Raw genomic sequence first — 115,343 nt, forward strand, 5'->3', positions numbered from 1 at the left:
GCGGCCAGTAAAGAAGGTATTTTAACTTGCCACGAAGATGTGCTGCAAAACGATACTTATATCTATTCGTTTGAAGCTAACCAAACTCCAGGCCATTTCAGCCGCACACTACGTGACACTCTAGGTGAATTTTTCCCTATTGCTCCTGATGGTTTTATCGATGATTGCCCAGTAAAAGATGGCATTATTTTTAACCATTTCGACCTCTCATTTGAAGCCTTTTTGGTCCGCTTAGGTGCCAATGTTGGCGTATGCAGCGAAACGCCGGGTAAACAGAATTTCGATCAACGTGTTTTGGCCAATAGTGCCATTATGCAAGCCTTTATCGAGCAGGTCATTGCCAGGCAGTAATCAACACCAACTCCATACAGATCGATATTACGACACCAACATTTAAGAATAGATATTTTCATTTGTTAACTATATATTCACCTATCGATATTTTTTAAGGATGAATATATGAGTCAATTTCAACAGGTTTCAGTAGATAAGCTGGCTAATGTTTACTTCGATGGCAAAGTGATGAGCCGCACAGTCACTTTCAGTGATGGCAGTAAACAAACATTAGGCGTGGTGTTACCCGGCGAATATGAATTTAGCACTGCCGTGGGTGAAATCATGCACGTGCTCGATGGCACCTTATCAGTGTTACTTCCTGGCAGTGATACATGGCAAAGCTTTTCTGCAGGCAGCCAATTTCAGCTGGCAGCCGAGGTGAGTTTTACCATGCGCGCCCATGATATTGCTCAATATTGTTGCCAATACCTAGATTAAGCCGCTAATTACGTAGTCGCGCCGAGTGGACAGCCAACACCCTCTCCCGCTAGGCCTATTAGCGCCATACCACCTGTTGAGGTCGGCCGTGAATGGCGGCTGACCTTAATCACAACTCTTGCTCACCACACATCTCGACAGTGCCATGCGGGCAATTTACGCGATGATTTTTATGCAAAAACAGACTAATCTAAGCAAGATACCATCGTATAACAAAGGATCGCTTATGCGCACGCTACTACTTTTGACCTTACTACTTCTAACAGCGTTCGCCCAGGCGACCATTTATAAGTGGGTCGATAAAGACGGCAAGGTTCACTACTCCGACAGTCCGATGGAAAATGCCCAAGCGGTCGAACTTAAAGAAAACACCCAAAATCAAATTAAGTTGCCGCCAGTGGTGGTACGAGAGTCAGGAAGCAAGCAACCTGATCCAGTCGATATGCCAAGCTATCAGATGCGGATCAGTAGTCCATCGGAAGAGGAAACCATTCGCGATAATAACGGTAACATCACCATTATTGGCTCGATAAGCCCCGATCTTGCCAGCAACCATGTGTTAGTGCTGCTAATGGATGGCAAAGTAATAGGTCCAGCGCAAACTACAGCTGTATTTAACCTAGAGAACGTCGATCGCGGTGAACATATTTTTGAAATTAAGGCGTTAGCACAAAACGGCAAACAACTTGCATCTACTCCTCCAAGAACCGTATTTCTTCATCGAGCTAGGGTCAACGCGATACCAAAGCCTAAACCCGCTGGCGGCCAATAAATATTAATTAATTATTTTTTATTGGCTTAGCGCATATTTCAACATTATTCGTCTCGATGAAGCTAGCTTGCACCATGCACCAAATTGGTGCACCATGTTGGTGCGATCTATTTCAGGGAGTCGTAAATGCACACAGACCCTTTGCTCAACAACCTAGTGACTGCGGTCATAGTGATAAATCACGACCTAACACTCTGCTATGCCAACAGTGCAGCGGAGCAACTATTAGGCTTAGGTTGTCACCGACTCACAGAACATAGCCTAGGCGATTGCTATCAGGAGCTGAGTGTCGACACTCAACTGCTGATGAGCGCCATAGAACAGCACCAAGGGCTCACGGTCAATAGTGCTAATATCACCACCTTAGATGGTCACGCGCATATCCTCGACCTCACCCTAACTCCCATCGAAGCTGACAATGGCACCCCTCAAGGCTTGTTAGAGTTGCGTCAGGTGGATCAACAACGACGCATCCACCAGCAGTTAACCTTAGATGCCCAGCAACAAGCCGCGCAGTATCTGGTGCGTAATTTAGCCCATGAGATTAAAAATCCACTCGGTGGTCTACGCGGCGCAGCGCAATTACTCGCTCGCGAGTTAAAAGATGATGAGCAGCGCGAATTTACCGATCTGATTATTGAGCAAGCCGATAGGTTGCGTAACTTGGTCGACCGACTGTTAGGGCCACAAAAACCGACACAGCACAGCCTACATAATATCCATGAAGTGATCCAAAAAGTGCTGAAACTGGTGCAGGTCACCTTACCCAGCACTATCCATTTGATCCAAGATTATGATCCATCTATTCCCGATATCGAAATGGATCAAGAGCAACTACAACAGGCGGTGCTCAATATTGTGCAAAATGCGATACAAGCATTAGAAACTGGCGGCGAGATCCGCATTAAAACGCGCACTCAGCACCAGGTCACCATAGGAACTCTCAGACACAAACTGGTGCTGGCTTTATCTATCATAGACAACGGCCCCGGCATCAAGCCTGAGCTAATGGACACCCTGTTTTATCCTATGGTCACGGGCCGCGAACATGGCTCGGGGCTAGGGCTCTCCATAGCCCATAACTTTGCCAGATTACACGGCGGGCGCATTGATTGTGCATCGGTTCCAGGGCAAACCGAGTTCACCATTTTACTGCCGGTCAAAGGCTAAACTGTGCCCAATCAGTTAGAGACACGCGCGTGACGCCACATAATGAGTATTCAACTTAAGAGAGTAAGCGTATGACAGAAAAAGTGTGGGTTCTCGATGATGACAGCTCCATACGCTGGGTCGTAGAGCGTGCCTTAAAAGGGGCCAAAATTAGCTGTGCGAGCTTTGCTGCGGCCGAATCACTCTGGCAAGCACTAGAGCAGGCACAGCCTCAAGTGATCATTTCAGACATTAGAATGCCGGGCACCGACGGCTTGACGTTGCTGGAGCGTTTACAGCTGCATTACCCGCATATTCCGGTGTTGATCATGACAGCGCACTCCGATCTCGACAGCGCTGTTAGCGCCTACCAGGCTGGCGCATTCGAATACCTGCCCAAACCTTTCGATATCGATGAGGTGATTGGTTTAGTCGAACGCGCGCTCAATCATGCCAAGGAGCAGTCGCCTAAAGCTAAACCAGAGCCAGAAGTAAAGGCGCCAGAAATTATCGGTGAAGCCCCTGCCATGCAGGAGGTGTTTCGCGCCATCGGTCGACTATCGCGCTCCTCGATCAGTGTCTTAATCAATGGTCAGTCGGGCACAGGTAAAGAGCTGGTCGCTGGTGCGTTGCATAAACATAGCCCACGTAAAGACAAACCCTTTATTGCGCTCAATATGGCCGCCATTCCTAAAGAGTTGATTGAATCTGAGCTATTTGGTCATGAAAAGGGAGCCTTTACTGGTGCGGCAAGCGTTCGCCAAGGCCGCTTCGAGCAAGCCGACGGTGGCACCTTATTTCTCGATGAGATTGGCGACATGCCACTGGATGTCCAGACGCGGTTGCTCAGGGTGTTGGCCGATGGTCAATTTTACCGTATTGGTGGCCACTCGCCCGTGCAGGTTGATGTGCGGATCATCGCCGCGACTCACCAAAACTTGGAGGAACAAGTGAGTAAGGGGGAGTTTCGCGAGGATCTATTTCATCGCTTAAACGTGATCCGCGTGCATCTGCCGCCGCTATCACAACGCCGACAAGATATTCCCCAGTTAGCACGCCACTTTTTAGCCACTGCGGCCAAAGAGATCAGTGTAGAACCCAAGGTACTCACCCAAGCGACCGCAGAGCTATTAGCTAGCCTACCTTGGCCAGGTAATGTACGCCAATTAGAAAACACCTGTCGCTGGCTAATGGTGATGGCATCGGGACAAGAGATTTTACCCCAAGACTTACCACCGGAATTATTAACCCCCGTAATCAGTCACCATAGCGCGGCAGGATCTGGGGGCTCATGGCAGCAAGCCTTAACCCAGTGGATAGATAAACGGTTAAGCGCAGGGGATAGCGACTTACTCACCGAGATCCAACCAGCTTTTGAGCGCATCTTACTCGAAACGGCACTCAAACATACCAACGGACACAAACAGGAAGCGGCTAAGCGTTTAGGCTGGGGGAGGAATACATTAACCCGTAAACTAAAAGACTTAGAGATGGACTAGCCCCATATTAGCTACCGCCAAATAATAAAAAGCCCAGCTTAGGCTGGGCTATGTTGTAGCTCTTCGGTAGGCGCATTGCTTACCACAGATGCCGATGACTCAGGTGTCTTATCACACTCACAGGCCTCGACAGGCATTGCCGCTTGCCATAAGGCGCCTACCCATAAATTTTTACTAAATTTCATTATCTTGCTCCATTTTTGCTGACCAGTTCAAAGTAATATGCTGGCATCTATTAGTAAAATGAATATATACCATGCCATGAATGCCAAAAAAGAATGAATATACCAATCAAGACGTTACAGTATTATTTAACCTTAGTTGAAAGCGCGAATTTTACCCGCGCCGCCGAAAAGTGCTTTATCACCCAACCGACGCTCAGTAAAATCATCCAGCGCCTCGAAGACAACCTAGGCCAACAGTTACTGCATCGTAATAATCAAAAAGTTGAACTCACTCAGGCTGGTATACTACTGGAGCGTAGCGCCCGAGAAATCCTCGGTCAGTGGCACAGATTACAGGAAGATTTAACCAATTTAAGTGGGCTAAAATCGGGACATTTACGCTTAGGGGTATGCCCCATGATGAGTAGCCTGCTGATCGGCTTACTGACCGACTTTCGACAGCGTTACCCGGGAATCGAGTTACAAATGTATGAGTACGGCGGTTTTGGTTGCGAACAAGCTCTGCTTAACAACAGCTTAGATATTACTTTTACCGCGCTGCCCACGACACATGAGACCGAGCTCGCTCATCACCCCTTGACACGTTACCCTCTGCTCGCCTGCCTCCCCGAAGGCCATGTGCTGGCAGATAAAGCCGCGATCACTTGGCAAGACTTTGAAGCCTTTCCCTTTATCTTGTATAACGAAGATTTCTCGCTGGCAAAACTGATCAGGCGGCTTAGTACCAAGGCAGGGGTGCAGTTGAATATCGCTTTTCGCAGCGGCCAATGGGATTTTTTAGCCACTATGGTTGAAGCCGATATGGGAGTGGCCATTCTTCCCGAGCCTATCTGCGCTCGCCTCAGCAATAGCCGCTTAGTGTTTAAACCCATAATACCTAATTTGACTTGGGATTTAGCCTTAATTTGGCGTAAAGATCTGCCTCTTACGCCTGCTGCTGCGGCATTGTTACACTTGAGCCAGCAAGCGCAACAAGCAGCACCGTCACCCTCTCAACCAAGCAATATCGACCGTTAAACGATACCGGTTAATAATAAACCGCCCAATGGGCGGCTTATGTAAAGGCAAGACACTGACCTTAAATGGGGTCTTGGTGGATCAGTACTTCCACATCTTCAAACAGCTTACGCACCCTAGCCTCAGCCGCATCGGCAATAGCATGGGCCTCATGCAGACTCAGTTGACCATCGAGCTCTAAATGACACTGCACGAAGGTGGTCTTGCCCGACTCGCGCGTACGTAAGTCATGGAAACCATTAATACGTGGATCTTGCTCTAGGGCTTGTACGATAAGGAGCTTCTTATCGGCATCAAGTTCTCTATCGAGCAGTGACTGCGCCGAGCGATAACCTAGGTCTAACGCTTGGCGACCAATAAATAGCGCGATCAGTATGGCAAATAAGCCATCGGCCCACCACCAGCCAAATTGTGATAATACCAAGGCAAGCAATACCGCCGAGTTGAGGAGTAAATCCGACTTATAATGCAGTGCGTCGGCCTCTACAACGGTACTAGAGGTTGCCGCTACCGCACGTTTTTGCAACATCACCAAGGCAAAAGTTAGCACTATAGCGATAACCGAGACAATGATCCCCATAGTGGCATGATTGACTGGCGTGGGGTTGATGAGGCGATCGCCACCATGAAACAGGAGTAAAAAAGCCGATCCCATAATAAATGCCGACTGTGCTAATGCCGCCAAAGGCTCTGCCTTACCATGACCATAGCGATGATCTTTATCGGCAGGCACAATGGCATAACGTATCGCGATAAAGTTAACGATTGAAGCTAACGCATCAGCAAATGAGTCGGTGAGCGAGGCCAGCATACTGGCAGAACCTGAGTACATCCAGGCTGTAAGCTTGATAATAATAAGGGTGAAAGCTGTTGCCACAGCGGCGCGGCTCGCCAGCTTCACCCAAAAATCGTATTGAGAAGTGTCTTTCATAGGGTCACATTACTACTGAGTAAAGTAGGGGAAGAAACATGACCCATTGTAACTTAGTTAATGCTTAGCGGCGATCTCCTTTACGTCCCATCCCTTTAGCTAGGTTAGCTTTAAATGTCGCCTGCTGTTCTGGCGTAAGCATCTGATAGATATCATGCTGTACTTTTAACTTAGCGATGGCCGCATTTTGACGTTGTTGCTGTTTCGCTTGTACTAACGCGACCGCCTCGCTCTCGTTAAAGCTATCTGCACTCAGCAGATCTAACATTTTCGCCTGACGAACCTGACGCTCTTCGATTGAAGGACGATTTTGCTTCATGGTATCTCTATGTTGCTGCATTATCTGTTTAACTTGGCCACGCTGCTCTTCAGTTAAATCCAAACCACGAAAGAGTTTATGCATACCACCATGATGCGCTCGATATTCGCCGTGCATCTTGTGATGATACGGCGCTGCATCACTAGCTGGAGGTTCGGCAAACGCCGCTGATGACAATAAAGTGGCCGTGGTCATTAGTGCCAATAATCCAGATTTTAGGGTTAACTTATTCATAGTCTGCCTCTTACACGCTATTGCGAGTGAATGATCAATTAAACTCAAACAGAGTTCCAACATCAATAGTGTACGCCCTGCAATGTAATGCTGCTCGACAGCAAGGTAAACCTCTGTAAAGTTATTGCGCTGTTACGCTAAAATAGCCTGCATCAGCCCCTTTACGTAGACTTACATTGGTAGACTGCAATTGACACCCAAACGGGTATACTCAGGCGGTTAGCTGTGTATCAATATTCAACAGAGATTAAGGCGCATATGAATCACATATTGTTAGTTGACGATGATTTAGGTCTAGCCGAACTGCTAGTGCAGTTTTTAGAGCTAGAAGGATTCAGCTTAACCGTGGCAAACGATGGTCAGTCGGGTCTTAACCTCGCGCTGGAGCAAGAGTTTGACTTAATCCTATTAGATGTCATGTTGCCTAAACTCAACGGCTTTGAAGTGCTTAAGGCGCTACGGGCCAAGAAACAAACTCCCGTGTTAATGCTCACCGCCCGCGGTGATGAAATAGACCGAGTGGTCGGGCTCGAAATTGGCGCTGACGACTATTTGCCAAAGCCTTTTAATGACCGCGAACTCGTCGCACGCATCAAGGCGATTATTCGCCGCACCAACCATCAAGCAGATGAACAGCTGCCCGGCATCATTGAATTTGCCGACATTAAACTCGACCCCAGCCGCCAAGAAGTGACATGCCAAGACCAGCTGTTAATCCTCACGGGCACCGAGTTCAGCCTGCTGTATTACATGATCCAACATAATGGCGAGGTGATAACTAAAGAAACACTGAGCGAACAGGTGCTCGGCAAAAAACTGATGCCCTTCGATCGCAGCCTAGATATGCACTTATCTAACTTACGCAAAAAAATCCCCGAGCGTGCCGACGGCCGCCCAAGGATCAAAACCCTGCGTGGCAAAGGGTATATCTGGTTAACTTAAATGAAGCTCAGTAGTCTCCCCAACCGTATTTTTATCAAACTGTTACTCAGCTTTTGGCTGTGTAGCAGTTTAATCATTGCCATTGTTGGCCTGCTGCCATTATTGCAGCAAAATCACGATGAAACTCGCATGACCCCTCGCCTACAAGAGCTACTTGAACGCGTGGCCAATCATATTCAAACTCACCCAGAGGTCATCACCTCCGAGCGTGACCAACGTTGGCATCGCATAAAAGAGATGGGACATAAACCGGTGCGTTTCTACCTGGTGAATGAGCAAGGCCAAGTGGTCAATACCGAGCGAGTCTCTCGCGGCATGCGGCGCTTTATGTTATTGGCAGAAGAGGCCGCACGCCCCATAAGCCATCAATTTAAGAGTGAGATTTTTTTTGGCCCCCATGAGTTTAGTGTCAATGGCAGTAAATTTAGCCTCTATGGCCGAATGGCTGAGGTGCGCCCCCGGCCTTGGTTTATTTTCTTCGCCGATAACATCATCTTCACCCTAGTGCTTGCCATTGTGTTATCGGGCCTATTATGTGGCCTATTAGCGTGGCATCTAGGCAAACCGCTTCGGGCCTTAAAAGAGAGTGCCGAAGCCGTAGCCAAAGGCGAGTTAAGCCATCGCGCCGATAACAGCACCACCGCACGCAAAGATGAAATAGGCCAGCTCGCCGTGGCATTTAATGCCATGGCAGGTTCAATCGAGTCTATGGTCAACTGCCAACAACGACTCATTAGCGACATGTCGCATGAGCTACGCACACCGCTAACGCGCTTACAACTTGCCTTAGCCTTAGCCCGCAAGCGTGGTCAAGATTCGACAGAACTGGAGCGCATTGGCTATGAAGCACAGCAACTCGAGGCCATGATTGCCGAACTGCTGGAGCTGTCGCGGGTTAAGCTCAACCTAGCGGAGAATCGGCACCTACTATCGCTCAATGAAACCTTAGGCCAGGTATTAGATGATGCCGAATTTGAAGCCGAGCAACAAAATAAACGTCTATTGATCGATATCGACGAACAGCTCTGCCTACCTATTACCCCAAGGCCATTAGCGCGCGCAATTGAAAACCTGCTGCGAAATGCCATACGTTACGCTGAAAAACAGGTGAGTATCTGCGCGAGTTTACACTGGGACCATGTATGCATTGAGATTATTGATGATGGCCCAGGGATTGAGTTAGAAAGCGATTTACAGACAGTGTTCGATCCCTTCTATCGACCACAATCGGCCAGAGAGCGCGAATCGGGGGGCTGGGGGTTAGGCATGGCAATCGCTAAGGCAGCCATTGATGCCCATAAAGGAGAGATCAGCGCGAGCAATGTTGCGCCTCACGGCTTAAAAGTCACCATCAAGCTGCCGACCTAGTCGCTTGCTCATGTAGCTGCGCAAGCCAGTCGGTAAATTGTTGTTTAGTGGGGATCCGCTTGTTCGAGTGCCCCATTAGTTGGCTCAATGCGTAGCTAAACTGATAATAGGTCTGTACATCGTCACATGCCTTGGTGCCATCATCGCTGTTGATCATGGTGCCACGAATATAGTTCTTAACCAATTCATAACGATCGAACCCCGGCCGCTCACCAACAGCCAAAATCGTACTTTGATTCCAATGGCAATATTGCTCAAGCAAATCATTAAATCGATGCCGATAAACCTCAGAGGCTTGCTGTAATAACTCTTGATTAGGCATCATTCGCTCTATCACAAAACGCTTTTGAGCTAACACATCATGTAGGCGCTGGCAGTGATGAAACAGATAGCATTCAAAGGGATCGCTATATTGTTGTTGGTCACGCTCGGCCGCGAGCAACCAATCTTGGTATTGAGCACAAGCCACTGCCACCACTAAATCTGCCTCTGTGGTGAAATGGTTATAGATGGTACCCTTGGATATCTGACTCGCAGCAACCAGATGAGAGCGACACAAATCAAAGCTCTGATGCCCCCTAAGGCTGCGCTGTGCAACCTCAACAAGATAATCCTCTCTTTGTTCCCAGCTACTCATAGCGACCCCATCACATTTCGACAAACATAAACATTGCAACTTCACAATCAAACGATAACAGTGTTTATGGCAACTCGATATTGAGTAATACTGATACCACTATGAGCAAAGCCAATACCCCATGTTAAAAATCGAATTACTCGAGAGCTTTATCGCGGTGGCGGAATGCGGCAACTTGTCTAAAGCTGCCGATAAGATCTGCCGCACCCAGTCAACCTTAAGCCTACAGATTAAAAAACTGGAAGAGAGTGTCGGCCAGCCACTATTGCTGCGCGATAACAAAGGAGTCACCCTCACTGAGTCGGGCAATACCTTACTCAACTACGCTTACAAGATGATGCAGCTCAACTCGCAGGCGTTGGATGAGCTTAAAGAGTGCCAAAACCGTGAAATTATTCGCCTTGGGGTGCCGACCGATTATATTAAGCGCTACCTCAGCAGTTGTTTGCTCGAGTTTATTCGCGAATTTACCTGCATAGAACTGGTCATCGATACCGATGTCAGTGGCAACCTGTATAAACGCCTGCAACAAGGGGAGTTTGATCTCATCGTCGCTACACACTGGCAGCCACCCGTTCAAGGTGAGCTGCTATTTGAGCGTCGATTTCATTGGGCCGCCGCTAAAAATGGTAATGCCCATAAACGAGCGACGATTCCGATGGCACTGTACCCCGAAAATTGCCCCATCCGGGCACAGGTTTTTGCCAATCATCAGCTCACCATGCGGCCTATCAATGTATTGTTATCAACGCCCTCGCCACAAGCCTTGTGCATGGCGGTAGAGAACGATCTGACTATCGCGCCTATTGCCGAGTTTCGTATCAACGATAATATGCAGATATTAGATCCTCTCGAACACGGCCTACCCGTGTTGCCAGTGTTCAATGAGGCTCTGTACCTCAACCCTGACACCCAAACCGATGCCACGCTGCAACTTATTACCCTAATTAAGGCCAATGTTGAAAACTTGGCAGAGGCATGCGATCACTAGCAAGCAACCACTATTGGCATCGTTTAGACAAAGAAAAAGCCTCTTAGGCAAGGAAATGACCAAGAGGCTTAATTAACTTTAACATCATCGCTGCTGGAGTCACACTGCGATTTCCCCCTCAGAAAGTAACAGCTTACCAGGAGAATACTCTCTGTGCTGCGACCCAAAATTATTGGGGGGAATAGAGATAGAACAGTGACCCATGTTTCAATGAGTCACTGGGCCAATATTACTCTTGGTGCTTATCAAACTTGAAGGTATGACAGTTGCTGCATAATGGCTTTTTAGCTTTATGCTCGCCATGACACTCTTGGCAAGGTAAGTCTTTGCCATAGTGCAGGTTATTATGTGGATTCTGCCACTTATCCTCTTCACTGCGTGCCGTTTGCTCGGCTAGGTCGTCCACATCGTGACACTGCAAACAAGCTTGATCAGACGGGAACTGCTTAATCCCCTTGTCATGGCACATCTTACAATCTTTACCGATCACCTCTTTATGCCAAGCACGCTGCTCGATCGCTTGAGCAGAGAGACTCACCAAGCCACCTAAGACCAGTGCGAGTACAATATTAAATTTTTTCATTATTGATTCCTCTAATTAACCGATCGACTTAAGCTTGCATCATGGTGCGTGCAGCGGTCATGCCCATTACCATACACTCAGGGATCGAGCAGCTGCCTAAACGGCTCACACCGTGAATACCGCCACACACCTCACCTGCTGCGTATAAGCCAGGAATTGATTGGCCCGTAAAGCTATCTTTGACTTCAGCATTAACATTGACCTGCACGCCACCTTGGCAGTAATGCACTTTTGGCCATAGGCGAACCACGGTAAATGGCGCCTCGATAAACTTATCTTTGGCCTTAGTCATGTTTTTACCAAATTGCTTATCGTCACCAGACTTAACGTAACTGTTGTACTCTTCAATTTGTGCTTTAAGCGGTTGCAACGGCACATCGAAATGCTTGGCTAACTCTTCAATGGTGTCGAACTTCCAACCCACGTTGTACTTGATCACCTTCTTAGTATTGGGATGCTGCTTAGAATCCTTATAGCTGGTGATCAAAATTGGCGGCAGTGGATTACCCTTTTCATCGCGACAAGCCAACTCAGCATCGGCACGGGTCTTACGGTCGGCAATTTCGTTCATAAAACGCTTACCGGTTAGGCGGTTAATCGCCATTGAATGCGGGAAGTTATAAATAGAATAATTCGATACATAACCAAAACCACCTTCATCAGGCGATGCCCAAGGACCAGACTGAATGTGTGCCAGGTGCACAGGGATAGCGCCCAAACGGAACATCTCGTACATCCCTTCACCGGTTGCGCCCGGTGCGTTAGTACAACCCACTTCAGAGGTTAAAGTGGGATCTTGCGCCATACGTAAGTCAACGTTTTGCGCAAAGCCACCTGTGGCCATAATAACGCCTCGCTTAGCACGAATATTCAGCACATCACCGGGTTGGTCTTCACCAAAATGATAGTTCTGGCGCATTTTAACGCCAACCACTTCCCCTTTTTCACCCACTAAAAAGCCTTCAAACTTAGAACGGTTATGAGTTTTAACACCAATGCGCTGACACTCTTTATAAAGCGGTTGGGTAATACCTGCGCCGCAGCTCACCGTGGTCTGATAGGTTCGCGCAACGGAGTGACCACCGAGCTGTTGAAGGTAGGGATGATACTCAGCGCCAGCATCAATCGTCATCTGTAAGGCTTCAACGGCATGAGAGGCCACATGGCGTAACAGCGCTTCATCAGCAATACCACGGCCAGACTTTAACTGGTCGCCGACCATGCGGTCGACCGAATCTTGTACACCCTCTTTTTTCTGCATCGGCGTACCAGGCGCAGCAAAAAGACCACCGTTAATGGCGGAGTTACCACCAAAGTAAGACATCTTCTCAAAGATATGGACATCTTTAGCGCCCTTGCGGGTGGCTTCGATCGCCGCCGCTAAGCCAGCAAAGCCTGAACCTATGATCAGCACTTCAACTTCTTTGTCCCATGTCACACCGTCAGCTTTCTCAGAAACCGCCATTGCAGGCGCTGCCATTGCGACACCCGCCGCGGCACCCAGCCCTTTAATGAAATTACGGCGTCCTAGCAGATCTACATTACTCATCTGTTATCACCCTTATGATTTATTCGACAGCATCATCATAGGGCTGGAATCCGTTCCAAAACGGGAGTTAATCAACAGTTACTTTTAAAACAAGCTAGCAACATTTTAAAAGTGGTAACTGGCTTCAAATTTAATCGAAACCACTACTTTGGCAGTCTTTTGGAATCGATTCCAAATCCGACTATCGGTGGCGACGCAGCAGAAAAGCCAAGCATAATGAGGCTTCATCATTGTCAACAGCCAAGTTAAGCAATCACGGTATGAGAGAACATCTTAGATAAGCATGAATAAAAAATGACTAAGCTCAGCCGTCACGCTCAGTCATTGCAAAACAGGATAAAAGCCAACCTAGGATCCATCTGGCTGGCGGGGCCAGAAAATAATAAGCCCAATACCAAACAGAAGTTGGCATTGGGCTTTGAGCGGCTAACAGCTAATTGAGTTTAGCGCCTTAAGACCTTAAACCTTATGGTTTAGCTCTTAAGACTCAAGACTTAAAACTTAAAACTTAAAACTTAAAAATAGTAACCAAAGTTAATATTAACTCGTTTATCCCAGCTATCGCCCATCTCAGGCAGGCCGACATGGCTGTTATCGCCAGTCGACGCGTACATATTCTTACCCAAAATAAAGTCAATCATGGTGTAAGTCGGGCCCGCAGCAAGGGCGACGCCAGTGACATTTTGATAACTGGTGTCATAGCTGTCGTCATCGACATCTGGGGTGACCATGCCAAAGTCGTTATATAACTTAATGCTGCCCCAATCGGTATCTAACGTCTTGGCGACGTTGACGCTATACGCTTGCGCTTTAGCTGCAATTTCATACTGATAATTATAAGCGGACACCGCAATCTTATTGCTATCAACCGCATCGGCAGCGTCGTATTCATACTGCATCACCTGCAGTTGCAGGTTCCAGCCGTTATAGCTGCTATCCATATGTAACGCGACAGCGTAGCGATCGCCATTATTGCCAGTATTACTGTTATAGATTTGACCGAATTCGACTGAACCACCTAGGCGAGTTTGACCACCAGCATAGGTTATCTCATACATCTGACGTAGATTAAGCTGATTAGTCTCTTGGTTAAAATATTCGATGCCATTAACCACACCCGAATACAGATCGGTCGCATAGCGCTGATTGTTGCTGGCGGCATATTCGGCATTTTTAAAGAATGCCATTTCAGTGTTCCACGCGCCGCTAGAATAGGCAGCCTTAACCCCTAAATCATAATCATCTTCGAAACCCAGGTAATATGGCACGCCAAACCAAAAGCTATTTGAAATAAACCCTGGGTTACCAAAAGGCACTTGGGTGACACCCAATTGCAATTGCCATTGTGGATTTACATCATAAAAACCATAGCCGTAACGCAACATATTCCAGCCATCTAAAAAGCGATATTCGCTGGCCCAGTCCCCAATCGCCTAACTTGCCGTCAAACTTGATGGCAGCCATATCGAAAGTAAAATCACCCAACTTGTCTTTAGAGGCTTGATCATAATCTTTGTAGGCATAATTGACTCTGACGGTACCAGAGACGTTAATACCATCTTCAGCCCCCGTTGCTTGTACATCTGTGATGACGAGGGAGGTTGGCACTAACAGCGCCAACAGTAATGCTTTGGAAATGTTCATCATTCAACCAACTTGTTTGTGTAGTGATAGTGACATAAGAGGAGTTTTGATTTAACCAGCCTAAGTGATACCCATCCATAAATTACTGAGTTAATGTAATGGGGAAACCACCGAGCCTGAGTCAAATCACCTGTCGCTGTGCTAGCCTAATTCATTAAATTAAAGGCTAAGGTTGAGTGACAACACAAGTTAATGCCGAGTCGTTGGGTCAATATATGCAGTGCTCACTACCTACATTGATGCAATGACTAATCCCATTCAAACAACACATAGCCATTTTATTGGACAATAACTTTAGACCATCTTTAATGCTGCACTCCAGCAGCGCTACAGTATGCCTATGTCAACGGCGAACAGCAAACCAGTCACAAGCTATTAACGGCTAAATTGTGACCAAGATCAACGGTACCCTCACATAATCAAGCCATTGAATTAAAGTCGTTTGATAAATTTTAAGCACAAAAAAAGTGGCCCTTAGGCCACTCAATAAATGGGGGGATACGCAGGAAGCTAACGCAAGCTTGCCGATACCCAGTTCTGGTTAGCGCAACGCAGCGTTGAGCCCTACGGTATTGACGGCCACCATTTGCGGCCATCAATAGCGGATCACAGTTTAACCAGCACTCGCCCTGTCACCTGTCCTTTAACAATCTTATCGGCAAATTCTGGCACTTGAGCTAGGCTCACTTGCTGACAAGCCTGCTGATAGAACTGCTCAGGTAAACGTGCAATCACCTCTTGCCACGCGGCTTGGCGTTTCTCAAATGGGCAAGAAACGGAGTCAATACCCAGTAGGCTAACTCCGCGCAAAATAAAGGGCATCACTGTGGTGGGCAGTGCAAATCCGCCCGCAAGACCACAAATGGCCGCGGCGCCGCCATAGTTAATTTGCGCCAATGCTTTCGCTAAAATTTTATCGCCAACGGTATCGACCACACCTGCCCAGCGCTGGGCCTCTAAGGGTTTCGCATCTTGCTGTAACTCGGCGCGATCCATCACCTCTGCCGCGCCCAACTGTTTAAGCATAGGGCCATTTTGTTCAACGCGGCCACTGCAGGCCACCACACGATAACCCGCACTGGCAAGCAAGGTCACCGCAACCGAGCCGACACCACCACTGGCGCCAGTGACGAGCACCTCACCTTGCTCTGGCGTCACTCCGGCGCGTTGCAATGCCTGTACACACAACATGGCGGTAAGCCCGGCGGTGCCTATCATCATGGCTTTGGCGGCATCACATCCTGCTGGCATGGGGACTAACCAGTCGGCATTGACGCGTGCTTTTTGCGCCATACCACCCCAATGATTTTCACCCACGCCCCAACCAGTGAGGATCACCTCATCACCCACTTGGTAGCGTGGATCTGCCGATTCGCTCACCACGCCCGCAAAATCGATGCCCGGTACCATAGGAAACTGGCGGATAATTCTGCCAGTGCCTGTCACCGCCAGGCCATCTTTATAGTTGAGAGAGGAATAGGCGACATCAACTACCACATCGCCAGCCGGAAGCTGATCTTCGCTCAATTGCGTCACGCTGGCGTGCGTCACTTTATCTTGCTGAGTTAACACTAATGCATCAAACATGCTTCTCTCCCAACTGATTTAAATCAGTGATTATTGATGGTACAAGCTCATTGGCGCTTACCTTAATGGTGATAACGCCACACAAGCAAGTGGTGATATTGTCTCAGGTCAGCTTCGTGAGCTGGCGCATTTACATCATATTTAGCTTAGCGCGGTCAGTCACATATTTCGCTCAAATCAGACCATGTAACCAAGCTTACTTCAGCCCTAAGGCCTTTAATTTACGGTACAGCGCATTACGGCTGATCCCCAAACGTTTGGCGCACAAACTCACATTGCCTTGACACTCATGATACAAGGCGGCGACATTGGCATTAATGGTGGCATTGAGGGATTGACCCGCTTTTGACTGGCTCTCTTCAAGCACTGACTCTATCGGCAATAGATGATCGGCCACACGCAGCTGTTGCTGCATATGATCAGGCAGATGATGCCACGCTAATACCTCGTCGCCCTCGGCCAACAAACACGCCACCTGCATCACATTATCTAACTGACGTAAATTACCCGGCCAGGCGTAACATAACAGCCGCGCTAACAGTTCAGCGCATAATGCTTGCGGCGCCACCCGATAACGCTTGTGTAATTTATCGATGATCCGCGCCTTATCTAGGCGATCGCGCAGCGGCGGCAGCTCCACTTGCAGGCCATTGAGTCGATAATATAAATCTTGTCTAAACAAGCCTTTCTCGACCAGAGACGCTAAATCCATATGGGTAGCGGCAATCACTTGAATATCGACTTTGAAGGTGTGATTGCTGCCAACAGGCACCACCTCGCGCTCTTGCAATACCCGCAACAAGCGCGCTTGCGCCGCAAGGGGCATTTCGCCCACTTCATCGAGGAACAAAAAGCCGCCATCGGCTTGACGGATCTTGCCCAAATAACCACTGCGACTGGCACCGGTAAATGCGCCCCCCTGATAACCAAACAGCTCTGATTCCACCAGCTCACTCGGTAAGGCGGCGCAATTGACCGCCACTAATGGGTGCTGGCTACGGCTGCTCTGATGATGCAACTTTTTAATAAACTGCTCTTTACCGACCCCAGTTTCACCGCACACCAATAACGGAATATTACGTTTAACCACCTTGTTGGCCTGCTGCCAAGCGCGCTCCAATTGCGGGTCACGAAAACGCACGCCTATCTGCTGACTCACCAGATGAGAGCGGCTACTGGGCACTAACTCTTGGGTCTTAAGGTGTAAACTTTGATGCTGTAATAACTGTTCGGGGCGATGCCATTGCTGCCCCAAATATTGATGAATATCGTCACCCACCTTGGCGCTCTGCAGCAGTTTGTGGGCCATCGGGTTACAGCCCAATATTTTACCCTCGGCATTAGCGACCACTATACCTTGCCATCCCGAGGTAATAAGCGAAGCTTGCTCAGCTAAGTCAATACGATAGTGGCTACCGGGCAGATGGCATAATAGCGCCGTTTCAATCTGTTGCGCTAAGCTGGCGATCAACAACAGGGTCTGCTGGCTATGGCGTTGTTGTTCGCTGGTGATGTCGATAGCGCCGAGCATCTCCCCCGTGGGCGAAAAAATGGGCGTAGCGGTGCAACTCATAAAGCGATGCTGACGAATAAAGTGCTGATCGCCAATCACAGATACCGCTTGCTTTGAGGTTAGCGCCGTACCAATGGCGTTAGTGCCTCGGTACTGCTCATGCCAATTGACCCCGATATCCAGCGCCACATTGGCCAACTTATTAGAGTATTGTGCTACCCCCCAATGGCGCAGCACATAACCTTCGTTGTCAGACAAAATAAGGCGGCTCTGAGTATGCGCCATGAGCTGATGAAACAAGGGTAAAGCGTGTTGTTCAATCAGGGCGATTAATTTGCGATATAGCTCGTGGCGTTCGGCGAGCGCGTCGCTTTCTAAACGCACGGCTTGTGGCAGCTGGGTTTCTGATAATCCTGCACCTTGGCTGCGTGACCAAGAGTCAGATAACCAAGCCTCTGTCTGTGGAGCAATCGTCATAACAGTGTTCCATTTTGGCACAGCGGCTGTGCACTTATGTCACAGTGCGACGACCCTTCCAGTGCTACCTCTTACTGGAACACGCACATTCAGACATCAAAAATTAGCTTTTCATCATACTGTTACCAAACAATCAACACAACTCCTGCCAGTTTGGCGCGCACCTTGTAACGTGCTCTATGTAATAGACCAAATGCAGTAGGGCACATCAGCAGGTCAGTGACACACAAGCGACAGGCAAGTACCTGCTTAACCCTATTTTATCGAGCGATAAGTCAGTCGCTCACTATACCAACCGCGCACAAGATGGCGGCACGAAATAAGACTCGAATCAATACTCAAATCAATACAAGGAAGCAGCATGATTTATACAAAACCGGGTAGCGCCGACTCACTCGTCACCTTCAAAAGTCAGTACGATAACTTTATCGGTGGTAAATGGGTCGCACCTGTAAGCGGTGAATATTTTACTAACAGCTCGCCAGTTGATGGCCAAGCGTTTTGCCAAGTGCCACGTTCAGATGCGAGAGATATTGAATTAGCGCTCGAAGCTGCCCATGCCGCCAAAGACGCCTGGGGTAAGACCTCGGCGACCGAACGCTCAAACGTATTACTGCGCATCGCCGATCGCGTCGAGCAAAATATCGAATACCTTGCGGTAGCCGAAACCTGGGAAAACGGTAAGGCGGTGCGCGAAACCCTAAACGCCGATCTGCCGCTGTTTGTTGATCACTTTCGCTACTTTGCTGGCTGTATTCGCGCCCAAGAAGGCAGCGCGGCCGACATTGATAACAACATGGTGGCCTACCACTTTCCTGAGCCATTAGGTGTGGTCGGACAAATTATTCCTTGGAACTTCCCCCTACTGATGGCCGCATGGAAAATCGCCCCCGCACTCGCCGCCGGTAACTGCATCGTCCTTAAGCCTGCAGAGCAGACACCGGCCTCTATCTTAGTGATGCTTGAGCTGATTGAAGATCTGCTTCCCGCAGGTGTACTTAACGTGGTTAACGGTTTTGGTAAAGAAGCGGGCCAAGCACTCGCTACTAGCTCACGCATTGCAAAATTGGCCTTTACCGGTTCGACCCAAATAGGCCACCACATCTTAAAATGCGCCGCCGAATCCTTAATCCCATCGACTGTTGAACTGGGCGGTAAATCCCCTAACATCTTCTTTGCCGATGTGATGGATCATGAAGATGAATACCTAGATAAGGCGATCGAAGGTATGTTACTGGCCTTCTTTAACCAAGGCGAAGTCTGCACCTGTCCATCGCGGGTATTAGTGGCCGAATCGATTTACGATAAGTTTATCGAGCGGGTTATCGCCCGAGCTAAAACCATCAAGCAGGGCAATCCACTCGACACCGACACCCAAGTGGGCGCACAAGCCTCTAAAGAGCAGTTCGATAAAATTCTGAGCTACATCGACATCGGCCGCAACGAAGGCGCCGAAGTGATCATTGGCGGTGAACTTTGCCAGCTCAGCGGTGAGCAGAGCAATGGTTTTTATGTTAATCCAACCATTCTCAAAGGCACCAATAATATGCGCGTGTTCCAAGAGGAGATCTTTGGCCCGGTTATTTCAATGACCACCTTTAAAGATGAGGCTGAGGCGCTGGCTATCGCCAATGATACGCAGTTTGGCTTAGGCGCCGGCGTATGGACCCGCGATATGAATCGCGCCCAACGTATGGGCCGTGGCATACAGGCAGGCCGTGTGTGGATAAACTGCTACCACGCCTACCCAGCCCATGCGGCCTTTGGGGGGTACAAGCAGTCGGGGATCGGTCGTGAAAACCATAAGATGATGCTAGCCCACTATCAAAACACCAAAAACATGTTGGTTAGCTACTCGACCAGCCCATTAGGTTTCTTCTAATCTCACTCAGCCATGGCCAAATCCTCTCATTCTGAGGGTTTGGCCTGGTTGTTATCAAGCCCTACCTACAAACTCACAGCGTCAATCGAGATCTCACCTTCAATAAAAACTAAGATATCACCCCGCGGATTTCCAGATTGGAAACGCTCTATTAGCGGTTTTTCACTGTTAGCCCAAACGCGAACCACGTAAATTATATCCATATTCTTTTTGTGGATACCTATCATGACCCGACTCAATACACTGGCAAGCATAGTTAGCGACCCTCATCTCTCTCCCAAACAAAAGTCGAACTATCTGGCCTTAGAGGCTGAAGCGAGCTTGCCCTATGTCGCGGTGTCCGATGCCGTAACCACGGCCATGCAAGCGGGGATTATTTGCGACATGTTTGAGGGCCACGCCCCCTTTAAACCACGCTATGTGCTGCCCGATTATGCTAAATTTCTGCGCCAAGGCTCCGCCTACTTAGAACTCGCCGCCGCGACAGATTTAGATGAAGCGCTCAACGCGCTGATCATCCTCTATCATCATGTGCCATCGGTCACTAATATGCCTGTGTATCTGGGTCAGCTAGATGAACTACTCATGCCCTACGTTGACGGCGTTGATGAACAAACCTTATATCGCAAGCTGAAAAACGTGTGGATCATGCTCGATCGCACCCTGCCCGACGCCTTTGTGCACGTTAATATCGGTCCAAGCGATAATATCGTTTGCCGCACCCTGCTTAAAATCGATGCCGAGCTTAAACAGGTCATGCCTAACTTGACCTTTATGTACGACCCGGCCACCACGCCCGATGACCTGCTGTTGATGGCAGCTAGCAATATTTGTGAATGTAATAAGCCACATATCGCCAATTACCCACTGCACGCCAGCGCCTTTGACGCTAAAGGATTCGGCATTGTCAGCTGTTATAACGCGCTGCCACTCGCCGGCGGCGCCAATACCTTGGTCCGGATTAATCTAAAACAGGTGGCCAGTCAGGCAAGTAGCATCGACGCCTTCTTTGAACATACTCTGCCAACCTACTGTGCCCTCGCCTATGAGCTCATCGAAGCACGGGCTAAATTCCTCCATCAAGAGTCGCATTTTTTCGACAGCTTCTTGGTAAAAGAGGGGCTTATTGAGCCGTCACGTTTCGCCCCCATGTTTGGCATTTACGGCATGGCCGAGGCGGTGGATATCCTGCTTGGCAATGCGCCCATATCTGAGCAGATGAGCGCCAAACCCAGTAAAAATTACGGCCATCACGACGGCGCCAACCAGCTGGGCTACCGGATATCGAAAGCCTTAGATAGCATAGTTAAATCGACGCCTGTGACTTACGGTTATAACGATCGCGCCCTACTGCATTCGCAAAGCGGTATCAGCCTCGATGTGGATGTCACCCCTGGCGTGCGTATTCCCTATGGCACCGAGCCCAATCCCGTGGCACATATTCAAGCGTTAGCGCCGCACCATCAATACTACACCTCAGGGATCAGCGATATTCTCACCATAGATGCTACCGTGAAGCAAAACCCCGAGGCCATGCTGCAACTATGCAAGGGCGCATTCAACTTAGGCTTTCGTGAATTTAGCGCCAATGTTGCCTCTAACGACTTAATTCGCGTTACCGGCTACATGATAAAACTCTCGGATATCGCCGCCTTTAAACAGCAAGGCTCACGCACCAATACCACAGGACTAGGCGCCGAAGCGGCGCAGAATACCGGCATACTCAAGCGTCAGCCGAGAGTGGCCGCCCTTGAACTAACGCCGCAATACGCTGAGTAAAGCTGTTGTGGATCATGTAAGTTGAATGGCAGTGAGTAAAGCTGTTATGAGTAAGGTAGCCGTGGATAAAGTCGCAGACAGAAAAACCACAGAGCGTGAAGCTAATGTACATCGATCATCGGCAAGTCCATTGGCCAATGTCAGCCAGATCTTGCCTTTCTCCTGTGTCGACGGGCCGGGCAGTCGGCTGGTGATCTTTTTGCAAGGGTGTAATTACAGCTGTAAAAACTGTCATAACCCCCACACCATCACGCCCTGCGATCATTGCGGCGACTGTATTCCCGCCTGCCCACAGGCGGCGCTCGCCTTAGATCGCAGCGGCGTGAAACCACGTATTGTGTGGGATAGCCAACGCTGCAACCAGTGTGATGCGTGTTTGTCAGCCTGCAGTAAACAATCTAACCCGAAAACCCAGCAATACAGTGTCGATCAACTACTGGCGCAGATCCGCATTAACCTACCCTTTATCAACGGCATCACGGTTAGCGGCGGCGAAGCCAGCTTACAGCTGCCATTTGTTATCGCGTTATTTAAGGCGATAAAAGCCAGCCCGCAACTTAGCCACCTCAGCAGTATGCTCGACACCAACGGCAGCCTAAGTCACACAGGTTGGCACAAACTATTGCCTTATCTCGACGGCGCTATGGTCGATTTAAAAGCGTGGCAGCAAGAGACCCACAACTACATCACCGGACGCGATAACCACAGGGTTTTCCAGTCACTGACCCTATTAGCCCAACATAATAAGTTGTACGAAGTGCGCCTACTGCATATCCCCGGCATCAGTGATTTCGACCGAGAGGTCGATGCCTTATCCCACTACCTTAACAAGCTACCCAAAACAGTACGTATTAAACTCAATGCCTTTCATCATCACGGCGTTACGGGTGAAGCGAAGAACTGGCCAAACTGCCATGAAGCCGATATCCAGCAGCTCGCCACACAGCTGTCGCAGCGAGGAGTGAAGCATTTGGTTTTGCCCAGTGTGTATTTGTAAGGTGATTGAGCTTATAGCGCCAATCGCCCATCTTTAGTTTTTGAGCGTCAAGCTGACTTTGGTATTTAAAAGGATATTTGAAACCATGACTTTATGGTTTATCAATTGCCTACAGCAGGTGCAGCGCAGGGATGCGCCAATGTCGAGATCACAGGATGTGAGTGAACGACCCATTCGTGCAGGTGCTTCTTCGGCATCGCTGTAAACCCATCCCTGGACGCTCTGCGATTTCATCCCTGAAATCGAAGGCCTCAGCCGCACCTACACCGAATTCTTAATCTCTTCGATTTAACCTTAAGGTTGGAACTCGGACAATCAAAAGCTAAATTGTTTTTGGACAAAAGGTTGTGGAACTTCGAATGAAGGTGTTGGCATTTTTGGATTTTGCATTTGGCTGAGTTGGTTTTTACATCGCTGATGGCAGCGTTGACCTTCATGGTTTTGAATTGCTTGCCGCAGGCCTTTCGTGCAAGTGCTTCTGTGACACGGTGAGTGAAGCCCAGCTTCGCGCTAACGAACGAGAGGCATGGATGCCGAACTGGCTTTTAGACATGGACGTTGTTCAAGTACAATCCATGTCACGGAAGGTCACAGCCGCACCTACACCCGAGTTCTTAATCTCTTCGATTTGACCTTACTCGTGTCACTCGGACAATCAAAAGCTAACTTATTTTTGAACCAAAGCTTGTTAGGACTAATGTTCTAATTGGTATGTTTCAGATTAATTTTTTTATGGGTTAACGCCCACTTAAGCGGACAAAAATAGTTGGTTAAAATGTGAAGCAAAGCGGAACCTAACCAACTGTTTTTGTTCCGTTTAAAGTGCTTGTTATGTGTTGGGTAGTTTGACAGAGAATTCACTTTCATTATGTACTAATTCTAACGTCATTCTCTTCTCATTAACCACGCTAAGAAAAACATTAATCACGCTTACAAGCTGCAGATAATACAACTCTTTTTTACTTTCTCTGTCTGAAGCAAAGAAGAACCCTACACAAACATGACCATCAGGAAGAAAAGGTGAGAAATGATTACTATGTACAAATTGATTACATAAAACCTCCAAACTAAGTTGCTTTGAACCGCCAGAAAAAAGCTGGTAGTCATTTATGAACTTATTTTGTTTAGGCTTATCTGCTTTAGGATACGTCGTAATTTTCCAGTTAAGACTTATGACGTTATTTGGAAGTAAACCGCTTTCTTTCAATTTACGGATAGCGTAGAAGCCGAGGAAAATGGATTTTTCAACCGAAAATTCAAGCTCGTCATTCCAGTTATTACTTCGATAAAGTTTTTCAAGAGATGTCGCTGATTGTTTCAGCTCAGCTAACCAATACCTTTTCAATCGACTATCAATCATAAAACCTCTTAAACACATAACAGCTTATTGAATAGCAGCTCAACAAACTGCTGTCCAAAATTTAACCTGCAGCAACTATGACACGCTAATACATTGAAATAAAGCGATAAAGTGAACATCGCATCCATAAAAGTTGAATAAGTTCCCCGCAAAACAGAACGAGTTGATGTAGAGGTCTCTACAACAAATTATTAAATCACAACAATTCAACTAATTATAAAATTGCAGGCTGTTTATCGAGCATAAAAAACACGTTTTTCGCTCTGTTTTTAGCGTGCATCGAACATGGCGAACGTTTGTTAGCTTTTGAACTAGCGGCTCACACCAAGTGAAGCTAAATCGAAGAGACAGAATAACCGGTGTAGATACGGCTGAGGGTATCGAAAACAGGGATGTTTTCGTTAAGCGGCCAAGGACGGCGAAAAGCGCACCGAAGCAGTATCTGCACATTAGCCTGCTGCAAGCAATTAACTCACATTGAAGGTTCGACCTTCAAACACTTTCAATTAATAAAAATACAGCCAGCCGCTACTCAAGCAAATGTCATTGTTCTTCATGCCAAGCCCAACACACTTTGGGGCAAAAGCTTCTTAGCTTTTAACTCTGAATTCACACCAAATAAAGCCAAATCGAAGAGGCGTTAGAGATAGGTGTAAGCCTGCGGCAGGCAATTAACAACCATGAAGGTGCGACCTTCAAACACTCTTGCCAAAAAAGGCACCGCCGAAGTCTACTCGGCTTCATGATCCCATATATTAGGGATGACCTTGCTGGTATACCCAGAAATAAATGGCTTTTTCTGCCCAGAATGGAGGTCATACACATGGCGTTTTACCGCACCGATGTTGGCGCCGTAGACGTGAATGCTGATCGACACACTATCCTTAAGGGCATTTGAAACTTTGTGGATATCGCCAATGCGCGGTGATACGAGATCAACGCCGCCCGTGGGCAAGAGATGTGAGCCGATTGCGCGCAAGCGAGCGGTTGCAGGGTCTAGTTCAAACTCCTCACAGAGCTCGGCGCCGCGCATAACGCCAACCATGCCCCATACGGTATGATCATGCACTGGGGTCGTTTGTCCCGGCGCCCATACAAAACTCACCACAGAAAAACGCTCCAGCGGATCGCAATAGAGCAAATACTGTTGATACCTGTCCATGCTCGGCTGGGCAAACGCTTCGGGCAACCAATCATCATGACGGATAAGTGCTGACAGTAGGTTTTTTCCATCAGCCAAAATACGCACCTCATCGCTGCCGACGTGTTCGATTAAATGGGTAAATGACTGAATAAAATCCCGCAATCTGACACTGTTTTCCATCACGAACTCCCCCCTGATGAGCATGCGAACCAATTAAGCTATCTGGCTGATCACTGTTGAACTATAACGCTTAAAAACAATAGATAACTATAGATAACTATAGATAAATATAGATATAATCATAACCCTAGCGAGGTCAGCCAGATTAAAAAAGGAACCCGAGAGTTCCTTTTGTACAAAATCTATATTTAGTCGATAAATTATTAAAATGATATGTACTACACCGGCTCTTGTTCATCTTTATTAAGATCGATAAGCGCTTGACTATAACTAGTGATTACCCACCTAGCGCCCTTATATACCTGAACATACGTCGTTAACACATTTTCACGCTTTTGAATGATAGTACGACTATCGCCCTCTAGGAAAACGTCCGGTACTTCATTAATGTTCTTGGTGCGTATTGCGCAATTAGTAGAAGTTAACTCTAGAGTGAGTGCTTGGTTTACATCAAAATCAGGGTCAACCTGTAGAATGCTGTCTGTTTGCAAGGTTAACGCATCATCATAGGTTACTTTAAAGACAGTCTTACACTGAGTATTCGCAAACACTGACGAACTGACTAGCAGAGTGAGCAGCGCAGCGATATATTTTTTGTTCATTTACAGTCCTTTGCTTGTTGCATTTATGATTCAACATCGTTACATAATCGTTTTTTTTTACAAAATAAATCAACCATACAGATTACGCTCCTTGATGAAATCAGTCATAAGAACTAGGCTGAATTTTTGGAATTATCTGCTTTAGTGGCAAATAAAAAACCATTAAGCCCAACACCAAAACCTCAAACCCCAACGCCCTCCTTCATTCAAACGCCATTCGACTGCATTCAACTATCTGTTGATAGAGCCAACGCAGCGCGGGATCATTCATGCTCTGACGCTGCCAAACCAGACTGTAGGCGACCTTGCCATAATCGAATGGTAGCGCTTTAGTGACTAATCCTTTGGCCTGCAAAGCGGTATTGGCCCAATGACGCGAGCAGGTAAACAGCAGTTCACTGTGATGACACATTAACGCCGCACTGCCAAAGTCGGGCACCACTACAGGGGTCGCCCGCTGGCGTGACTGCTGAGCTAACTGCATCTCAAAAAAGGGAATATTTAAGTCAGCATCGCTTATTCCCACATGACTAAAATCTAAGTAATCGGCCATGGTAATGGTCTCTTGATGAGCCAATGGATGCGCCGGACTCATTAAACAGACCATCTGATCATCAATTAAGGTTTCCCACACCAAGTCTTGCTGGGTGATAGGCGGCTGGCTGCGATCATGGGGCAAGATGATGAAATCCAGTGTTCCCTGCACTAAACCGTCGAAGCCTATTCCCTCCTTGGCGCAGATGGTTAAGCGAATGTTGGGCGCCATCTTCAGCACTTGGGCAGTTAGCTTTGCCGCGAGCAGTTCAAAGGTGCTTTCACGCATGGCTAACGAAAAGCAGCCCTCATACAGGGCAGGATTAAACGCCTCTTGGCTGACCATCTGGTTCATATCATTAATGATTTGATGCACACTCGGCCCAAGTCGACGGGCAACAGGCGTGGCAACCAACTTATTACCATGACGGTAAAACAACTCGTCATCTAAGCTATTGCGCAGTTGGCTTAAGGTCTTACTCACCGTTGATGGGCTAAGGCACAGCCGCCGAGCGCTGTCAGTCACACTCAAGGTGTCCAGCATCACGTGCAACGTGATTAAGTGTTTCATGCTAATACGTGAAAGTTTAGCCAGCTCCATATCTATCTCAGCAATTAATGACAGTCCTAGGTAATATAAACCTAAATGCCGACCATGTTGATGGCGATGCTGAGATTCACGATCCCACTCACAGTGACGTTTTCCACCATCGACTTTTACCGTATAATCGCCGCTCATCAATCCAAAGGTAGGCCAGCATGTTCCATATCGCCCTTTATGAACCCGAAATCGCCCCTAACACAGGCAACATCATTCGCTTATGTGCTAATAATGGCTGCCAACTGCACTTAATTGAGCCACTTGGATTTGATTTAGAAGAGAAAAAGCTGCGCCGCGCGGGTTTAGACTACAGCGACTTAACCCGGGTGACGCGCCACAAAGACTTTGCCCATTTTCTCGAGGCAATGGCAGGGAAGCGAATAATGGCGTGCACCACAAAAGGCAGCCGTCCACACAACGAACTGAGTTTTGAGAAAGATGACGTGTTGTTGTTTGGCCCTGAGACCCGCGGTTTACCGATGGAGATCATCGAATCCATACCGACCACACAACGCCTAAAAATCCCCATGACAGGTAGCAGTCGCAGCTTAAATCTGTCTAATGCGGTAGCGATCATCAGCTATGAAGCCTGGCGTCAAATTGGCTACGAAGGCGCGCTTTAACTCTTGAGCGCCTATAAGCAGCGCTAATCGCCAATCATAAAAAAGCCCCTGTAATTTAAGGTTACTGGGGCTGGTTATTTAACAGCAAGGTCTGCACTGCTAGGATGTAGACTTACTGGGCAAATCCAACGGCATCAATTTCAACTTGCTTAACCTCGCCATATTGCGCCGCAACATCGGCAATCTTGCTGGCATTACCAATTAATACATATTGCAGCTTATCCTGCGGAAAGTAACGACTGATTAAGCGCTGGCTTTCGGCAATGGTCAGGCCATCGACCTTGGCTTGAAACTCGTTGATATAACTGTCGTCGAAACCGTACAAATACATGTCGGACAACAGAGCAGCCAATTGACCACTGGTTTCAAATTTAGGCGGAAACTGCCCTTTAACATAGGCTTTGGCCGAGTCTAAGGTGGCCTGATCGATCCCTTTCTGCCACAATCTCGCGTAGGTCTTTAAGGCCAAATCGATGGCATCTTTGGTGGTTTCACTCTTGGTAAAGGTGCTAATTTTAAACACCCCGCCCTGAGAATAAGCGCTAAAACCTGAGCGAGCACCATAGGTTAGGCCGGCATTAACCCTTAATTCATCATTTAACCATGAGGTAAAGCGACCGCCCAATATGGTATTCACCACTTGTAAGCCAACCAAATCAGGATTATCCCGCGTGACCCCTTTGCCACCGATCAAGAAGGTAGTTTCAATGGCATCGCCCTTATTCACCAGCAAGACGTTACTCTGGTTTAACGCTGGCTGCCCTTGGGCTAAAGTGGGCATTTGAATCGCTTCACCATTTTGCCAATCGCTAAACAAGCTAGCTAATTTGGCTTTCATGACTGCTGGGGAAAAGTCTCCCACCACAGTGATAGCGGCGTTGCGCGGTTGATAATAGCTTTTATGAAACGCTCTAAGCTGAGAGATAGTAAGCTGCTCCAGCGAGGTACGCGTCCCAGAAGTGGGATTACCATAAGGGTGCTGACCAAATATTAGCTTATCGAAATAGCGACCAATCACATTGCGAGGGCTCTCTTTCGCTTGCGCTAACGCAGCCATTTCACGCTGACGCAACTTATCAAACTCTTCGGCATAAAAATCAGGCGTCACCAATAAGTCTCGCACCAATGGCAACATCTTATCGCTATCTTTCGCCATAAAGTCGGCGCCAATATAGGTGCCCTCTTTGCCAGCGCTGGCCCCAATAGACGCCCCGAGGAAATCGACCATCTGTTCAATGTCGGCTTTTGACTGACCATTAGCGCCAAGCAGTAAAGACTGCGCCGTCATCAGCGCCACACCGGAAGTTGTATCGTTAACGGCGCCCGCACGCACCACGGCATTAACGGTAATTAAGGGGACCTCCGTCTGCGGCATTAAATAGACAGTTAAGCCATTGTCGAGTTGATAACGCTCATAAGCAGGCATCTTAAAACTGGCACTGTCAGACACAGGCGTTTGAGTCGTCGTACAACCAGATAAGCCTAGCGTGGCCGCCAGCAGCGCGGTCAGCGCTAATGTCGACAACTTGGCGGGCATTTGGCTAATAAACTGCTTCATTGGTCACTCTCCTCTGTGGCCGCCAATACGGCAACGGTGCGGTTGGCACGACGTAAATAGGTTTGCGCTACACGTTGAATATCATCTGGGGTGACCTTGTTATAGGACTCAGGCGCGTTAAATAACTGAGCATAATTGCCAAAGTAAAGCTCATAGGTGCCTAGGGTGTTGGCTTTACCATTGATGGTTTCCATCGAACGATAGAAGTCCATCAATTTGATATTTTTAACCTTGTCTAATTCGTGCTGGGTGACGCCTTCACGCGCAACGCGGTTAATTTCGCTAATCATGCTTTTTTCTAGTTCCGTGGCGGTGATCCCTGGATTTGCCACCCCCATAACGTAAAACAAGTTAGGGTCAAAACTCATCGGCATATAGGTTTCGACTTCTATCGCCACCTGTTGCTCAACCAAGCCTTGATAGAGACGCGAGCTATTGCCTGAGGTCAAAATAGAGGACAAGAGATCCAGTGCATAGTAATCGGCATGGGTCGTGGCGGGCACATGATAGCCCAGCATCACGTTAGGCGTACTGACCGAGGCTTGTGCACATAAACGCGGCGCTCACCTTTTTGCAGCGGCTCCACGGTTTTCACTTCGCGCGGCGGCGCTTGGGCTGGAATTGGCGCAAAGTACTTATTGGCTAAGGCTTTCACTTCATTGAGTTTCACATCGCCCGCAATCACCACCACCGCATTATTAGGTGCATAGTAGGTCTTATGGTATTGCACTAAATCGTCTAGGGTCCAGGCGGCGATATCCGATTCATGGCCTATCACAGACCAACTGTAAGGGTGCGCTCTAAACGCGACGCCCTTAAGCTCTTCTTGTATGGTGCGCCAGTTAGAGTTTTCTAGCCCTGTGGTGCGCTCGGAGGTCACCACACCGCGCTCACTTTCTACCATTTCAGCATTGATATCCAGATGCGCAATGCGATCGGCTTCGAGGTCAAAAATGGTCTCTAGCGCGCTGGCAGGAAACCAGTCGGTATACACAGTGACGTTTTCTGTGGTGTAAGCATTATTGGCTCCCCCCGCGGCTTCCATGGTTCTGTCAAACATCTTAGGACCATATTTTTTTGAGCCGTTAAACATCATATGTTCGAAAAAGTGAGAAATTCCGGTAATGCCGGGGACTTCATTACGCGAGCCGACTTTCCAAAATAAGTACATGTTGGCATTGGGGATAGAAGCATCTTCTAACACCATGATCTTCATGCCATTATCGAGTGTAAAGCTTTGTATATCGTCGACTTGTGTCGCCTGTGCGGCCGTTGCAGTACATAACACTGCTATCGACACCCCCAGCGCGATAATTGTTCGCATCATCAGTGGTTCCCTCTCGTTGCGCAGCTAAAAATATTTAAATGTTACCGAGACACTCAAGATATGAGGATATCGATATTTAGCTGACTATTAAGCGGTGAAACCAGGATTAAGATCAAGTGCCAGAGCGTAAAATCTACATAACTTAATTGTAACGTATTGCTTTTTTGATATTGAAAATGAGGAAGCAAGCCGCGCAATGGCCCTAACAGGCAGCCAAATAGCGCAGCAATAGGCGAGATAAAACTGAGTAAAAAGTTCTTTGCCAGCAGGTAGCATTAGCGCCTGCTGTAACCGCTTAATCCTTAACGGGCACTTTTGGTAAAAAATACCACATCGTTATCAATCACTTCGAGCTGCCACTGCCACTGCTTAGCTATCCACTCAAAGGTGGCAATGCTGTAAAAACGGATATGGGTCAAATCGTTCTTATAGTGCCAGCGGGCAAACTCTTCGGCGCCCAAGACTCGTTTAGTCATGATAGCCAACACCCCATTGGGCTTGAGCAAGGCATCCAATTGCTGCAACAATGCCGCGCTATCGGCAACATGCTCAATCACCTCGGTCATGGTAATAAAGTCATATTGGCGGGCTAACAGCTCAGGATGGTTAAAATAATACAGATCATAATTGGCCATAGTGATGCCAGCATCGTCAGCCATCACACTGATGGTTGGCCCTGGGCCACAACCAAAATCTAACCCTTGCATGGCGGGTGTCAGCCGCGGCAATAGCGGGCTCCATGTGCGGCTTAAAAAACGGCGATAGCCCAAATCGTCACTATTATTTTGATGATTATCGTAAAACGCTTTCTCGTCGGCGGCGCTGAGCAAATACTCGTCGGGCACAGTGACCAGTTGGCACACTGAGCAGATAAAATAGGCGCGCTGCTTATCTTGATGAAATGCAGATAACGACGGGCTCTTACATAAAGGACAACAACTCACGGTATTTCCTATTTCAATGATCCACGTTAAGGGTCATTTGCACACTCGGTATGCGAATTCATCCTAAGGTTGCGGGATTTTACGCGTTTTTGCCGCCGCTTCGGCCGCTTCACGTAAATATTTTTGTTCACGGGTTTCGCGCTGATTAAAGTCGGCTTGCGCCTTAGCCCGTTGCTCTGCTTGCCATTCGCCTGCTTCTTGGCGCTGCAATACCTCTTGCTGACGCTGCTCGGTCTCGCTCGCCGCTTGGCGCGCCTTGGCTAATTGATCTTGCTCGGTTTGTCGCGATAGCGCCTCGGTCGTTGCGGTTTTTTCATTTTGGCTAGGGTCATCTTTGGCCACTACGGCGCCACTGCACAGCAAAGCGCAGCCGATGAATATCGATGTGATGCAATGCGGTTTACGAAACATCATTTTTTCCTCAAATCCTATGTGTGATAAACGATGAGTATCAATACTATGTATCCCAGTGTTTACCAAGCGCCCATTTAGCCAAGGATAAATCACTGACTTGCAGTATGGCATGCTGATATTACCTGCTGCTTGCTCGTGATGATAGCGGCTTATTTTAGGCGTTGAGTATGCGAGAAGAGAGCAAATGTAAATCGAGTCATGGCAACCAGGCCACTTTATAAAGCAAGGGGTGGGCAATACCGGCAATAAAGCCATGCTCGCCGCTTGCTCTAAGGGGATAAATACAGGGCGCAATAAGAAACCGACAGCCGTGTCAGTCACTGCCTCCCTGCATGGACAATGACTGACACAACTATCTCACCACTTGCACACAAGTGATGGCATCATTAAACATCAGTTCCAATCCTGTTATCGTGACCCAGTGCTAAATTGTTAGCGTAGCCACGGCGATAGATCACACATTTTTAGGTCAATTAGTCATTTTGACCATAACGCGCCCTCACGGCCACTGGCATGGCATTGAGACGCTGCTCAACCAATGCCGCCAATGCATCGCTAAGGGGCGACACATCAACATGAGGCGTTACCGCTTTAATGGCCAGCGCCGCCGCTTCTAGGGTCGATAAGCTGTCGTCACGCTTCGCTTTTCGAATAGTGTAATGGGAGGGCGAATCCAGCTCCAGATGCAGCGCTGGGTACTGTTGCAACCAAGGGTTGAGCTGCAATAACTTATAGGCTTTACGCCAGGTGCCATCGAGCAGTAACAGCACAGCATCAGGTACGATATTCTGCTGAGTCATGCTTTGGCTATGCTCTGAGGGATAGAGTAAATATATCGGCTTATCCACACTGTCGAGATAGGCCTTAAGCGCGGCAAAATCACTTGGTGTTTCCCCCACCTCGACACGCAGCGGCTGAAGCACGGCTTTCATTAACTTAACGCTATTTTTAGCATGCTTAACTTCGCTGGGATCTTGCAGCACAATCAGCTCGAGCTCAGTCGACATGGGCCTAATATGGGCGCACAGGCAGGCATTTAGCGGGTATTGGCATTGCTCACACAGGGCTCGACTCACAACAGGCTCTATTTCAGTCATCACACAAACGCTAAGTTTACCAAACCCACGCTCAAAACGCGCCTTTAGCAGGTTCTATAATTAAAAAAGCCTGCGCTTTAGGTCACTCAGCGCAGGCAAAAGGGTTAGGTTATCATTATTCGTTATCTGCCCTTGGCTACTTTTGGCGCCACGGACATAGACACATTAGTGGGCGTGCTGCTCTTGATGGCAATTATCGAACCGACTCATCGCCATCATGCCTAGCAGTAAGATCGACAACCCGCCGGTCACCACAATCACCGCATATGGCGCGCTTAAGTCTGTTTGCTGCACCAGTCCAGCGATGACCGAGGCGCCACTCATCTGAATAAAACCTAACATCGCAGCGGCTGTCCCTGCACGTTCACCAAACGCCGAGAGTGCCATGCTGGTAGCTGGGCCCAGTAATAGCGCAAAACCAATACACAACATCATCATGGGTAACATAAAACCAAACGCCGCAGGCAAGCCGGTTTGTGGGCCAACAAACTGCATCGCCAACTCCAATACCGCAGCAGCTAATAACGCCAATAGCGCCAGGATAACGGTGGGGCGATTACCCAAACGGCTGATCACCGCTGGGGCAGCAAAACAGGCAATGATGTTGACCACGGCATTGAGGGCAAACAGACCACTAAAGGTCAACTCTGATACGCCTAAACGCTCGATAAGCCACACCGGGGCATAGGAGACATAACATAAAATTGAGGCCATCCCCGCCATACAAGCCACCGCATAAAACAGAAAATGGGGTTCGCGTAAAATCGGCTTATAACGAGCCCAACGATACAGTGGTCCTGTGGTGACCGTGTTAGCAGGACGAGTTTCTGGCAGGCGATAGCTCACCAGCACCATCATCAATAAGCCATACAAGGTCATAAATAGAAATGTCGAACGCCAACCAAACTGTAAGGCCAGCAAGCCGCCTAAGGTCGGGGCCAACGCTGGGATCACGCAGATAACACCATTAATATAGCTGTAATAACGCGCTCCTTCTTTGGGAGTGAAGCAATCGCGGATCGCACTAAAGACCACAATAGAGGTTGAACAGGCGGCTAACCCTTGTAGCACTCGAGCCAGTTGCAACCAATGAAACTCCATCGCCACCACAGCCATTAAGCTGCTGGCGATATAAAGCAAAATACCGCCCAGCGCCACAGGGCGACGACCGTAGCGGTCGGCTAACGGGCCAATGAGGATCTGCCCCACGCCCATGGCAAATAAAAACAGCACTAAGGTCGATTGCACCTGACTAGCCGACACGGCGAATTCTGCCGCCATGGTTGGCATAGAAGGCAGGTAGATATCGATGGCCAGTGGGCTAAGCACCACCATCATCATTAAAATAGGTAACAAATTACGACGCATGAGCTTTCTTTAATCTCTGTAAGTTAATCGGAAATATGCAAGCCGAGCATTTTAAGCGAGTGATGTTATGAATAGAAATGGTATAATTTCAAAAGCTAATTTCCTTTAAGGAATATCTTATGAATCTCGACAATTTGGCCCGTATCGATCTTAACTTATTGGTGATGCTGCAAGTCTTGCTCGAAGAGCGCAGTGTTACCCGCGCCGCTAATCGGTTACATGTGAGTCAGTCGGCCTTGAGTAAGAGCTTAAATCGCTTACGAGATGCCTTAGGCGATCCACTGTTTATTCGTACCGCTCACGGTTTAAAACCCACCGCCCATGCGATGCACCTAGGTCAGCAACTGCCCACTATGTTGCAAGGCCTTTATCAACTGACTCAGCCACCCAATTTTGAGCCCGCTAGCAGTAATCGACAATTTTCCTTCGCCATGGTCGAAAGCGCCTACGAAACCCTGATCCCCTATTTTATCGGCCCGCTGCTCAATAATGCGCCCAACTTACGGCTCGACTCCTACCTCTGGCTGGAAAAATCGCTGCCGGCATTGCAACAAGGGCAGATAGATTTTGGCATTACTGGCCGCGACCTTAATCCGCAATCGGATCTGATTATCGACCGCCTCCCCGAGGGTATCGCCTATCAAACCCTGTTTAAAGATCATCAGGTTTGCCTTGTACGCCAAGGACATCCGATTCTCGCACTGGTCAACAGTAACGCCTGGAGCTTGGCCGTCTATCTAGAGATGTCGCATGTGCAGGTGCGCTGTGAGGGCAATGAGTGGTGGGCTCTCGACTACTTTTTAGCTAAAAAAGGCCATCGTCGCCACCTAAGTACCACAGTGCCGGACTTTTATGGTGCCGCCAGCGTTTGTGCCCATAGCGACCTTATTTTTACCCTACCATCGAGCTTTGCCAGTCACGCCCAGAAACTCTATCCCTTGGTGGAATTACCCCTACCTGTGGCATTTTCTCCTTTAGCCTATGTCTTACTTTGGCATGAGCGTAATAATGAGGAGCCGGGACACAAATGGATACGAGAAACCATCTGTAAGAGTGTGGCGCAGGCGTTTAATCAAGCCAATGAGGATAATTCAGCAACGGTTAAGCCTGATTAGTTTATCATCAGTTTTTTAGCGAGCAAGCCAACATACCGATGTGTGGCTGACACTAAGATTAAGCTAATTTAACGTGATCTCTGCCGCCTAAGTGGGCAGAATCAAGCCACAGCAAATTCAGGAGAAACTATGATTTATCATCAATTTCAGCAAACACCTTTGCAACATAGGTTCACTGGAATCAAAGGGTGGTTAGCATTTGCTATCGGTTTAGTGGTGATGACATTGGTCTTGCTAGCGCTGCCCTTTATCATCTTAATCGCGGCGGTGAGCTTGGTGTTGCTCAGCGTATTTGGTCGCTTGTTTTTAAAGCGCCAACTGGCTAAGTTTCGCCAGTATTCGCCAGCACAAGATGAGATGCCTCATCAGGCTCAGCGCCGCCATACCCAAGCGGAATACTTCGAGCAACAGGCGCCATTTACCACGCCGCGCCAAGGCCGCACCTTCGACCACAACCCCAACGAGTAAGCTTGTATTAGCTGAGGCCATTGGCCTCAGCTAGATTATATAGGGCAAGCAAACCCGCTTAAATCGGTTCAGCTAACAACTCTTTCGCCCGCTCTAGCGCCGAGACCTCGGCCTGATTATCCGTTACCGCCAACACATTGTCGATTTGCGCCACCAATGAGCGCCATAACGGCGCGATCACCGCTAGTTCCTGTTCATTAGCACGGGCGCGCGCCATATTAAGCAGTGCCGCCGATCCCACGACATCAATACGCCCTAAAACACCATCGGCTAAGGCGATACTCAGTTCAATCATGGCCGGGACACTGTGGCCATATTTAACCACTTGGCGCAGATAACGCTCGGCCACACTGTAATCGTCACCCAGAGCATTATCGTTGTTGAGCATCTGCTGTGCTCGATTCAACATGGCGTCGAGCTGACCTTGCTCGGCCGCTTCGGCCATCCAATGCTGACTGGCTAATGCGTCGGGCTCACACCCCTCGCCTCGGGCCAACATCAAGGCTAAATGATACTGCGCATGGGGGAAACCTGCGTTAGCAGCAGTCGAAATGTAATGATAGGCTTGGCTATAATCGCCTTGCTGATAATAGAGTACCCCAAGATTGGCCATCGCTTCCGACTGCTCCAGCGCCGCAGCCGCCTGCAGGTAGTGCAAGGCATCGCTATGGCTAACCTCAATATGCTCGCCCCCCACCAAGTAAAAATAACCTAACAAAGCCATGGCATTGGCGACACCCGCTTTGGCAGCGCCGATGATCGCGGTTTCGCCAGCGCTGGCATCTGGCTCGCCGTTATAACCGTGCAGCAAGCTAACCCCATGTTCATACAAGGCCTCGGGGTGGTGAGGCGCCGCTTGGGCAAACCAATAGGCGGCTTGCTTAAAGCTGTCGGTACTGCGTTGATGCTGGACCTTGGGCTCATCATCTTGCTCGGCTAGTGCTTGCTCTTGCTCACGCTGCATCAGCGCGCGAGTTTTTAACGACATGCCCACCAAATACTGGGCCTGATGGTCATTTTCCATGATCGCCCGATAACATAAGTCGCGACCAGCAATCGAATCAAATGGTTCAAATTGATACTCAGGGGCTGGCCGTTGGTGCACTATAGGAAACAGCTCAACCACCAGCTTGAGTAAACGCTCAATTGAGCGCTGCGCCAACTCTTGCAGCGCCTCGGCGGTTAGGTGATATTTTTCTGGATGAGCACCTCGATTACCATCACCACGCAGCCGATGCAGGCTTCGAGTGATGCGCACATTGATCACCCGCTGCCGATTCAAGGTCTCAATATGATCATAGAGGTTAGGGCTATCAAAAATAATCTGCTGCGACTGCGCTAACTGGTCGGTCAATTTGTGAGTAAAGCTGCGGATATGCAGCAAGGCTTGGGTAGGTACATCACGTACGTAGCTCTTGGCGATACGATAATCTTCGCCAAGCACTTGAGAAAATTCGCTCACGAGTTCGATATCGGTCAGCACGGCATACACTCCGTAAAACTTACAAAAAAGGGCCTATCAGGCCCTTATATAAACACTCGCTACACGTGCTCATCGACGCTAGGACGCGACACCATGTATAAGCGAAACAGCGCAACGTTAACAAATAACCCAATAAATGCCACGCTCACCTCGACCACCAACATCAGCGGAAAGCCTACTGCTGAGGCGAGTTGCGACAAGGTGCCACCCAGCAGAGACAAGGGAATATACAGCATTAATACCAGTAACGTTTTAAAGGCGATAGCAGAGCTAAACTTGAAACTGCCTTTAATCGCCTCAAGCGGCGTTAATCGCTCAACCACCACCATGAAGTTAACATAGGCGAGGCGCGCAAATACATAGATGCTCAAGGTCAAGCCGATTAGCCATAAGGGACCAAAGGCGGCAAACAACATCACCGGGGCTAAAATCAGTAATCCTGACATCACACCCGCCAGCAATAATCCCGGCACAAAGTTTAAACTGGTTTTTAAAATCAGGGCATTAGATGGCTCATGGCCATTGGATCTCACTTCCATAAACAGGGTTAACGATGCAATCAACACCGAAAACACCAATAGCAACACCATCATAGCGACCATATGAGACGCACCAAACTGTGGGTTCTCTAAATCGGCACTGTTGATCTCCATTCCCAGCCATAATTGAATACTCACCTGAATAAACAAAATAGGCACGGTTAAAATAGCTAACTGACTAATATGATTGCGAAAGAAGTTATATGCTTCGGTCAAAATCGCTGATAATGACATAGGTCGTTCCAATAGATAATGATAAACCAACTAATTAGGTCGCACAGGATACCGAAATTTCCTATCTAATGCACAACTGATGTCTAAAAATAGCGACGAAATCTTGGCCGACTTAGGCTAATATTAGCGCCACATTAAATTGATTTACCAAAGGATGGTAAGTGATGAAGCTCTTCAAGGTTATACCGTTACTGCTCAGTACCCTCGCTTTCAACGCCCCGGTTCACGCTGGCTGGCTCGATAATTTAAGCAACAAAACCGAACCCCAAGTAACGGCGCCACAGACCCAAAATAACGATCTGGTTGGCACTGTCATGTCGCAGCTCGGGCTCAACCAAAACCAAGCAGAAGGCGGCCTTGGCAGCCTGCTCTCCTTAGCGAAATCCACTTTAGGTAACGACAGTTTTGCGCCGATTGCCGCGGCGATCCCGGGCGCAGATATGTTACTTGGCGCCGCACCTCAAACCGATAGCGGCTCGGGCATGTCAGGCTTATTATCACAGGCTGGCGATCTGGGGGCCTCGCTGCAAGGTGGCGCGCAGGTTTATGATGCCTTTGAAAAGTTAGGTATTTCTAAACAGCTGGCCATGCCGATGGTAGATATTATTAAAGGTTATTTAGACACCAATGCCGGCGCTGGTACCAGCGACCTGCTGCTACAAGGACTGGGTGCAATCCTGTAGCCAGTGACTCCACGCCCACATCCAGCTTTGCTGTTATAGTGAACTCTTGCCTCTTATCGGGCTCTAACCGATATCGAGGCAGTAAAAGAGAATCATGATGATAGCAAAGCTAAAACAGTTGCTCGCTTCTGAGCGCCAAGCGGTATCGCCGCAAGAAAAAGCCAAACATCTTAACCTTGCAGCAGTGAGTTTACTGCTAGAGGTGGTCTATGCCGATGCCACTCTGAGCGACGAAGAGCTACACTTGCTGCCTAGCCTGCTGACCACCACACTGTCGTTAGCGCCGGGCGAGGTTGATGAGCTGATAGCAACGGCGAAGGCGAATCATCAAGATGCCACCTCACTGTATGAGTTCACCGCCGAGATCAACCAGCAGTTCGACTTAGCGGAAAAACAGCAGCTGATCTTAGCCATGTGGAAATTGGCCTATGCCGATGGCCACCTGTGCCGTTATGAAGATCAGATAGTACGCCGCACCGCAGATCTGCTGCACCTCAAACACAGCGAGCTCATCCAGATGCGCAATGCGGCGATAAACCAGCTGCCGCAATAAGCATTGGTAACATGTGCTTGAGATAACCTTGCGGTGACTCGATAACCCCCATTGATTTAATCGCCCTTAGCTTGAATAACCTATGGCTTATTTAAGCTAAGGGCTAACTTACGTGCCAGATGGCTTTTTTGCCACCACAATAGAGGCGCCACCAGTAATACTAAGCCTGTGGCGTACCACATGTTATTGCCCAGTGCCTGCATCATCAGCAAACAAAACAGTATCCCCATCATTGCCAGTGGCAGGTAACGCTTACTCAGCAGTTTAACCGCTGCCATCATAGAAACCAGATAGATAATCACAAATACGCCGTTGGTCCAGGCAATCAGGTGTTCCAGCTCTTGCCCCGAAAGGTAGGTAAGGACAATCACTAGCGCCATGGTCAGCAATACCGCTATCAGTGCGCGCACTGGCACTCTATGGGTATTTAACTGCATAAAATAACGTGGTAATACCCCTTCACAGCTAAAGCTCCAGATCAACCTAGACACACTGGCGGTATACACATTAACGGTCGACAACCCACCGGCAATACCTAGTATGCCAATCACTTGTGCGCCATAGCCTCCCAGTAATTGATCAAATGCTGCTACCATCGCAAGGCCATCAGTGGGCGGCGCAAACAGTAACAATGCCGTACACGCCACATAGACTAAGCCAACCAAGACGGTACCGATAATCATCGCCGCCATCATGTCTTTCTTAGGATCTTTAAAATCATTGGCTAGGTGGGTCATGGCTTCGATACCCAAAAAACTCCAAAACGCGATACCGGCGGCCGCCATCACTAGGCTCATATCGCCACCCGCTTGATGGGCTGCCAATTCAAATTCGCCAAGGTGACTGCCACCGGCGCCAAACATCACCACCACCACGGTCACAATGGCCAGCGTTAGTGCAAACTGCAACTTAGCCGAGACTTGGATCCCCCTAAGGTTCAAGACCAAAAGCAACAAGAGTAACCCCAACTCAGTAAACACTTGCTGCCAGCCAGACAGGGCCACCAATTCATTAACGAACTGAAATGTCATTAACACCGCCGCTGGTGCCCCTAAAGGGATCACCAACAAAAAGATCAAGCCTATGGTGCGCCCAGCGGTGCGGCCAAACGCCTTTTCAATAAAGTAAGCTGGCCCCGCCGCATGAGGAAAGACGCCGGCTAATCGGCCAAAGACCAGCGACACCGGAATAATGGCTAAGGTCAGTAATATCCACGCCAATATAGCGCCCGTGCCCGCGGTATCAATCGTCATCTGCGGTAAAATAAATACCCCGGTACCCAGCAAAGTGGTGGCCATTAAACCTGCCCCCTGCCAACGCCCTATGCTGCCTTGAATATGAGTCATCTTGTTATCTGTAAAGGTGGTTAATGGCCATTAGTATAGACTTGTGTGACGCAACAAACTGTCATAGCATTGCGTCGATGTTCCTATGGCGACCGCCATTTTGACGTCATTTTGCCTTTTGACCGACAAATCGTCGCCGCCGCATAAGAGACACTCGATGGATAAATTTGATAAAGCAATCATCAGCGCATTACGCCAAGATGCACGCCAGAGCGTGTCACATATTGCCGACAAAGTCAGCCTGTCGCGCAGCGCCGTATCTGAACGGATTAAAAAACTGGAACAAAGCGGCATTATTCGCGGTTATCAGGTGCTGCTCAGTGAGTCACAAAAAGAGGGGGTGTCGGCTTATTTTGAGATCCAGCATCAATGCCGTCAGAGTGCCGATGTGGTGCATGTGTTTCAGTCGATACCCGAAGTGGTCACATGCCGCGGGATCACCGGCGACATGGATCTGCTGGTGTATGTGCAGGCCAGTTCGATGAAACGCTTACATGAAATTCGTGAACATATCGATGCCCAAAACAACATCATTAAAATTAAAACCCACGTGGTGATGAGTGAGTGGATAGACAACCGCGCGCAATAAATAGTTGGGGCAACCCCACTAGTCAATCACCGAGTGGCGAGCGACTAATGGGACCGATAAGCCTTATCAGTGATGGCAGCGCATGCAGCTGTCAGTGACTGGCGTAGAGGCATGTACCTTATGACAATCGCTGCACATCATCAAATAGGAATGTGACTGATGATAAGGGCCATCAAGGGTATCGACACTGCCGTGACACTCAATACAGGCACGGTTTTCAACCTCATTGTTAATCGATGGCTCGCCATTTTCATGGCACGTTTCACAATCGCCATTAAGCATATGAGTATCGACCACCGATTGCGCCTGTACCATTAAGGCGAGACACAGCAGTAGCGCTCCTAATCCCAATTTGTACATCGCAGCTCTCCAACGGCTAGGCCACTGTCATTTGACCGGTGTAAAGAATGAAGTTGCGCAGCAATAATACGCCCATCAAACTACACATGGCCGTAACCGCTACATAAGAAAACTTACGCTTAGCCGAGGCTTTCATAAAGAGGTTAAAGGCCAGCGGCAGACTCAAGCCTACAAACACAATTCCTCCCCAGAATACCCAGCCCCAGAAGCCTTCGCCTATCGCCCTAAAGGCGGCTAACTTGCTGGCTCCGCCACTCAATATCAATCCGACAAAGAAGGTAAAAATCAACACCATTTCCACCAAAATAATCGGGATCTCTATATTGTGGATAAAGTGCACCTCTTTGCCATCTGGACTCCCCTTCATCAGCACGCCACCGAGCAGTGTACCTGCCGCACCAGAGGAGAGACCAGAGAACAGAAACAGCAAGGGCAATACCGGATTATTGAGCATGGGATAGGTCGTTAACGCCGACAGTAAGAAGCCGGTATACGCCCCCAGTGCCACCGCCGAAATTGCCAAGATACCGGTAATGCTGGCTTCGGCACTCACCAGCCACTTTAATAGGCGTTGCACACGTGGCCAGCGCTGCTCACAAAACGCGAGCAAGGGTTTTTTAAACACACATGCCAGCCAGGCAAATAGCATGGCTTGATAAAACATCAACACCGCCACCCCAACCGACATCACTGAGGTGGGGTTGTAAAACACCAATATCTTCCAAAAATCAAACGGCTTGGTGAGATCGATCACCAAGATACCCAATCCGGCAAACACACTCAGTGGCGCGATAATACACGCTGCCTGCACGAAAGGAGACCGATAGGCATCATCACCTAAGCGGAACTGTTTTAGCAAAATGGCAAAAAACACCGCGCCGGCAGACACCCCAGCTAAAAACAGGTAAATCGCAATCGGCCAATGCCACACTAGGCCGTCAAAATGGAATGGACTCATAACCTTACCTCGCCGTCTTGTGAGCCAATACGAAACAACTTAGGACGCGTCCCAAGTTCGGTCTTAGTGCGATAGTTAGGCGTATGCTTTAACACCTGCACCACTTGTGAATCGGGGTCTTGCAGATCGCCAAAAGTCAGCGCTTGGGTCGGACAGGCACTAACACAGGCTGGCAATTTGCCCTCTTTTAAGCGCGTCTCCTTACAAAAATCACACTTATCGGCCGCCTTAGTGACAGGGTTGATAAAACGCACTTGATAGGGGCAAGCCGCGATACAGTACTGGCAGCCAACGCATTTCCACGCATCGACACTGACAATGCCCGTCGCCTCATCTTTATACGCGGCGCCTGTGGGGCAGACCTTAACGCAAGGGGTGTCTTCACAGTGTTGGCAAGAGTGACGGGTAAATTTAAAATATTGCTCTGGGTACTCGCCATAGGGGCCTTTACGTTCAATGCGCAGCCGTGTTACCCCTTCGGGAACATCATTAACCTCGCGGCACGCCACACGGCAAGCATCGCAGCCAATGCATTTAGTTTCGTCATGGATTAAGGCATATTTTTTAGTCGCCTGTTGCGCCTCACCTAATGGGCCCTGCGCCAGGGTGTAACCAGAAGCACCCACCACTAAGGCGCAAGCGGATTTCAAAAACAAACGTCTAGAGTTTTTCATCATCACTCTCCTTAGGGGTAACACCATGACACTTGCCACATAAGGCGCTACGCTCTTCAGTCGCTAGGGCCATCATAGGATCGGAGTCGCTGTGAAGCTGATGGCAGTTGGCACAGCTAACCTTGTTTGAATGCACTGCATGGGTCCAATCGGCTTGATAGAGGACATCGTGATCATGGCATTGCGAGCAACTGTCCACTTGTGTAGTCACTTTACTGCTCGATTCGGCATTGAAACCGATAATCAATGACGGTTGACGAGGATGTTTCCCCTTTTCGCCATGGCAACTCTGGCAGGTTAGTGCCAACGCATCATTACCATGCACACCTGCCATTAAACCGTTACGCTTATGGCACTTAACACATTTATCTTGATTGATTTGCAGACGGTTCACTTCGGCTTTCACTGGCGCAATATTCAGCAATAAGAGAGCTGATATCGACACCGCGCAAAACGCTGTTTTGCTGAATATGGACATAATGAGTCCTCACGAGATGAGAGTGATAATTGAATTAACAACTGAAAAATACGTGCTGAAGCGTTGCCTCAGCACGCTACACGCTATGCAGCCATCGACAACGAGCGGGTTAATAAGGCTTCATCGCAGGGCACATTAGTGTCTAGGTGAAGTACTTTGATGCCCACTTCGGCTAGCGAGTGATCAATAAACGCGTTTCTCTCGGGAGAGTTATGCTCAGGATCGGTAATAACTAACTTAACCGCTGACGATTCTGGGTCCACTAATACATAATCTAAATGGCAGGCTCTTAAATATTCATGTGCCTGCTCATCCTTATTATTATCAATGTCCAAAATACTGTCTAAACAGGTACCATAAAGCACACTGTATTTATTTTTAAATGCACCGCTTAGTTTAGATAGAAAAACTTGAGCCTTAGCACTTACCTTACTTCCTTTAAACTTAAAAGCTTTACCCTCAGATTTGCCCTCAGATTTAAAAAATTTAATACAGGTCATTGCAAATGTAACTAATACAAATGGCACGACCACGAATAAAACAAAATAAACAAAGGCATAACTAAAAACAACTGAAGCATTCATAATTATCTCCAACATTCTAACAGTTATTATTTTTAACGCATGGCCATTATTTATAAACAAGAAAATCTAAACCTTGATCTGGATCACACAAGAAAAACTAACAATACTTATTTCAAGCAATTACAAGCGGTGTCATAATACCATTTTTAAAAATATAGAAAACAGAAATATAAAGCATATATAAGCCAAATATAAGATTTAGATAACTGGATAATAATATACACCAGTGGTGTAACATCAAAAAACATAAAAACCTTAAGCCACGGCCACTGTATAAATAAAAATAAATCAAAACGGCAAGAATTTAAATATGAGAATAACTCAATTTTACAATATGCATAACCCATTAAGTGACACAGGTGTCATTTAGCAAAAATAGTTAATAGATTTAGACAAATAACAAATAAAGTTCCTTATGATGTGGAAAGGAACACTTATGTTTAAGGGGTATATTAAATGAGAGATATAATATTCAGCGACCTGGATCTACTATGTCTAAATATTTTCGTACACCTATACGAAAATCAATCGGCCACCTTTGTATCTCAAAAGCTCAACATACCTGCACCTAAAATAAGCCGCAGTTTAAAACATGCTCGCGAAATATTTGGCAACGAATTATTTATTAGAAAAAGATATGGATTAATCCCAAACGATTACGCCAGCAAAATATATCCTGTCGCCAAAGAAATTGTCGAATGTTCTAAAGCGCTACAGTCATTTAAAAATGAAAGTGTAGAATGTAATAATACACACTTTAATATAGCCATTCCGACACCGCTATATCTAAACTTATCTAAAGGGATCTTAGATAATATTAGAGATGCGGGTAAACAAATTTCGGTTTCATCTAAGTCTTGGAGTACAAAAACACTGGATGAAATTAGCAAAGGCAAAGTGGATATTGGTTTATGTTATAGCAGAAATAATGCTCAACTCAATGAGTTCAGCAATATTAACAGCATCGCACTGTCGCCATTAAATCGACTGCTGCTTATCGCTAACGAGCATCATGATATTTACCATCAAGAGATCACCTTGGAAACCATTGCAAAATACCCTTTTGCTAACCCCAATATCGGTGGTATCAAAAATGCGATTTCGCCATTTCAAGAGTACTGTAATATTAGCGGACTGGCGCTACACAGTGACGTTGAAGCCAAGAATATCAACTTCCTGTTCGATTACCTTAGAAATAGCCAAGCGCTCACCCTGCTGCCATTCAACGAGAAGTCAGAGATCACTGAAAATATTAATGGCTTGCATTCATGCGAGCTGTCTCAGTTTGAAACCAACCGCGTTTATAGCCGCATCGCACCGCCCATGCTGACGCTGGTTTATAATAGTGACGATAATGGTCAACCACTACAATGGATGATCAACAGCATTATCGATACCTATCACCAAAGCAGTAGTCAACCGCATCCCTCTGCAGCGCAGCTTAACTTTGGCCAGCCTCTTGTTGCTGTTGATGGCAGTGCTGATGGAGTTTAGCCACTTTATCTTGCAGATTAGCCAACAGATGAGAGGTGAATAACTTATCGTTACCATGATGAAATTGTAGGTAATAGTGGTAAGGCACAAACCGATTTGAATCACGGCATTCACGATTAAAAAATGTAGACACATTCATCATAGCCAGCTCCGGACGCTGGCGAACAAACTGTGGCGCGAGCGCCGATGCAATCCAACAAATATCATCGCAATGAGCGACATGATCCAGTGCCACATTGAGGCTCGATGTTTTCAAGCTAACCGCCAGATTGACGCCTAACTTTTGCGCCAGATCTTCGAGCCAATGACGCTTGCCGCCAATCAATGAATAATTGATAAACACAAAACGATGAGTAAATAATGTAGGCAGCGACAAGGTTTGACTAAAGATGGGGTGATCTTTTTTAGCGATAATATAACGGTATTTCACCTCACCCAAATCGACACTTTCAATCGATTGATGCAGGTCCGCATTAATCCCCACGCCATAATCAATTTTACCTTGGGCAATAAGGCTAGGCGCATTATCGCTCCACTGCTGCATATTGATGGTGACATTACGCTCTAACAACTGACACACCTCTTGCACCGCCTCGGTAAACAAACCAGCTTGATGCTCTTGCGCTGCGATGGTCAATTCACTCTGCTGGGGCTGCCTATGATGTATGGCAATACTCATCTCATCATAAGCGGCCACTATCGCCTTGGCTAAAGGATAGAGTTTTTCGGCCATGGCGTTAGGCTGCAAACCATATTGCTGGCGTACAAATAGCTCATCTTTCATCCATTCGCGCAGACAGCTCAAGGCACGGCTCACCTTAGGCTGAGTGGTATTCAATTGCTCGGCCACCACAGAACCATTTTGATATTCGAATAAGCCGATGAGGACCCTAAGTGTAAAATAGTCGAGTTTACAAAGTTCCTTTTTAATCATTATCTTAATCCTAGCCCATATCCATATCGGCTAAGATTATCACAGCTAAATTTAGGTTATTGCTCGGCTAAATCAAACATTTGTCGATTACGCATAGTGAAACGCAATTATGCGCACTAGGGCATAAAACCACCAAACAATTGATGATTAAAACGCCAACAACTTTCATCAAACTCACAATCAAAACAATTCGATTACAAAGTTAACGGCTTGTATTAATGCGCTATCAATGACGCGATTAACATCACTCGCAAGCCGCCTTTTGCGCTAAAGTGTGATATCGCGAGCTAAGCCTTACTCCTAATCCTTAAATCGCGTTACACTAACCTTAATCGAAATCTTAAAAACTTCATCGTGATCAATGGATAAAACAGCCGAGCTCAACTTATTGTGGGGATCGATACTCCTCGAAGAATTAGCACGCCTTGGGGTGCAGCATGTCTGCATGGCGCCGGGTTCTCGCTCTACGCCACTCACCTTAGCGGCGGCAAAGCAGACTAAACTGAAGCAGCATCTGCATTTCGACGAGCGTGGATTAGGTTTTATGGCGCTAGGGTTAGCCAAGGCCAGTCGTGCTCCCGTGGCCATTATTACCACTTCCGGCACGGCTGTGGCTAACCTTTATCCTGCCATCGTTGAAGCTTGGCTCACCCATGTGCCACTGATCGTATTATCGGGCGATAGACCGCCAGAATTACTCGATTGCGGCGCGAATCAAGCCATTATCCAACCCGCTATTTTTGGTCATTACGCTGAGCAAATTAACCTGCCGACGCCAGATCTACAGATCCGCCCAGAGGCGCTGCTGACCACTATCGATAGCGCCATTGCCAACCAGACTCAGCCAGTGCATATCAATTGCATGTACCGCGAGCCACTGTACCCTGGCACCATGAGCGCCGATTTTACTCACTACCTGAGTACGCTGGGTAATTGGCAGCATACTTCGCAGCCCTTTAGCCAATATGCTAAGGCGCAGCTGCACAGCACGCCCAGTAGCGATGCCTTAGCGCGCTTTGTCCATGGTAAAGGCGTCATTGTGGTGGGCACCTTAGCGCCCCATGAGCAACCCGAATTAATTATCGAGCTGGCACACAAGTTGGGCTGGCCGATCCTCACCGATGCCCAATCTCAATTGAGACAACATGGCGCTGCCATAGGTAATATCGACCAACTGCTGCTGCAACCTAAGGCTAAATCACTGTTACAACAGGCTGAAAAAGTACTGGTGTTTGGTGGGCGCCTACTGTCAAAACGCTTAATTAACTACTTAGCCGAACAGAAATGGAAGAACTATTGGCAAGTACTACCCCACCAGCAGCGGTTAGATCCTAGTCATACCCCAAAACAGATTTGGCTTTGCCCGGTAACGGCCTTTAGCCAATTAGCTTGGCCACGCTCGTCACAGGCCAACTGGGCGGTGCAATTAATCGAATTAAATCAACGCTTGGCTAGCCTATTTGAGCAGCAGATCGATCAAGGGGAATTTGGCGAAGCTCAGGTGGTACGCGCCATTGCGATGCACACCGATAAGCAACTGTTTATTGGTAATAGCTTACCGGTGCGCCTGTACGATATGTTTGCCCCCACCACGGCCACCATGGCAAGTATTTACACTAACCGCGGCGCGTCGGGTATCGACGGTTTATTAGCGACCGCCTGCGGCATTGCGGCCCATAAAAAACAACCGACCACCTTAATTATTGGCGACTTATCGCAACTGCACGACCTTAATTCACTCGCCATTGCCGCCAAACATAACGGCCCACTGGTTATCGTGATCCTCAATAATGATGGCGGCAATATCTTTAATTTATTGCCTGTACCCGACGAAAAGCTGCGCAGCGAATATTATCGCCTTGCCCATGGCTTAGAGTTTGGTTACGCCGCGGCCATGTTTGGCTTAGCCTATAACCAAGTTGACGACATCAACGCCTTTAATGAGGTCTATCAAGAGGCGATTAACCATCAGGGCACTTCGGTGATTGAGGTGAACGTGGCTCAAGATCAAGCCAGCTCGCAGATAGCGCAGATCGCCTCATGGATAAAGCAAAGCTAATGCTCGCCTCGCGCTGTTATGGCCAGCCCACTAATCCCTGTTTGGTGTTACTGCATGGTCTGCTGGGCGATAAACAGGACTGGCAAGACTTGATGCCGCGTCTGAGCCAGCATTTTTACTGTGTCTGTCTCGATCTGCCTAGCCATGGCGATAGCCCGGGCCTAGCACTGCCTTCGCCGGGCTTTATACCGGTCGCCAGTCTTATCCGCAGTACACTCACAGCACTCAATATCGAGACCTTTCACTTGCTTGGTTACTCCCTTGGTGGGCGCATCGCGCTGCATCTGGCGCAGCTCATGCCGCAGCAGATCTTAAGTGTCAACTTGGAGTCGTGCCACCCCGGGCTGACCAGCCAGGCGCTACGCGAGCAGCGCTTGCACAGTGATAAACAGTGGCATGAGCGCATGCTACAGATGTCGCTAAGCGAGTTTCTTAACTTGTGGTATCGCCAAGCCGTCTTTAGCGATCTGAGTGATAGCGAGCGCGCGCAGCTCATTCAACGTCGCAGCCGCAATAAGTTGGCGGCGCTGCAACAGATTTACCTGCCGACCTCACTCGGCTTACAGCAAGATCTGTCCTGCTTACCCCATCACCTTGGCGTGCCTTGGCATTATTATGTCGGTGGCCAAGATGATAAATTTTCCGCGTTAGCCACAGCATGGCAACAACGCGCGCCCCTCACTCTGCATCGCTTTGAGCATGGCGGCCACAATATTCACCTAAGTTGCTGTGATGCCTTTTGCACCACCTTAATTGAGCAACTCACCATGACAGACACCTAGGCAGCCCAGTGAGATGGCACCGCACTTGAAATCGCGCCCGTAGCACAATAAGCTGAGCACGCATTTGTTTGCCAATTAAAGCGCCTTTGCCCCCCAAAAGGATCGTACATGACACTGTTAACCCTTAACCTGTATCGCTACCATATTCCACTCGAAACCCTATTACCTGTGGGTAATCAACGTATCGATAGCCGCGAAGGCCTAGTGTTACAGGCCAGCACAGCGCTGGGCTGCGAGGTAGTTGAAATTGCGCCGTTGTCGGGTGTCGATGTCGACGGTCAACCCTTAACGGGCTTTAGCCAAGAGCGACTCGAGCAGGTGATTGACGCGCTCGTCGCCGCCATGCCATCGCTACCGGGCCAACCGCTTGATGCCCTGCTTGACCTTGCCGAGCACACGACCATGGCCTCACTCGCCTATGGTTTAAGCCTGTTACACACCAAGTTGTCGGGGCTACTCCCTAGCCTGTTGGCGCACCGAGCTTTACCTCGCACAGTGCCGCTTATCTACCGTCATCAAGATGAGCCCATAGCCGAGGTTGGCCAGCGAGTCGCTCTACTCGACCGTCAGGTGCATGCGGTTAAGGTGAAGGTGGGGCAAACCTCAATGATGGAGGAGATCCAATTAATTCATCAAATTTTGGCGATCCGCCCCGATCTCAAACTGCGCCTCGATGCCAATCGCAGCTTTAAACTGCAAGATGCCATCGACTTTTTAGCTTGCTTGCCCTTAGATGCCATTGAATATATTGAAGAACCATGCCGCGATCCGAACCACAATCCGCTGTTATTCAATACATTAGGGATCCCTTATGCCCTCGATGAGAGCCTTAACGATCCGCGTTATCAATTTACCATGCAGGCGGGCCTTAGTGCCTTAGTGATTAAGCCTATGTTACTGGGCACCTTAAGCCGCTTACAGACGATCATCGACACCGCCCAGCAGCACGGCGTGCGGGTGATCATCAGTTCCAGTTTAGAGGCGAGCTTAGGCATCAATGCACTGCGCTGCATTAGCCAAGCATGCACTCCAGATGAAGTGCCCGGACTAGACACCCTGCGTGCCTTTAGCTGCGATTTACTCGAGCCCAGTGATAAGGCGCGCTGCCTCAATCTCGACGATTTAACCTTGCTTTACAGCGTATAGGAGCTCAGATGCCCCAAGTACACTCGCCACTGCATCTTGCCGCCAAACACTATCCACAGCAGGCGGCACTCTATTATTGGGCGCAAAACCAGTATCACAGCATCAGTTATCAGGCTCTCAGTCAGGCGGTTTGCGCCTGCGCGCGGCAACTCACCCAACAAGGAGTAAGGCTTGGCGATCGCCTCGGCTGTATCGATAATAACTCGCTAGAACTGGTTATCTTATATTGGGCTTGTGTTGACACTGGCGTGATATTTTGCCCCTTATCACCTCGTTTCCCTGCACAGCAAATCGCCAGTTTGAGCATGCAATATGGCCTGCGCCATAGTTGGGCTCAAGCTGCCTATCGGCATCTACTGCCAAGCGCGGGATTAGTCGTGGACTTTAGCGCCCGCGCAGCCACGGCCCCTCAGCCTATCGACCATCAGCGGCCCTGCAACGTTATTCTCACCTCAGGCAGCAGTGGCCAGCCTAAGGCGGCGGTGCATTGTTTGGCCAATCATATTGCCAGCGCACAGGGCGCTCGCGAGGTGATCCCTATCGCTCAGGGTGATAACTGGTTACTGTCTTTGCCGCTATTTCATATCGGCGGACTCGCCATCGTCAATCGCTGCGCCTTGGCTGGCGCCGCCATCACGCTGCCGACAGCCGAGCTCAGCTTGGCTGAACAATTACAGCAACAGCCCCTAACTCACCTGTCACTGGTCGCCACCCAACTGGTGCGGCTGCTACAGCAAGATAAACAGGCACTACGCCACGTCAAAGCCCTGCTACTGGGAGGCGGCGCTATCGCCCCCTCGTTACTGCAACAACTGGCACCGCTAGCCATTAACGCCTACACCAGCTATGGCATGACCGAGATGGCATCGCAAATTACCACCGGGCTCGCCACCAGCAAAGGCAGTAGCGGTAAGTTATTAAATGGGCGCGAGTTAACTATTATTGATCACAAGATCTTGGTTAAGGGAGACACCCTGTTTTTAGGCTATCTAACCCATGATGGCGGTAACAATTTATGGCGCCCGCTCGATGATCAAGGCTGGTTCGATACCCAAGATTTGGGCTATTGGGATAAGGATGGCGATCTGGTGATCAGCGGCCGCGCCGACAACATGTTTGTCTGTGGCGGCGAAAATGTGCAACCCGAAGAGATTGAGGCCGCCCTTAAGCGCCACCCTGCAATCATTGACGCGATTGTATTTCCTCTGCCTGACAGTGAATTTGGCTTCCTGCCGGCGGCCATTATCAACGGCAGCATTAGCGATGTCGCCCCGCTGGATGATTTTGTGCGCCAGTATATTGCCAGCTTTAAACGCCCGCGCCGTTATTACCCTTGGCCTGATATCACCAGCACCAGTTTAAAGGTGCCACGTAAGCAGCTGATTGAGGCGGCGCTGGCTCAGCAGACTCAGTTTTAACGGCTTCACTTCAGCCTGGCTTTAACGGCCCGACGTTAACAGCCTGGCTTGTCTCCTTTAGCCGGTCACCTTTGCCACACTGAAGTCACACTCTGCTTAAGCGCTGGCCGCCAAGGCTTGTTGCCCCACAGCGCTAGGCGCATAATACGCACTATGTGACAGGGCTAAGCCCAGTAGCGAATGACTGACTCACGCTAAAACGCTATGTCACTTAACTATGACACTCAACTATGTCACTTAGCTATGACACTAAACCGACACTAAACTGGCTACACTATGACACTAATACGCTCTATCGGTCAGCAGTGGACTAAGTCCACCTTAGCCCATCGCCTCAGTTTAAGTTTGCTGCAATCAGTTAACGTGCAGCAACTGTTTGGTGGCGCCACCTCATTAAAGACGGTCGCCCATACCATATCCGCATTGGTTTTTACCCAAGGCCAACCAGTGTGGTTGCCGCCGATGGAAGATGCCGCAGAGCATGCCTTGCCGCCTGAGTTAACCCTGCACTGCTTGTTCGAAGCCAGCCGTCTGCTGTTTGTCAAAGAGTTAGAGCAGGGCCAACTGAGCCAAGCCGAACACCTGATCCTTACCATCGCCAACCAGTGGAGTGTCGAGCTGCAAAAAAGTCCTGCCAAACAGGCCAACACGCTTAGCGAGCCACGCGATGAGCCCGTTGAGCATCACCTGTTAGGCGCAAGTGAGCTCAGCGATAATGGCAAGCAGCTATGCCACTTATTGCAAACTATTCATACTCAGTTAGAGCTGGCGCGCAGCCAACAGCGTCAGGTGAGCCGCAATATGGGCCGCAACCCCAGCTAAATAAAAAGCCCGCTCTCTTATCGAGAGCGGGCTTGTTCGTCTGACCTTGTATTGCACTCGGCGACGAGCGCGTTAACTCACTCGTGAGCCAACGCGGGCATTATCAATACCTTTATCGCCACAGATGCATAACGATACCCATGCTTAACGATACAAGCGGGTCTCTTTCGGCAGTAGTTGAAAATCTTGTTGTAACTGCACCAAGAAGTCGCTGCCAAGCAAGGCTAAGCCACGATAAAAATCTGTGGTGGCGTACTCATAAGCTAAGGCGAAACAACGCGGTGCCCACGGCAACAGGTGTTGCTGCAGTAACACTTGGGTAAAACGCACCAGTGCATCATTTTCAGGCTCTTGGCTTAGGCGACCAAAGGTTTGATCCAACACCGCAAAAAACAGACCGATATGATCTAAAGGCTGTGGAAAATCCACCTTAACCTCTACCCCGTGAGCACGATAAAACGCCATTAGCGCCATGGTCGATTTGTCGTTGAGCAACTGCTCCTCGCCCAAATAGACCGACCCTTGCGGCACGGCATTAGGCTCACCCGGACCAAAAAATAGCTGGCCATAATCCAGTTTAAGGTCAACCAGTTGTGCTTCGTCACTCGGGTCTGACTGCGCAGCCACCCAGCGCTGTAAATACTCACCTAGCAAGGCTCGCCCTTGGGTATTTTGCGGGCGCTGCGCAAATACCGGCCAGCTAGCAGCGACATCACACTCTGCTAATCCTTGCACCAATTCGGCATCTGGATAACGGATTAAACAATGATGCAAGATGCGCGCTAAGCCTTGATATGCCTCTAAATCGATTGAGGCTAAAGGCGCTTTACTGACAGACTCTACTTTTGAAGACATGATTTACCTTACAAGCTAAGCGGGCTTAAGTTGCCCGCCGCTTAAATACCACTTAAAGACTAAAATGTAACGCTTAAACCTCTGATGGATTTAAGATGCTACCTTCACCACTACCTGCGGGACGACCGTTAACATTGGCCTTGATGATCAGGTTAGGTGATGTAATTGAAGGTGATGGCAGTGGCGCAATATGCCCGTCACCGTCGCCATACTTAGCGCGTAAATTCTCCATAGTATCAAAGTCTAACGCACGTAGCGGGCAAGACTCAACACACACAGGCTTACGGCCTTCGGCGATGCGCTCAAAGCAGCCATCACACTTAGTCATCACTTTACGCTCACGGTCGATCTGCGGCGCATCATATGGGCAAGCGCGAGCACAGCTTTCACAACCGATACAGATATCTTCAGCTACCAGTACCAGACCGTCTTCACGGCGCTTATGCATGGCACCGGTTGGGCACGCCTTAACGCATACCGGCTCAGAGCAATGGTTACAGCCGATCGACATGTAGTAAGCAAAGACATTTTGCTCGAAACAGCCGTTGTTGCCGACAGTCCAATCGCCGCCGCCATATTCATAAACACGACGCCAAGTGACCCCATTTAGCGCAGGTAAGCTATTGTCTTGTGGATTACTGTTATTACGAATGTTATTGCTTTGACGGTCTTTGCAAGAGACGTGACAGGCTTTACAGCCAGTACATTTAGTGCTGTCTACATAAAAACCGTATTGAGTTGATTCAGTCATAATTCACTACTCTCTTAAATCTTTTTAATGGCAACACGGATGGTGTGCTGTGGGTTACCTTTAGCAACAGGGCTCGGCTGATAGCGAGTCAGCGAGTTAATTGCGCCGCCTTCGTCTAGCGTATGGCCTGTACTACCGACAGTGTTACCTGGGCTATACCAAGCGCCTTGACCCAGAGCAAATACCCCTGGTGCCACACGTGGGGTAACGCGCACCTTCACGGCAATCGACCCACGCTGGTTGTACATCTCAATCTTATCGCCCGAGCTTAAGCCATGCAGAGTAGCGTCCATGGGGTTAACCCATACCGCATCCTCTACCGCTTCGCGCAGCCAAGGCACGTTGTGATAGCTTGAGTGTGTCCGCCCCTTAGTGTGGTAACCGGATAACTGGATTGGATAATCCACCTTAGTGTCTTCATCTTCATAACCATCCCAGGTTACTGTGTACTGCGGGATAGGCGTGATGACGTCACCTTTGATGCCAGTCGGATTTTGCGCACTGTTCTCTTGAGTCCAGTTAGCCGCACGCCATGCAAGCTCGGCAGAGTAGATCTCAATTTTGCCACTTGGGGTGCCGAGTGCTTCGCCACCCTTAATGTAACTTTGCAGTGCCACGTGGTTGTCGTTCATGTTTTTACGGAAGAAGCCAATCGCCTGGGCTTCTTTGTAAGTGGCTGGGAACGCTGGGACCACGCCTAAGTTTCTGCTGCTGTCTTTGGTTTTTTGATACAGCTCTTCAAGCCACTCGGCTTCCGTTTTACCCTCGGTAAACTCGGCTTCACAGCCCATATACTTGGCAATTAACGCTGCCGCTTCGTACATAGACTTACAATCCCACATAGGATCAATAGCCGACTTCATGGCAGTGATATAACCCAAGGCACCTGATGCATAAGAGTCGTTCACCAGATCGTTTGACTCTAACCAGCTGGTATCAGGCAAGATAATATCGGCAAATTTAGCGCCCGGCGTCATCCAACAATCACAGCTAACAATCAGCTCAACACCCGATTCATCACGTAAGATGTCGGCGGTATTATTGATCTCGGCGTGCTGGTTCAGTAACGAGCTGTCTGAAGCAGAGATAATCACCTTGATGTTAGTGCCAAGTGGAGTATCTAAGTCGTCGGTACCACGAATACCGTGGGTCCGCGCCGTCATGTTTTTGCCGTTGTGAATCGCCTCACTCCACGTAAAGAAGGAGATGAATTCTTTCACTGGATTTGAGCCCGCCGGAATGCCCGCGCGGTACATGCCGCTCATAAATGGCAACTCACCGTTAGAGGCACCCAAGTTACCCAGCTTACCGGTTAATACCGATAGCATATAAAGCGCACGCATGCTCTGCTCACCGTTAGCTTGACGGTTAACCCCAGCGCCAACCACGATATAAGGGCGCTGCGATGCCATTAAATCATCGGCAATTTGCTTGATTTGCGCTTCGGGAATGCCGGTGATCTTTTCTGCCCATTCCGGCGTTTTCAACGGTTGGCCAGCATAAATGCCTGCACTTAAGATGTAGTCACGGTAGTTGTCGTCAGGGTTCATCACCTGAGCGTACTCTTGCTCTTTTTTATCGCTACTGGCGGCAAATATCGCTTGTTGCGCCGCAATCGAAGCGGCGTCATAACCGACGGTAAACTGATTGATAAAGTCGAGTGAATTCGCATCGACCCAACCTGTGCTTATCATCTGGTATGCAATCGCTTCGGCCAGTGCGGCATCGGTACCGGGACGAATGGGTAACCACTTCGACTCTTTGCCTAACATGGAGTCGGTGTAACGTGGGTCAATCATCACCACTTTTAAGCCGTTCGATTTTTGCAGGGCTTTTAAGTAATCGTACCCTTCGCCCGAACCAGACTGACGGATTTCGCTTGGGTTGTAGGCGATACCTAATAAAAAGTCACTGTTTGACAAGGTCACAGTGGAAGAACCACTGGTACTACCGGTACCAAAAGTATGAGCAGCAGCTTCCATCTGCTGCGCCCAAGAGTAGTTACCATAGGCATTTAGGCAGCCACCGTTTAAGTTGAGTAAACGGTTAAAACAAGCATTGGAGGCAAAACCATAGTAAGCACCCGAACCGTAACTACGGAAAATGGCTTTGTTACCATGCTCGGCAATCACCGAGGTTAATGTGGTACCAATCGTCTTGGCAGCTTCATCCCAGGTGATAGGCACAAATTTACCTTCACCACGCTTACCTACACGCTTCATTGGGGTTTTTAAACGGTCAACCGCATAGGTACGTTGACGCAGTGAACGGCCACGTGCACAGGCGCGTACTTGATAGATGTCGTCACCATCAGTAATGTCATGATCGGTTTCAACGCGGGTGATCACACCATCGCGACTGAAAACTTTGACTGGGCAGTTTGAACCACAGTTAACCAAGCATGAAGACCAAGTGATTTGCTCATCACCCACTGGTGGCGTTGGCGGAACTACATTGGCATCATCAGAGCTGGAATTACAGCCGGTTACGGTTGCTGCGCAGCCCAGTGCAGCGCTCATTTTTAAGAAACTTCTACGTTCCATAATCTTGTTTTCCTCAAACTTATTAAATAACTGAATCGACTCACTTCAACTTGTAGCTGAAGGTCAACATCAGTTGATGGGCGTTATAGTTGTGGTTCAGGTCACCCAAGGTGATTAAACCTGCAATGCTATCGGGGGTGACCGAAGCGCTGTCGGTATCAAAATAACGTTCGTACTGGTAAGCCAGCTTTAATGCCATTTGTGGCGATAACAGGTATTGCCCATATAAGCTCACACTGTGGTTATAGGAGTAATACGCACCATAGTTGTCGCTGCTATAGCCATTGACGCCGGTGTTGCTGTCAGAGTTAGCAAATAGGTAATCGACACCTAAGGTTAATCTGTCTTGCATCAAGCCTGAGTAGGTGGCACCTAGACCCAAGTTAATGAATTCATCCTTAATTTCGGCTTGCCAAACAGAGGCTTGATCGCCACTTTGGTCTGAATCAATCCACTGCTGGCCAGCAAAGGCGTACACGGCGAGCGGCTGAGTGACTTGAGCATGCACATTAACGTCATAACCATAATCTTGTGCTTGAGTCAGCCCGATGTCGGTCGCGTTGTAATCATCATTGGCATAGTAAGTACTTGCATCGAAGGTTAACCAGGTGAGCGGGGTGTAGCTGGCTCTGGCGTTGACTTCACTGCGCTGACGGTCGGCAAGATGATACTTGCGCATCAAGGACTCACTCTCTTCGCTGGTCAGTTCATTGGCTTGATAATCACTGCCGCCTCGATCGCTATAGCTCACACCAAAGTCAAGGATCAGCTTATCGATCGCGCGAATGTTTAACTTGCTCCACAACTCGTTATCACGGGTCTCTTCGCGTTCTCCGTAGCTGCGCTCGACCTGCTTATAGTTGTAACCCGCTTGCAGGCGATAGCCGCTAGCAATGCGATAACTGGCATCGGTTTTCAGCGTTTGGCGATCGATATCCATAGGGGTATTTTGCTTAAACGCCCCCGATACTGGGTTGTATTCATACTGGGCAAAATCAAATACCGATGAACGATTATCGCGTTTGCTGTAATCGTAACTGGCGCCCAGACGTAAGCGATTACTCACTCGGGTGGTCGCAGCTAAGTGGGTATTAAGGGTGTCGACTTGACCATCCCAGTTTTGGATGGGGTTGCCACTCATCTGCACTAAATCTTGATCTTGGATCATACGACCCGTCACCACACGGCCACTAAAGACACTTGATGCCAAGCGGTACTGGCCCGATAACGCCACTTGGTGGGCTTGGTTATCTGGGGTGGCGCTATACACATCGGGGGCATAAGGCAAACTCAGGTTGCCAAGATTATTGTCGTAACGTGAACCGTGATAGCTCAGCTCTGACAACCAGTTGTTGCCATCCAGCACCACGCCAGCGCTGAATTTATCTGTGGTTTCATCGACGGCGTTCGCAAAATTGATGGGACTTGGGCTGGTTAAGCTGGCGCTGCGATGCCCGGTTTTCTCTTCATGGTTATAGCGGGCATAACTGCTTAGCCCTAATCCCAATACTGAGGCAAAGTCATACTCAAAGCCGATGCCGCTGCGCTGTCTTTGCAGCTCAAGGTCCAGCATTCGAGTCTGCTCGCTTGGGGTCAGCATGCCGTTGTTTTGCCAAAGATTGGTGGCTGCATTGCTACCATGATTGGTGGTGATCGTTTGATAATCTAAATCAAACTTATATTGACCAGGCTTGCCCGCTTGCATCTGGATAAAGCCGTTATCCATACCGAGCTGGTGCGCCTGTACATTGGCGCGGTACCCACTGCCTTGATAGGCCACATCACTGTTAAGCCCAGCGACAGCGCCATCGGTATCGGTGCCAAGCTGATTGATGGCATGGTTGTCATCGGCATCGATAACACCCACGCTCACGCCAACACTACCACTGTGACCTTGAGGTTCGACGCAACGTTTACACTGATAACTGGTTTGGTTGATGGCGCTGGTATTGGCATGTTGAATACCAAAATCGGCCGCCAAGGCGCTAGTACCTGAACAAAGCAAAGCCAGAGTGATCAGGTTTAATGAAAAAGGGTTAATTGAACGCATAATACTCACTCCAAAGCTTAACGGGCAAAGTTGCTGCCAGCAGGATGGTTAGAACCATGGATCTTGCTGTGACAGTTGAGGCAACTTTTACCAGCACTAAATGCATCTAGACCTGCCTGAGAGCTAACGCGACTGGCGTGACCATCGTCGGCGTGACATTGTTGGCACAACTGCGGCGCACGGGACTTAAGTAAGTTTTCGTTGACACTGCCATGGGCCGAATGACAGCTTGAGCAGTCCTCCATCACTGGCGCATGTTCCCATAGGAATGGGCCGCGTTTATCGGCATGACACTCGGCACAAGTTTCATTCAGGCTTGGCTTGATTAATGCGCTTTCCGTCATGGAGCCATGGGGGCTGTGACAGTCAATACAGGTCATCTGATCCCATTGCATTGGGTGTGATGAACGCTTATGCATATCGGCTTTGGTGCGGGTATGGCACGAAGTGCAGGTATCGTTGACCGTGAGGCGATCTAGAGCTGGGTCTTTCGCGCTATGGACATTATGACAATCGCTGCACGCGACCTCTGCAAGGTTATGGGTGCTGTTATGCCACGCCATCTGCTTGGGATCGTTATGACAGCCCTGACACACACTGTTTTGGCTAGCAGCAGACAACTTGCTATCGGGACCAAAATGGATCATGGGCTCTTTGCCGCCACGATTATGCTTACCTATGGGGCCGTGACAGGCTTCACATTGCAAACCTGCCATAGGCGATGTGCTGTTGCTCATGTCGCCATGAACACCATCAAAAATGGCCATCACCTTAGTATTTTTTTTATGGCACATCAGGCAAGAATCCGCTCCTTTGGTGGAATACTCCCCAGCAGAAAACTTGTCTACTAATGTTGCTTCAAGCTGTTCACTCGATAAATTATCCCAAGGAGTGGCCTGGACACTTGCGACCAGACTCAATATTGAAATAATCCCAACAGTGAATGCGGTGATTATTTTTTTCATATTTATATGACCCTACCCTAATTAACCATGAGTTAATTTTTATGGTGCTATCGTTATTGCAAAGATAGCCAATATAATTAAAGCCTAGTCGAATATGTGAGTTGTTAAAATTAGCAATTGAAAAACGCTAATAAACTCTAAAAAAGATTGGTTATGTGATCTGCAACACTCTGCTATCGAGAATGAATCTTATTAACAGCAGACACTGAGATAGATAAAAAGAAGATAACAAACAATAACTTAAATTTAATCGCGTTACATCATGATATTTGAGTTGATATTGAATGGTTAGCTGTAAGTTACAAGCGTTAAGGTGCACTATATATATGTGTTTGAGCCAGATCTAAATTTGAAAATAATCCCTCATATAATTGAACTATTTTAACCCTACACAACACCATTTAATTAAATTAAAAAAAACATAAATGAGAACGAATATCATAAGCATGAGTATTAAAACAGCAAAAATAATATTATTAAGATGATCTCTTATCGAAAAAACAGCCTGCATAATCCAAGCCTAAACAATTAAGCTCTAAATAAAGCGGCAATAATTCATAGCAATACTATTAATAGCCTGTTTTAAATCGGTGGGAGATCTTCACAGCGTGATAGGCAGAGATGACTTAAAGTCGCTACAAGGGCATAGTTTCACCGAGCATAACCAGATAAATCATGGGATGAAGACAAGACACCTGAGCTCAACATTGAGGCATAAAAAAACCTGCCAAGTGGCAGGTTTTTATCACGTCAGGTCTCAGCTTACATTTCCATGCGCGCTTTAAGCTTGTTCATGGCGTTTTTCTCAAGTTGTCTGATACGCTCTGCAGACACTTGATACGTCGCCGCAAGCTCTTGCAACGTGGTTTTTTGGTCGTCTAACCAACGCGCCTGTAGAATATGCTGGCTACGCTCATCAAGGGTTTTGATGGCCGCCAACAGGCGTGTTTGGTTATCGGCTTCTAAATTAGCATTTTCAACCTGTGAGGCTAAATCTGAAGAGTGATCTTCAAGATAATGCACAGGTGAATAATCTTGCTCGTCGTCGTTATCGCTGGCAAGATCGAATGCTGGGTCTTGCGCCGCCATACGTGATTCCATTTCGGTCACATCGGCTTTAGATACCCCCAGATTTTCGGCGACCATAGTCACCTCTTCATCGCTAAACCAACCAAGACGCTTTTTGGCTTTGCGTAGATTGAAGAACAATTTACGCTGTGCCTTTGTGGTCGCAACTTTAACGATGCGCCAATTTTTAAGTACATATTCATGGATTTCAGCTTTAATCCAATGCACTGCAAACGAGACAAGACGCACACCCACATCAGGGTCAAAGCGCTTCACCGCTTTCATCAAGCCAATGTTGCCCTCTTGAATTAAGTCTGCTTGTGGCAAACCATATCCAGAGTAGCCTTTGGCCACATGAATAACGAAACGAAGATGAGACATAATCAATTGCTTTGCCGCCTGAAGGTCACCCGTCTCTTGCAGACGCTTGGCTAACTCATACTCCTCCTGTGGCTCTAACATGCTAATGTTATGCGCAGACTGAATATAAGCCTCTAAGCTACCGCTGCTTTGCGGAACCATTAGTGACATTGATTGCGTTTGACTTGTCATTAACGCTCTCCTACCTCTTATCTTGCAAAAATTTAACGCTATAAATGCTTTATGACGCTTGAATACCTATTGCAGGTTGCCGTCTCTGGTCGCTCTGATACACAGTAAGCTTTGACGCAGAGGCAAGCTGACGAACTATTCACTATCTGACAGTATATGTCAATACCACCGCTTAACGTGGGCTAATTTCACCCGGAACTATAGACAGTTCAAGTGAAATTTAGTTCATAAAAGCCACAAGCTCAGCGGGATGTCACTCAAGAAGGTTCGATGGCGCGCAGATGTTGTCTTACCGACAGATAGGAGCCTAACCAGCCTAAGAAGGACGCCAATAAGACCAGTTGGCCTAATTCGGTAAGCGTCAGCGATTGCATCGTTAATGTACTGCCATAAAGCCCTAGTAGTTCAGCTAGAGCGCCATCGAGATACCACACCAACAGATTAATAATGATCCACGCTAAGATGCCGCCGATGACACCAAACCAGATGCCGGTGTATAAAAAGGGCCGTTGAATAAAACTCTCTGTGGCGCCGACTAATTTCATCACTTCAATTTCGGTGCGCCGATTCATAATGGCCAAACGTATGGTATTGCCTATCACTAATACCACGGCTAAGACTAATAATAGCGCAATAGCCAAGACGGTTCGCTCAAGCAATCTCACCACCGCTTGTAATCGTTCTAGCCACTCAATATCGAGCCGCCCAAAGCTCACTTCAGGCTCTAACTCCAGCTTTTTTAATAAGGCGCGTGCACCATTGGGGCTGGCGTGCTTGATATCTGGGGTTACCGTGACCACAGCTGGCAGCGGATTATCATCCAGATAAGCTATCGCCTCACCAAAACCAGATAACCGCTGAAACTCCTCCAGTGCTTGATCGCGATTAATATAGTTGACCCCACTGACTTCAGGATACGCACCTATACGGGTGATCAAGCTTTGAATAGAGCGCTCGCTGCGTCCTTCATCGATAAAGAGTGAGATCTCAGCGGCGCTGTTCCAGGATTGGGTAATGGTCTCAGCGTTTTTTACCAGCACTTGTAACGCCGCGGGTAAGCTTAAACTCACGCCCAATACCGCCATGGTCATTAACGAGGAGATAGGATTACGCCATAACTCGCCCATGCTGCCCATGGCATGTTGAATATGACGAATAAAAAACATCACGATGCGACCCGTAAAGGGAAGCTTGCTGCGGACTAATTGAGGTTGCTTATCCATATTCGATTGCCTGCTTATCCGTTAAAGGCTTGAGGCGTCGCCAGCTCATCACCACCAATCACCCTCCCCTGCTTGAGGGTTAAAGTGCGGTACTTCATGCGGGCAATAAGGCCAAGATCGTGAGTTGCAATTAACACCGTGGTTCCCGAATCGTTAAAGGTTTCGAACAGACGTAAAATGTCCATCGACAGCTTAGGATCTAAGTTACCTGTAGGTTCATCGGCTAACAACAAGGGCGGCTTATTAACAATCGCTCGGGCAATACCGACACGCTGCTGCTCACCCCCCGACAACATTATGGGATAATGACGCTCTTTACCGTAAAGGCCCACCATATCTAAGGCGGCCAATACCCGCTTTTTAATTTCATGCAGGGCAAAGCCTTCAATCACCAACGGCAAGGCGATGTTGTCAAATACACTGCGGTCCATCAACAGGTGATGATTTTGAAAGATCATGCCGATATCGCGCCGCAAATAAGGCACATCTTTAGGCCTAACTTTGGCAATGTCATGACCATTAATAGCGACTCGACCGCCATTGGCGCGCTCGATCACACTGATCAACTTGAGCAAAGTGCTTTTACCGGCACCCGAGTGACCGGTTAAAAACGCCATTTCTCCACGTTTTAAATGAAAACTCACATCGGTGAGTGCCTTTTGTCCACCTGGATAAATTTTGCTAACTTGCTCAAATCGAATCATAGCTACCCAATTATTGATGCCGCCAATCATTGACGGCGATACGTTATCTTATATCAGCCCAATCCACGCAGTTGATGAATGCAATATTTTGCATACTCAAATCCGTTTCACTGCGAGGTGCGATAGCGGTTATGTCGTCTCTTCGCCCTCTTGGCTAAACAAGGCGTCGACAAAATCCTTGGCATCGAACGTACGCAAATCGTCTATCTGCTCACCCACACCGATGTGACGGATAGGAATACCAAATTTATCGGCAATAGCAAAGATAACCCCGCCCTTCGCGGTACCATCGAGTTTACTAATGGTAATGCCTGTAACACCAACGGCTTCTTTAAACAGCTGCGCCTGACTGATGGCGTTTTGGCCTGTGCTGGCATCGAGGGTCAGCATCACCTCGTGAGGTGCCGACTCATCTAGCTTTTTCATCACCCGCACGACTTTTTTCAACTCATCCATTAGGTGGGCTTTATTTTGCAGTCGACCTGCGGTATCGGCAATTAACACGTCGACATTACGAGCGCGAGCCGCTTGTAAGGCATCAAACAACACCGAGGCACTATCGGCCCCCGAGTGCTGAGCGATAACGGGAATATTATTGCGTTGGCCCCACACTTGCAGTTGCTCAACGGCGGCGGCGCGGAAGGTATCGCCCGCTGCTAGCATTACCGATTTGCCCTGCTTCTGATATTGTTTAGCCAACTTACCGATAGTGGTCGTTTTACCCACACCATTAACGCCAACCATTAAGATGACGAACGGCCCATCGGGGTTTTCTGGTACTAAGGGCACGCTCACGGGTTCAAGCGTTTTTTGCATCTCTTCGCGCATCAACTCATACAGGGCTTCGCCATCTTTAAGTTGCTTACGGCTCGCTTGTTCGGTGAGGCTGGAGATTAAGCGCGTCGTGGTCTCAACCCCGACATCGGCGATCAATAGCTGCTCTTCAAGTTCTTCAAACAACTCGTCATCGATCTTTTTGCCTTTGAACAGGCCGACAAACCCACTACCGATATTTTCGCTGGTGCGCTTCAAGCCACGCTTAAGGCGGGCAAAAAAGCCCTCTTTAGTCGGTTTTTGTTGCGGCTCAGGTTGCTGCTCGGGTCCATCTGCGACGGGAGCGGCTTGCTCGGCCTCAATGCGCGCAGCTTCGATGCCGGCAAGTTCTGCCTGCTCGGCGACTAAACGCGCCTCTTGCTCGGCCTCAATGCGCGCAGCTTCGATACGGGCAAGTTCTGCCTGCTCGGCGACTAAACGCGCCTCTTGCTCGGCCTCAATGCGCGCAGCTTCGATACGGGCAAGTTCTGCCTGCTCGGCAACTAAACGCGCCTGTTGCTCGGCCTCAATGCGCGCAGCTTCGATACGGGCAAGTTCTGCCTGCTCGGCGGCTAAACGCGCCTGTTGCTCGGCCTCAATGCGCGCAGCTTCGATACGGGCAAGTTCTGCCTGCTCGGCGGCTAAACGCGCCTGTTGCTCGGCCAAAATACGCTCAGCTTCGATACGAGCAAGTTCTGCCTGCTCGGCGGCTAATGCCTGTGCAATTTGTTCTGCTTCAATGCGCTCGGCTTCAATACGCGCCTCTTCAGCCTGCTCTGCAGCAAGGCGATCAGCTTCGATGCGCTCGGCTTCGGGCTGTGTCGCCTCAGCTTCAACTTGAGATGTTACTTCTGCTTCGGGTGCCGCGACATCCTCTTTCGATTTGTCTTTACGGAACCAAGAAAAAAAACCTTTTTTTGCCATGGGTAATACCAGTACTCAACTAACTGATTTAAAATTCGGTATGAAGTCGTTTTGTGCTCGTTATTATAACCAGATAGCGAGTCCAAATACGCAGCAAAGTGCGGCATTTTTAGCTAATGTCGGCGGCTTTTCACCATTTTTAACTGCTTTGCGTTAAAATGGCCACTTCAATTTAGCGTCACAGTCTATCACTTTCTCCGGTGAGGCCAAATCATCGCTAAAGCTATCCGTAAATTGACAGGTATAAGATGGCTAAAAATAAACCCTTAAGTGGGCAAGTACGCATTATTGCAGGCCAATGGCGTTCACGACGTTTACCCATTCACGATCTTGAGGGATTGCGTCCCACGACAGACAGGGTACGAGAAACCTTATTTAACTGGTTATCGGGCGATATTGCAGGTGCTCGGGTACTCGACTGCTTTGGTGGAAGTGGTGCGCTGTGCTTAGAGTCACTATCACGCTACGCTGCCTACGCTAGAGTGTTTGAGTTACAAACGAGTGCCGCAAAGCAACTACAACAAAATTTGCACACTCTCAAATGTGACTGCGCCGAAGTCGTGCAGGGCGATACGCTTGCGCTACTGCAACAAGCGCCGAGCCAAGGGTTTGATATTATTTTTATCGACCCGCCATTTCGCAAAGGGTTAGCCCAACAGACCATTACGCGACTCAGTGAGCACCAATGGCTGAATAATAATGCGCAAATTTATGTCGAAACCGAAAGCGAGTTAAGCGCCCTCACTGTGCCTAGCGACTGGGTACAGCTAAAAGAAAAAAAAGCCGGACAAGTGATCTACCGTCTATACCAGTATCAGCCTGAGGTGAGCGACGCATAATGAAAGCATTGATTTTAGCGGGTAAAGCCATCACTTTGTGCACCTGGTTGCTGATGCTGTATAACCTGCTGATGCCAATAGACGGTGCAATAAGCCAACTGCTATCACTGTTATTATTGCTCACAGTGGTGATGCATTGCGTGCAGCTACTGATTTTTCATCGCCTATTTAGCCCCTTGTTGCCGCTGGGTAAGGTCGACTATGGCGCCGTGTTGCTGTTTGGCGTGTTTAGCCTATTAGACTATCGTCAGCGCGTGCTGGCCAAGATGGCTAATCGCTAAAGACCCATAGACGATCAAAAAAAGCACCCTAAGGTGCTTTTTTATTGACCCATTAGCGCTAGATCCCTGGGATGCGCCCTTGAAAGCTAATCGGATAATAACCTTGGCTGTCACGTTTACCTAAGAAACTTAGCGCCTGCTTGAGATCTTCAGGTTGTGCGGGCGTCTCTTTTATCTTGGCACTCAGCGTGATCTGCTTATTATCTTTAAGTAACGCATTACCTGTAAGCCCAAGCGCATTCATGGTCTCATCGGTGGCTAATTGAATATTGCCATCCACACAGCTTAACCCCAGCTCAATATTGCCTAGCGGATATTTGCCAAACTGGTTATTCACCTGCAACTGCTGCACAAACAACTTGCCGTTAAGCTGCTCACACCAAGGTAAGCCTTGTTCCAGCTGCTGCACGATTAAACTAAAGTGACCATCCACTTCGGCTCGAAACGGTAGACGCGTCTTGCCGATAAGAAAAGCGCTTGGCGCTTCAAAACGCAGCCCTTGGGCATTGATCCCAGACATAGACAAAGACACTTGGCCTTTACCGTTAACCGCCGTCGCTCGGCTGCCAATGGCAAAATCGATATTGGCCTTGCCGGACAACAGTCCCCACGGGCTTAATTGCCATTGCACCGACTCAAGTTGGCGCTGTTGCAGCGCCACTAAACTGGCCTTGCCCGACCAAATGGTGCCCGACACCCCGCTGACACTGATCCCTTGGGGCAGCGGCGCCAGCTGCAAGGCCACACTGGCCGGAAACAGGACCAGCATAAAGCCACAATATAAGACCACACCTATGATTATCTTTTTCACTACACTCACTACAACACCTTAAAACCTTGTTTACTGAGAGAATTGGATGCGGCGCACTTTAACCAGACCTGGCGTATCCGCTTGTGCCAAATCGATGCTGTCCAGTGATAAACCTTGCTGTTGTACCAGATCGCTCAAATAACTTAGCAAGCTGTTAAATGGCACTTCGTCCATCCACACCTGAATTTTTTGCCCTTGTGGTTGCATCCGAGTGATTTCTAAGCCGTAACGTTTGGCGGTCTGAGTCACTGTGGCACTTAAACTGCCCGAATAAGCTTTTTTACCGCCAGCACTCTGTAGTGCCACTATCTTATTGGCAGTCTGTTTTACATAAGTTAACGTGGCTTGCTGAGCTTGTAATGCCCGCTCGGCATCCTGCTCAGCCTCACTTATTGGTGTCCAAACTCCCCAATAAAGCACGCCTAGCATCAAGACCACACCACAGGTGGCAACCAACTGCTGCTCACGTAAAATTAACCCGTTCCACCACGTTTTAAGGTTCTCCATCTTACTTACTCCTTAAGGTTAACGTGCTGGTGACTTCATCTTCACCGCTGTTCATCGCACCAGAGTCGACCTTAAATTGCTTGGCGATGAGGCTTTTAAATTCTTCAATTTGCGCATAACTCTTGGCGGATATTTGCATGCGTAACTCATTGCGACCACTGTCGAAACGCAAGCTAGTGGGCTTTAATTGCGGCACCTTTGCAAATGCAGTCGATAAGCCGTCGAGCATAGTAAAGAAGACGGTGCCATCGCCCGAACCTTGCAGACTACGTAATTTACTGTCCATCTGTGAGCGAATATTGACCACCCGCGAGCTGCCCACCACTTGCTTGAATATCGCGCTACTTTGCGCTTGTAACTGCTCACGCTCGACGTTCATCTGATGAATGGAGAGCCCTTTATTCACTAAGGCCAACACCAAGGCGATGGCGATCACTATGGCACTATTACGCCACAGCAACAGGTGTTTGCCGTACTCACGTTTAGGGGTGTAAATGCCTGAAAGTAAATTGAGCGGCGCATGTAAAATACCTTTGGCCAGCACTAACATCGGCAGATCCAGCGGCTGGGGCTGTACCTGGGCACCATCGATATTCAGCTCACTATAACCAGCCACCGTGAGCGGGGCGCTCGCCGTGGTGTTGTCAGCCGCTTTGGCGACAAATTGAGGCAGCGTGGCGTTAAACCAAGTGGCATCCAGACAGGCACCATGGCCAGCGCCGGTGCGCAGCAGATAATCGGAACCAAATTGCATGGCCGCCCACTGACACTCCTGCAGTGGCAAGGCTAAACAGTCAGGCACAATTTGGCGCGCTTTAATGCCTGCCTCGCTTAACCAAGATAACCAATTTTGCATCTGTTCATGGGCAACAACCGCAACACTGAGGGACTCGCCATCACGCGGGCCGGTGACAAAATGCAGTTTATCGACATTTTCGGCCAAGTTTTCTTCTAACATAAACGGCAAAGCTTTAATCGCCTGACGCTGGCCTTTCTCTGGTAAGCGCACCGAGGTGAGCGTGATCGCCGAGGCGGGCACTAAGATATCGACCGGACGGTTACCCGCTCGTTCGGTTAGGCTCGACAAGGCATGGGCATCGGGCAGGTCACCCGAAGCGATGATCTCTTGCTCTTGCTCGGACCACACTAGCCAAGTACAGCGCTGATCTTGGCTTCTTCCTAAGCGGATAAATAATCGTTCACTCAATGTCGTTCTCCACAAGTCTCATTAAGTTGCGCAAAATAAACTTGTATTATCTCAATCGCATTCATTATGGGTATTAGGCCTGTTAACCACTGCGGGTTACCGCCCCGCCGAGCCGTTATCGTTGACCACCATATTGGCGCGTCAACACAGCTAACTGATTATTTCCGGCCACTTGCAACACGCTTTCCATACGAAAAGTGGCACTGTCGACTTTGGCGCCAGCTTGCAATAAAAAATATTGGCTCTTTAGGCTAAAACTGGACGCTAAATTCTCTTCACCACGCAAACTGGCGATTGAGCCATTGGCCCAAAAGTCTTCAATAGTGTCGTAGCCATCACTTGGGCGCTGATTAATAATACTTTCTGCTTCGCCAACACTAATTTTATTGTCGAACATGCCTGCCAATAACGCCGCATGCTCAAGCTCAATGGTATTAACATTCAATACCTGTCGATCGTAACCTGGGATAGCGCATACATAAGGTGCCAGCTTAAGGTACACCTCTTGGCTCACCCCGATGACCGCGCGCAGCTCGCTGCGATGACTCATTAAGGTGTTCGCGGCGCGATAAGGCACGGTGCGTGATTCATAATCGGCATCTTCGGCGCCAAATGGGCTGGCGACACTATCCTCGTCAATATAATCTTTCACCGTATGCGCCAAACGCTCGGCGGCAAAATCATCCATGCCCAAGGCCACTAATAACCCTTTAAACTGCTGTGCAGGCAATGGCAATTTGGGTTGACCATTCTCAACCTCTTTAGTCTGCATCGATAACGCATTCACGTTAAAACAGGCCTGCATATCGCTAATACGCCCGGCTATCTCTCCTTGCTCCACTGGCAATACCACGTCGGCTTGCGCCCAATACTGCTGCCTGTGGATCTTACCTTCGTCGGCGTCGTCTAAATCTTGTTGCAGCACCTTTTTGGCTAACTCTTCGGCCGAAAGTGCGTACCAATAAGCCTGATCATATTGGGCTAAATTGATGGTCCGCCGCACCATTATCTGGCTACGGCCATTAATATTGGTGGCGATAATGGCGATCATCGCCACGATCAGCAATACCACGATCAGGGCGACTCCGCGCTGCTTTTGCGCCAGCTTATTCACCCTTACAGCCCTCGGTCCGGGTCGTTGTTATTGTCATCTTCATCGGCATTATTGTCGTTATCATTGGCGCCGCTATCGTTACCCTTATTACTGTCGTTATCGTCAGCATCATTGCTACTGCTGCTGGGCTGCGCGCCTAGCGGCAGTAAAAACTTCCGCTGTATTTTCCCCAGCCCTTCCACTTCAACCGCCATGGCGATGGCCTTGGGCAGAGTCGTGGCCTCAATTTTTCGCTGCCAACTGTCTTCGACAAAGAAGGAGTATTCCACCGATAACACCTTGTCCATCACTAAGCTTTTAGTCGGCTCTGCGCCAAACTCAGGCTCTGGATAGGGAAAATACCAGCGCTCTAACTTATTATCTTGCACCACATAGGCCACCGACTGCAGGCTACCTCTAGGCAATAGGGCCGTCGGGGTTGAGCCAACCAATACGATAAAACACTATCGCTTCTGATTCTGAGTCAAATAAGTCGCTGCCCGTTTGTATCACAGTGCTACCCCGCCCACCTTCGAGCAACCTTGGGGTGCGTGCCACCATCTGGCCAAAATCTCGCTCGAGAACGCCAAACCCTTGCTGTAAGGATTTTAACTTAGTGGCAAACTCCTCGGTGGCAATATCATTTTTCATCACGGTATTGAGCACAGAGTTAGCCGCTAAGCCCAACATGGCAAAAATACCTATGGCCACCAGCATCTCTAACAGGGTAAAACCCTGATTGAATTTATGATGCTTTAAGTACATAACTGCTCACCTGGGCTATGGTGCGAGTGTAGCGCTCATCGTCACTGACACTGATGCGGATCAGCCGAAAGTTATCATCGGTGGTTTTAACCACCTCTTTACGCCAATACCAGGTCTTATCGGCCAGTTCGACTTGGCCCTCTTTTTTGCCTAAATCGCTGCCGCCGGCCACTAGCTTGGCCTCGACCATCTGGTTACTGGCGACCCACTGCGCCAGAGTGCGCTCTTCTAAAATGGGCATGTTGGCGATCTGCTCGCCTAGGCTCTTAGTGATCGACACTGCAGCGACGGCAAACACCGCCAAGGCGACAATCACCTCTAGCAATGTCATCCCTTGCTGATTAACTCTCATGCTTATACCCAGCAGTGCCCGCTAAATGACAAGATAGGAATATAGAGCCCAAAGTGGGGCAATCAATTATCGAGTTCATTGTCTCTTCCCAACCTTAATCGCCCTAACACATCGCCCACAACCACAGTTTCTAACTCATTTCCCATGGCATCTTCACTGATAAAGGTCAATTCGAAGGCGCTCATCTCGCCACTGGGAAACAGCATCACCTGCGGCTCTGGATGCTTCTTTTTATCCTCGGCGGACGGCTCGATAAGCGGCTCGTCGAACCATGAGTCTTGCTCTTCATCTTCTTGAGACAGGGGTAAACCATCGAGTATCAGGTCAAGCTGCACCCCCTGTTGCATCTCGCGCGCCGCCAGCAAGCGGTCTTGCTGTAGCGGATGCCACTTACCCTCGTCATAAACCACAAACTCATAACGGTCTTTTTCGATAACGATACCGATAAAATGGCCACTGAGCACAGTTTCATCGAGCACTAACTCGGTTGACGCCATAAATTGCCGCGCCACTCGATCGAGCGCCTGCTGCTGGTCGGTGCCCTGCATGGTTAAGGTCACCGCGGAGGCCGCGAGCCCCATCAGTAACACCACCAGCAACACTTCCATCAGGGTAAACCCGCGTTGGCGCAAGAGGCTCATCACTCTTCGCTCGGCTTATTGGAAATCTTGTAGATTCCAGCTACCGACATCATCTTCAGTCCCCACTTGCCCATCTGGGCCGGCACTGAAGATATCGATTTTGCCTTGTTCACCTGGACTCAATAACAGGTATTCATTACGCCATGGATCTTGTGGTAAGCGTTTAACATACCCCCCTTCACGGTAATTACGTGGCTCTGGTGAAATGGTTGGCTTTTGGATTAAGGCTTCTAACCCCTGCTCGGTCGTGGGATAGATGCTGTTGTCCAAACGGTACATATCTAATGCATTTTCCAGCGCCACAATATCCGACACCGCTTTTTGCAGGTCGGCCTTATCTTTGTTACCCATCAAGTTAGGTACCACCATAGAGGCAAGGATCCCCAAAATTACGATAACCACCATCACTTCTAACAGGGTAAAGCCTTGTTGCTTGTTTCTTACTTGCATTAATAGATCCTCTATAAAAAATGCCTAACAGGAAAAGGTTAGGCTGCCGCGCTAGGGAGATGCTTGAGGCATCAACCACTAATCATGTTGTTAAGTTCTAATATCGGCTGCAGAATCGCCAGTACGATAAACAGCACCACGGCTGCCATGCTGACCACTAATAAGGGTTCAAATACCCCCAAGGCAATATTCACGTTCGACTCGAATTCACGGTCTTGGTTATCGGCAGCGCGCTCGAGCATCTGTTCGAGCTGACCACTTTTTTCGCCTGAGGTGATCATATAGAGCATCATAGGCGGAAAAAGTTTAGTGTTAGCCAGCGCAGCCCCAAGACTGGTCCCCTCGCGCACTCGTGCAGTGGCTTGTTCCACTGCGGCTCTCACTCTGACGTTTATCAACACCTCACTGGCGATGCGCATCGCATCGAGCAGTGGTACTGAGCTGGCCGTTAAAATACTTAAGGTACGCGCAAATCGCGCCGTATTGAGCCCCTTGCTAACACGACCGATCACCGGCATTTTCAGCAGGGCACTATCGAAGGCCATGCGATTGGCTGCACTTTTCAACAGTTGCTTGGCACCAAAGGCTAACATCACAACGACCCCAACAACTAACAGACCGTAATCACGGATAAAGTCAGATGCGGCGATCAAAAATTGCGTAGTCCATGGTAGCTCTTGCCCCATGTGCTCAAACTGCCCCACCACCTGAGGCACGACAGCAGCAAGCAAGATAGCAATGACGCTAATGGCCACCACGGTCAGCACAACAGGATAGATCATCGCTTGGGTCATTTTGCTTTTCAGCTGTTGACGGCGCTCGGTGTAATCAGCCAAGCGGTTAAGCACCACTTCGAGGTGACCTGACTTTTCACCCGATGCCACCATGGCGCGATAAAGATCATCAAAAATATGCGGGAATTCGGCCATGGAGTCGGCCAGACTGTAGCCTTCAACCACCCGTGAGCGCACTGCCATCACCATACTGGCGAGGCGATCCTTTTCACACTGCTGACCAACGGCCTTCAACGCCTCTTCCACAGGTAAACCGGCGGCAACTAAGGTCGCAATTTGGCGAGTGATCAGGGCTAACTCTGCCACCGAAATACCGCGCTTAAAGCTAAAACCTTGGCGTTTGGCCTTGGCTTCCTTGTCGACCACAGGGGTGATCTCCAGTGGCATTAAGCGCAATTCGCGAAGCTGACCTCGGGCATGGCGGGCGGTATCGGCTTCCACCACCCCTTTTTGCTGTTTGCCTTGGGCATTTAACGCCTTGTACTCATATGCGGGCATGGCTTACTCCTCGCGAGTGACGCGCAGCACTTCTTCTAAGGTGGTGATGCCGCTAAGCACTTTACTCATGCCATCGTGACGAATACTGGGTATCGATTGGCGAATATATTTTTCAATCGCCAATTCGCCGCGGCCGCTATGAATAAGCTCACGAATTTTATCATCCACCAGCAGGAGTTCATGGATCCCCGTGCGGCCACGATAACCATTATGGCCACAAGCGGCGCACCCCTTGGCACGATAGATAGTGCGTGGATCGTCGGTGCTAATCCCCAGCAGTTCGCGTTCACGCTGATCGGGCACGTGCTCAATCTTACACTTAGGGCACAAGGTGCGGATCAATCGCTGGGCTAACACCCCAAGCAGACTCGAGGAGACGAGGAAAGGCTCAACGCCCATATCTTGCAAACGCGTGATGGCACCCGAGGCGGTATTCGTGTGCAGCGTGGAGATCACCATGTGACCAGTCAACGAGGCTTGCACGGCAATTTGCGCAGTTTCAAGATCACGGATCTCACCTATCATCACCACATCAGGATCTTGACGTAAAATGGCGCGCAGACCGCGGGCGAAGGTCATATCCACCTTAGTATTCACCTGCGTCTGGCCTATGCCCGCGAGTTCATATTCGATGGGATCTTCGACCGTTAAGATATTGGTGTCGATAGAGTTAATTTCGGTCAAGCCGGCATACAGAGTGGTACTCTTACCCGAACCAGTCGGGCCCGTGACCAAGATAATGCCGTGAGGCTTACGGATAAGCTCATCGAATTGATGCCGGATAGCATCTGTCATGCCGAGCTGTTTAAGGTCAAGGTTGCCAGCGTTTTTATCCAGCAGACGCATCACCACACGCTCACCATGGCTTGATGGCATGGTCGACACTCGCACATCCACCGCACGACCCGCAATACGTAGCGAGATACGCCCATCTTGCGGCACTCGCTTCTCGGCAATGTCTAAACGTGCCATCACCTTAATACGTGATACCAGCAGTGACGAGAGCTTACGATTGGGTTTGAGCACCTCTTTGAGCACACCGTCGACGCGAAAACGCACCACCAGTTGCTTCTCGTAGGTCTCGATATGGATATCGGATGCTTCCTCTTTAATGGCCTCCGATAGCAGGGCATTAATCAACTTAATAATGGGCGCATCATCATCGCCTTCGAGCAGGTCTTCGGTTTGTGGCAGCTCTTCGGCAAGGGTAAACAGATCCATCTCGTTGCCAATATCTTCCATCAGCTGCTGCGCCTCTGATGAGTTGGCTTGATAGACCTGAGTTAACTTAGCTTCAAATACATTTGGCGCTAATGTCGACAATGCGAGCTCTTGTCCCGCATACCGGCGCACCTCTAACATCGCCTCAAGCGGCGTGCTCTCGGTATGATACAGGGTTAATCGCTCATCATCGCCTTTGGCTAATAGCAGTTGAAAACGATGCGCAAATGCAAATGGCAGACGCTCGCGGCTGTTGGAGTGAAACACCTCATCGGATTCGACCTCTGAGACCAACCCAAGTTCACTCGATACTTGGGCTAGCTCATCATGTTGAGCGGCTTGCAGATCACTCATCGGCGGCATCTTGCTGTTTGTTGTCAGAAATCTGTTTAAGTGCAGGATCGGTTTCACGCATCTGCATCTCTAACCCTTTGCGGTCTTTGTAACGTTGCAAGACATCATTCACCTCTGGTGGCAGGTAATCTTCTTGATTCCACTCTTCCAATACTGGCACATCGCTATTGGGCATTAAGTTAACGCCACGCTGTTGCTGCTCAAGTTGTAAGGCACGGAAGTAGTTATACTTACGCCCTGAAATGCCTTCCATAGTAATGCCGTCACGGATAATGGTCGGCTTAATAAATACCATCAGGTTTTTCTTTTTCTTACCGCTTGATGATGACTTAAACAGATGACCTATGATGGGGATATCCCCTAGGAAAGGCACCTTCTGTACACTCTCTTGCACCTCTTCATTGATCAAGCCACCTAGCACGACAATTTGACCCGAATCGGCCATCACAGTGGTGGTTAAACGGCGCGTGGCAAAAGTCACATCGACACCGGTTTTACCGTTAATGCCCGACACTTCCTGCTCGATGGTCAACTTGACCGTACTGCCTTCGTTAATTTGTGGCACCACTTTAAGCTTGACCCCCACCTCTTTACGTTCAACCGTTTGGAAGGGATTACTGTTACCGTTACTGGAGTTTTGGCTGCCCGTTAAAATCGGCACTTCATCACCGACGATAAACGATGCTTCTTGGTTATCTAAGGTGGTAATAGATGGCGTCGCCAATACGTTTGACTTGGTATCACTCGATACCGCTTGGATCAGCGCGCCAAAGTCGCCCATAGCCACGCCCCATGCCATACCATTGACCTTGCCTAGTGCTTGGGCGAGTAAGGTGATGTCTCCTTGAGTCGCGGGATTCTCTGTACAAGTGCCATTTTCGGTACACACTTTAGTGCCATCTTGCTCTCGTGCTTGCCAGATCCCGGCGCCAATTTCCCCTATGGTGGGGCCCAAATTATTAAACTGGGTACCGCCACCCGCTTCGGTTGCCCATTGAATACCAAAGCCAACATCGTCACCTTCGGCGACTTCAACAATAATAGCTTCCACCAATACTTGAGCGCGGCGAATATCCAGCTGATTAATCACACTTTCAATGGTGCGCATCTGATCGGGTTCGGCGCTGATCACCAAGGCGTTAGTGTCGGTATGGGCCATGATATTAATTTCGTTGCGACGCTTGCTACGCCCACCTTGTGGCTGCGCTCCACCATCTTGTGCGCTGGCAAGTTGCTCGGCAAAACCAGTCAAGACTTCGACTAAGTCTTCCGCCTTGGCATAACGCAAATAACGCACCTTGGTATTGCCAGTGGTGGCTTGCTCGGCATCGAGTTTTCTGATGAGACTCACTACTCGTAGGCGGCTCTTTTCGTCGCCACTGACCAGCACGGCGTTGGTACGCTCATCGGCAACCACTTTAGGAGCTTGGCCTGGCAGCTGTGACTGGTTAGCGGTCGAGCGGTAAAGGGTGTCGATAATCCGCACCATCTCACCCGCTGAGGCATATTCCAGTGCCACCACTTGCACTTCGGTATCACCTTGTTTATCGACGCGGCGCACTATCTCGACCAGTTTGTTGACCACGGCGGCGCGGCCAGAGATCATCAATACGTTAGAAGGGTCATAGTTAACAACGTTACCGCCGCCGGCGTTATCGTTAAGCTGGCGCAGCAGGGGCGCTAGTTGTTTCGCTTCCGTGTTATACAGAGCCACAATGCGGGTGACCATTTCGTCCCCTAGGCCAGGCCTAGCGTCGTCGGCTACGCGAATCGCCGAGGTCTTGGCATCTTTATCTTTAATGACTTTGATGATGTTATTGTCCATCTCGACGACAGCATAACCATAGACCTGCAACACATTAAGAAAGAATTGATAATATTGCTCATCATCGAGTAAATCATAACTGCGAACGTTAATTTTGCCGCGCACGGTTGGGTCAACGATGATGGTTCGATTCAAGTTTTTACCAACAATATTGATAAACTCTTGAATGTCTGTGCCCTTGAAATTAGCCGCATATTGCTCAGACCATGCGAGCGAAGGCGCCAATAACGACGCCCCCATGACAACACCCGCGATGAGATTGCGGCGAATATTCTTATTATTCATTTAATGACTTCCCCTAAACCCTTTTTTATTGCGGCAAACTAAACATGATCTCAACCAATTGACCTTCTCTTTCTATCATCAAAGAGATCTCGGTCAATTCGGGCAACTGCGCCATCACTTCCAGTGCCTGGCTCATGTCAGTCACATCGTAACCGTTCATTGATTTGACTAAATCGTTAGCTTTCAATCCCGCCTGTTCAAATAACGCCCTATCCTTACCTGGGTTAAGACGATAGCCTTGCAGTTCGCCATCGCGATTGACGGGCGAAATGGCTAAGTAATCGGTCAATTTACTCGGATCGGCTAACAGCTCATCGCGCGACTCCTGTAACTCTTGCGCTACCGCTTGGTTATCGCGCTGATCCACCTGACGCACATTGCGATCTCGTTTCGCTTGCTGTAACTGTTGATTGGCCTCACTTGGCGCATCATATTTGAGCCCATCAAGCATCAGCGTTTCGTAGCGACCACTGTTTGAAATAATAATACGGTCGGCATACACCTCTTTCAGCGAGGCCGAAGTGCCTTTAATCTTGTCACCTAAACTATAGGTATTTTGACTGCCAGCAGACTCTATTACCGCCAAACCTTTTTGTTCAGAGGTTGACGCCACGACACCCGTTAGCTGAATAGATAACGAGGTTTTTGGCGCATCGGTAATTTTCTCTTCGACAGGTGCCACACTGGGCTTATTGGCGTTGGCATCCAATTGACCGAAAAGGGCTAACTTTTCCAAGTTTGAGACATTAATCAAACTAGATGAAGTAGAAATATTCGTCGGCGTGGGTTGCCATGTCAGTGGCGACTGGGAAACAGGCACTAACTTCCATGAGATATGCGCCAAAAGATAGATAGCGATGATCATACCCAGCCAAAACACGGCCGTGCTCATCGGCTTATGGGGGATATCATTCGCCTTAGATATTACTTTGTCTAATAAATCCATATTATACGGACCCTCGATGCAGGTCTCTGTTCTGATTATGATAATTTATGCTCGTGACTCATGCTAACCTACACAGCATTTGGCAACAAGCCCATAACAGTGGCTAAATTAGCCTATAAAGGCTAATTATGCTAACTTTACGCACCAATAAAGGGTGTGAAGTGGGTCGCTATATTAGCTTATCATCCTGTTTAGGATGAGAGTTATTATCCAGCATGTGAACTCGCCCATCTTTATGCACCACAATCTATTGTTCTACCTAGATGGAGACACTATAACCATGGCATCTGCACCGCAAATTTCAGTCCGACTGGATAAATGGTTATGGGCGGCGCGATTTTACAAGACTCGAGCCATCGCCAAAGAGATGATCAACGGCGGCAAGGTACACTATAATGGCCAGCGAACCAAATCGAGTAAAATGGCCGAAGTGGGTGCTATGGTCAGAATTCGTCAGGGCTATGACGAAAAAGAAGTCATTATTAACAAGATATCCGAACAACGCCAACAGGCGGTGATCGCCCAAACCTTATATGAAGAGACGCCTGAGAGTATCGCCAAACGCGAGACTTACGCCGAAGCGAGGCGCTTAAATGTGCTGAATAATCCGGCTCCAGATACCAAACCGGATAAAAAGCAACGCCGTCAACTAATACGCTTTAAAGCAAGCTAACTGTGAGATTGAAATGAGTAAAGATACATTAAACCGCTACCTATTTGACAACGCCGATGTGCGTGGTCAAGTCGTTCAACTAGAGAAGAGTTACCAAGAGGTATTATCTGCTCACGACTACCCGAAAGCGATTCAAACGCTGCTCGGCGAGTTGATGGCGGCGACATCACTGCTCACTGCCACACTCAAGCTCGATGGTGATATTAGCGTGCAAGTACAAGGTAATGGCCCGGTATCACTGGCCGTTGTTAACGGCAATAACCTGCAGCAATTACGCGGCGTCGCACGCTGGGATGGTGACTTAGCCGATGATGCCACTCTCGCCACCTTGATGGGTACAGGCCATATGGTTATCACGCTCACCCCTGCTAATGGCGAGCGTTACCAAGGCGTTGTGGCCTTAGAACGTCCGACCCTGGCCGAATGTTTAGAGCTTTATTTTGACCAGTCAGAACAGCTGCCAACCGCTATCCGCTTATTTGCCGATGGTAAACAAGCCGCGGGCATTTTACTGCAAGTGCTGCCAGGTGATAGTGAAAACAATCAAGATTTTGAACACCTTGAGCAACTAACTAACACAGTTAAAGCCGAAGAGCTGTTTGAACTCGAAGCCACCGAGGTATTACATCGCTTGTATCACCAAGAAGAGGTGCGCCTGTTCGACCCTATCGATGTGACTTTCCGCTGCACCTGCTCGCGCGAACGCAGCGGCCAAGCATTACGCACTATTCCTCGTGAGGAGTTAGACGCTATCTTGGCAGAACAAGGTAAAATAGAGATGGGCTGCGAGTTCTGCAACAGCAACTACAGCTTCGATTCTATCGATATTGAAGCCTTGTTTAGCAATGCACAGCACTCTGACACTCAGCAGTAAACTGACTGTTACCTAACACGATTTTTAATAGGGCGCCGCAAGGCGCCCTTTTTTTTGTCTATTTCGCGATGTTACTCACACATTTATTTACACATAAGCTACAATCGACCGCCTATAACCATAAGCAGCAACAAATTAACAACAAGCTGGCACAGATCGGCACACTCAACCCTACTAAAGAAAGATGGAGACCTTACTGATGGCGGATGGATCTAAGCAAACTCATAAAAACCCCTCAACGGCGCAACTTGTTGAGTTTGCACTGGCACGTGACGAAGGCGTACTCACGGCCAATGGTGCTTTAGTGGCGAAAACGGGCGAACGCACAGGACGCTCACCTAACGACCGTTTTATTGTTAAAGAAGCCAGTAGTGAAAATGAGATCGACTGGGGCTCGGTGAACAAACCGTTCGCGATGGACGACTTTAACGCCCTTTGGGAACGTGTCAGCCACTATTTGTCAGATAAAGAGACCTTTGTGTCTGAGCTGGAAGTGGGCGCCGATCCTGAGCATTACCAACCGATCAATGTCACCACCGAAACCGCATGGCATCAACTGTTTGCTCGTAACCTGTTTATCGTCCCAGAGCAGTTCAACGCCGCGAACAAACCAGTATGGCAGATCATGAACGCGCCAGGATTCGAATGCGACCCCGAGCGTGATGGCACCCATTCTGATGCGACGGTTATTATCAACTTTGCCGATCGCAAAGTGCTATTAGCCGGACTTAAATATGCCGGTGAAATGAAAAAATCGATGTTCTCGGTGCAAAACTTCCTCTTACCCGCCAAAGGCGTACTGCCGATGCACTGCTCGGCCAATGTCGGCGTCGATGGCGACACCACGCTGTTTTTTGGACTATCAGGTACCGGCAAAACCACCTTATCGGCCGATCCTAAGCGTTTCCTCATCGGCGATGACGAACACGGCTGGGCACCTGGCGGGGTCTTTAATATCGAAGGCGGTTGCTACGCCAAATGTATCGATCTTAGTCAGAAAAATGAGCCAGTCATTTGGGATGCTATCCGTTTTGGTACCGTGCTTGAAAACGTCATGTTAGACGAGCAACGCGTACCCGATTACAACAATACCGAGCTAACCGAAAACAGCCGCGCCGCTTATCCATTGGAGCATATTGCCCAGCGCAAAGTAGACAACTGTGGCGCCGAGCCAGATGCCGTGGTGTTTCTCACCTGTGACGTCTCAGGGGTATTACCGCCAGTGTCTAAGCTGAGCAAAGAGCAAGCCGCTTATCACTTTTTGTCGGGCTATACCGCTAAAGTCGGCTCTACCGAAATGGGCTCGACGTCGGCGATTCAATCCACCTTCTCCACCTGTTTTGGGGCGCCGTTCTTCCCTCGTCCAGCGGGCGTGTATGCCGAGCTGTTGATGAAGCGTATCGAATCATTTGGCAGCCAAGTTTACCTTGTTAATACAGGTTGGACTGGCGGCCCACACGGCGTGGGTAAACGTTTCGACATCCCCACCACACGCGCCATCATTGACGCCATCGTCAGCGGTGAACTAAAAGAGGTCGACACCCAGCATATCGATAAACTCAACCTCGATGTGCCCGTCGCGGTGTCAGGGGTCGACACCCAACTGCTTAATCCCGTTAATACCTGGTCAGATCCGGTGGAATATAACCGTTATGCTCAGCAGTTAGCCGAAGAGTTTGCCGCCAATTTCATAAAATACCATGTCTCGGATGCAATAAAACAAGCGGGCCCTAAAGCCTAAACCCATTGCTCTGATTCAAAAATGGCTCCCCTTGGAGCCATTTTTATGACCTTTTATCGCGGTAAGTCGTGTAATTTATTCACCCTTAGCAATATCGCTCCGCGCATACCATTGGCACCATATCGCGCACATAACCTGCAACATCATGGATTTATCAATCGCGGGGCTAAATATAGCCACCATTTTGAACAATCATCAATTTAACCCCGTTAAAATTGCACTTTTAATAATAAACATCTAATTTGAAGTCAAGTTTGGCTATTTACTCACCAAGCCGAGAAATATTTCACAGCCCGATGACGACTCTAATGCTAGACTCTGCTCCCGCGGTAAAGCTTGGCTGGCTTTACTTACACCCAATCGATTCACCAACATAACGATAAAAACGAGGCCACAGTGGCAAATAAAACTAATCAATTCATGCGTAATATCGGCGTACAGGTCGTGATCGCCATGTTTATCGGCGCGATCGTCGGCTTTTTAATGGGCGAAGACGCGAGCATTTTTGCGCCGTTAGGCACCATCTTTATTCACCTCATCAAAATGTTAGTGATACCTCTAGTCTTAGTTTCCATTATTTCTGGCGCCGCCAGTCTCGGCGACAGCCCGTCGGCAGGTAAAATCGGTGTCGGCACATTTGGCTTCTTTATTCTCACCTCGGGTGCAGCGGTTAGCTTAGCCTTAGTGATGGGAAACCTGTTTAAGCCCGGCCAAGGCGTCGACTTCACCGCTCATAGCAGTGGTAAGCTGATGGCCGTCACCGAAGAGCATGGCGCACTGCCGGGAGTGATGGATACCTTTATAGGCATGATCCCAACCAATGTATTTGAGTCGCTCACTGGCGGCAACATCTTACAAATATTGGTCTTTAGCATCTTCTTCGGCATTGCACTGACGAAGGTCAAGGGCGATGGCGCTAAACCGATTTTGAGCGTGCTTAACACCATAGTCGATGCGTTCGTGTGGATGATTAACTGCGTGATGATCATCGCACCTATCGGGGTATTTGGCCTGATGGCAGATTCGGTCGGCACCTTTGGTTTCGATGCCCTAGAAGTGGTGTTTAAGTTATTTGCGGTATTTGTCGTGGCTATCTTGCTGTTTGGGTTTGTGTTTTTCCCACTACTAGTGCAGCTGTTTTCTCGGGTCAGTGCCAAACAATTTATTAGCGCAATGAAAAAACCTCAGGTGATGGCACTCTCGACCGCGTCATCGATGGCAACGCTGCCGGTCAACATGGAAACCTGTGAGCAAGAGCTTAAGGTCTCTAAGGCGACTGCCTCTTTCGTGCTGCCATTAGGCGCCACGATTAACATGAGTGGTAATGCTATCTATTACGGCCTAGTGGCGATGTTTTTTGCGCAGATGTATGGCATCGACCTGTCGCTGACCGCCTATGCAGCGATTGTCTTCACCTCGACGCTGGGGGCGATTGGTCAAGCCGGTGTGCCGGGGCCTTCGTTCTTAGTGGTTGCCGTATTACTGGCCGCAGGCATTCCTATCGACGGCCTACCACTACTGTTTGCCTTAGATAGAGTATTCGACATGATCAGAACCTCGCTCAACATTACTGGCGATGCCGCTTGTGCGTTAATCATGGACAAATACACCGAAGATAAGACAGCGTAAGCGATAAGCTTACCTAGCTATACATAGGGGCGCCTGCTGTTGCAGCGCCCTTTTTTATGCCGCTGATAGGTACTATCTCATTATCAAACGGTCGAGATCTCGCGTCACGCCGTTAGATGAGGCGATAGGATATCTTTGCCACTACACAGTAAGCCAACACGTATGCACTCACTCGAGTAACCCTGGGGCTTCGGCTCTTGCGAGGCACCACACTTGCAGGTGAATATAGTGAGCGGCAAACAGCTCGGCTATCGATTGCACCGTAGTGCCAGTGGTAACCACATCATCGATCAGGGCGATACGCTGATAATTAATCGGCTCCGTTAACACAAAGGCATCGGCAAGATTACGCCGCCTTTGTTTACCAGTTAAACCTGCTTGCGGACGAGTATCGACCCGGCGCACCAACACGTTATCGAGCAAGGGGATCCCTAGTTGGCGGCTAAGGGTATCGGCAATTAACCATGCCTGATTAAAGCCTCGCTGACGTAAACGGTTTGGATGCAGCGGCACCGCAATCATCGCCTGAGGCAAGCGTATTAATCCCAAGCGTTGTAATTGCTTAATCCGCTCAACCAAGGACAGCACTAACATATCGAGCGCCGCTAATTCGGCGCGGTATTTAATGCCCGCCACCAGATCCCCGAGCCCCTGATGATAACTGGCCGGTGCTATGACCACTAACGGCTGGCTATGCTGACATGCACCGCAATAGCAACTTTGTAGCAATAACGCTCGGCCACAACCTAAGCACGTTGGCGTTTGGTACAAGCTTATCTCTAGGCAGCAGGCGCAGATCCCCCGGTAAGGGGCTGCCACTGTCTGATGGCACATCAAACAGCGATTGGGTAAACTAGTCGCCAATAATTGCTGGCACGTGGCGATGACGCGGCGCAATAGCAGTGGGCGAAGTAATTTTGGTAATAATGAGGGCATATTGTGAGTCAGCAATCCTTGCATATTCAAACTATAGGTCAAGGTACGCCTATCGTCATGCTGCATGGCTGGGGCGTTAACAACGCGGTATTTCAGCCGTTACACCCCATTTTTCAGAATTACTGCGTGCATTATGTCGACCTGCCAGGCTTTGGCGACAGCGCCCCTTTAGCGGGCGACATCGACTCTTGGGTCGATGCCATTGCCGCCCAAGTACCCACGCAAGCCATCTGGGCAGGTTGGTCACTGGGGGGGCTGATTGCCACACGAGCCGCCATACGCTACCCCGCACGGGTCATCGCCTTATTGACCATAGCTTCTTCCCCCTGCTTTATGGCGCGTGACAGTGAAGCTTGGCCCGGCATTGCTCCACAGGTGCTGGCCCAGTTTGCCAGTCAGCTCGAGCAAGACTTAGCTAAGCTAGTCGACCGATTTTTAGCCATCCAAGCCATGGGCAGCGCCACGGCCAAGCAAGATATCAAGCAACTTCGCGACTTAGTCATGGCTAAACCTTTGCCCGATGCGCTTGCCCTCAAACAGGGGCTACAGATGTTGAGCAGCGTCGACTTACGCCAAGCTGTGGCAACATTAGATTTGCCATGGCTGCGAGTGTGGGGGCGCTTAGATGGATTGGTATCGCGTCGAGTGCTCCCCTTACTGCCCAAGGGGTCGCCCCGCATCGAAGATCTGATATTGCCCAAAGCGGCTCATGCACCGTTTTTATCTCATCCAGCGCCCTTTGCTGACGGCGTGCTGAGCTGGCTTGATAACATAAAGTAACAATCTCTTTAACTATTGACGGGAAATGTTTACTATTTAGCCATTACAGCTGGAGTCTATCAAATGTTAGTGGTGACCAACTATCCCCAAGTACCTATCGCGACAACCAATGTTGCCACCGATAGCGCGCGGGTAGAAAACCACCAACGTCCCCCCATAGTCCCCGCATCTCAGCTAGCACGCAGCAATGAAGAGCGCCCGTTTACCCCCCAAAATGAACGTGCTGCCGATCAGACCCATATTCAATCTAAGCTAAATGAAAAAGTGCAGCCCAAGCAGCAAGGTGGCGATGGGCAGCAGCAACATGAAGGTAAACAGCAACAGCAACAACAGCAACAACGTCCCAATACCGCGGCGCTGTTACGACCATTACTGTTTAAACCGGCACTGGCGCGCAGCGATATTCGCAATGTGCAACTTTCACATCCTACTGCAGTAACAAAAAGCACTCATCGCCTGACGAATGAGGCGCCGGCGTTTTATCAAAGTGTCTCGGCTCACATTGCCAGCTTTTATCAAACCCAAACACTCCCCCAAAGTGAACCCGGCTTGTCGACTTATATCTAGTTCCTCCTCTCATTCAAGCTAAATAACATCCATAAAAAACCCGCATCTAGCGACACGGGCAAATTTTACTCGAGTCAGTCGCACTGTTATTAGGGCGCTTGCACCGCCGCAGATGCAGGTGAGGTGGGGGTAATTGGCTCATGAGTTTGGGGCGGAGTTTGATAAAACTGCTTTTGATAAGCCAAACTGCCCCATAACGCCCAAGAGAGCGCAGCCTGTTTCATCTCATCACTTTGCTCATTATGGACAAGCTTTTTATTTTCAAAATCATAAATATAGCCACTTGGGGCGCGATCGGGTTGCAAGATCACCACATCATCGCCACGCAAATACGCCATATTTTTATCGTATTGCATCAAGGCGCGTCCCGGCCAATTGGGGCCGGCTAAGGTGAGATCTTGGCCCAACATAGGATAACTGGCCGAAACTCCCATAAGTGACAACAAGGTCGGTGCCAGATCAATCTGGCTAACCACTCGACTATCACGCTTAGGCGCAATGCCCTCGCCCACAATCACCGCCGGAATACGAAAATGAGAGATAGGTACTAACGCCCCACCACCCACGCGGCTTTCATGATCGGCGACCACCACAAACAGGGTGTCTTGCCAGTAACTGGACTGCTTGGCCAACTTAAAGAACTCACCAATGGCAAAGTCGGCATATTTAGCGGTATTGTTGCGCGTCTGCTTAGGTTGCTCGTACAGTTCGATGCGGCCATCGGGAAACTCAAATGGTTCGTGATTACTCGAGCTAAACACCAAACTAAAGAACGGCTTGCCCTGCTGGTGAAACTGCTCGAACTCTTGATTAGCCCGATGCATCAAATCTTCATCTGACACGCCCCATGAACCGACAAACATAGGATCGGTATAGTTTTTCTCCTCGACAATATGGCTAAAACCATTGCCTAAGAAAAAGCTTTTCATATTATCGAAGTGACTCTCGCCGCCATAAATAAATTGTGTCTCATAACCATGATATTTCAGGAGATCGGCGATGGTAAAAAAGTCGGTTTGGCTCTTACTCAGCTTAACCACAGAGCGCGCTGGTGTTGGCGTAAAGCCGGTAGTCACAGCCTCAATGCCGCGCACCGAACGCGTTCCGGTGGCATAGAGCCTATCAAAGGCCCAACCCTCTTGAGCTAAGGCATCAATATGGGGAGTTAAGGGTAATCCACCTAAATAGCCCACAAAGCGAGCCCCTAGGCTTTCTTGCAAGATGATCACTAGGTTTTTAGGCTTACCTTGATAACTGGCTTGGTTATACGTCACGCTAGGCAAGGTATCAGAGCTAAAAGCGCTGAGGGGACGGCCACTCTCACGGCGAATGGTATCGATAATGGTTTGCTCGTCGAGTTTACCGTAACTTGCTGATGCCTTGGCCTCATTGGACATTTGATCGATAGCAAATACCAACGAATAGGCGGAGTTAACCACTAAGGAGTTAACTAATGGGTCATCGGCAAAAGCCACCATCGCGGGGTTAAGTGGACGGTGCCCTAAGGTCGAACGTGCCCCTAATAGGGTGATTGCAATAACCAGTACTGCCAGTACCGGACGCCAAAACCAACGCGGATATTGCACATTACGCAATAAGCGGCCACTCAGTTGCCAGCCGCCCCACAAACTGACACCGCTCACTAACAGGCCTAAGAAAATTTCGCCTTTGCGGCTCGTCCACAGCATCGACAACACTTCTTTAGGGTAGATAAGGTATTCAACAAAGAGACGGTTGGGACGCACGCCATACTCTTCAAGAAAAGAGGGGGTAGAAAGCTCAAGAAAAATCAGCAACCACAAACCTAAGGTCAACCAGACTCGTAACAGTGGTTTCCAGCAACGGCCAACAAAATGATCGCCACTCAACAGCGCCGTGCCTAAGGCCGCCACGCCCCACAACCAACACAAGGTGGCAATATCGACTCGCAATCCCTGAATGAGTAGGTGTGACCACCCCTCAACGGCGGCGACCCGTTCGGTCTGCCACAGCCCCAAACCAATGCGGCTTAACGTGGTAATGATTAAGGCAATTAATCCAAAATAGAGAATGGCACGAAACGGCCCAGCAGTTGTCGCTTTGTTACTCATAGCGTTCCCAAACAAAATGTCATTAATATTGATGCCCTTCTAACGGAGCACTTATCATCGGCCCAAAGCCGACATGGCAATACTCTGACATAAAAGTAACAAATAGGTTCGACAAATGTTTCACCAATGTTTTAACAAATCAACGGGCACAAAAAAACCGAGACGTTTAAGCCTCGGTTTTTATGATGAAAGTTTAATGAGAATTACTTTTTCAATTTAGCAAAAGCATCGGCAAACGCATTGCCCATCGCCGCGTTTGCTGGGGCTTGGGACGATTTATGCTGGCTTTTTTGCGGCGATTTACCTTGGCTGCCTTTATGAGCTTTGGTATTGCTCGGGCGGGTGCTCGGCGCTTTGTCGGCGGCTTTTTCATCGAGTCGCATGCTCAAGCTGATCCGTTTACGCTCCACATCCACTTCCATCACTTTCACTTTAACCACATCACCAGCCTTCACCACTGTATGAGGGTCGCTGACAAACTTGTCAGTTAACGATGAAATATGCACTAGGCCATCTTGATGCACACCCACATCAACAAAGGCGCCGAAATTAGTCACATTGGTCACCACGCCTTCTAAGATCATATCTGGTTTAAGATCTTTTACCTGCTCAACCCCCTCTTTAAACACCGCAGTTTTAAACTCACCACGGGGGTCGCGGCCCGGCTTTTCCAGTTCGCTCAAGATATCGTTTAACGTCGGTAAACCAAATTCTGGGGTAATAAAACGGCTAGCATCAATCTGTTTAAGCAGCTCGCTGTTACCCACTAAAGCATCAACCGCCTGTTGCTGAGCCTTAGCGATGGTCTCGACAACGCTATAGGCTTCTGGATGCACGGCGCTGGCATCGAGTGGATTATCGCCACCGGCAATACGTAAAAATCCGGCGGCCTGCTCGAAGGCTTTAGGCCCTAGGCGAGCCACTTTTAACAGCTGCTTACGGCTAGTAAATTGACCATGCTGATCGCGATACTCGACAATGTTACGCGCTAAGGTTTTGTTAAGCCCTGCCACCTGCGCCAATAACGGCATGGAGGCCATATTCAAGTCGACGCCGACGCCGTTAACACAGTCTTCAACAACCGCCTCAAGGGATTGTGACAATTGGCTCTGGCTTACATCGTGCTGATATTGACCGACACCAATCGATTTAGGTTCGATTTTAACCAGCTCAGCCAAAGGATCTTGTAGGCGACGGGCGATAGACACCGCACCACGGATCGACACATCCAGCTCGGGAAACTCTTCGGCGGCTAATTCAGAAGCCGAATAAACAGAGGCGCCCGCTTCACTGACCATAATTTTGGTCAAGGTTGGCATATCGGCTTTGACAGCGGCGATCAGCTCGGCGGCCAGTTTGTCGGTTTCGCGCGACGCAGTACCGTTACCGATAGCGATCAGCTCTACCTTGTGCATTTTAACTAGGTTAGACAGGGTACGAATCGACTTTTCCCACTGGTTTTGTGGGGCATGTGGGAAGATGGTCGAGTGAGCGACCAACTTGCCGGTATTGTTGACGATAGCGACTTTCACCCCGGTGCGCAGACCAGGGTCTAGCCCTAATGTACACTTAGCTCCCGCAGGCGCGGCCATCAATAAGTCGCCTAAATTACGGGCAAACACATTAATCGCTTCGGTTTCGGCCTGCTCACGCAGCTTAGCAATAAACTCCGTTTCCATCTGCAGGACAATTTTAATCCGCCAAGTCGCAGTGACAACCTGTTTGAGCCACTGATCAACGTCGCTGTCGCCGAGTTTAAGGTTAAAGTGATCGCTAATGATCACTTCACAGTAACTGCCTTGTTTCCCATCTGTGTCTGGGTCGGCGTTCATGCTTAGGCTTAATACGCCTTCGTTACGCCCACGTAGCATAGCTAAGGCGCGGTGCGAGGGGATGTGAGTCAGCTTTTCACTGTGCTCGAAATAATCTCTAAACTTGGCGCCCTCTTTCTCCTTACCCTTGACCATGCGGCTCTCAAGTTGTGCCTGCTGGGTCAATTGGCGGCGCACTTTATGCAGTAATTCGGCATCTTCGGCAAAGCGTTCCATCAAGATAAAGCGCGCGCCATCGAGCACGGCTTTGGCATCGCTAAAGCCGGCGTCACTATTAATATATTGGCTTGCTACGGCGTCGATATTGGCCTGACGGTCTTGCAATAGTTGATCAACCAAAGGCTCGATACCCGCTTCGATGGCAATTTGCCCTTTGGTACGACGCTTAGGCTTATAAGGCAGATAGAGATCTTCTAGGCGAGTTTTACTGTCGGCGTTATTAATGGCCGCCAGCAAAGCTGGCGTCAGTTTGCCTTGGGCGTCGATGCTCGACAAAATCACCTTACGGCGATCATTTAGGTCACGTAAATAGCCTAAACGCGTATATAAGGTACGCAACTGGGTATCATCTAAACCACCTGTGACCTCTTTACGGTAGCGCGCCACAAAAGGAACCGTGGCGCCGTCATCCAATAGGGTGATTGTTGCTGTCACTTGCTGCTCACGAACATTGAGTTCTTGAGCGATGGTTTGTGCAATATTTTGCATAGAATATATCGAGCCTAAATTGGTAGATTTCGTGTCGCCAAAGATACCACAGCCGTTGACTAAGTTGTACGGTGTTGGCTCGGCAAAAACCACCAAAGCCTGCGAAAACAGGCTTTGGCTTTACCACAAGCGTGAGCGCTTAATGGCTAAAACTGGCGATAACCTGCACTTTGGGGTTATCGCTGTGGCTCAGGGGTTACTGCGCCTCAAATGGTTGGTATTGGATTTTATTGATATACCAGACTTTATCGCCTTGTGGCGTGCTGACCACCACTTCGTCATCGACCTGCTTACCAATTAGCGCCCGCGCCATTGGCGAGTCGATGGTGATATAGCCCAGCTTAGTGTCGAGCTCATCTTTACCGACAATCCGATAGCGCACCACCTCTCCAGCCTCGTTTTCGAGCTCAACCCAGGCACCAAAAAAGACCTTACCCTCTTGTTGGGGCGAATAGTCGACGATTTTAAGATCTTCCACCCGCTTTACTAGGTAGCGAACTCGGCTATCTATCTGTCTTAATAGTCTTTTGTTGTAAGTGTAATCGGCATTCTCACTACGATCACCTTGCGCAGCCGCCTCCTGCACCTTTTTGGTGATCTCTGGGCGATACTCTTTCCACAGGTATTTAAGCTCTCTATCGAGTGCTTGCCACCCTTCACGGGTGATCAACATAGCTTTCATATCATTACTGGATTTATTCTGCATTTAGCTTAATCACTCAATTTTAGTCGGGATACCACCGTCAATGGCCAGATGATACCTAGCGAGCGACAGAGAACACAAGGGGCTTACGCGGGATATGCTGCCGCCCCTTCAATTTGGTACAATTTCATAGCGGCGGGTGAGTTAGTAACAATCTATCTAAATATCAGCTAATTATAAGCAACTCTATCTGAATATTCTCAAGCAGATAGCGTGAGCAAATAAAAATCTCGCTAGTCATTTAAACAGCAAAACAGCTATATTAAGCAAGCATATAAGATTAATAATTAATATCAGCGAGTTGAGTAACTGAATGAGTCACTCATACTGCGCCAATAAGGGATACAAGCATGGGACAAGAAACCTCTAAAATTCTCGTCGTCGATGATGATATGAGGCTCAGAGCCTTACTAGAGCGTTACCTGATGGAGCAAGGTTATCAGGTTAGAAGTGCCGCGAATGCCGAGCAGATGGACAAATTACTCGAACGGGAAAACTTCCACCTTTTAGTGCTCGATTTAATGCTGCCCGGTGAAGACGGTTTATCTATCTGCCGTCGCTTGCGTCAGCAAGGTAATACCATCCCCATTGTGATGCTGACCGCCAAAGGCGACGAAGTCGACCGCATTATCGGCCTAGAACTGGGCGCCGATGACTACCTGCCCAAGCCGTTTAATCCGCGTGAACTCTTAGCCCGCATTAAAGCGGTGATGCGCCGTCAGACTCCAGAAGTTCCCGGCGCGCCGACGCAACAAGAGGAAGTGATCAACTTTGGTGAATTTACCCTTAATTTAGCCACGCGCGAAATGCATCACGGCGAAGAGGCCATCTCGCTCACCAGTGGTGAATTTGCCGTGCTTAAAGTCTTGGTCAGTCACCCCAGAGAACCCCTGTCGCGAGACAAACTGATGAACCTCGCCCGAGGCCGCGATTACTCGGCGTTAGAGCGCTCTATCGATGTGCAAGTGTCACGCCTGCGCCGCCTGATTGAAAAAGATGCCGCTAACCCACGCTATATCCAAACCGTATGGGGGCTTGGCTATGTGTTTGTGCCCGATGGGGCCGCGCGGCGCTAAGCTATGCTCACACCAGCACAGATACGACTCATCCAATGATATGGCTAAAACGGCTGCTGCCCCGCAGCGCATTTAGCCAAACGGTACTGCTGATTGGCTCCTTGCTGCTGGTCAATCAGCTGGTGTCTTATCTGTCGGTAGCGGTCTATTTTATTCAACCAACTTACCAACAGATCAACCAACTCATCGCCCGCCAGGTAAAGCTGCTGTTTGTCGATGGTATCGATGTGGGGCGTGAGCACTTAACCATTGTCGATGCCCTCAACGCCAAAGTCCGCGACGATGGCATGCAGATATACAATCCCAAACAAGCACGAGAAGCGGGGATCGACCGCGCCGTCTATTACAGTTTGTTGTCATCGCAGATGTCAGAACATTTAGGCGGTAAAGCCGAAGTGCGCATCGCCCAAGGGCAAGAATTTGAGGTGTGGATCCGTCCACCGCAAGCCCCGTCGGTATGGATAAAGGTACCGCTAACAGGCTTTAACGAATTTGGCTTATCGCCATTAACCCTGTATTTAATTGTGATTGGCGCCCTCAGTGTCGCCGGCGGTTGGTGGTTTGCCCGCAAGCAAAACAAGCCGTTAAAGCGACTGCAAAAAGCCGCTATTGCGGTTTCGCGTGGCGACTACCCCGGCCCCTTGCCGCCCAGCGGCTCGACCGAAATTATCGAGGTAACCAACGCCTTTAACCAGATGTCGCGCAGTATGCAACAGCTTGAGCAAGATCGCGCGCTGTTAATGGCTGGGATCTCACACGATCTGCGTACGCCACTCACCCGTATCCGTCTCGCCACCGAGATGATGGCCGAGCAAGATGAATACCTCAAAGAGGGCATAGTGCACGACATTGAAGATATGGATGCCATCATCAATCAATTTATCGCCTATATTCGCCAAGATCAGCAAAGCAACCGAGATCCAGGGCAAATTAACGCTCTGCTTGAAGATGTGGCCAATGCCGAGTCAAATCGTGAGGGAGAGATAATCCTAGATCTACAGCCCTGTCCCGATGTCCCCATGCAGGCCGTGGCCATTAAACGGGTGATTGCCAACTTAGTCGAAAACGCCTTTCGCTACGGTAATGGCTGGGTCAAAATCAGCTCCTGCGCCGAGGCTAAGCGGGTTGGTTTTTGCGTAGAAGATAACGGACCGGGTATTCCGCTTGAGCATATCCCCAATTTATTTCAACCTTTTACCCAAGGAGATAGCGCCAGAGGCAGTGTCGGCTCGGGCTTAGGCTTAGCTATCATCAAGCGCATTGTCGACCGTCATCAAGGGCAGATCCTACTCACCAATCGCCACGAAGGTGGCCTACATGCCCAGGTGTGGCTCCCCTTAGAATAACGATATCCGCGGTGACCGTTCAGCGATGCCTATTACGCTTAAAATATCGCCAACCAATCGGCGGCTAGGATAGGGTTTAATCACGATAACAGGATTTATTCACCGCAACGCTCCCACCCTAGCTAAAGCCGAGAACTCACCTTGGGCTGCCTCTCTTATCGCAAGGCTTGAGTCTTACCCTGACTTAGAATTTAGCTCTATGTCGCGAGGCAGCGGCATTGCATTGATTTGAGACGACTTACGCTACAACAACACCGATCAACTACAGCAAAACTATGTACGTGCCCGCTACCAACGTCCTTTCGCCACCTTTGCCCATTCGGGCGTGCAACTGAACGTAAAACTCACCCATTTTGATGGTAACTGGACGATGACGCAGGCAAATTTTACACCATGGACTGCTTTACCGTAGAGGTGGTCACTCCGCTAGCTAACGCCAACAACCTATTACATTTTACTCGCTAATATATCAGCCGCGATTACGAGCTTGATCTGTTAGGGTTCAAAGACCCCCTCTATCGCGTGGCTGTCGAATACGTGCATTATTTTTAAAAGGTAATATCAAGGGGCTATGCCCCTTGATTCACATGCCAATGGGGCTTACAACGCCGCTAGTACCACTTCGGCCTTGCTCACCTCAAAGCTTTTAGGCGCTTCAATATTTAGCAGTGTTACCACACCATTGTCGATCACCATGGCGTAGCGCTGCGAGCGAATACCACCAAACGCGCCAGTATCCATGGTTAATCCTAGCGCTTGGGTAAAGCTGGCATCTCCATCGGCGAGCAACATCAACTCAGTGGCATTTTGCACCTCACCCCAAGCTTTCATCACAAAGGCATCATTAACCGCCACACAGGCAATCATATCTACCCCTTTGGCCTTAAACTCATCGGCCAATACCACATAACCTGGTAAGTGCGCCTCCGAACAGGTGGGAGTGAACGCCCCTGGCACGGCAAATAACACCACTTTTTTGTTAGCAAATAACTCGGTCACATCATGATTAACTATGCCATCGTCAGTTATTTGCCCTAACGTGGCTGCCGGTAATGCTTGTCCTAATTGGATCATAAATAGCTCCTTAATTGATATGAAAAGTGACTGGGGAAAATGTGTAACTACCTCCAAATATAGTCTCATGCATAATTAGAGTTCAAATTAGGTAGGCGGATATGTCATTTATGTAGGCTGATGCTTTCAGCGACAACAAAATATTGGTAAGCCCTATGGCCTCGAGACTCAACGGTTTTTCATTGCGGCTTTCACATACACATCGAAACGATTTTTCTTGGTGGCGATAACAGTGCTGGGCTTGACGCCGCCTAAATCCTCGGCGTAATCGGGGCGCTTAACTACCACCCGTTTGGTGGCTAAGGCCATCGCTGGCGCGAGCAAACCATCGGCATCGAGGTCAGCGCCAACTAAAGATTGAAACACCCGCATCTCTTTTTTCACTAAGGCAGACTTTTCGCGGTGGGGGTACATGGGGTCTAGGTAGACTACATCAATTTCGGTACCAGATGTGTTAGCCGCATCGGCTAACGCATTAAGGCTTGAACCATGAAATAGACTCATACGCGCTTGCATCCATGGGCCAATATCGGCATCTTGATACGCACGGCGCAGGCCGTCTTCAAGTAGCGCGGCCACCACAGGATGACGCTCGACCATAATCACCTTGCAACCAAGGCTTGCCAGCACAAAGGCATCACGCCCAAGGCCTGCGGTACCATCGACAACTGTCGGAGTCACGCCCTGTTTAAGCCCAACGGCTTTGGCAATGGATTGGCCACGGCCGCCGCCAAACTTGCGGCGATGAGCAACTGCACCTGAGACAAAATCCACTGCTATCCCTTTTAATTTTGGCTCATCACGCTTATTGAGCACGAGGCAATCATGTTCAAATACCAACTCAAACAATGAGTCCTTATCAAACACCAGCCCCCAACGCTCACAAATGGCTTCTAGGGTCGGATAATGGCGATTGAAAAACACTCCGATATGAGGGGTTTGATTTGATTCTGACGTCACGATAGCTCTGTTGTTAAGGAAATAGCACTTCATTATGCCAGAGGCTCGGCGCGTTATAAAAGCAAAGATGCCGCTAGGTAATAAATCCATGGAAGCGGCGCAATAGGCAGCGTGCTGATTAGGCCTAAAAAAAGCTAAAAAAAACCAAAAAACGTCTCAAAAGCCTGAATATGCGGATAAACAGCTGATTGTTCACATTGTCGACATCCAGATTCAGGCACACTTTTGCCGCAGTCGCGAACCATAATCACGACGCTAAAAAGACTAAAATGAGATGATATATGATGAAAACCATAAGACTTAAAAAGCTGGGCTACTTAACACTGTTGAGTAGCTTATCTCTGGGTCTCCGTCGCCTGCTCCGACGGTGAAGATGGCAAGCCGGGCGAAGACGGTAAGCCGTCTAACAGCGTCAGCACCCAAGCTAACACCTTGTCGATCAGCATAGATAACACCAGTGTGACTGACGACCTACTGAGCATCGATTTTTCAGCAGAGAATGAATACGCTCTGCCGGTGATAAAAATTGCTGCGTTAAAAATCTACGCTAGCCAATTACAACCCCAAGCCGCAGGTGAGCGCTCGCAGTGGCAAACGCTGGCCAGCGAAACCTGCTCTCCAGCTAAAGGATGTGACGGTATACTCATCGATAATCTTGATGGCAGTTACCGCTACACTATGCATGCGCCACTAGTTCAAGGTGAGGCGAGTTTTAATGGCGACTTCACCCAGCGAGTACAACTGAATATTCTTGCCAGCGCGACTGTACCCGCCACCACCACAATTATCGATTTCAACACCAATGGTACCGACATAGAAGACAATCGTAGCATTATAGATGCGGCAAATTGCTTAAACTGCCATGACGCTATTGCAGAGATTAAACATGGCGGTGATAACCTCGAAAGCTGTGCCAGTTGCCATACCAATAACAAGATGTCAGATCCGAGCAAAGTGTGGCCGGTACTGGCCCATACCGCTCACATTGGTGTGACACCACAAGCACTCGGTAGCTGTACTGCTTGTCACAGCAAAACCGTAAGCGAGCAACAGCCACAGGCCACTAACTGGTACCAAGTTCCGACTCGTGAAACCTGCTCAAGCTGTCATGATATGACCAGCAATGCGGTGTACAATCATGATTCTCAACCCGATAACGGCAACTGCTTAACCTGCCACGCTCCTGAGCGCACCTACACAGCACACATGGGCAAACATGAAAAAGCGGTAGCTGAAGATCAGCGTAATATTGTCAATGTCGATCTGCGCGACGCAAAATTGGTGCAACAAGGTGGCCAACACTTTGCTGAAATTAGTTTTGCTTTACTCGACAGACAAGGACAAGAAATCGCGATTACCGACAACAACCCTGCTAATGCCGATTGGATTAAGAATCTGCAGCTATACGTTAATTGGGGCGCGTCAGTCGACTTTACCAGCAGTCGTGGCTACACCATTTATGTTAAAAGTAACAAGAAAGACATTACCCAAGATGGCAGCGGCAATACCCCTGCAGGTGAGCGTGAACGTACGCCGCTATATCGCAGCGAAGGTAATGTTTATAGTTACTTAATGGGGCCTGTTGTTACGCAGGACCAATTCTCTGGTGACTTAATTAATGATTCAGGCTTTATCTCTAATCGCCTTATTTACTGCTTTGACGAGCAACAAAACTTAGTGAGCTGCGATCAAGCTGGGCATACCAAAAATGCCGAAGCCAATAAGCGTTGGTTCTTTAATAAAGACGGTTTAACCGATGCGCCAGAAGCTAAGCGCCCAGCAATTGTTTCAAACAAGACCTGCGGCACCTGCCATGGCTATGATGAGTTTAATGATAACTCACAGCTGGCCTGTCGCGGTTGTCATGCACAAGTCACCGAGATCAACAAAGAGCTCGCCGATACCACTTGTTTCTCGGGTCACGATCATGACGAATTAGGCGAACACCTACGTCCGTTTAAACCACGTGCAATGGCCATCAAAGGTCAGCCTGCCTTCCTCAGCTCTACCGCAGATATCGTCGATCCCTGTTTGGCCTGCCACAATCCAAACACGCCACCGACACAAGCGATCCGTGAAATGCACACTAAACCAAGCGATTGGGATTATATTGAGCAACTCACCGTTAGCCATCCAGATCACAAAGTGTGGATGCACTCACTGCATACCAACCAACGCGTGACACAAGATCGTGCAGATGGTGTGCGTAACGTTGAGTACCCTGCCGACAAGGCAAACTGCTATCGTTGTCACGAAGGCGACACCTTCGGGGTTGATCGCTTGACCGCGGTGGGTCGTCCGCTGGCCCTCGACTTAGACTACAACCCTGACTCGAGAGCCCATCCAGCAACGGATATCAGTGTCGATGCGTACACTTCACCCGTGTCGGCAACCTGCTATGCCTGCCATGCTAAACAGCAAAATAGCGACGGCACCATGGTGATTAACAAGTCAGTACGTGCTCACATGGAACAAAACGGTGGCCGTTTTGGGGTGAGTGCTAACCAACTTCAAGTTGAATCCTGCGCCGTTTGTCACTCAATAGACAATCTAAAACAGGTACACAACTTGTAACGCTCAGTTTTCCCTGCAAGGAAATTAATGCCGTTCAGCGTTACACGCTGGGCGGCATTAACCCATGAAACACAGAGCTTGATCATACTTCAACAGCAAACATTTCCGCGTTAATCCTCACCGCCTTATACTGGCAGCGTGAGCCCCTTGTAGAGAGTTTCCGTGCAATTAACCTCAGAGTTGAGCCTTAACGTTGCTCAGCAACAGTTATATAACCACCGTACGTCCACCTGTATCGATCTTAGCTATGCCGAGACCGCGATACTGCAGCAACTGCTAAGTCAGCAAGGTGAACTGGTGACCAAAGATACCCTTATGCGGATAGGCTGGCCTAATCGCGTGGTCGCACCGTCTTCATTACAACAGTGCATTAGTATGCTGCGCAAAAAACTGGCCGATCAGCCGACTATCGAGCTTAAAACGGTTCCGCGCCATGGTTATCTGTTGCAGTTGCCTCATCAGCCCGCTGTCACTAAGCCTTTTACCCGGCCCACGATGCCTGTGCTGCTGGCAATAGCATTGCTGTGTAGTGCGCTACTCGGTTATCTGTCTTATAGCCAACAACCCCAGGTACATGCCTATCAAGAGCAAGGGTTAGTCAGCTCATTAAGTGGTAGTCAGGGGCTTTTTACCCTATTAACCTCAGTGGCTGACAACGCTATTGATGAGCAGGTGGCCGCACAACGCTTGCACCAGCAACTGCTGGATGAGCCCAGCTCGCCGCCACCATTTGACACCTTTCAAGGTTTTGCCCAGTTAAGTGCCAACCGTGACAGTATCGCAATATGCCCTAACTACCAAGCGGGCCAATGCCCTGGAAAACAGTTGATCAATATTCGTGGCGATGCCGAGCGTGCAGGCCACTTAGCCCTGTCTGATTTTTTGAGCACCAAAATTAGAATGGAGCAAAAAACCTATAACAAGCTGGCGATACCAGAGCTGCAGCAGCACCAAGGTCAACTTAAAGAGCAGATGTATCATGGTGACCTCTATTTTTCGGTACAAGATAACCGCTTGGTGCGCAGCGATATCCGCATCTCTCTAGTCGAGATCTCGGCCGATCAGGGTATTTTTTATTTTGCAGCCTGCATAACCGATGAAGACTGTTATTCCACCCCCATTCGCTATGAGATCCGCGGTCACTTTAGCCGTAGCACCGAAATTTGGCCGCAACGCCGCGTAGAACGTTATGACATCAGTATTAATAATACCGAGCTATCGTCACCCAATACACTGACAGACACGGCGCAACGCATCTATTTAGCCCTGCGAAAACAGCACCTCACTCATAAAGCCCTAAGCTTTTATCGCATCTATCAAGACGACGGCACGGCGATATGGCAACTGCCGCTAGCAGGAGATAACCTCGTTTGGATGCAACGCCATACCTTGCAATTATGATCCCCCTTAGGAGTTGTATATAATGGTGCTTCCATTACTCATCACCAATAAAGATCTCCCATGTTAAGTTATCGCCACGGCTATCACGCTGGAAACTATGCAGATGTACTTAAGCACACCCTGTTGCTGCAAACCCTTAAACTTATGCATAAGAAACATAAACCTATGGTGTATATCGATACCCATGCGGGGGCAGGTGGTTATGCTTTGTCGGATGAATTTGCGCAAAAAACCGGTGAGTACTTAGAGGGTGTGGCTAAACTGTGGGACAAAGATGACCTGCCACCGGCGCTGCAAGATTACATCAACGATGTTAAGCATTTTAACGCCGCCGATGAACTTGAGTTATACCCAGGCTCACCTTCCTTTGTCGATATGAACCTGCGCGAAAACGATCGTATGGTGCTGCATGAACTGCATAGCGCCGACTTTCTGACCCTAGATGAGCAGCTAGGCGCAGACAAAAAAATCAAGGTGATTAAGGGCGATGGCCTACAAGGCTTGATAGCAGCTGTGCCGCCACTGGAACGCCGCGCCGTGGTATTAATCGATCCTAGCTATGAGATGAAAACCGATTATCAAGAGGTGGCCAAAGCGGTAATTCAAGCCCATAAGCGCTTTGCCACCGGGGTGTATATGATCTGGTATCCTGTGGTGAATCGCGCGCAAACCGAGTCGATGTTTGAGTTATTAAAGCAAAGCGGTATTCGTCGTCAGCTGCGTATCGAGCAAGCGATTAAGGCCGACAGTGATGAGTTTGGTATGACCGCAGCTGGATTGTGGGTCATTAACCCACCATGGCAACTCGACGAAATTGCGCAAACCACATTAGATTATCTGGGCCCACTGCTTAATCAAGGTGGCGGCAGCACTCAAGTCACCTGGGAAGTGGGCGAATAAAGCGTTTAAAAAAATGCCTCGCAGGGCGTACCTTGATGATAGATGATCTGCCAGCGGTCGCCCCCATATTTCCACAAAGATGTGCGTAGCGAATAGCGCTTATCCAGCGCATTGATTGGCTTAAAGCTGGCGCGGTATGTCAGCTGCACAATATTTTCACTTAATTGACGGTATTGAATATCGACCACGGTGAACCTAGGGGTATTTTCTTCGGGCAAACGCCGCAATATCTCTGGTTTACCAAAACCGAGTCCCGTGGCGCCAATTTCTATAAATTCGTCGTGGATCAGCCGATCGAGTGTCGAGATACTGTGACGAACCTCGGGGTTGAGTAGGGCTAATTCTAATTCAATAATCGACTGTTTTAGCATGGCCGTTACCCGAGTTGTTGATAACGCTTGAATAAAATTTTAACCCTTTTGACATAAGCTTGCGTCTCAGGATATGGCGGAATACCTTGATATTGGCTTACCGTCGTTGGCCCTGCATTATAGGCGGCGCAGGCCAAGTCGATATTGCCCTCGAATCGAGCCAGCATCTTGGCTAAATAGCGCGCTCCACCATCGATATTTTGCTCGGGACGATAAGGGTTATCCACTCCCATCTCTTTGGCGGTGGCAGGCATTAACTGCATCAATCCCATGGCACCACTGCGTGACAACGCAAACACGTTAAAGGCTGATTCAGCATGAATAACCGCGCGTATGAGGGCAGGGTCAAGCCCATGTTCGGTGGCGGCACGCCCAATCAACTCATCGTAATCGGCACTAAACAGGGGAATTTTTTGCCAGTCTAACGTGGAGTCGCTCTGACAGGCAAAACAGTCATACAGCAGCACCCTAAAATCGCTACTGCCTGGAGCGTGGTCGGCAAATGCCACTACGCCATTATTCTGCGTGTATTGATACACCTTAATTTTGTCGACGGGCGCATCGATAGCGGCTGGCGCATCATGATTACCGAGAATACCTTGTTTAGAATATGTCGCCTTATAATGTGGCTTTCCAGCAGACTCTTGCGCCCATACCCCCGCACAGCTGGTGAGCAGCAGTAGCACAGCATAACGGCAAAACAGCGGTAAACGAAAAGGCGTACCTGTCATTACAATCCAATATCTTGATCGAGTTTAAGTACCTCAATCATAGCAAATAGCTGCTTCATCTCACGGTTTATTTGACTAAATTCATACTCAAATGTCGCCCCATTAAATATCGAGCCTAATTCGAAGCGATTTTCGTGACTTTCTAGCATGATCAGCAGCTTATTTTCATAAAAAGCGCACTGTATCTTACCTGAAAACAGCTCGGCCAAGGTTTGCAGTCGCTCCATAAAGCTGACCGTCAGCAGATACCGGGCCTCGATTTGGTCGGTAGAAAATACATCGAACTGTTGTTCAAAACGCGGATCTTCAAGCTTCACCCGCGTGAGGGTTTTAAAAGAATTTGACAGGAAGTTAATCAAGCCACCGCGATTTTTAACCACCACAGTATGGCCCTTAAACGCCTTATGACTACTCAGCAGCACCATGACGCCACGAAATACGGTAGCGGTTTCGGTGCGCTTTTTACGCCGAACCCGTTTAGTGAGGGTAAGCTCATTGATGGCAATATCGACCCCCTTATGTGCTCCCTGCACATAATCATCAAATAGGGCATTGTCATGATCGGGCAGCAATTTAGAGCGTTTGAGCAAAGGCAAGCTCATTCTGTGGCTGGGGCTGAAAATAAAATCATCGCCAAAATATTTAAAAATTTTAGGAAAAACTTGCTGTTTTACATCTCGCTTATAACGCTTTATCGGGCGATAACACCACCACAGTAGGCCAGCAAGCGGCAGTAAGAGTAACCACCAAGGCACTTGGATATAGTGACGCGCGCCATACAGCAGTGCGACTAATCCCAACCCCGCAATTATCGCCATGCTGGTGTAAATTCGCAGCCTTAACGCCTTAAGACTGGCGATGCGATGATTTTCGAACTTACGCGTTAATGGCTCAATATGTTGCTGATAATGCGCCTGAAACTGGGCTAATTCCTCTTTGGATGCCACCAAACGCTGTGGCTGGCGCAGCGGTTTTATCGGGGCACCAAAAATAAAGCTAAGCACGTTCACTGCAGTGACCTAGTGGCGAAACCATGAGTGAGACATAATTACAGATAATCGGCCGCATCCACTGGCGCTTTCGATACTTCATCGGCTTCATAAAACGGCATCACCTTAACATTAGCCATAGACGCAATAATGGAGCCGGGGAACACCTCTACCGCCGTATTAAGTTCAGACACTGCGGCATTATAGAAGCGGCGCGCCGCTGAGATATGCTCTTCAACTTCGTTGTAGGTCTGCATGGCTTGCAGCATGGTGATGTCTGACTTGAGTTCTGGGTAGTTTTCGACATTCACCATTAACTGACCCATTTTTTGATTAAGCTGCTCTGCCTGCGCTAGATGTTGTTTAATCGCTTGGGGATCATTATTGTCATAGCCTGCGGTGACTTGGCTTCGCAGTTCGGTGATCTCGGTTAATAGTGACTTCTCATGCTCCATAAACTTTTTAGCGATCTTGAGGATATTGGGCACTAAATTAGCACGCTTCTTCAACTGTACGTCGATCCCTGATAACGCCTCACGCGCGGCATTGCGCTTTTTGATCAGGCTGACATACCAAAGGTAGGTAATAATGACCACTATCCCTAAAGCTAACAGTAAACCTTGCATTACCTCTCCCTTACCATATTTAATGGCCTATTATGTTGTATTGGCACTTATTAACCAGTAGCACCACATCCATGATACTGACCCCATGCAATCGAGTACTGCATAACATACGGCATCACCTTTACCGATTTTACGTCATATTTCCAGTGATTTATCTACAGCCCCAGCAATATCAAACTGATGGTTATTTAAACCATTTACAATAAAGCATATGGAAATAAGCTCTCTATCACCATTCAAACATGCAGTTATCTGCCTTACATCATTAATTTAACCTAAAACCCAAAAAAGTCACACCCAAAGATAAGAGCAAAAAATAAAGTGATTAATAAACAATAACTAAAGATAAAACACTACAAACAAAACAGAGGCATTAAGTGATATTGAGGTTAACGCCTATGGCCCATCTTAGCCGCGAGCATACACCCCCTCCTTCGGTCCAAAGCTATTTAAAAACGACATTAAATTAGCTGATACCGGTTCAGCTTAGGTACAGTATTTGGGCGCTAATATAGTCGTCATTGACCTTACTTGACCTTGTGGGTTAATCACAGCTTTTGTCCCTTACTTTTCCCCAATGTAAGGGATTTTTTTTGCCCAAAATTAATCCACCAGCTTACCCTCTAAGCGGTCGAACATCGCGTAAACAGCCTGCTGCAGTTAGCGGCATCATCATCGTCAGCCACTTATTCAGTCTAGATACAGGATCAAAGCCTTATGCTTTGATTTTCCCAAGACCATCTCCGTTGGCGAGGGGACAATCATCACTTTTTTAGCCCGTATCCCTCCAGAGCGGGCTTTTTTTATCTATACGCCACGTCCCATCGCCTACCGATTTAAGTTTCAGTTAAAACTCTTGCTTCATCATAGAAACATTGCACCACCCAAAATAACAAAACAATAACTTAGGGTACAAAGATGCCCATAATGAAGGAAAGTACATGAGTCTTGAGCAACAAGATGACTTTGGCAGTCGTGCAACAACTGCCGAACAACCGCCGGAACAGAGCGGTTTATTTGTGCGATTTTTAAATATCGTCGAACGCCTTGGTAATTTACTCCCCCACCCCATCACTTTATTTGCTCTATTCTGCCTCGCCGTCATCGTCATTAGTGGTATTGCTGGCTATTTTGAACTCACAGTCACAGATCCCCGCCCAGAAGGTGCCCCAGGACGCAGTGCCGATGGCTTGATCCATGTCGTCAGCTTAATGAATGGCGAAGGTTTGCGAATGATAGTCTCAAATCTGGTGACTAACTTTACTGGCTTTACTCCGCTGGGTACTGTATTGGTGGCCTTGCTTGGGGTGGGCATTGCAGAGCGTTCAGGGCTGCTATCGGCAGCCATGCGTTCACTGGTCATGGGCGCCTCAAAGCGTTTAGTCACCTTAACCATAGTGTTTGCCGGTATCGTCTCAAATACCGCATCCGAGCTGGGTTATGTGGTGCTCATCCCTATGGCAGCCTTGATTTTTCACTCCTTAGGCCGTCACCCTCTGGCTGGGCTGGCCGCGGCATTTGCTGGGGTCTCGGGCGGTTATAGCGCCAACTTATTACTGGGTACGGTCGATCCCTTGTTGTCAGGTATCACCGAGGCCGCAGCGCAGATGATCGATCCTGAGTATTTAGTCGGCCCAGAGGTGAATTGGTATTTCATGTTTGTGTCGACCTTTGTGATCACTGGGTTAGGTGCTCTGGTTACTGAAAAAATTGTCGAGCCTAAGCTAGGTAAATACGATGCTAGCGAAGCCAGTATCGACCTAGGCGCACAAAAAATGGATGGTGTAAGCGCAGTAGAAAAGCGTGGCCTTAAGGCTGCGGCCATCACCACTGTGGTGTTAGGCGCCATCTTAGCCTTGACCATAGTGCCGGAAAACGGGCCACTGCGTCACCCTGAAACAGGCTTAGTGGCAGGGTCACCGTTTCTCAAAGGGATCGTCGCCTTTATCTTTATCTGCTTTGCCATTCCGGGTTTAGTATACGGCAAGGTGGTGGGCACCATGAAGCGCGACAAAGATGTGATTGACGCCATGTCTCACAGCATGAGCACCATGGGCATGTATATTGTGCTGGTGTTTTTTGCCTCGCAATTTGTGGCATTTTTTAAATGGACTAATCTAGGCGCGGTATTGGCAGTTACCGGGGCCGATGCCTTAAATGCCGTTGGCCTTACTGGGCCGCTGGTATTTTTGCTGTTTATTATGATGTGTGGGTTTATCAACCTGATGCTGGGCAGCGCATCGGCGCAGTGGGCGGTGACTGCTCCGATCTTTGTGCCTATGTTGATGTTGGTCGGTTATGCCCCTGAAACCATTCAGGCGGCTTACCGAATAGGCGATTCGGTCACTAACCTTATTACCCCTATGATGAGTTATTTCGGGCTTATCTTGGCGGTTGCCTCCCAGTATAAGAAAAACTTAGGTATAGGCACCTTAGTCGCCACCATGTTGCCTTACTCTATCGTGTTCTTTATCGGGTGGACCTGCTTCTTCTTTATCTGGGTATTTGCCTTAGGCCTACCCGTTGGCCCCGGTGCGGCGACCTACTACACGCCTTAATAACTCAGCCTGCAGACCAACACGCCGGAGCCCATCCGGCGTGTTGTTATCATACGCTCACAAGAGGGTTTTTATCACATCTATCACTGACAACACCCGCTGTGGTAATGCCGACTTTCGTCTGTAACACAAATAGATAGGCTCGCTCACGGGGACAGATAAAGCGTGCACCTTTATTCGCTCAGGCCGCGTGAACGCTTCAACCGCATAGGCTGGCAACACGGTAAAGCCTAAGCCACGACTCACCGGCTCGAGGATCTGGCTTATCTGGTTAGAAAAGCCGCGCGTTGGCAAGGGCTCACTGTACTCAAACTCGGGATAATTGGCACCTAACAACAAACTGGCATGGTGCGCGCCATCGGGATGATCGATAAACCCCAACTGGGTTAAGCTTGCCCAAGTTAACGAGGGCGACTGCGCTGGTGTCACCAGGAGTAATGACTCCTGCCCCACCTTGTGACCGTGCACTTCGCTTAAGGTCGGTTGCCGTGTCATTAAGCCAATATCACTATCGAGTTGGGCAATGGCCTGCTCAACCCCTGAGTTAGAGGTAAAGCGATAATCGAGCACCAGCTGAGGGTGGAGCTGCTGCAAATCGAGCAAGTCTGCATACAGCTTTAACCCCATGCTGCCAGGCGACATCACCCGCACTATGCCCGCAAAGGGAGGGTCTTGGCGCACCGCCTGTTGTAGCTGCTGCAGCGCCTGCAGTATACCGCCCCCCTGTTGGTAGAGGGTTTGCCCTGCGTCGGTCAGTGAAAACTGCTTGCCCTCACGCACTAACAGTGGCGTGCCCAGCTGCTCTTCTAATTTACGCACATGCTGACTGACGCCAGATTGAGTCATGTGCAAGCGCTCGGCGGTGCGGGTGAAATGCCCTAATTCCACCAAGGTGCAAAAACTTCGTAGCCAAATGGGATTTATCATCACAAAATATAATCAAGTTTTCAGATATTGATAACCTTACATGATTTTGCGTAATTTGTAAGCCACGCCCCACTGTCACCTTGCAATAGCGCGTTGTTAGCTGAACACTCGATACAAAAATGCCAACCCCTAAAGATTGGCATTTTGCTATAAAGCATTGATATTAAGCTTGAATACCCGAATGTCTCAATAGGGCGTCAATCTTGGGTTCGCGGCCCATAAAACGCTTAAATAAGGTCATTGGCTCTAAGCTACCGCCCATCTCTAAGATATTTTCTAAGAAGCTACGTCCGGTTGCCGCATTGAAGATCCCCTCCTCCTCGAAACGAGAAAATGCATCGGCCGATAACACTTCAGCCCACTTGTAGCTGTAGTAACCTGCTGCATAGCCTCCCGCAAAAATATGCGCAAAACCGTGTTGAAAACGGTTAAAGTCGGCAGTGGGGACCACGGCCACTTGGCGTCGAACCTCATCGAGTTTGGCTTGAATTTGCGCCCCCACTTGCGGGTCATACTCATGGTGCAAACGAAAATCAAACAGCGAAAACTCCAACTGACGTAACATCATCATGCCCGATTGGAAGTTTTTCGCCGCCAGCATTTTATCGAGTAGTGCCTTAGGCAGTGGTTCACCCGTTTCAAAATGACCTGAAATTTGGGCTAATGCTTCCTCTTCGTAACACCAGTTTTCCATAAATTGACTCGGTAACTCCACCGCATCCCAAGGTACTCCGTTGATCCCTGACACACCGGCCACATCAATTTGAGTCAACATATGGTGAATACCATGGCCAAACTCGTGGAACAGGGTCGTCACTTCATCATGGGTAAACAGCGCAGGCTTACCCGCCACAGGGGCGTTAAAGTTACAGGTTAAAAAGGCCACCGGATGCTGCAAACCATTAGCGGTTTGACGTCGTACACGACAATCATTCATCCAAGCGCCGCCGCGTTTACCTTCTCTGGCATACAGATCTAAGTAAAAGCTGCCCCTGTGCTGGCCTTGGGCATCTTTTATGGTGAAAAAGCGCACATCTTTATGCCAAGTATCAAATTCGGCTTGCTCTTCAACGGTTAAACCAAACAGACGCGAGACGGTATAGAACAGTCCAGACAGCACGCGATCTTCAGGAAAATAGGGACGCAATAGCTCTTGTGAGATCTCATATCTGTGGTGCTTAAGTTTTTCCGCGTAATAGGTGAGATCCCAGGGTTCGAGCTCGCTCACGCCGTATTCCTGCCTGGCAAATTCGGTCAGTTCGGCTAATTCGGCTTCACCTTGGGCTTTAGAGCGTGTTGCCAACTCTTCTAAGAAGTCGATCACCTGTTGTGGCGACTGCGCCATCTTGGTCGCCAGCGACTTTTCGGCATAGCTCTTAAAGCCCAGCAGCTGTGCTAGCTCGTGGCGTAACGCAAGGATCTCATCCATCAGCGGGCCGTTATCAAATTCACCGGCATTCGGGCCTTGATCCGACGCCCGCGTGACAAACGCGGTATAGCACTCTTGGCGCAGTTGACGGTTATCACTGTAGGTCATCACTGGTAGATAAGAGGGATAATCTAAGGTAAATAACCAGCCTTGCTGCCCCTTGGCTTCTGCCATGGCTTGGGCGGCAGCAATTGCCGACTCTGGCAGACCGGCAAGCTCGGCCTCATCGGTGATCAATTTGCTCCACGCCTGCGTCGCGTCGAGCAGCTGATTAGAGAAGCGACTGGTTAGCTCAGATAAACGCTTCACCAATTTGCCATATTGTTGTTTATCTTCATCGCTCAATCCTACGCCTGACAGCTCAAAATCTCGCAGACTATGCTCGATACTGGTTTGCTGCGCCTGACTCAAGCTGGCAAATTCGGCCGATTCTTTAAGTGATTTATACGCCTGATACAGGCCTTGGTGCTGGCCAACATAGGTGCCGTATTCAGACAGCAGCGGCAAGCAAGCATCATGGGCAGCGCGCCATTCGTCGGTGCTTAACACCGCGTTCATATGCGATATTGGCGACCAAATTTGGCTGAGTTCATCATCGACTTGCTCTAACGGCGCCACAAAATTATCCCAAGTATATGGGCCGCCAGAGGCCAATACTTCATCGATTTTGCGACGACACTGTTCAATCCCATGCTCGACGGCAGGCTGAATATGCTCAGGTTTAATATGCGAAAAAAGCGGTAATTCCGCTTTGCTTAGCAAAGGATTGCTCATGTTGTTTCCTCTAAAGATCGACAGATATACACCACTAAATATGGGCGATGGCCACGTGATTCAAGCATTTGATACCAAACCCGCTTAAAAAGGCTCACTATAACGCTCTCTAGCAGCCGATACACATTAATGTTGTGATCTCGCTTAAAAAAGAGTTAGCCCGCAGCACCTAAAAACATAATTGATAAGCCGGTCTCAAATACAACTTATTCTCATTTTCGTTTGATTTCGGTGACGCTATGATCCACTCCATTCTCGTTCTGTTTAGGCTAATGTTTAACATGAATCGCTTGACCACACCCTTGATCACCACAGCGTTGTTGACAATTGGCACGCCGCTATTGGCGGCGGACATGATCCCCTCAGGCAGCGTCGATGATTTACACCTAAACAATATCATCACCTTCGAGCCATCCTCCAATAACGTTATCATCGACTTAGCATGGGACAACCAATATATTTCCCAAGGCCGTAATAATTTGGACGAGGGGGGCATTTACTGGGCAACTGCCGCTTGGCAACAGCACGATATCACCCTATATGGCACGGTTGGGCGCGCCGATAGCATGACTTACATCGAATGGAACCTCGGCCTAGAATACGCCTTACCTCTTGGTGATCGCTTTGATGGCTCACTAGGCTACCAACGCATCCAAGTCTATGGTGATGAAGAATGCACTGATAACGAACTGTTTGCCTCACTTAGCTACACAAATATTGGCTGGCTCACCCCCTCGATTGCCTATACCTACTCTACTGAAGCTGCAGGCTATTTTGTTGAAGCCAACCTTCACAGTGAGTGGGCGCTTTCACCACAACTAACTATCACCCCTTATGTCACCCAAGGCTTTGATTTTCAATATGCGACTGAAGCACATAATGGCCGTAACCACTTACAGTTAGGCGTCGAAATCCAATATCAATTCAGCCCACAGCTGACCCTGTCGGGCCATATTAGCCACACCTTAGCCCAGCAAGATATTAAGCGTGAGGTGGGCCCCAATAACGGCGACTTAGATCATACCTTTGCCGGCTTACACCTCAACTGGAGCTTATAACGCGCATTTAAAGCGTGTTGCACCTAGGGCTAATCTCAACTAGCTTTAAAGCTGACATAAAGGCAAGGAACGCCTTTAGCAACCATGAGGGACAAGGAATGCCTAATGTTATCCGCAGCGCCATAATCACCTTGATGATACTCAATGCCATTGACGGCAAAGCCCAAGCAGGCGAACCGTTACAATCACTCCAGCCCGCAACGCCACCAACCAGTAAACCGATAACCTTGCCCGCAGACAGCGCGTTAGACAGTGAAGGTAACCCTATCATGATCCCAGACGAGCACCGCAGTGCGCTACATTATCGCCCTCAGGATCTGCCCGCCACTAAGCAATCTAAATCCCAGCGCCGTGAGACCAGTAAAAAGTCAAAAAAAGATAACCGTCAACGCATCGCACAGAGGCAACAAGTAGCCGATGATCCTAGTTGCCGTTGGCTGCATCAACGTATGAACCAATTAAAAAGCAAATTACGGTCACAATCTAAACCCGAGTTTGGCTTTCATCGGGATGAGCTTAATATCCGTAGAAGCGAATGGGCCTGTATGAAATGCGGCGCCGAAGGCCCCTCAGTGAGCGACTACCAAAAATGCCAATACAAGCGCTAACCTCAGTCCATTAATAGCATCAACCCAAAGCACTTACTCAGCATATGGTCTTTGCATAAAGCCAAAAACGCCACTGGTTTGACAAGCGGTTTGCCCCTACAATGACCGCAATATGCAATCGTTCGAATTTGGAGATAATGATGGCTCAACACTTTGACTATATCTGTTTAGGCGCAGGCAGTGGGGGGATCGCCTCGGCAAACCGCGCTGCTATGCGTGGCGCTAAAGTACTGTTGATAGAAGCAAAAGCTCTTGGTGGCACCTGCGTCAACGTAGGTTGTGTGCCTAAAAAAGTCATGTGGTATGGCGCTCAGGTCGCCGAAGCCATGCACTTATATGCCAAAGATTATGGCTTCGATGTGGCGGTCAATAAATTCGATTGGAACAAACTAGTCGAAAGCCGCGAAGCCTATATCAAGCGCATCCACGGTTCATACGACCGCGGCCTTGAAAACAATGGCGTCACCTTAGTGCGCGGTTATGGGCGTTTCATCAATAACAACACCATCGAAGTCAATGGCGAGCATTACAGTGCCGACCATATCCTTATCGCAACCGGCGGTGCACCGACCATTCCTGATATTCCGGGCGCCCAATATGGTATCGACTCTGATGGCTTCTTCGCCCTCAACGAACAACCTAAACGCGTCGCCGTAGTGGGCGCAGGCTACATTGCCGTAGAAGTGGCTGGCGTGCTGCATGCACTGGGCAGCGAGACCCATCTGTTTGTGCGTAAACACGCACCACTGCGCAACTTTGACCCTATGCTAAGCGAAGCCTTGATGGAAAGCATGGCCAGTAACGGTCCAAGCCTGCACACCCATAGCGTGCCACAATCTGTGGTCAAAAATGCCGACAACAGCCTAACGCTCACCTTAGAAAACGGCGAGCAATATGAGGTCGACACCCTTATTTGGGCTATCGGCCGTAAACCATCGACCGATAAAATAGGCCTAGAGCACACCGACGTCACCCTAAACGATAAGGGCTATGTCGTGGTCGATGCACAGCAAAATACCACAGCGAAAGGCATTTACTGCGTCGGTGATATTATCGAAGGCGGCGTCGAATTAACGCCTGTGGCGGTTAAAGCGGGACGTTTATTATCTGAGCGTCTGTTTAATGGCATGACAGAGGCGAAAATGGATTACAGCTTAATCCCAACCGTGGTCTTTAGCCATCCCGCTATCGGCACCATGGGGCTCACAGAGCCAGAAGCTATCGCCCAGTACGGTGAAGCCAATGTCAAAGTGTACACCTCAAGCTTTACCTCTATGTATACCGCCGTCACCGCTCATCGCCAAGCTTGTAAAATGAAGCTTGTCTGCGCTGGCGACAATGAAAAAGTCGTGGGTATTCACGGCATAGGTTATGGAATGGATGAAATACTGCAAGGATTTGGCGTTGCCATGAAGATGGGGGCCACCAAGGCCGATTTCGACGCAGTGGTTGCCATTCACCCCACTGGCGCCGAGGAATTTGTGACGATGCGCTGATAGCTTCTGGCTAAGCATCGATTAATCCATGAATAGTGGTTAAAAGGTTATGCCCTTAAGGACATAACCTTTTTTATTGCGCCGCGTCCTCGCCGAATTAATCCCATAGCTGGCCAATATTATGCTTAATTGCTGGCGCTTACTGCAGCGTTCAAAAGCCCGCAGCTATTGGCAACCAACATCCACAACAGTGCACCACGCTAGTCAATTTAATGTTCGTCACCCACCCATTAACAACAGCTTAAAACGATCGCTTACGCCTTAGCAAAAACCGCCGTGCTCACAAGCAAAAAACCTTATTGTGACGACAAAAATAATTAGCTTTGCAGCCTGCGCTTTTAGCCCTAATGTCGCGTCCTTATTTTTAAGCAGTAACAGCAAACAATCGAATGATAAACCAAGTGAAAATGCCAATATCAATGCCTTGATATGATTTATGGCTATATTTAATCAACGGCAATAATCCAGCTAACGATTAAATGTGTTACTGTTTAGTTAACATGCCATCATGACCATAGGTTTCACTCTTACCTGCTGATTTAATCTGAAATTTTATGCCTTAGGTAGACTAAGGTCGCTATTAAGGAACATAGTTATGCGCATCGCAATTCTGTCTCGAAACGAAAACCTCTATTCAACTCGTCGCCTAAAAGAAGCTGGTGAAGCTCGTGGCCATGAGGTCGATATTATCGACACCCTGCATTGCTACATGGACATCACCAGCAGTAATCCAACCGTACGCTACATGGGTAAAGTATTGCCTAAGTATGATGCCGTTATTCCACGCATTGGCTCGTCGATCACTTTTTACGGTACGGCGGTGGTGCGTCAATTTGAGATGATGGGCACGTTTTGCGTCAACGAATCGGTGGCCATCAGCCGCTCGCGCGACAAACTGCGCTCACTGCAATTGCTATCGCGTAAAGGCATTGGTTTGCCGCGCACTGGGTTTGCTAGCAAACCCGATAAAATCAAAGATTTGATTAAAAATGTCGGCGGCGCGCCACTGGTCATTAAGCTGCTTGAAGGCACCCAAGGTATTGGCGTGGTATTGGCCGAAACCACTAAGGCGGCCGAAAGTGTCATCGAAGCCTTTATGGGGCTTAAAGCCAACATTTTAGTACAAGAGTTTATTAAAGAAGCGGGCGGCGCTGATATTCGTTGTTTTGTTGTGGGTGATAAAGTCGTGGCCGCCATGAAGCGTCAAGCGGCCGAAGGCGAGTTTCGTTCCAACCTGCACCGCGGTGGTATCGCGCAACTGGTGAAGTTAAGCAAAGAGGAGCGCGCCACAGCACTCAACGCAGCCAAGGCGATGGGGCTTAATCTGTGCGGTGTCGATATTTTGCAATCTAATCATGGTCCAGTGGTCATGGAAGTTAACTCATCACCAGGATTAGAAGGCATCGAACAAGCAACCGAGAAAGATGTTGCTGGGCTGATTTATGCCTTTATCGAAAAAAATGCCAAACCTCATGCCAATAAAACACGTGGTAAAGGCTAATGGATAACTCAGCCTTACACATTGGCGGAGTCGATATTCTCCCAGGCGAGCAGCGTCAACTGCAACTGCCCGTCGCTAGCCTGTACACCGACACCCAAGTGTCGATGCCAGTGCATGTGATGCGGGGCAAAAAGCCTGGGCCTAAGGTGTTTATTAGTGCGGCGGTGCATGGGGATGAACTCAATGGTATTGAGATCATCCGCCGCTTACTGCAGCTGAATATCAAACTCACTAAAGGCACACTCATTTTAGTGCCTATGGTCAATGTGTATGGCGTATTAAACCAGAGCCGTTATATGCCAGACAGGCGCGACCTTAACCGCAGCTTCCCAGGGTCGCAAAAAGGGTCGCTGGCGGGGCGAGTGGCTTACACCTTTATCAACAGCATAGTGCGCCATTGTGATTATGGTATAGACCTACATACTGGCGCGATTCATCGCTCTAATTTACCGCAAATCAGAGCTAATTTAGACGACAGTGAAACATTAGCCTTGGCACAAGCCTTTGGCGTGCCAGTACTGCTCAATGCCAATGTGCGGGACGGCTCCCTGCGCGAAGCAGCGGTGAATAATGGCGCGCGGGTACTATTGTATGAGGCTGGCGAAGCCTTACGCTTTGATGAGTTATCAATTCAAACTGGGGTCAGAGGCATACTCAATGTCTTGTCATCTCTGGGCGTGATGCGTAAACGCCGCTTACGCCAAAAAATAGCGCCCTTTGTGGCCAACCGTAGCGACTGGACACGCGCCGCGGCGAGTGGTTTTGTGTGTGAATTTGCCAAGCTGGGCGCCTATGTTGAACAGGGCGAGGTGTTGGCTGAAATCAACAACCCCATGGGCGAGCTTATCCAGCAAGTAACCTCGAATCGCGCTGGTATTGTCATAGGTAAACAAAATATCCCCCTCGTGTTGGAGGGTGATGCTATGTTCCATATCGCCTATTTTGGCAGTGCTGCCGATGAAGTGGTTGAGCATATTGAGATCATGAACGAACAGATCACCCCTATCACCACTCCCGTGATATGAAGGCTCACCAGAGCGGGGTAATTTTATTTTGTTAGGATAAAAACATGAAAAAAATCATTATTGGCAATCTAGAAATATGCCACCTACCCGATCTCGGTATTAGTGACCTGCAGGTGCGGATCGACACCGGGGCTAAGACATCATCCTTACACGTCGACAACCTAAAACGTGTTAAAGTTGGCGGCCGACCTTATGTCGAATTCGATCTGCATCCCGATGTGTATAATTTGGATCAGACGGTACACTGTAAAGCACCAATGCATGACTCTCGCAGGATAAAATCCTCTAATGGCGAAGTTGAGCAGCGCTGTGTTATCCAGACCACCTTGCAATTGGGTGATCATCAATGGCCTATCGAGCTGACACTAAGCAACCGTCAGGATATGACCTATTTGATGCTGCTTGGCCGCGAAGGGATGGGCGACCGCGTGCTGGTTGACCCAGCACAAAGCTTTTTACTCGATTGCTAGCGGGAACAATCGCTAATCACGTGATTTAGTAACAGATAAACAGCGTCGCTTTTAGCTCATGTCGGTTATCATAGCCGACATGAAACGGCTAGTGCATTGAGTAATATCATCAATGGACTGCAGCCTGTAGTACGCCACGGCGCATCGCCGCATGTTGGCCTGTCACTCGTTTGATTACAAGGATATTTCCATGGCAATGCCTGAACATGAGCCTCTTAATGAAGAGGAAATAAGAGACGACCTATTATCTCGGGTCATCGACATTGTCAGCCACCCAGAAGAACAAGAATCTGCCTCGC

Annotated in this window: 103 protein-coding genes and 3 pseudogenes (2 of these 106 only partly in view); 45 read left to right on the forward strand and 61 right to left on the reverse strand. The window is 48.9% G+C overall.

Annotated elements, in window-relative coordinates; translation table 11 throughout:
- From AC5YBZ_RS16270 to glnG, 5 genes are all read left to right on the forward strand, one after another.
- Positions 1–351: the 3' portion of an N-acetyl-ornithine deacetylase gene (locus tag AC5YBZ_RS16270; RefSeq protein WP_494543200.1), read on the forward strand. 474 nt of this gene lie to the left of the window's left edge; 351 of the gene's 825 nt are visible here — the last part of the coding sequence; its start codon lies beyond the left edge, outside the window; it ends in the stop codon at positions 349–351.
- Between the two features lie 108 nt (positions 352–459).
- Positions 460–774, forward strand: coding sequence for a pyrimidine/purine nucleoside phosphorylase (ppnP, locus tag AC5YBZ_RS16275; protein ID WP_494543201.1), 315 nt, complete (start codon positions 460–462; stop codon positions 772–774).
- A gap of 226 nt (positions 775–1,000) precedes the next feature.
- Positions 1,001–1,546 (forward strand): DUF4124 domain-containing protein, encoded by a 546-nt coding sequence (locus AC5YBZ_RS16280; RefSeq protein ID WP_494520669.1) that lies wholly within the window; start codon positions 1,001–1,003, stop codon positions 1,544–1,546.
- Positions 1,547–1,672: 126 nt separating this feature from the next.
- Positions 1,673–2,716: a nitrogen regulation protein NR(II) gene (glnL, locus tag AC5YBZ_RS16285; RefSeq protein ID WP_494520668.1), complete on the forward strand. Its 1,044-nt coding sequence runs from the start codon at positions 1,673–1,675 to the stop codon at positions 2,714–2,716.
- Between the two features lie 71 nt (positions 2,717–2,787).
- On the forward strand, positions 2,788–4,194 hold the full coding sequence (glnG, locus tag AC5YBZ_RS16290) for a nitrogen regulation protein NR(I) (protein WP_494520667.1): 1,407 nt from the start codon (positions 2,788–2,790) through the stop codon (positions 4,192–4,194).
- A gap of 38 nt (positions 4,195–4,232) precedes the next feature.
- Here glnG and AC5YBZ_RS16295 read toward each other — a convergent pair whose 3' ends face one another.
- Positions 4,233–4,379: a hypothetical protein gene (locus AC5YBZ_RS16295; RefSeq protein ID WP_494520666.1), complete on the reverse strand. Its 147-nt coding sequence runs from the start codon at positions 4,377–4,379 to the stop codon at positions 4,233–4,235.
- Positions 4,380–4,472: 93 nt separating this feature from the next.
- Between AC5YBZ_RS16295 and AC5YBZ_RS16300 the strand changes: the two genes are divergently transcribed.
- Positions 4,473–5,396 (forward strand): LysR family transcriptional regulator, encoded by a 924-nt coding sequence (locus AC5YBZ_RS16300; protein WP_494524071.1) that lies wholly within the window; start codon positions 4,473–4,475, stop codon positions 5,394–5,396.
- A gap of 61 nt (positions 5,397–5,457) precedes the next feature.
- Here AC5YBZ_RS16300 and fieF read toward each other — a convergent pair whose 3' ends face one another.
- Positions 5,458–6,327 (reverse strand): cation efflux pump FieF, encoded by an 870-nt coding sequence (fieF, locus tag AC5YBZ_RS16305; RefSeq protein ID WP_494520664.1) that lies wholly within the window; start codon positions 6,325–6,327, stop codon positions 5,458–5,460.
- 64 nt (positions 6,328–6,391) lie between these two features.
- Positions 6,392–6,880, reverse strand: coding sequence for a Spy/CpxP family protein refolding chaperone (locus AC5YBZ_RS16310; protein ID WP_494520663.1), 489 nt, complete (start codon positions 6,878–6,880; stop codon positions 6,392–6,394).
- 258 nt (positions 6,881–7,138) lie between these two features.
- On the opposite strand from AC5YBZ_RS16310, the gene AC5YBZ_RS16315 reads away from it, so the two are divergent.
- Entirely contained in the window at positions 7,139–7,822 is a 684-nt protein-coding gene (locus AC5YBZ_RS16315) for a response regulator (RefSeq protein ID WP_494520662.1), read from the forward strand.
- A complete protein-coding gene (locus AC5YBZ_RS16320) occupies positions 7,823–9,190 on the forward strand; it encodes an ATP-binding protein (RefSeq protein ID WP_494524072.1) in 1,368 nt (455 codons plus the stop codon).
- Here AC5YBZ_RS16320 and AC5YBZ_RS16325 read toward each other — a convergent pair.
- Entirely contained in the window at positions 9,174–9,827 is a 654-nt protein-coding gene (locus AC5YBZ_RS16325) for a TetR/AcrR family transcriptional regulator (RefSeq protein WP_494520660.1), read from the reverse strand. The two genes, AC5YBZ_RS16320 and AC5YBZ_RS16325, sit on opposite strands and share 17 nt — an antisense overlap.
- Before the next feature lie 121 nt (positions 9,828–9,948).
- Between AC5YBZ_RS16325 and AC5YBZ_RS16330 the strand changes: the two genes are divergently transcribed.
- A complete protein-coding gene (locus AC5YBZ_RS16330; protein WP_494543202.1) occupies positions 9,949–10,818 on the forward strand; it encodes a LysR family transcriptional regulator in 870 nt (289 codons plus the stop codon).
- 229 nt (positions 10,819–11,047) lie between these two features.
- Here AC5YBZ_RS16330 and ardB read toward each other — a convergent pair whose 3' ends face one another.
- The 5 genes and pseudogenes from ardB to AC5YBZ_RS16355 all read right to left on the reverse strand — a co-directional run bounded on the left by ardB (position 11,048) and on the right by AC5YBZ_RS16355 (position 18,171).
- A complete protein-coding gene (gene ardB, locus AC5YBZ_RS16335; RefSeq protein WP_494543203.1) occupies positions 11,048–11,401 on the reverse strand; it encodes an acrylate reductase cytochrome subunit ArdB in 354 nt (117 codons plus the stop codon).
- Positions 11,402–11,429: 28 nt separating this feature from the next.
- On the reverse strand, positions 11,430–12,950 hold the full coding sequence (ardA, locus tag AC5YBZ_RS16340) for an acrylate reductase flavoprotein subunit ArdA (RefSeq protein WP_494520657.1): 1,521 nt from the start codon (positions 12,948–12,950) through the stop codon (positions 11,430–11,432).
- Positions 12,951–13,465: 515 nt separating this feature from the next.
- Positions 13,466–14,597, reverse strand: a pseudogene (locus AC5YBZ_RS16345) (hypothetical protein).
- Between the two features lie 603 nt (positions 14,598–15,200).
- Positions 15,201–16,181, reverse strand: coding sequence for an acrylyl-CoA reductase (NADPH) (gene acuI / locus AC5YBZ_RS16350; protein WP_494520655.1), 981 nt, complete (start codon positions 16,179–16,181; stop codon positions 15,201–15,203).
- Between the two features lie 196 nt (positions 16,182–16,377).
- Positions 16,378–18,171: a sigma-54-dependent Fis family transcriptional regulator gene (locus AC5YBZ_RS16355; RefSeq protein WP_494520654.1), complete on the reverse strand. Its 1,794-nt coding sequence runs from the start codon at positions 18,169–18,171 to the stop codon at positions 16,378–16,380.
- Positions 18,172–18,532: 361 nt separating this feature from the next.
- On the opposite strand from AC5YBZ_RS16355, the gene exaC reads away from it, so the two are divergent.
- From exaC to AC5YBZ_RS16370, 3 genes are all read left to right on the forward strand, one after another.
- The gene (exaC, locus tag AC5YBZ_RS16360) at positions 18,533–20,053 is read left to right on the forward strand and encodes an acetaldehyde dehydrogenase ExaC (protein WP_494543204.1); all 1,521 of its coding nucleotides are present in this window, start codon (positions 18,533–18,535) and stop codon (positions 20,051–20,053) included.
- 225 nt (positions 20,054–20,278) lie between these two features.
- Positions 20,279–21,832 (forward strand): YjjI family glycine radical enzyme, encoded by a 1,554-nt coding sequence (locus tag AC5YBZ_RS16365; RefSeq protein WP_494543205.1) that lies wholly within the window; start codon positions 20,279–20,281, stop codon positions 21,830–21,832.
- A 46-nt stretch (positions 21,833–21,878) separates the two neighbouring features.
- A complete protein-coding gene (locus tag AC5YBZ_RS16370; RefSeq protein WP_494543206.1) occupies positions 21,879–22,829 on the forward strand; it encodes a YjjW family glycine radical enzyme activase in 951 nt (316 codons plus the stop codon).
- Positions 22,830–23,658: 829 nt separating this feature from the next.
- Here the strand turns inward: AC5YBZ_RS16370 and AC5YBZ_RS16375 are convergent.
- The 4 genes from AC5YBZ_RS16375 to AC5YBZ_RS16390 all read right to left on the reverse strand — a co-directional run bounded on the left by AC5YBZ_RS16375 (position 23,659) and on the right by AC5YBZ_RS16390 (position 27,250).
- The gene (locus tag AC5YBZ_RS16375) at positions 23,659–24,189 is read right to left on the reverse strand and encodes a hypothetical protein (protein ID WP_494520650.1); all 531 of its coding nucleotides are present in this window, start codon (positions 24,187–24,189) and stop codon (positions 23,659–23,661) included.
- A gap of 730 nt (positions 24,190–24,919) precedes the next feature.
- The gene (locus AC5YBZ_RS16380) at positions 24,920–25,513 is read right to left on the reverse strand and encodes a cysteine dioxygenase family protein (RefSeq protein ID WP_494543207.1); all 594 of its coding nucleotides are present in this window, start codon (positions 25,511–25,513) and stop codon (positions 24,920–24,922) included.
- Between the two features lie 218 nt (positions 25,514–25,731).
- Entirely contained in the window at positions 25,732–26,115 is a 384-nt protein-coding gene (locus AC5YBZ_RS16385) for a hypothetical protein (protein WP_494543208.1), read from the reverse strand.
- 202 nt (positions 26,116–26,317) lie between these two features.
- Positions 26,318–27,250 (reverse strand): LysR family transcriptional regulator, encoded by a 933-nt coding sequence (locus tag AC5YBZ_RS16390; RefSeq protein ID WP_494543737.1) that lies wholly within the window; start codon positions 27,248–27,250, stop codon positions 26,318–26,320.
- 158 nt (positions 27,251–27,408) lie between these two features.
- On the opposite strand from AC5YBZ_RS16390, the gene trmL reads away from it, so the two are divergent.
- A complete protein-coding gene (gene trmL, locus AC5YBZ_RS16395) occupies positions 27,409–27,873 on the forward strand; it encodes a tRNA (uridine(34)/cytosine(34)/5-carboxymethylaminomethyluridine(34)-2'-O)-methyltransferase TrmL (protein WP_494543209.1) in 465 nt (154 codons plus the stop codon).
- A 112-nt stretch (positions 27,874–27,985) separates the two neighbouring features.
- On the opposite strand, the gene AC5YBZ_RS16400 is transcribed toward trmL, so the two are convergent.
- The 6 genes and pseudogenes from AC5YBZ_RS16400 to AC5YBZ_RS16425 form a co-directional block, all read right to left on the reverse strand.
- Positions 27,986–29,410, reverse strand: coding sequence for a M16 family metallopeptidase (locus tag AC5YBZ_RS16400; protein ID WP_494543738.1), 1,425 nt, complete (start codon positions 29,408–29,410; stop codon positions 27,986–27,988).
- A 17-nt stretch (positions 29,411–29,427) separates the two neighbouring features.
- Positions 29,428–30,758, reverse strand: a pseudogene (locus tag AC5YBZ_RS16405) (M16 family metallopeptidase).
- 302 nt (positions 30,759–31,060) lie between these two features.
- A complete protein-coding gene (locus AC5YBZ_RS16410; protein ID WP_494524082.1) occupies positions 31,061–31,702 on the reverse strand; it encodes a class I SAM-dependent methyltransferase in 642 nt (213 codons plus the stop codon).
- A 63-nt stretch (positions 31,703–31,765) separates the two neighbouring features.
- A complete protein-coding gene (locus AC5YBZ_RS16415; RefSeq protein WP_475515157.1) occupies positions 31,766–32,116 on the reverse strand; it encodes a hypothetical protein in 351 nt (116 codons plus the stop codon).
- Positions 32,117–32,589: 473 nt separating this feature from the next.
- Entirely contained in the window at positions 32,590–33,192 is a 603-nt protein-coding gene (locus AC5YBZ_RS16420) for a tRNA-uridine aminocarboxypropyltransferase (RefSeq protein WP_494543210.1), read from the reverse strand.
- 186 nt (positions 33,193–33,378) lie between these two features.
- Positions 33,379–34,581, reverse strand: a complete 1,203-nt coding sequence (locus AC5YBZ_RS16425; RefSeq protein WP_475515606.1) for a multidrug effflux MFS transporter — start codon at positions 34,579–34,581, stop codon at positions 33,379–33,381.
- A gap of 119 nt (positions 34,582–34,700) precedes the next feature.
- Here AC5YBZ_RS16425 and AC5YBZ_RS16430 point away from each other — a divergent pair, with 119 nt between their 5' ends.
- Together AC5YBZ_RS16430 and AC5YBZ_RS16435 are read left to right on the forward strand one after the other, a co-directional pair.
- The gene (locus AC5YBZ_RS16430) at positions 34,701–35,696 is read left to right on the forward strand and encodes a LysR substrate-binding domain-containing protein (protein ID WP_475515605.1); all 996 of its coding nucleotides are present in this window, start codon (positions 34,701–34,703) and stop codon (positions 35,694–35,696) included.
- Between the two features lie 129 nt (positions 35,697–35,825).
- The gene (locus tag AC5YBZ_RS16435) at positions 35,826–36,164 is read left to right on the forward strand and encodes a hypothetical protein (RefSeq protein WP_494520641.1); all 339 of its coding nucleotides are present in this window, start codon (positions 35,826–35,828) and stop codon (positions 36,162–36,164) included.
- Positions 36,165–36,222: 58 nt separating this feature from the next.
- Here the strand turns inward: AC5YBZ_RS16435 and AC5YBZ_RS16440 are convergent, their stop codons facing one another.
- Positions 36,223–37,647 carry a DUF4145 domain-containing protein gene (locus AC5YBZ_RS16440; RefSeq protein ID WP_494524083.1) on the reverse strand — a complete coding sequence of 475 codons (1,425 nt, stop codon included), beginning with the start codon at positions 37,645–37,647 and terminating at the stop codon, positions 36,223–36,225.
- Positions 37,648–37,706: 59 nt separating this feature from the next.
- Positions 37,707–38,420, reverse strand: coding sequence for a hypothetical protein (locus AC5YBZ_RS16445; RefSeq protein ID WP_475515602.1), 714 nt, complete (start codon positions 38,418–38,420; stop codon positions 37,707–37,709).
- Positions 38,421–38,584: 164 nt separating this feature from the next.
- Between AC5YBZ_RS16445 and AC5YBZ_RS16450 the strand changes: the two genes are divergently transcribed.
- Positions 38,585–39,103, forward strand: coding sequence for a DUF2780 domain-containing protein (locus tag AC5YBZ_RS16450; RefSeq protein ID WP_494524841.1), 519 nt, complete (start codon positions 38,585–38,587; stop codon positions 39,101–39,103).
- Positions 39,104–39,200: 97 nt separating this feature from the next.
- Entirely contained in the window at positions 39,201–39,656 is a 456-nt protein-coding gene (locus tag AC5YBZ_RS16455; protein WP_494524842.1) for a tellurite resistance TerB family protein, read from the forward strand.
- An 80-nt stretch (positions 39,657–39,736) separates the two neighbouring features.
- Here the strand turns inward: AC5YBZ_RS16455 and yjeH are convergent, their stop codons facing one another.
- Positions 39,737–41,002, reverse strand: a complete 1,266-nt coding sequence (yjeH, locus tag AC5YBZ_RS16460; RefSeq protein WP_494520639.1) for an L-methionine/branched-chain amino acid transporter — start codon at positions 41,000–41,002, stop codon at positions 39,737–39,739.
- A 157-nt stretch (positions 41,003–41,159) separates the two neighbouring features.
- Here yjeH and AC5YBZ_RS16465 point away from each other — a divergent pair, with 157 nt between their 5' ends.
- Positions 41,160–41,591 (forward strand): Lrp/AsnC family transcriptional regulator, encoded by a 432-nt coding sequence (locus AC5YBZ_RS16465; RefSeq protein WP_475515600.1) that lies wholly within the window; start codon positions 41,160–41,162, stop codon positions 41,589–41,591.
- Positions 41,592–41,657: 66 nt separating this feature from the next.
- Here AC5YBZ_RS16465 and AC5YBZ_RS16470 read toward each other — a convergent pair whose 3' ends face one another.
- The 5 genes from AC5YBZ_RS16470 to AC5YBZ_RS16490 all read right to left on the reverse strand — a co-directional run bounded on the left by AC5YBZ_RS16470 (position 41,658) and on the right by AC5YBZ_RS16490 (position 44,645).
- Positions 41,658–41,951, reverse strand: coding sequence for a cytochrome c3 family protein (locus tag AC5YBZ_RS16470; protein ID WP_475515599.1), 294 nt, complete (start codon positions 41,949–41,951; stop codon positions 41,658–41,660).
- A gap of 16 nt (positions 41,952–41,967) precedes the next feature.
- On the reverse strand, positions 41,968–42,909 hold the full coding sequence (gene nrfD / locus AC5YBZ_RS16475) for a cytochrome c nitrite reductase subunit NrfD (protein WP_494520638.1): 942 nt from the start codon (positions 42,907–42,909) through the stop codon (positions 41,968–41,970).
- Complete coding sequence (locus AC5YBZ_RS16480; protein ID WP_494524084.1) at positions 42,906–43,583, reverse strand: 4Fe-4S dicluster domain-containing protein; 678 nt, start codon at positions 43,581–43,583, stop codon at positions 42,906–42,908. Before AC5YBZ_RS16480 ends, nrfD begins: the two co-directional genes overlap by 4 nt.
- Complete coding sequence (locus AC5YBZ_RS16485) at positions 43,570–44,061, reverse strand: cytochrome c3 family protein (RefSeq protein ID WP_494520636.1); 492 nt, start codon at positions 44,059–44,061, stop codon at positions 43,570–43,572. Before AC5YBZ_RS16485 ends, AC5YBZ_RS16480 begins: the two co-directional genes overlap by 14 nt.
- Positions 44,062–44,144: 83 nt before the next feature.
- Positions 44,145–44,645, reverse strand: a complete 501-nt coding sequence (locus AC5YBZ_RS16490) for a DUF2726 domain-containing protein (protein ID WP_494520635.1) — start codon at positions 44,643–44,645, stop codon at positions 44,145–44,147.
- Between the two features lie 456 nt (positions 44,646–45,101).
- Between AC5YBZ_RS16490 and AC5YBZ_RS16495 the strand changes: the two genes are divergently transcribed.
- Positions 45,102–46,139, forward strand: coding sequence for a LysR family transcriptional regulator (locus AC5YBZ_RS16495; protein ID WP_494520634.1), 1,038 nt, complete (start codon positions 45,102–45,104; stop codon positions 46,137–46,139).
- Here AC5YBZ_RS16495 and AC5YBZ_RS16500 read toward each other — a convergent pair.
- Positions 46,087–47,073, reverse strand: a complete 987-nt coding sequence (locus AC5YBZ_RS16500) for a LysR family transcriptional regulator (protein ID WP_494520633.1) — start codon at positions 47,071–47,073, stop codon at positions 46,087–46,089. The genes AC5YBZ_RS16495 and AC5YBZ_RS16500 overlap by 53 nt on opposite strands.
- Before the next feature lie 361 nt (positions 47,074–47,434).
- On the opposite strand from AC5YBZ_RS16500, the gene menD reads away from it, so the two are divergent.
- The 5 genes from menD to AC5YBZ_RS16525 all read left to right on the forward strand — a co-directional run bounded on the left by menD (position 47,435) and on the right by AC5YBZ_RS16525 (position 53,300).
- A complete protein-coding gene (menD, locus tag AC5YBZ_RS16505) occupies positions 47,435–49,132 on the forward strand; it encodes a 2-succinyl-5-enolpyruvyl-6-hydroxy-3-cyclohexene-1-carboxylic-acid synthase (RefSeq protein ID WP_494543211.1) in 1,698 nt (565 codons plus the stop codon).
- On the forward strand, positions 49,114–49,914 hold the full coding sequence (gene menH, locus AC5YBZ_RS16510) for a 2-succinyl-6-hydroxy-2,4-cyclohexadiene-1-carboxylate synthase (RefSeq protein WP_494543212.1): 801 nt from the start codon (positions 49,114–49,116) through the stop codon (positions 49,912–49,914). The genes menD and menH overlap by 19 nt, the downstream gene beginning before the upstream one ends.
- A gap of 108 nt (positions 49,915–50,022) precedes the next feature.
- Positions 50,023–51,060 (forward strand): o-succinylbenzoate synthase, encoded by a 1,038-nt coding sequence (gene menC / locus AC5YBZ_RS16515; protein WP_494524088.1) that lies wholly within the window; start codon positions 50,023–50,025, stop codon positions 51,058–51,060.
- Positions 51,061–51,068: 8 nt separating this feature from the next.
- The gene (gene menE, locus AC5YBZ_RS16520; protein ID WP_494543213.1) at positions 51,069–52,478 is read left to right on the forward strand and encodes an o-succinylbenzoate--CoA ligase; all 1,410 of its coding nucleotides are present in this window, start codon (positions 51,069–51,071) and stop codon (positions 52,476–52,478) included.
- A 276-nt stretch (positions 52,479–52,754) separates the two neighbouring features.
- Positions 52,755–53,300, forward strand: coding sequence for a hypothetical protein (locus AC5YBZ_RS16525; RefSeq protein ID WP_494520628.1), 546 nt, complete (start codon positions 52,755–52,757; stop codon positions 53,298–53,300).
- 144 nt (positions 53,301–53,444) lie between these two features.
- On the opposite strand, the gene AC5YBZ_RS16530 is transcribed toward AC5YBZ_RS16525, so the two are convergent.
- The 9 genes from AC5YBZ_RS16530 to ftsY form a co-directional block, all read right to left on the reverse strand.
- A complete protein-coding gene (locus tag AC5YBZ_RS16530; protein ID WP_494524090.1) occupies positions 53,445–54,155 on the reverse strand; it encodes a TorD/DmsD family molecular chaperone in 711 nt (236 codons plus the stop codon).
- A 73-nt stretch (positions 54,156–54,228) separates the two neighbouring features.
- Positions 54,229–54,906, reverse strand: coding sequence for a DMSO/selenate family reductase complex B subunit (locus AC5YBZ_RS16535; protein ID WP_475515589.1), 678 nt, complete (start codon positions 54,904–54,906; stop codon positions 54,229–54,231).
- Positions 54,907–54,920: 14 nt separating this feature from the next.
- Positions 54,921–57,449, reverse strand: coding sequence for a DMSO/selenate family reductase complex A subunit (locus AC5YBZ_RS16540; protein ID WP_494543214.1), 2,529 nt, complete (start codon positions 57,447–57,449; stop codon positions 54,921–54,923).
- A 40-nt stretch (positions 57,450–57,489) separates the two neighbouring features.
- Complete coding sequence (locus tag AC5YBZ_RS16545) at positions 57,490–59,499, reverse strand: MtrB/PioB family decaheme-associated outer membrane protein (RefSeq protein ID WP_494543215.1); 2,010 nt, start codon at positions 59,497–59,499, stop codon at positions 57,490–57,492.
- A gap of 17 nt (positions 59,500–59,516) precedes the next feature.
- A complete protein-coding gene (locus AC5YBZ_RS16550) occupies positions 59,517–60,464 on the reverse strand; it encodes a DmsE family decaheme c-type cytochrome (protein WP_494543216.1) in 948 nt (315 codons plus the stop codon).
- A 762-nt stretch (positions 60,465–61,226) separates the two neighbouring features.
- On the reverse strand, positions 61,227–62,084 hold the full coding sequence (rpoH, locus tag AC5YBZ_RS16555; protein ID WP_475515585.1) for an RNA polymerase sigma factor RpoH: 858 nt from the start codon (positions 62,082–62,084) through the stop codon (positions 61,227–61,229).
- 257 nt (positions 62,085–62,341) lie between these two features.
- Positions 62,342–63,307 (reverse strand): permease-like cell division protein FtsX, encoded by a 966-nt coding sequence (gene ftsX / locus AC5YBZ_RS16560; protein WP_494543217.1) that lies wholly within the window; start codon positions 63,305–63,307, stop codon positions 62,342–62,344.
- A gap of 14 nt (positions 63,308–63,321) precedes the next feature.
- Positions 63,322–64,011, reverse strand: coding sequence for a cell division ATP-binding protein FtsE (ftsE, locus tag AC5YBZ_RS16565; RefSeq protein WP_494520622.1), 690 nt, complete (start codon positions 64,009–64,011; stop codon positions 63,322–63,324).
- Between the two features lie 129 nt (positions 64,012–64,140).
- Entirely contained in the window at positions 64,141–65,748 is a 1,608-nt protein-coding gene (gene ftsY / locus AC5YBZ_RS16570; RefSeq protein ID WP_494543218.1) for a signal recognition particle-docking protein FtsY, read from the reverse strand.
- 248 nt (positions 65,749–65,996) lie between these two features.
- Between ftsY and rsmD the strand changes: the two genes are divergently transcribed.
- Positions 65,997–66,587, forward strand: coding sequence for a 16S rRNA (guanine(966)-N(2))-methyltransferase RsmD (gene rsmD, locus AC5YBZ_RS16575; RefSeq protein ID WP_494524097.1), 591 nt, complete (start codon positions 65,997–65,999; stop codon positions 66,585–66,587).
- Positions 66,587–66,868, forward strand: coding sequence for a DUF1145 domain-containing protein (locus tag AC5YBZ_RS16580; RefSeq protein ID WP_494543219.1), 282 nt, complete (start codon positions 66,587–66,589; stop codon positions 66,866–66,868). Before rsmD ends, AC5YBZ_RS16580 begins: the two co-directional genes overlap by 1 nt.
- Positions 66,869–66,926: 58 nt before the next feature.
- On the opposite strand, the gene AC5YBZ_RS16585 is transcribed toward AC5YBZ_RS16580, so the two are convergent.
- The 12 genes and pseudogenes from AC5YBZ_RS16585 to gspC all read right to left on the reverse strand — a co-directional run bounded on the left by AC5YBZ_RS16585 (position 66,927) and on the right by gspC (position 78,617).
- The gene (locus AC5YBZ_RS16585; protein WP_494543220.1) at positions 66,927–67,688 is read right to left on the reverse strand and encodes a type II secretion system protein N; all 762 of its coding nucleotides are present in this window, start codon (positions 67,686–67,688) and stop codon (positions 66,927–66,929) included.
- Positions 67,689–67,709: 21 nt separating this feature from the next.
- The gene (locus tag AC5YBZ_RS16590) at positions 67,710–68,186 is read right to left on the reverse strand and encodes a type II secretion system protein M (RefSeq protein WP_494543221.1); all 477 of its coding nucleotides are present in this window, start codon (positions 68,184–68,186) and stop codon (positions 67,710–67,712) included.
- A 1-nt stretch (position 68,187) separates the two neighbouring features.
- Positions 68,188–69,393 (reverse strand): type II secretion system protein GspL, encoded by a 1,206-nt coding sequence (gene gspL, locus AC5YBZ_RS16595; protein ID WP_494543222.1) that lies wholly within the window; start codon positions 69,391–69,393, stop codon positions 68,188–68,190.
- A gap of 115 nt (positions 69,394–69,508) precedes the next feature.
- A complete protein-coding gene (gspK, locus tag AC5YBZ_RS16600; protein WP_494524102.1) occupies positions 69,509–70,507 on the reverse strand; it encodes a type II secretion system minor pseudopilin GspK in 999 nt (332 codons plus the stop codon).
- A 2-nt stretch (positions 70,508–70,509) separates the two neighbouring features.
- Positions 70,510–71,251: pseudogene (gene gspJ / locus AC5YBZ_RS16605) on the reverse strand (type II secretion system minor pseudopilin GspJ).
- The gene (gene gspI, locus AC5YBZ_RS16610; RefSeq protein ID WP_494543223.1) at positions 71,232–71,603 is read right to left on the reverse strand and encodes a type II secretion system minor pseudopilin GspI; all 372 of its coding nucleotides are present in this window, start codon (positions 71,601–71,603) and stop codon (positions 71,232–71,234) included. Before gspI ends, gspJ begins: the two are co-directional and overlap by 20 nt.
- Before the next feature lie 62 nt (positions 71,604–71,665).
- Positions 71,666–72,244: a type II secretion system minor pseudopilin GspH gene (gene gspH, locus AC5YBZ_RS16615; RefSeq protein ID WP_494524105.1), complete on the reverse strand. Its 579-nt coding sequence runs from the start codon at positions 72,242–72,244 to the stop codon at positions 71,666–71,668.
- A 15-nt stretch (positions 72,245–72,259) separates the two neighbouring features.
- Positions 72,260–72,694, reverse strand: coding sequence for a type II secretion system major pseudopilin GspG (gspG, locus tag AC5YBZ_RS16620; RefSeq protein WP_494524106.1), 435 nt, complete (start codon positions 72,692–72,694; stop codon positions 72,260–72,262).
- 71 nt (positions 72,695–72,765) lie between these two features.
- Entirely contained in the window at positions 72,766–73,986 is a 1,221-nt protein-coding gene (gene gspF / locus AC5YBZ_RS16625) for a type II secretion system inner membrane protein GspF (RefSeq protein WP_494520614.1), read from the reverse strand.
- A 3-nt stretch (positions 73,987–73,989) separates the two neighbouring features.
- On the reverse strand, positions 73,990–75,561 hold the full coding sequence (gspE, locus tag AC5YBZ_RS16630) for a type II secretion system ATPase GspE (RefSeq protein ID WP_494543224.1): 1,572 nt from the start codon (positions 75,559–75,561) through the stop codon (positions 73,990–73,992).
- A complete protein-coding gene (gene gspD, locus AC5YBZ_RS16635; protein WP_494520612.1) occupies positions 75,554–77,671 on the reverse strand; it encodes a type II secretion system secretin GspD in 2,118 nt (705 codons plus the stop codon). Before gspD ends, gspE begins: the two co-directional genes overlap by 8 nt.
- Before the next feature lie 25 nt (positions 77,672–77,696).
- The gene (gene gspC, locus AC5YBZ_RS16640; protein WP_494543225.1) at positions 77,697–78,617 is read right to left on the reverse strand and encodes a type II secretion system protein GspC; all 921 of its coding nucleotides are present in this window, start codon (positions 78,615–78,617) and stop codon (positions 77,697–77,699) included.
- Between the two features lie 280 nt (positions 78,618–78,897).
- Between gspC and hslR the strand changes: the two genes are divergently transcribed.
- The 4 genes from hslR to AC5YBZ_RS16660 all read left to right on the forward strand — a co-directional run bounded on the left by hslR (position 78,898) and on the right by AC5YBZ_RS16660 (position 83,534).
- A complete protein-coding gene (gene hslR, locus AC5YBZ_RS16645) occupies positions 78,898–79,290 on the forward strand; it encodes a ribosome-associated heat shock protein Hsp15 (protein WP_494543226.1) in 393 nt (130 codons plus the stop codon).
- Positions 79,291–79,303: 13 nt separating this feature from the next.
- Positions 79,304–80,164 carry an Hsp33 family molecular chaperone HslO gene (gene hslO, locus AC5YBZ_RS16650; RefSeq protein ID WP_494543227.1) on the forward strand — a complete coding sequence of 287 codons (861 nt, stop codon included), beginning with the start codon at positions 79,304–79,306 and terminating at the stop codon, positions 80,162–80,164.
- Positions 80,165–80,363: 199 nt separating this feature from the next.
- Entirely contained in the window at positions 80,364–81,905 is a 1,542-nt protein-coding gene (locus AC5YBZ_RS16655) for a phosphoenolpyruvate carboxykinase (protein WP_494543228.1), read from the forward strand.
- Between the two features lie 420 nt (positions 81,906–82,325).
- Positions 82,326–83,534, forward strand: a complete 1,209-nt coding sequence (locus AC5YBZ_RS16660; RefSeq protein WP_494521566.1) for a dicarboxylate/amino acid:cation symporter — start codon at positions 82,326–82,328, stop codon at positions 83,532–83,534.
- 168 nt (positions 83,535–83,702) lie between these two features.
- Here the strand turns inward: AC5YBZ_RS16660 and AC5YBZ_RS16665 are convergent, their stop codons facing one another.
- Positions 83,703–84,470, reverse strand: coding sequence for a ComF family protein (locus AC5YBZ_RS16665; RefSeq protein ID WP_494520607.1), 768 nt, complete (start codon positions 84,468–84,470; stop codon positions 83,703–83,705).
- 3 nt (positions 84,471–84,473) lie between these two features.
- On the opposite strand from AC5YBZ_RS16665, the gene bioH reads away from it, so the two are divergent.
- A complete protein-coding gene (gene bioH / locus AC5YBZ_RS16670) occupies positions 84,474–85,250 on the forward strand; it encodes a pimeloyl-ACP methyl ester esterase BioH (RefSeq protein ID WP_494520606.1) in 777 nt (258 codons plus the stop codon).
- Positions 85,251–85,313: 63 nt separating this feature from the next.
- Positions 85,314–85,817 (forward strand): hypothetical protein, encoded by a 504-nt coding sequence (locus AC5YBZ_RS16675; protein ID WP_494543229.1) that lies wholly within the window; start codon positions 85,314–85,316, stop codon positions 85,815–85,817.
- 89 nt (positions 85,818–85,906) lie between these two features.
- Here the strand turns inward: AC5YBZ_RS16675 and AC5YBZ_RS16680 are convergent, their stop codons facing one another.
- From AC5YBZ_RS16680 to greB, 3 genes are all read right to left on the reverse strand, one after another.
- The gene (locus AC5YBZ_RS16680; RefSeq protein WP_494543230.1) at positions 85,907–87,907 is read right to left on the reverse strand and encodes an LTA synthase family protein; all 2,001 of its coding nucleotides are present in this window, start codon (positions 87,905–87,907) and stop codon (positions 85,907–85,909) included.
- Between the two features lie 203 nt (positions 87,908–88,110).
- On the reverse strand, positions 88,111–90,447 hold the full coding sequence (locus AC5YBZ_RS16685) for a Tex family protein (RefSeq protein ID WP_494524115.1): 2,337 nt from the start codon (positions 90,445–90,447) through the stop codon (positions 88,111–88,113).
- 196 nt (positions 90,448–90,643) lie between these two features.
- Positions 90,644–91,129, reverse strand: coding sequence for a transcription elongation factor GreB (greB, locus tag AC5YBZ_RS16690; protein WP_110458468.1), 486 nt, complete (start codon positions 91,127–91,129; stop codon positions 90,644–90,646).
- Positions 91,130–91,500: 371 nt separating this feature from the next.
- Between greB and ompR the strand changes: the two genes are divergently transcribed.
- Positions 91,501–92,226, forward strand: coding sequence for an osmolarity response regulator transcription factor OmpR (ompR, locus tag AC5YBZ_RS16695; protein ID WP_494543231.1), 726 nt, complete (start codon positions 91,501–91,503; stop codon positions 92,224–92,226).
- A gap of 35 nt (positions 92,227–92,261) precedes the next feature.
- A complete protein-coding gene (gene envZ, locus AC5YBZ_RS16700; RefSeq protein WP_494520601.1) occupies positions 92,262–93,572 on the forward strand; it encodes a two-component system sensor histidine kinase EnvZ in 1,311 nt (436 codons plus the stop codon).
- Between the two features lie 600 nt (positions 93,573–94,172).
- Here envZ and AC5YBZ_RS16705 read toward each other — a convergent pair.
- Together AC5YBZ_RS16705 and AC5YBZ_RS16710 are read right to left on the reverse strand one after the other, a co-directional pair.
- Complete coding sequence (locus tag AC5YBZ_RS16705) at positions 94,173–94,646, reverse strand: peroxiredoxin (protein ID WP_494543232.1); 474 nt, start codon at positions 94,644–94,646, stop codon at positions 94,173–94,175.
- Positions 94,647–94,814: 168 nt separating this feature from the next.
- On the reverse strand, positions 94,815–95,576 hold the full coding sequence (locus tag AC5YBZ_RS16710) for a class I SAM-dependent methyltransferase (RefSeq protein ID WP_494543739.1): 762 nt from the start codon (positions 95,574–95,576) through the stop codon (positions 94,815–94,817).
- Between the two features lie 462 nt (positions 95,577–96,038).
- On the opposite strand from AC5YBZ_RS16710, the gene AC5YBZ_RS16715 reads away from it, so the two are divergent.
- The 3 genes from AC5YBZ_RS16715 (at position 96,039) to AC5YBZ_RS16725 (ending at position 100,481) form a co-directional block, all read left to right on the forward strand.
- Positions 96,039–98,180, forward strand: coding sequence for a multiheme c-type cytochrome (locus AC5YBZ_RS16715; protein ID WP_494543233.1), 2,142 nt, complete (start codon positions 96,039–96,041; stop codon positions 98,178–98,180).
- Between the two features lie 162 nt (positions 98,181–98,342).
- Complete coding sequence (locus AC5YBZ_RS16720) at positions 98,343–99,581, forward strand: winged helix-turn-helix domain-containing protein (RefSeq protein ID WP_494524122.1); 1,239 nt, start codon at positions 98,343–98,345, stop codon at positions 99,579–99,581.
- A 60-nt stretch (positions 99,582–99,641) separates the two neighbouring features.
- A complete protein-coding gene (locus tag AC5YBZ_RS16725) occupies positions 99,642–100,481 on the forward strand; it encodes a 23S rRNA (adenine(2030)-N(6))-methyltransferase RlmJ (protein ID WP_494520583.1) in 840 nt (279 codons plus the stop codon).
- A 5-nt stretch (positions 100,482–100,486) separates the two neighbouring features.
- Here AC5YBZ_RS16725 and AC5YBZ_RS16730 read toward each other — a convergent pair whose 3' ends face one another.
- From AC5YBZ_RS16730 to AC5YBZ_RS16745, 4 genes are read right to left on the reverse strand one after another with little or no spacing between them, the layout of a single operon-like run.
- Complete coding sequence (locus tag AC5YBZ_RS16730; RefSeq protein WP_494524123.1) at positions 100,487–100,852, reverse strand: nuclear transport factor 2 family protein; 366 nt, start codon at positions 100,850–100,852, stop codon at positions 100,487–100,489.
- 5 nt (positions 100,853–100,857) lie between these two features.
- Positions 100,858–101,583, reverse strand: coding sequence for a lytic transglycosylase domain-containing protein (locus AC5YBZ_RS16735; protein WP_494520581.1), 726 nt, complete (start codon positions 101,581–101,583; stop codon positions 100,858–100,860).
- Entirely contained in the window at positions 101,583–102,593 is a 1,011-nt protein-coding gene (locus AC5YBZ_RS16740) for a DUF3137 domain-containing protein (protein WP_494520580.1), read from the reverse strand. Before AC5YBZ_RS16740 ends, AC5YBZ_RS16735 begins: the two co-directional genes overlap by 1 nt.
- A gap of 38 nt (positions 102,594–102,631) precedes the next feature.
- Complete coding sequence (locus AC5YBZ_RS16745) at positions 102,632–103,198, reverse strand: LemA family protein (protein WP_494520579.1); 567 nt, start codon at positions 103,196–103,198, stop codon at positions 102,632–102,634.
- A gap of 941 nt (positions 103,199–104,139) precedes the next feature.
- On the opposite strand from AC5YBZ_RS16745, the gene AC5YBZ_RS16750 reads away from it, so the two are divergent.
- On the forward strand, positions 104,140–105,756 hold the full coding sequence (locus AC5YBZ_RS16750) for an AbgT family transporter (protein ID WP_494520578.1): 1,617 nt from the start codon (positions 104,140–104,142) through the stop codon (positions 105,754–105,756).
- Positions 105,757–105,813: 57 nt separating this feature from the next.
- Here the strand turns inward: AC5YBZ_RS16750 and AC5YBZ_RS16755 are convergent, their stop codons facing one another.
- Both AC5YBZ_RS16755 and prlC read right to left on the reverse strand, forming a co-directional pair.
- A complete protein-coding gene (locus tag AC5YBZ_RS16755; RefSeq protein WP_494521564.1) occupies positions 105,814–106,683 on the reverse strand; it encodes a LysR family transcriptional regulator in 870 nt (289 codons plus the stop codon).
- A gap of 163 nt (positions 106,684–106,846) precedes the next feature.
- Positions 106,847–108,886 carry an oligopeptidase A gene (gene prlC / locus AC5YBZ_RS16760; RefSeq protein WP_494543234.1) on the reverse strand — a complete coding sequence of 680 codons (2,040 nt, stop codon included), beginning with the start codon at positions 108,884–108,886 and terminating at the stop codon, positions 106,847–106,849.
- Positions 108,887–109,167: 281 nt separating this feature from the next.
- Here prlC and AC5YBZ_RS16765 point away from each other — a divergent pair, with 281 nt between their 5' ends.
- The 7 genes from AC5YBZ_RS16765 to AC5YBZ_RS16795 all read left to right on the forward strand — a co-directional run.
- Positions 109,168–109,944, forward strand: a complete 777-nt coding sequence (locus AC5YBZ_RS16765) for a hypothetical protein (RefSeq protein WP_494520576.1) — start codon at positions 109,168–109,170, stop codon at positions 109,942–109,944.
- A 98-nt stretch (positions 109,945–110,042) separates the two neighbouring features.
- Positions 110,043–110,552, forward strand: coding sequence for a hypothetical protein (locus tag AC5YBZ_RS16770; RefSeq protein ID WP_494520575.1), 510 nt, complete (start codon positions 110,043–110,045; stop codon positions 110,550–110,552).
- Positions 110,553–110,692: 140 nt separating this feature from the next.
- Positions 110,693–112,048: a glutathione-disulfide reductase gene (gorA, locus tag AC5YBZ_RS16775; RefSeq protein ID WP_494521563.1), complete on the forward strand. Its 1,356-nt coding sequence runs from the start codon at positions 110,693–110,695 to the stop codon at positions 112,046–112,048.
- A 595-nt stretch (positions 112,049–112,643) separates the two neighbouring features.
- On the forward strand, positions 112,644–113,549 hold the full coding sequence (gene rimK, locus AC5YBZ_RS16780; RefSeq protein ID WP_494520574.1) for a 30S ribosomal protein S6--L-glutamate ligase: 906 nt from the start codon (positions 112,644–112,646) through the stop codon (positions 113,547–113,549).
- Positions 113,549–114,574: a succinylglutamate desuccinylase/aspartoacylase family protein gene (locus AC5YBZ_RS16785; RefSeq protein ID WP_494520573.1), complete on the forward strand. Its 1,026-nt coding sequence runs from the start codon at positions 113,549–113,551 to the stop codon at positions 114,572–114,574. Before rimK ends, AC5YBZ_RS16785 begins: the two co-directional genes overlap by 1 nt.
- A gap of 44 nt (positions 114,575–114,618) precedes the next feature.
- Positions 114,619–115,044: an ATP-dependent zinc protease family protein gene (locus AC5YBZ_RS16790; RefSeq protein WP_494520572.1), complete on the forward strand. Its 426-nt coding sequence runs from the start codon at positions 114,619–114,621 to the stop codon at positions 115,042–115,044.
- 190 nt (positions 115,045–115,234) lie between these two features.
- A protein-coding gene (locus AC5YBZ_RS16795) for a magnesium transporter (RefSeq protein WP_494520571.1) crosses the window boundary here: on the forward strand, positions 115,235–115,343 show its 5' portion. 1,262 nt of this gene lie beyond the right edge of the window; the window shows 109 of its 1,371 coding nt (coding positions 1–109); the start codon lies at positions 115,235–115,237; its stop codon lies off the right edge, out of view.

The organism is Shewanella sp. 553 (assembly GCF_059338375.1).

What these genes read in the sequence shown, in the direction of transcription:
- AC5YBZ_RS16550 (WP_494543216.1), bottom strand. Translation starts at nt 60,464, where the DNA reads ATGAAAAAAATAATCACCGCATTCACTGTTGGGATTATTTCAATATTG.
- AC5YBZ_RS16790 (WP_494520572.1), top strand. Translation starts at nt 114,619, where the DNA reads ATGAAAAAAATCATTATTGGCAATCTAGAAATATGCCACCTACCCGAT.
- trmL (WP_494543209.1), top strand. Translation starts at nt 27,409, where the DNA reads ATGTTCCATATCGCCCTTTATGAACCCGAAATCGCCCCTAACACAGGC.
- AC5YBZ_RS16705 (WP_494543232.1), bottom strand. Translation starts at nt 94,646, where the DNA reads ATGATCCAATTAGGACAAGCATTACCGGCAGCCACGTTAGGGCAAATA.
- AC5YBZ_RS16490 (WP_494520635.1), bottom strand. Translation starts at nt 44,645, where the DNA reads ATGAATGCTTCAGTTGTTTTTAGTTATGCCTTTGTTTATTTTGTTTTA.
- gspE (WP_494543224.1), bottom strand. Translation starts at nt 75,561, where the DNA reads ATGAGTGATCTGCAAGCCGCTCAACATGATGAGCTAGCCCAAGTATCG.
- AC5YBZ_RS16430 (WP_475515605.1), top strand. Translation starts at nt 34,701, where the DNA reads ATGAATCTCGACAATTTGGCCCGTATCGATCTTAACTTATTGGTGATG.
- AC5YBZ_RS16295 (WP_494520666.1), bottom strand. Translation starts at nt 4,379, where the DNA reads ATGAAATTTAGTAAAAATTTATGGGTAGGCGCCTTATGGCAAGCGGCA.
- AC5YBZ_RS16785 (WP_494520573.1), top strand. Translation starts at nt 113,549, where the DNA reads ATGGATAACTCAGCCTTACACATTGGCGGAGTCGATATTCTCCCAGGC.
- ompR (WP_494543231.1), top strand. Translation starts at nt 91,501, where the DNA reads ATGGGACAAGAAACCTCTAAAATTCTCGTCGTCGATGATGATATGAGG.
- gspC (WP_494543225.1), bottom strand. Translation starts at nt 78,617, where the DNA reads ATGGATTTATTAGACAAAGTAATATCTAAGGCGAATGATATCCCCCAT.
- AC5YBZ_RS16280 (WP_494520669.1), top strand. Translation starts at nt 1,001, where the DNA reads ATGCGCACGCTACTACTTTTGACCTTACTACTTCTAACAGCGTTCGCC.
- exaC (WP_494543204.1), top strand. Translation starts at nt 18,533, where the DNA reads ATGATTTATACAAAACCGGGTAGCGCCGACTCACTCGTCACCTTCAAA.
- menC (WP_494524088.1), top strand. Translation starts at nt 50,023, where the DNA reads ATGACACTGTTAACCCTTAACCTGTATCGCTACCATATTCCACTCGAA.
- AC5YBZ_RS16765 (WP_494520576.1), top strand. Translation starts at nt 109,168, where the DNA reads ATGAATCGCTTGACCACACCCTTGATCACCACAGCGTTGTTGACAATT.
- AC5YBZ_RS16665 (WP_494520607.1), bottom strand. Translation starts at nt 84,470, where the DNA reads ATGCCCTCATTATTACCAAAATTACTTCGCCCACTGCTATTGCGCCGC.
- AC5YBZ_RS16750 (WP_494520578.1), top strand. Translation starts at nt 104,140, where the DNA reads ATGAGTCTTGAGCAACAAGATGACTTTGGCAGTCGTGCAACAACTGCC.
- glnG (WP_494520667.1), top strand. Translation starts at nt 2,788, where the DNA reads ATGACAGAAAAAGTGTGGGTTCTCGATGATGACAGCTCCATACGCTGG.
- gspF (WP_494520614.1), bottom strand. Translation starts at nt 73,986, where the DNA reads ATGCCCGCATATGAGTACAAGGCGTTAAATGCCCAAGGCAAACAGCAA.
- ppnP (WP_494543201.1), top strand. Translation starts at nt 460, where the DNA reads ATGAGTCAATTTCAACAGGTTTCAGTAGATAAGCTGGCTAATGTTTAC.
- AC5YBZ_RS16380 (WP_494543207.1), bottom strand. Translation starts at nt 25,513, where the DNA reads ATGGAAAACAGTGTCAGATTGCGGGATTTTATTCAGTCATTTACCCAT.
- AC5YBZ_RS16415 (WP_475515157.1), bottom strand. Translation starts at nt 32,116, where the DNA reads ATGATGTTTCGTAAACCGCATTGCATCACATCGATATTCATCGGCTGC.
- AC5YBZ_RS16485 (WP_494520636.1), bottom strand. Translation starts at nt 44,061, where the DNA reads ATGTCCATATTCAGCAAAACAGCGTTTTGCGCGGTGTCGATATCAGCT.
- rsmD (WP_494524097.1), top strand. Translation starts at nt 65,997, where the DNA reads ATGGCTAAAAATAAACCCTTAAGTGGGCAAGTACGCATTATTGCAGGC.
- AC5YBZ_RS16445 (WP_475515602.1), bottom strand. Translation starts at nt 38,420, where the DNA reads ATGTCATTATCAGCGATTTTGACCGAAGCATATAACTTCTTTCGCAAT.
- AC5YBZ_RS16495 (WP_494520634.1), top strand. Translation starts at nt 45,102, where the DNA reads ATGAGAGATATAATATTCAGCGACCTGGATCTACTATGTCTAAATATT.
- AC5YBZ_RS16330 (WP_494543202.1), top strand. Translation starts at nt 9,949, where the DNA reads ATGTTAAAAATCGAATTACTCGAGAGCTTTATCGCGGTGGCGGAATGC.
- fieF (WP_494520664.1), bottom strand. Translation starts at nt 6,327, where the DNA reads ATGAAAGACACTTCTCAATACGATTTTTGGGTGAAGCTGGCGAGCCGC.
- AC5YBZ_RS16545 (WP_494543215.1), bottom strand. Translation starts at nt 59,499, where the DNA reads ATGCGTTCAATTAACCCTTTTTCATTAAACCTGATCACTCTGGCTTTG.
- AC5YBZ_RS16375 (WP_494520650.1), bottom strand. Translation starts at nt 24,189, where the DNA reads ATGATTGATAGTCGATTGAAAAGGTATTGGTTAGCTGAGCTGAAACAA.
- AC5YBZ_RS16525 (WP_494520628.1), top strand. Translation starts at nt 52,755, where the DNA reads ATGACACTAATACGCTCTATCGGTCAGCAGTGGACTAAGTCCACCTTA.
- AC5YBZ_RS16455 (WP_494524842.1), top strand. Translation starts at nt 39,201, where the DNA reads ATGATAGCAAAGCTAAAACAGTTGCTCGCTTCTGAGCGCCAAGCGGTA.
- AC5YBZ_RS16370 (WP_494543206.1), top strand. Translation starts at nt 21,879, where the DNA reads ATGAGTAAGGTAGCCGTGGATAAAGTCGCAGACAGAAAAACCACAGAG.
- glnL (WP_494520668.1), top strand. Translation starts at nt 1,673, where the DNA reads ATGCACACAGACCCTTTGCTCAACAACCTAGTGACTGCGGTCATAGTG.
- AC5YBZ_RS16310 (WP_494520663.1), bottom strand. Translation starts at nt 6,880, where the DNA reads ATGAATAAGTTAACCCTAAAATCTGGATTATTGGCACTAATGACCACG.
- menD (WP_494543211.1), top strand. Translation starts at nt 47,435, where the DNA reads ATGGATAAAACAGCCGAGCTCAACTTATTGTGGGGATCGATACTCCTC.
- AC5YBZ_RS16770 (WP_494520575.1), top strand. Translation starts at nt 110,043, where the DNA reads ATGCCTAATGTTATCCGCAGCGCCATAATCACCTTGATGATACTCAAT.
- nrfD (WP_494520638.1), bottom strand. Translation starts at nt 42,909, where the DNA reads ATGAGTCCATTCCATTTTGACGGCCTAGTGTGGCATTGGCCGATTGCG.
- AC5YBZ_RS16735 (WP_494520581.1), bottom strand. Translation starts at nt 101,583, where the DNA reads ATGACAGGTACGCCTTTTCGTTTACCGCTGTTTTGCCGTTATGCTGTG.
- AC5YBZ_RS16660 (WP_494521566.1), top strand. Translation starts at nt 82,326, where the DNA reads ATGCGTAATATCGGCGTACAGGTCGTGATCGCCATGTTTATCGGCGCG.
- menE (WP_494543213.1), top strand. Translation starts at nt 51,069, where the DNA reads ATGCCCCAAGTACACTCGCCACTGCATCTTGCCGCCAAACACTATCCA.
- AC5YBZ_RS16435 (WP_494520641.1), top strand. Translation starts at nt 35,826, where the DNA reads ATGATTTATCATCAATTTCAGCAAACACCTTTGCAACATAGGTTCACT.
- gspD (WP_494520612.1), bottom strand. Translation starts at nt 77,671, where the DNA reads ATGAATAATAAGAATATTCGCCGCAATCTCATCGCGGGTGTTGTCATG.
- AC5YBZ_RS16325 (WP_494520660.1), bottom strand. Translation starts at nt 9,827, where the DNA reads ATGAGTAGCTGGGAACAAAGAGAGGATTATCTTGTTGAGGTTGCACAG.
- AC5YBZ_RS16480 (WP_494524084.1), bottom strand. Translation starts at nt 43,583, where the DNA reads ATGAAAAACTCTAGACGTTTGTTTTTGAAATCCGCTTGCGCCTTAGTG.
- AC5YBZ_RS16365 (WP_494543205.1), top strand. Translation starts at nt 20,279, where the DNA reads ATGACCCGACTCAATACACTGGCAAGCATAGTTAGCGACCCTCATCTC.
- gspI (WP_494543223.1), bottom strand. Translation starts at nt 71,603, where the DNA reads ATGAGAGTTAATCAGCAAGGGATGACATTGCTAGAGGTGATTGTCGCC.
- AC5YBZ_RS16730 (WP_494524123.1), bottom strand. Translation starts at nt 100,852, where the DNA reads ATGCTAAAACAGTCGATTATTGAATTAGAATTAGCCCTACTCAACCCC.
- AC5YBZ_RS16390 (WP_494543737.1), bottom strand. Translation starts at nt 27,250, where the DNA reads ATGGAGCTGGCTAAACTTTCACGTATTAGCATGAAACACTTAATCACG.
- greB (WP_110458468.1), bottom strand. Translation starts at nt 91,129, where the DNA reads ATGAAAGCTATGTTGATCACCCGTGAAGGGTGGCAAGCACTCGATAGA.
- ardA (WP_494520657.1), bottom strand. Translation starts at nt 12,950, where the DNA reads ATGAGTAATGTAGATCTGCTAGGACGCCGTAATTTCATTAAAGGGCTG.
- AC5YBZ_RS16425 (WP_475515606.1), bottom strand. Translation starts at nt 34,581, where the DNA reads ATGCGTCGTAATTTGTTACCTATTTTAATGATGATGGTGGTGCTTAGC.
- rimK (WP_494520574.1), top strand. Translation starts at nt 112,644, where the DNA reads ATGCGCATCGCAATTCTGTCTCGAAACGAAAACCTCTATTCAACTCGT.
- menH (WP_494543212.1), top strand. Translation starts at nt 49,114, where the DNA reads ATGGATAAAGCAAAGCTAATGCTCGCCTCGCGCTGTTATGGCCAGCCC.
- prlC (WP_494543234.1), bottom strand. Translation starts at nt 108,886, where the DNA reads ATGAGCAATCCTTTGCTAAGCAAAGCGGAATTACCGCTTTTTTCGCAT.
- AC5YBZ_RS16315 (WP_494520662.1), top strand. Translation starts at nt 7,139, where the DNA reads ATGAATCACATATTGTTAGTTGACGATGATTTAGGTCTAGCCGAACTG.
- AC5YBZ_RS16385 (WP_494543208.1), bottom strand. Translation starts at nt 26,115, where the DNA reads ATGAACAAAAAATATATCGCTGCGCTGCTCACTCTGCTAGTCAGTTCG.
- AC5YBZ_RS16530 (WP_494524090.1), bottom strand. Translation starts at nt 54,155, where the DNA reads ATGTCTTCAAAAGTAGAGTCTGTCAGTAAAGCGCCTTTAGCCTCAATC.
- gorA (WP_494521563.1), top strand. Translation starts at nt 110,693, where the DNA reads ATGGCTCAACACTTTGACTATATCTGTTTAGGCGCAGGCAGTGGGGGG.
- ardB (WP_494543203.1), bottom strand. Translation starts at nt 11,401, where the DNA reads ATGAAAAAATTTAATATTGTACTCGCACTGGTCTTAGGTGGCTTGGTG.
- ftsE (WP_494520622.1), bottom strand. Translation starts at nt 64,011, where the DNA reads ATGATTCGATTTGAGCAAGTTAGCAAAATTTATCCAGGTGGACAAAAG.
- AC5YBZ_RS16745 (WP_494520579.1), bottom strand. Translation starts at nt 103,198, where the DNA reads ATGCAAGGTTTACTGTTAGCTTTAGGGATAGTGGTCATTATTACCTAC.
- AC5YBZ_RS16685 (WP_494524115.1), bottom strand. Translation starts at nt 90,447, where the DNA reads ATGCAAAATATTGCACAAACCATCGCTCAAGAACTCAATGTTCGTGAG.
- AC5YBZ_RS16655 (WP_494543228.1), top strand. Translation starts at nt 80,364, where the DNA reads ATGGCGGATGGATCTAAGCAAACTCATAAAAACCCCTCAACGGCGCAA.
- acuI (WP_494520655.1), bottom strand. Translation starts at nt 16,181, where the DNA reads ATGTTTGATGCATTAGTGTTAACTCAGCAAGATAAAGTGACGCACGCC.
- AC5YBZ_RS16580 (WP_494543219.1), top strand. Translation starts at nt 66,587, where the DNA reads ATGAAAGCATTGATTTTAGCGGGTAAAGCCATCACTTTGTGCACCTGG.
- gspG (WP_494524106.1), bottom strand. Translation starts at nt 72,694, where the DNA reads ATGCAAGTAAGAAACAAGCAACAAGGCTTTACCCTGTTAGAAGTGATG.
- AC5YBZ_RS16725 (WP_494520583.1), top strand. Translation starts at nt 99,642, where the DNA reads ATGTTAAGTTATCGCCACGGCTATCACGCTGGAAACTATGCAGATGTA.
- AC5YBZ_RS16500 (WP_494520633.1), bottom strand. Translation starts at nt 47,073, where the DNA reads ATGATTAAAAAGGAACTTTGTAAACTCGACTATTTTACACTTAGGGTC.
- yjeH (WP_494520639.1), bottom strand. Translation starts at nt 41,002, where the DNA reads ATGACTCATATTCAAGGCAGCATAGGGCGTTGGCAGGGGGCAGGTTTA.
- AC5YBZ_RS16540 (WP_494543214.1), bottom strand. Translation starts at nt 57,449, where the DNA reads ATGGAACGTAGAAGTTTCTTAAAAATGAGCGCTGCACTGGGCTGCGCA.
- envZ (WP_494520601.1), top strand. Translation starts at nt 92,262, where the DNA reads ATGATATGGCTAAAACGGCTGCTGCCCCGCAGCGCATTTAGCCAAACG.
- AC5YBZ_RS16300 (WP_494524071.1), top strand. Translation starts at nt 4,473, where the DNA reads ATGAATATACCAATCAAGACGTTACAGTATTATTTAACCTTAGTTGAA.
- AC5YBZ_RS16470 (WP_475515599.1), bottom strand. Translation starts at nt 41,951, where the DNA reads ATGTACAAATTGGGATTAGGAGCGCTACTGCTGTGTCTCGCCTTAATG.
- AC5YBZ_RS16465 (WP_475515600.1), top strand. Translation starts at nt 41,160, where the DNA reads ATGGATAAATTTGATAAAGCAATCATCAGCGCATTACGCCAAGATGCA.
- AC5YBZ_RS16400 (WP_494543738.1), bottom strand. Translation starts at nt 29,410, where the DNA reads ATGCCCGCCAAGTTGTCGACATTAGCGCTGACCGCGCTGCTGGCGGCC.
- AC5YBZ_RS16675 (WP_494543229.1), top strand. Translation starts at nt 85,314, where the DNA reads ATGTTAGTGGTGACCAACTATCCCCAAGTACCTATCGCGACAACCAAT.
- hslO (WP_494543227.1), top strand. Translation starts at nt 79,304, where the DNA reads ATGAGTAAAGATACATTAAACCGCTACCTATTTGACAACGCCGATGTG.
- gspH (WP_494524105.1), bottom strand. Translation starts at nt 72,244, where the DNA reads ATGAGCCTCTTGCGCCAACGCGGGTTTACCCTGATGGAAGTGTTGCTG.
- AC5YBZ_RS16320 (WP_494524072.1), top strand. Translation starts at nt 7,823, where the DNA reads ATGAAGCTCAGTAGTCTCCCCAACCGTATTTTTATCAAACTGTTACTC.
- hslR (WP_494543226.1), top strand. Translation starts at nt 78,898, where the DNA reads ATGGCATCTGCACCGCAAATTTCAGTCCGACTGGATAAATGGTTATGG.
- ftsY (WP_494543218.1), bottom strand. Translation starts at nt 65,748, where the DNA reads ATGGCAAAAAAAGGTTTTTTTTCTTGGTTCCGTAAAGACAAATCGAAA.
- AC5YBZ_RS16355 (WP_494520654.1), bottom strand. Translation starts at nt 18,171, where the DNA reads ATGACGATTGCTCCACAGACAGAGGCTTGGTTATCTGACTCTTGGTCA.
- rpoH (WP_475515585.1), bottom strand. Translation starts at nt 62,084, where the DNA reads ATGACAAGTCAAACGCAATCAATGTCACTAATGGTTCCGCAAAGCAGC.
- AC5YBZ_RS16590 (WP_494543221.1), bottom strand. Translation starts at nt 68,186, where the DNA reads ATGGAGAACCTTAAAACGTGGTGGAACGGGTTAATTTTACGTGAGCAG.
- AC5YBZ_RS16450 (WP_494524841.1), top strand. Translation starts at nt 38,585, where the DNA reads ATGAAGCTCTTCAAGGTTATACCGTTACTGCTCAGTACCCTCGCTTTC.
- AC5YBZ_RS16755 (WP_494521564.1), bottom strand. Translation starts at nt 106,683, where the DNA reads ATGATAAATCCCATTTGGCTACGAAGTTTTTGCACCTTGGTGGAATTA.
- AC5YBZ_RS16535 (WP_475515589.1), bottom strand. Translation starts at nt 54,906, where the DNA reads ATGACTGAATCAACTCAATACGGTTTTTATGTAGACAGCACTAAATGT.
- ftsX (WP_494543217.1), bottom strand. Translation starts at nt 63,307, where the DNA reads ATGGATAAGCAACCTCAATTAGTCCGCAGCAAGCTTCCCTTTACGGGT.
- AC5YBZ_RS16680 (WP_494543230.1), bottom strand. Translation starts at nt 87,907, where the DNA reads ATGAGTAACAAAGCGACAACTGCTGGGCCGTTTCGTGCCATTCTCTAT.